The following is a 114,080-nucleotide window of genomic DNA, read 5'->3' on the forward strand; positions in this document are numbered from 1 at the left end:
AGCAGATCGAACAGGTCGCGCTGCGGCTGGTTCTGTAGCACTTTGCTCTGCTGGTCGAGCAGCGGAACCTTCGCATCCACCTCTGCCAGATAGGTCTTGTTCTTGGCATAGCTGGTGAGCCACAGACCGCCGAGGATAACCAGCAGGGCCAGCAGCGCCGCGTAACCGGACCAGATCACCGCCCGGTTGCGCAGCTCCCACCAACGGTTTTCACCTGCGATCCCGGCTTCCTGGAAGATGACGTTTTGCAGCAGATTCTTAATGAAGAAACTCTGGCCTTTTGCGCCCGGGATAGGCGCTTCTTTGCTGACCGAATCCCAGTTATCCGCCTCGCCCCCTTCCGGCAGCGACAGAGCGCGGTTCAGTTCGCCCATCACGCGGTCGAACGGCATGCCTTCCTGCGTCCCGCTGGCGAAGTAGATCCCGCGCGGAGAGAACTCGGTTTCGAAGTTGGAGCGGGCAAAGACCGTGCTCAGGTAGTCTGCCAGCAGCGGACGCAGCGCGGCGAACTCCTGCGGGAAGAGATACGCTTCTGCGCGGGTTTTCGCGTCATGCTCTTTCAGCATGGTTTCCGGCAGCCCGGCATCAAGGCGCTGCTGTAGCAGAGAAAACTCCTGCTGGAAGTTGCCCATCAGGTCGTAATCAGCGTGTTTGGTTTGCTCCCACGGCAGCGTAAAGCCCCAGATCTGGTCGCGCTGGGCTTTATCGTAGTCGGCAAACCACGCGCGGAAGCCTTTAAGCAGGTCGGCCTTGGTCACCATCACGTACACCGGGAAGCGGATACCCAGCTGCTCATGCAGCTCGGACAGACGCTGGCGCAGGTTCACCGCCTGCTGGCGGGACGCCTCGGCGGACTGGGTGAGCAGGTCAGAAATGCTGATGGTGATGATGACGCCGTTGATCGGCTGGCGGCGGCGATACTTACGCAGTAACCCCATGAACTCCAGCCATTCGCCGGCGTCCTGCACCTGCTCGCTCTCCTGGGTGGTATAGCGGCCCGCCGTGTCCAGCAGCACCGCCTCATTGGTGAACCACCAGTCGCAGTTGCGCGTGCCGCCAATGCCCCGCAGCGCGGTCTTACCGAAACGATCGGCCAGCGGGAACTGCAGCCCGGAATTGACCAGCGCCGTGGTTTTACCGGAGCCCGGCGCGCCGATAATGACGTACCACGGCAGCTGATAGAGATATTGCGTGCTGAAGCGCTGCGTCCACTGGGCGCCCTGGCCCGCTTTGCTGAAGTGCGCTTTTTTCAGCATCTGCGCGGCTTCATCAAAACGGCTGGCGAGGATCTGCTCCTCGCTGTTCAGCCGCTTCTGCGGATCCGCCGCTTCCGGGCTGGCGGTATTCTCCTTGAGCTTGTCCATCAGCTTGCGGTTCAGCCAGGCGTTGTACAGGCGCGGCAGAATGTGGCCCTGCGCCCAGAGCAGATAGACCACGGCAATGCTGATAATACGGTTCTGCTCAGACTCAAGCGGTCGAGTGTCCACGATGGACAACAGGGGACCAATCATCCAGATCACCGCCGCCAGCGCCGTGACGCCGAGGAAGCTCCACAGAATGCGGTTGGTCAAAATGGAAAGAAGTGTAGTCAGCATTCCTTAGTTTCCTTGCGGCAATCCGTTCAGCTCAGCCTGAGTGTTTTCAGGCGACACCAGCAGAGTAATTTCCACACGGCGGTTACGGGCGCGATTTTCAGGCGTCGTGTTCGGCGCCACCGGGTTAATCTCGCCCCGCCCTTCCGCTTTCACGCGGCCAGGCTGAGAGAGGCTTCCCTGCAGCATTTTCTGTACCGAGCGGGCGCGTTCCAGAGAGAGTTCATAGTTAGAGGCAAAGCGCGCGCTGCGGATCGGTACGTTGTCGCTGTAGCCCACCACCAGAATTTTGCCGCTGACGTTATTCATCGCCTGCGCAATGCGGTGGATGACCGGTTCATAGCGGTCACGCACGACGGTAGAGGCAGAAGCAAACAGCCCGTCGCCCTTCAGGATAACGACGCTGCGATCCGCTTCGTCTTTCACCGCGACCAGGCCAGCCTCGATTTCAGGTTTCAGGAAGCCGCGCAGGTTCAGCACAGCCGGAAGCTGACGCGCCGGTTGCTGAATAGTGGTTTCCGGCAGCTGAGACTGATAAATCTTCGCCAGCACCGGGTTGGTGTTATCGCCAAGACGCCAGTTAAGCACGATATAAAACAGGCAGGCGATAAACCCGGCCAGCGCCACGCAGGCCCACAGGGGAACCATCGGCCGCCAGAGTTTGCGCAGCACCGGACGATCTTCCGGATGGGGTGAAAGCGGCGGCGGATAGCTGCCGCGCACACCGCGGATCATCTGCCACAGCCGCTGCTTGATGGTTTCAAGCTGGGTGCGGCCGTTATCCAGCACCCGATAGCGTCCTTCGAAGCCCAGCAGCAGGCAGTAGTTGATCATCTCCAGCAGCAGAATGTGCTCGCGCGGGTTTTGCGACAGGCGCGCCAGCAGTTGGAAGAACTTCTCGCCGCCCCAGGTTTCGTTATGGAACGTCACCAGCAGACCGTTGCTTGACCAGACGCCGCTGCTGCCCCAGGGGGTGAGCGCGGCGGCCTCATCGAGCGCCGTACACAGGCAGTAACGAGCCCCGACGATCACTTCGTAGGGCAGTCCCGCCTGCTGGCAGCGGACTTCGAAACGGCGAATCTCATCAATCAGGCGCTGGCGTAACGCCACCTGATCGTCATGGGAGATTGAGTGACGGATCTGCGGAATCGCATTGAGCAGCGGATTGGCGGCCGCCACCAGCTGATTGTTGCTACTGGCTCCGGTAAAGGCGGCATCACTGCCGGTGTCCTGTCGTTCCTGCATATTAAGCGCTCGCTTTATTATTCTGTCGGGCTACGGATGGCCCAAAACTCCATATCCAGCCCCGGGAATTCCCCTGCAAGATGCAGGGCGAATGCACCGGACTTATCCATCTCGTGCCACAGCTCGCTGCCCTTCTCCAGTTCAAAGTAGCTATAGCCGGCATGCCACGGGATCTGCGGCGGCGCGACCGGCATGGCGCGCAGCATAATGCCCGGCAGCTGAAGCTGAACCAGATCGCGGATTTTCGAGACCGGCGCGACCTTCATCTGCGCCGGGAAATGGGTTTGCAGGTGTTCGCCTGGCACGTTGGCTTTAACCGCCAGCACGAAGCCGAACTCACGCACCATGCTGGTTTCAGGCACCGTGGCGATGTTCAGGCCGTGAGAGCGTTCGTTAAGCGGCAGCTGAATCGCGTGGTCTTCCATCACCAGCGACAGCCCCTGACGCAGCATCAGCATCAGCTTGCTGAAGCAGTTTGCCAGATCGTCATGATCGTAAATCGGCAGCACGCTTTCAGCGGTACGCTGGGACGTCCAGGTGGCAAGCTCGGTCGCAAACGGCAGCCAGCTGCGCCAGAGCGTTTCCGGATGCAGCAGCGGGAGGGTTTTTAAATGAGAAACCTCGCCCAGATGACGGTTAACCAGCGACAGCAGCGTGAACTCAATCAGCTCGGAGGTATTAAAGCGACCGGGCTGGCGCAAACGACCGCCAATTTGCTGGCTGCGCTGCACCAGCAGACCGTGCAGATCGTTGATCATGCTGTAGATCTGCGGGCTGTTGTTGGCGTTGAGCATCGGCGGGATGTAGCTGTTGTCGAGCCGCACGTGGTTGTCGTTACGCTTCTCGGTCACAAACGCCACGCCGATGGCGGTCCACTCTGCCGTGAGGTCTTTTTCCAGCATCAGGGTCAGACGCAGGCGGCCAAACTGGACGGTGGCATCCCCCACCGACATGGCGTTATCGTCCTCCACCTCTTGCTCGAAAGCGATGAAGCGCGCCAGCGAGGCCGGTTCTTCGCTAAAAATCACCTCTTCTCTCTCGCCGCGACGTACCGGCAGCGCAAGCACCACCTTTTCGTTAGTGAGATTGTCAGGAATTTTCAGCGGTGCAGGGCCGTTGCGCCCGTTACGCACCTGGAAAAAGGTGCCGTCCGGCAGCAAGCCACTGCAGTAGCTCAGGGCAATGCATCCCTGACGAAGCATCGCTTCATCCAGTTCAACGTCGAGAAAGCCCCAGAGATACGACCGCTGTAGTGCGCCCCATTCACGAACATGGTTGAGCAGATAGCTTTCAGTCCGCTGAAAATGGTGTGGACGCAGGAACATGCCTTCGGTCCAGACGACCTTTTCTGCTTTCGTCATGATGATGTGTTTCCTGTTTTGAAGCGCGTTACTGGCTGATGACACGAATGCCGTTCACGTCGAGAAAAACGTTGGCCTGAAGTTCATCTGCGGACCATTTCCAGAACTGGTAGATATGATTTTCGCCAGGCACAGGCAGAGGGAGTGAAACGCGCCATTTTTTGCCATCCAGCACCTGATACTCCGCCATCACGCCGATGTAGCGGGCCTCCGGAGAGCTTTGCCCGCTGAGGGTTTTGGACAGCTGTCCCGGCATCAGGAAGAACACGTCGCTATTCAGCAGATTCGCGCCAAGCGTGGCCGACGCGTTGTTCTGCAGGGAGTAGAAGTCGCTGGACATGAAATCCGCATCGGATTTCAGCAACAGCACCCGGACCTTAAGCGGCGCAGATTCATTGATTTGTGGATGAGCCTGAAACTGCAGATTGTAGCGGGAGGGGTCGCTGTGTGAAGACGACGTACAACCACTGACCAGGGCGAAAATCGCCGCGTAAAAGAATAACCACAGCTTATGAAAATTTTTATTATTCATAAAAATGCGCTCATGAAAGCCGTTTAGTTCAGGATCCAGGTACCGTTAGCGCTGTCTTTGCAGGCTTTGCTGTTGCCATCGACATCGACACAGGTCGCTTTTTTACGCGCCTTTGGACGAATGGCCTGTTTACGCACGGCGGCGTCGTACTGGTCGGCCTTGATCACAGCGCGCATCGGGACGTAACCAATCAGCTGATCGTTGCCTTCGTCGGCAAGCGCCATCCAGTAGTGTTCAACCTGCCCCAGCACCACGTACGTTTTTCCGGTCTCGAGATTACGGATAACTTTGCCGCCGAAGTCAGGTCGGCTCATCAGGGAAGCCGGATACATGGCACGATACGGCTCGTTGACCGGCGTGAACTCCGTCGGCGGCGTCACAGCGTGACGGTGGGTTAAGGTAACGCCGTTGACCTGGCTGGTCTCGATCGTATCGTCGTTGATCACAGGTTTTTGCGGCGCTTTACAGCCCGCCACCGCCATTACAAACAGAAGTGAAAACAGTACGCGCATTTTCATATGCTTTTCCGTAGCGATATTTCGATGATGGAGATAAGGGGATGAAGTTTGACTTAAGTGCTATTGTTAAAATAGCCAGAATATTTTCGGGGCGTTACTATGTTAAGGGCATAGCTACCGCACGAGCCCTTCAGAATAAGGCCCAGCATCTTCCTGACATATTTTGACAAACGGTAAGCAAGTTTACATGAGCTTCGCATCAATTCAATATTTACCGCCGCGTAACTGTTGGTAAATGAAGCAGTCGGAAAATTATAGGATTAATCCTATGAAAAAAAACGATTTGCCCCACCCTTTCTTATTTCCTCACTACAAAACCACATAACATGATGTTTTATCTATTAAAAACACAAAAGAGAACCACTTTCATTAACGCAATAACGCTATTATCGCCACTACCATAATTAGTAGAATTCGCGTTTTTTTGATGTCAAAGGAATATATCGATGATGAATTATTTGTTGCACTAACAGGGTATCTTTAATATTGAACACGCTTCATCACCTGGGTGAGAATATTTCACTTATGCAGCGCTACGTTAATTTCACGTCGCAAAAAAACTGTATATTCGCGCGGTGAAAATTCCACCGTCAGGTATACCTTATATCTGTTATTCATTAAGCATGAGTAAACCTTTCTGTCATTCTCTCAGTTGAAAAATGCGTCCGGGGGTCCGCCAGCCACGAATCGTGGCTATATTTCTCACGCATCAGCTTCATTCGAAGTTTTACTGGTGCTACATCCTTCCTTACTCACCGCCATCTATCTCGCCTACCGACCGATAGATAAGATTTATTATTAAAATGATAAAATTTCGTTATAATTTCTTTAAATATTTAAACATCAAATCACATAAACCGCTGTAATAAAAAGAATTTAAGATAAGGCACTTTCCCGCACCGCATGCGCGTAGCCATACGGTCGTCATTGCTTTCGCTTATTGTCCTGTGCAGCGCTTTTATGGGTTCAGATGTTGTTGACCGAACAAATCAGGAGTGGGTATGAACAAGAAAAGACGCTCGGTGCCAGGCATCAGACACTATGACGGCCCTGCCGGCGGCTGGGGGGCACTAAAAGCGACGGCCATCGCGGTACGTACCCAAATGGATACCCTTGACGCTCCCGCGACGCTGCTGCGCACCAACCAGCCTGACGGCTTCGACTGCCCGGGCTGCGCGTGGCCTGATAAAGAACACAAATCGACGTTCCAGTTCTGCGAGAACGGCGCCAAAGCGGTGACCTGGGAAGCGACCAGCAAACGCGTCACCCCCGCGTTTCTGGCTGAAAACAGCGTCTCCTCGCTGCTGGCAAAATCGGACTTTGAGCTGGAAGGCTACGGTCGACTCACGCACCCCCTGCGCTATGATCGGGCGAGCGACACCTTCCGCCCCGTCGACTGGGACGAGGCGTTTCAACGCATCGGCGAAGTATTGCGCGGGCTCGAACCGGACCAGGTCGAGTTCTATACCTCAGGACGCGCCTCTAACGAAGCGGCGTATCTGTTCCAGCTGTTTGCTCGCGAATACGGCACCAACAACTTCCCCGACTGCTCGAATATGTGTCACGAGGCCACCAGCGTCGGTTTGCCGCGTTCGATTGGCATCGGAAAAGGCACCGTTTCGCTGGACGACTTCGATAAGACCGAGCTGGTGATCTCAATTGGTCACAACCCCGGCACCAACCATCCGCGAATGATGGGGACCCTCCACGAGCTGGCCCGCCGGAACGTGCCGATTATCGTCTTTAACCCGCTGCGCGAACGTGCCCTGGAACGTTTCGCCGACCCGCAAAGCGTGATTGAAATGGCAACCTACAGCTCCACGGATATCGCTTCAACCTATTTCCAGGTGAAGGCCGGGGGCGATGCCGCCGCGCTGAAAGGCATTGCCAAACACCTGCTGGAAATGGAAGCCGAACGCGGTGACGTGCTGGACCACGCATTTATTGCCGAACACACCCAGGGCATTGAGGCGTTCGCCGCCGATATCGCGCAAACCCGATGGGACGAGATCGAGCGCGAGTCGGGCCTGAGCCAGGCGGCGCTCAAAAAGGTCGCCGAAGCCTATGCAAAATCGAAGGCCACCATCATTACCTACGGGATGGGGATTACGCAGCACAACAAAGGTACGGCCAACGTCCGCCTGATTGCCGACGTGCTGCTGCTGCGGGGGAATATCGGCAAGCCCGGCGCGGGAATATGCCCGCTGCGCGGCCACTCAAACGTGCAGGGGAACCGTACCGTCGGGATCAGCGAGAAACCCACGCCGGCATTCCTTAATCGCCTGAAGGACGTGTTCGGCTTTGCGCCGCCGTCGCACCACGGACACGACGCGGTGCAGGCCACGCAGGCGATGATCGACGGCCGCGCAAAAGCGCTCATTTGCCTCGGCGGTAATTTTGCGGTGGCGATGCCCGATCACGAGCGGGGTTTTCCGGCGATGGGTAACCTGGATTTGAGCGTGCACGTCGGCACCAAGCTCAACCGTACCCATCTGCTGGTGGGCAAAGAGACCTTTATTTTCCCGTGTCTTGGCCGTACCGAGCTGGATGTTCAGGCCACCGGCCGCCAGTCCATTACCGTCGAAGACTCGATGTCGATGGTGCATGCTTCATCCGGCAAGCTGAAGCCTGCATCGCCGTTGCTTCGGTCAGAACCCGCTATCGTCGCGGGCATGGCGAAAGCCACCCTGCCGGATACCCGCGTGGACTGGCTGACGCTGGTTGAGGATTACGACCGGATCCGCGATCTGATCGAGCAGACCATTCCGGGGTTTGAGAACTATAACGCGCGGATCCGCGTTCCCGGTGGTTTCCGTATGCCGCTGCCACCGACGCAACGTATCTGGCCAACGGCGACGGGAAAAGCGATGTTCTCGGTGTTCGACGGGGTTCACGAGAACGCCAGCGGTGAAGGTGAGCATGTTCTGCGCCTGATCACGCTGCGCAGCCACGACCAGTACAACACCACCATTTACGCCCTGGACGACCGCTACCGTGGCGTATTTGGCCGTCGCGACGTGCTGTTTATGAACGAAGACGATATGGCGCAGTCAGGGCTGGAACACGGCGACCGCGTGGATATCGAAACCGCCCTGCCCGGCAGCGTTCAGCGTCTGAAAGACATTACCGTGGTGGCGTACAACATCGCGCCGGGGACCGTCGGCGCCTATTATCCGGAAGCCAACGTGCTGGTACCGCTTGATTATCTGGATAAGGACAGCGGTACGCCGTCGTATAAATCCGTTCCGGTTCGCATCACCCTGCGCTCAAAAGAGATCCGCATGCTGTAAGGCTGTTCGCGCAGAGAAAAAGATGGATATTAAACAGTTAAAATATTTAATCGCCCTCGACGAGACCCGCCATTTTGGCAAGGCGGCCTCGCAGTGCAACATCACCCAGCCGACCCTCTCCATGCGCATCCGCAGCCTGGAGGAGGAGCTCGGGCTGGTATTGATTGTGCGCGGGCAGCGCTTTGAAGGGTTTACGCCGGAGGGTGAACGCATCCTCGCGTGGGCCCGCTCGCTGCTGGCCGCGCATGACGGGCTACAGGCGGAAGCCGCGCTGTGCAAAGGCCAGGTGGTGGGTGAACTCCGTCTGGGGATGGTGCCGCTGGCGAGCGTGGATCCGATGATTTTTATTCGCCATTTGACGCAAAAATACCCGGAGCTGACCTACAGCCTCTATTCTATGTCCTCCGCGCAGATTGCCGACGGCGTCAGCCGCAACCAGCTTGAACTGGGAATTTGCTACCTCAACAGCATTGACACCAGCCAGTTCGATATTATCCAGCTTCCCAAAACGAAAATGGGCCTGCTGCACGACGTCCGTCATTTCCAGCTCGGTCAGGAGACATTGACCTGGCGCGATCTGACGGATTTTCCGCTGGGGTTCCTGACCAAAGGGATGCACTACCGGGCGCATATGGAGGCCAGCTTTAAATCTGCCGGCATCGAACCGAGGTCCGTTTTCGAGAGCGACTCCACGTTCCAGATCATTCAGGCGGTGCAAAGCGGCGTATGCTGCGCCGTGATGCCGCTGAACAACGGACTGGAAGATCTGAACAGCCATTTCAGGATTGTCCCCATCGCTGACGCGAACATTGAGGCCCCTGTCGGCCTGATTATGCGCAGGCAAAAGCCTATCTCCTCGCTGGCGCTGCGCTGTTTTACCGACGCGCAGGAGATTTATCACGCGGACAATGAGGCGTAGGCCTCGCGCGTCACCACGCTAAAACCGCCGATCAGCACCGCGTCACAAATCGCCCGATGTTCCGGTGAACTGACCAGCGCATGGAGCGCATCGCGAATGACGCTAAGCGTTTCAGGTGAGGTGTTAAGCGAAGCGATCAGCGGCAGTCCCGGCGTCAGCGGGGTCTGGTCAATGATCGCCAGCCCCGCAAGCCGTTCCGGCTCATGGCGCTGCAGCAGTGCCCAGGTCACGCAGTCGATGGCCGCGATATCCCCTGCCCCGCGTTTCACATCAATCAGCGACTGGCGATGGCTGCCGCTAAAGGACGTTTGCGCGAAAAATGGACCGCCACTCAACAGGGGAGCCACTTTTTTTCGCAGCGCATTGTAGCCAGACTGGGAATCCGCAGAGTTACAGACCGCCCGTCGTCCGCGAAACTCCGCCAGCGTCAGGTGCCGATCCTCCTCGCGCACCACCAGAAAGCTGCGGTACTGGATCCCTTCGCAGCCCGGTGCCGTGTAGTGAAAACAGCCGACCACCTGCACGTCCGGGAGCTGCGTGACGAGCGGGTAACCGCAGGTCTGGCTGAGGATAAGCCCGGGCTGTTGCCAGTGCGTGAGCAGATCGGACTCCGGACAGTCGGGGACATCATCGACGGGCACACCGCGTGCAGCCAGCAATCCCTTAACCGCCAGCCAGAGCGCGCGCGTGTCGGCGCGATCCACCGCATACATGGGAAACGCCAGCAGGTTACTCATACCCTTCTCCCTGTTGTTTTCCGGGGTGTACGGTGACGTCGACGGGTCTGACCCAGAACCGGCGCAGCCATTCACCGTAGCCTCTGACGAGAAAACCGCGGTTACGCTGCTGGTACGCCTCCCGGTTTTGCTGGTAGATCGTCTTCAGCCCGTACCAGGGAACGCCCGGCAGATCGTGATGTACTGAATGGTAGTTGAGATTCAAAAACAGCACCCGCCAGAACAGCCCGGCCTCGTTAATGACGGAGCGCGCCAGCGGATCGTCCGCCGCGCGATGTTCGAAAAACGATCGCACCTTGGTCAGCGCGAGCGCGGGATAACTGACCGCAAGCACGAACCAGACGGGTGAAAAATCGATATGCGTCATCCAGACGAAGAGTACCGCCAGCAGCGTGATGTGAACCAGCCACATCGTCATCGCCCTCAGGTGAAGATGACGAAACGCCGCCGCGGCGCTGCCCAGCGTCTGGACGATATCCAGCAGCGGCGCCAGCAGAAGCCGCCCGGCAAAGGTATTTCGGGCCCGGATCAGGCGCTTCTGCCTGGGGGAAAAGCGCCCCCAACTCTCGTCGGTAAAATAGTACGACTCCGGGTCATCCACCGGATGGGTCAGGCTATGGTGCCGATGATGGGCAAGATGGGAGTCCCGGTACAGGCCGTACGGATACCAGACCGCCAGCGGGAGCGTGCCAAACAGCTGGTTAAGCCAGGCAAAACGCGTGGGGTGTCCGTGGATCAGCTCATGCTGCAGGGACATGTACCAGGTGCTAAACCAGACGAGCAGCAGCGTGGCGGGCAGCAGGCCGAGCGTTTGCCAGAACGTCAGCGTGCCAAACCAGCCTGCATAAACAGTGATAATCAAAAGCCAGGTGGGCAGTTCGCTTCGCCATATAAAACCCGATGCAAGATGGCGGATTTGTTCGCGTTGTTGCGGATGTAAATAGAGGGAGCTTCGTTGACTCATTCCTTCAGACGCCGTTTCGCCAGAGACAGAGCCCTGACGATCGGGGATTACGCCTGAAATAACAAAGAACTTAAATCGCTTTGCTTTGCCAGAAACACAGAGCGCACGCGTCGCTTGACTTATTCTGTGATAAAGGTACTTTTCAGGACATGAAGAAGATCCTGATCATCGTTCCCGACGGCGGCATGCTGTTTGAAGCCGCCGGTATCGCCGACATTCTGATGCAGGCCAACCGGCTGCATCCGGAAGGGCTTGCGCAGCCCCGCTACCGGATTATCATCGCCACCACGCAGCCTCACCAGGTGATCCACGGCCAGTCCGGCCTGAACCTGCTGGCGGACTATCGTCTGCCAGAGCTGGATCCGCGTGAACCGCTGGATACCATTATCATCACCGGACGCGGCATGAACGAGCTGGAGAGCACGGCGGTGGTCGACTGGCTGCACCTCGCTGCACCGCATGCCCGGCGGGTAGCCTCTATCTGCGGCGGCGCGATGCTGCTGGCCCAGACCGGCTTGCTGGACGGTCGTCGCGCCACCACCCACTGGCGGCTGCTGGAGACGATGCAAACCCAGTATCCGGCTATCCACGTCGAAGGCGGTCCGCTGTATATTCAGGACGGCCCCATCTGGACCTCCGGCGGCGTAAGCTCCGGGTTCGATCTGACCCTGGCGCTGGTGGAGGACGACTACGGATTTACCCTCGCCCGCGACGTGGCGCAGGATATGGTGATGTATCTGCGTCGTCCCGGCGGCCAGCTGCAGTTCAGTCGTTACAGCCTGCAGCAGCCCGGCGCATCGGGCCCGATAAGCGAACTGCAAACCTGGATCCTGCAGAACCTCACCGCCGATCTGTGCGTGGAAAATCTGGCCGAGAAAGCGGCAATGAGCCCGCGTAACTTCACCCGCGTGTTTACCCGCGAGGCCGGGGTCTCTCCTGCCCGCTACGTGAGCGAAGCGCGTCTGGCCGCCGCCCGCCAGCTGCTTGAGCAGACCCATGACTCCCTGGAGCGCGTGGCTGAGCAAAGCGGGTTTGGCACCAGCATTAATTTGCGCCGCATCTTTGAGAAACAGCTTCACCTTACCCCCGGCGAGTACCGCCAGCGATTCCACTGCCGCAAGATGGCGTAATCTGATCCTTTTTTGTCGTTTACGCCAACCGGCCCGAGGCCTACAGTGACTCCAGACAACAGAGATAAGGAGTGCACCATGGTTAAGGTCGGTATTAACGGTTTCGGCCGTATCGGACGTAATTTCCTGCGCGCGGCGCTGGGTAACCCGGATCTGCAGATTGTGGCCATTAACGATCTGACGGACAGTAAAACCCTCGCCCACCTGCTGAAACATGATTCCCTTCTGGGCAAGCTGCCCGCGCCCGTTGAAGCGGCAGAAGGCGCGCTGCAGGTAGACGGGCAGCGGATCACGGTGTTTAGCGAACGCGAACCGGCGAATATTCCGTGGCGTGATGTCGGTGCCGACGTGGTGATTGAGGCCACGGGCTTCTTTACCGAGCGGGAGAAAGCGGCGGTACATATCACCCACGGTGGCGCTAAGCGCGTCATCATTTCCGCTCCCGGGAAGAACGACGACCTGACGATTGTGATGGGCGTTAACCATGACCAGTACGATCCCGCCCTGCACGCGGTGGTAAGCAACGGGAGTTGCACCACCAACGGTCTGGCACCGGCCGCGCAGGTGCTGCACCAGCAGTTCGGGATTGAGCATGGCCTGATGAACACGACGCACGCCTACACCAACAGTCAGGCGCTGCACGATCAGCCGGAGAAAGATCTGCGTGGCGCACGCGCGGCGGCGCTGTCGATTGTGCCCTACTCCAGCGGCGCAGCGAAAGCGCTGGGGAAAGTCATACCCTCCCTGGATGGCAAGCTGACCGGGTACTCCCTGCGCGTGCCGGTGCCTGTGGTGTCGATTGTCGATTTAACCGTGACGCTGAGCCGCAACGTGACCGCCGAAGAGGTGAATGACGCGTTCCGCAACGCGGCCGCCAGCGGGCCCCTGAAAGGCATTCTGGGGTATAGCGATGAGCCGCTGGTCTCCAGCGATTACCAGGGCGACCCGCGATCGTCGATTATCGACGGGCTTTCCACGCTGGTCATTGGCGGGAACATGGTGAAGATCCTGGCGTGGTATGACAATGAGTGGGGCTTCTCCAACCGCCTGGTGGATCTGGCGGTGCTGATGGATAAGAAAGGGCTGTAAGCCTGAGGCCGGGTGGCGCTAACGCTCACCCGGCAAAAAATCATTCCGCTTTCACTTTCACACCCATAAACACAATCACCATCGCCATCACCAGCAGGAAACCGCTTCCCGCGAATACGCCGCTGGCGCCGTTGAGGTCAAATACTGCCCCGCCTCCGGCCGCACCGGCGCTTATCGCCAGCTGGATTGAGGCCACCAGCAGCCCCCCTGCACTTTCGGCTTCATCCGGGACAGTGGTGGCAAGCCAGGTTGACCAGCCCACCGGAACCAGGCCAAATGCAAAGCCCCACAGCGCGACCAGCAGACCGTCCAGCATGGCCAGATGACCAAAGGCGACCATCATGAGCGCGAGAACGCCCATCGCAAACGGCACCAGCGCCAGCGTCAGGCGCAGATTGCGTGCCAGCAGATGCCCGGCAACGGAGGTGCCCACAAAGTTGGCAATACCAAAGCCCAGCAGGATCAGTGAAATGGTCTCCACGCTCGCCTGGCCCACCGTCTCCAGGAACGGACGCAGGTAGGTAAAGAAAGCGAAATGGCCGCTGAAGATCAGAATGGTTGCCAGCATGCCGCCGATCATCCCCGGACGACGCAGCACGCGGAACAGCGTACTCAGGCTGCCGCTGCTTTCCGGCTTCATGGACGGCAGGACCCAGAGCTGCCACAGCAGCGCCAGCATGCTTGGCAGAATGCAGAGGATAAATACGTTACGCCATCCGATCAGGCTGCCCAGATAGCTGCCGAGCGGCGCCGCGACTACCGTGGCAATCGATACGCTGGAGAAGATCACCGCCAGCGCCTTCGGCACTTTATCCGCCGGAACCAGACGCATCGTCGTGGCCGTCGACATCGCCCAGAATCCCCCGATGGCTACCCCCAGCAGCAGGCGCCCCATCAGCAGGACGTGCAGGTTGGGCGCAAAGGCCACCAGCAGGCTGGAGATAATTTGCAGCACCGAGAAAAACATCAGCACCCAGCGGCGGTCGATACTTTTGGTTGCCGGGGTGATCAGCAGCCCGGTGACCAGCGCCACCAGCGCGGTGGCGGTGACGGCCTGCCCGGCCATCCCCTCGGTCACGCCCAGGCTCGCGGCCATTGGCGTTAACAAACTGGCCGGCAGAAATTCTGCCGTAATCAAACCAAATACCCCCAGCCCCAGTGAATAAACGGCCCGCCAGGCGGGTTTTGCAGGCGCTACCGCCTCGCTCGCCGCGACACATGAACTCATCTGTTGATCTCCCGTTATAAAAATGTGACTACAGTCGCAAAAGAATAGAAGGTTCACCCTGGACGATCTATGACATATAATCTCCACTTATTGATTATTCGTCCGGAGTTGCGCCATGACCGTACAGTCACCCGATTTAATCAGCGAACTTTTACGCGGCATGCGCCTGTCAGGCGTGAAATACCGGCGCATTGAAGCCAGTGCGCCATTTGGCGTCGCGTTTCATCAGGCTCCCGGCCGGGCGCAGTTTCATTTTGTGAGCCACGGTAGCGCCCTGCTGCGCATGGAGAGCGGAGCAACGTTCGAACTGAGCGGTGGCGACGCCCTCTTTATTCCCGGCGGGAATTCCCATGCCCTGCTCTCTGACGAGGAGGCCCCTCTTACCCCTGTCAACGCCTTTCCGAGCGAGCCTATCTGCAGCTCGGTCTGCGCCATCACCTGCGAGCCCTGCCCGGAGAGCGAGAACACCCTCATCTTTAGCGGGTGCATGGATTTTGAGCTGGGCGGAATGCAGCCGCTGATCAAGGCAATGCCGGAAGTGATGATGGTCAGCCGGTTGATGTCCACCTGGCCTGAGATCCATCCGCTGCTGGCGGCGATGGAGCGGGAGTCCGTGGCGCGTCAGGCCGGGTTCGCCGGGATCCTTGCGCGACTGGCCGACGTGGTGGCGGCGTTAATTGTGCGCGGCTGGGTTGAAGGCGGCTGTGGTAAAGCCACCGGCTGGGTGCAGGTTTTGCGCGACCCGCGCCTGAGCCGGGCCATTTACGCCATGCACCAGCAGCCGGGCCTGAACTGGAGCGTCGCGGATCTGGCAAAAGAAGCGGGCACGTCCCGCTCCGTGTTCGCCGAACGGTTTCTGGCCGCGACGGGAACCACTCCGGCAAAATATCTCAGCGAGCTGAGGATGCGCCTGGCCATTCAGTACATTCGCCATGAAAATCAGCCGATAGAAACCGTCGCGCTGCGGCTGGGGTACGGCTCTCTGGCGGCATTTAGCCGGGCATTTAAGCGTATTATTGGACATGCGCCGGGCACGCTGCGGGAAGCCAGCCAGACGCCGGAAGAGGTCTGACTGGCCAGCAATATTTAACGCGAAGCGGGCAATATTCGTCTAAGGTTTTCAGGTGATTGACAACAGCGGTCACGCTGTTTAGTGAAGACAGGAGACGAACTGATGATAAGACCTCGTACACTACGCCCCGCGTTCTTGCCCCTTGCGTTAGGCGGCGCGCTGCTCGGCGTAACGACATTCGGTTATGCCAACGATAGCCCCGCAGCCCAGACAGCCTCACCCGATATTTTGCTGGGCCCGCTGTTTAACGATGTGCAGAGCGCCAAACTGTTTCCCGATCAGAAAACCTTTGCGGATGCCGTCCCCAAAAGCGACCCGCTGATGATTCTGGCGGACTATCGGATGCAGCACACGCAGTCCAGCTTTGACTTACGCCACTTTGTCGACATGAACTTTACGCTCCCTGCGGAAGGGGAAAAATATGTTCCGCCTGCTGGACAAAGTCTACGTGAGCATATTGACGATCTCTGGCCCGTACTGACGCGCACCACGGATAAAGCCAGCAACAAATGGGATTCCCTGCTGCCGTTACCCAAACCTTACGTTGTGCCCGGCGGACGTTTCCGCGAGGTCTACTACTGGGACAGCTATTTCACCATGCTGGGCCTGGCAGAGAGCGATCATTGGGACAAAATCAGCGACATGGTGGATAACTTTGCCTATGAGATTGACACCTTCGGCCACATTCCCAACGGCAACCGCAGCTATTACCTGAGCCGATCCCAGCCGCCGTTCTTCTCGCTGATGGTGGAACTGCTGGCAACGCACGACAGCGATGCGCTGAAGAAGTATCGTCCGCAGATGGAGAAAGAGTATGCCTACTGGATGGACGGCGTCGACGCCCTTCAGCCGGGTCAGGCCAACAAGCGCGTGGTGAAGCTGGATGACGGCGCTGTTCTCAACCGCTACTGGGATGACCGCGACACTCCGCGCCCGGAGTCCTGGCTTGACGATGTGAATACCGCCAAAAGTAACCCTAACCGACCGGCAACTGAGATCTACCGTGATTTGCGTTCCGCCGCGGCCTCGGGATGGGACTTTAGCTCCCGCTGGATGGACGATCCGCAAAAACTCGGCACCATCCGGACCACCAGCATTGTGCCCGTGGACCTGAATGCCCTGATGTTCAAGATGGAAAAACTGCTGGCGCGAGCAGGCCAGGAGAGTGGCGACGCCGCCAGCGCAAGCAAATACGAGGCGCTGGCAACGGCGCGTCAGAAAGCCATCGAGAGCCACCTGTGGAATGATAAAGAGGGCTGGTACGCGGATTACGATCTGAAGAGCAAGAAGGTACGCAATCAGCTCACGGCAGCAGCCCTGTTCCCGCTTTACGTGAAGGCGGCGGCGCAGGATCGGGCCGATAAAGTCGCCGCGGCAACCTCATCGCGCCTGTTGAAACCGGGCGGTATTGCGACCACCACCGTCAACAGTGGCCAGCAGTGGGATGCACCAAACGGTTGGGCCCCGCTGCAATGGGTGGCCGCGGAAGGGCTGCAGAATTACGGGCAAGAGAAGGTCTCGATGGATGTGACCTGGCGCTTCCTGAAAAACGTTCAGCATACGTACGACCGGGAAAAGAAACTGGTCGAGAAATATGACGTGTCGACAACCGGTACGGGCGGCGGCGGCGGCGAATATCCGCTGCAGGACGGCTTTGGCTGGAGCAACGGCGTGACGCTGAAGATGCTGGATCGGGTCTGCCCGAAAGAGAAACCGTGCGACAGCGTGCCGGAGAATCGGCCTGCGGCGAATGATGAGGTGGCGCCGGTAAAAGCGACGGCGCAGTAAGTGAGTATTGCCGGGTGGCGGCTACGCCTTACCCGGCCTACTTTTGCTAACCCTCTTCCCACCGGGAAAGGGATCCCCAGTAATTTTTAAGCAGAAGCAATAACGTTGTGACAGAACGACTGAAGGCTTTCAGCGATGCTCTGGTCCGGCTGTAAATCGCTGAGGCGTTTGCCTTCCGGCCGGGGCGAGGCGCATGGATGCGCCGAGAGGGCGGGCTTTACAGGGATGTTACCTCCGCCCGTCCCCGATAAGTCGGAAGGAATACGCCGAGGGCACCGCGAAGCGGCGATTTACCGCCGGGAGCCCGGGTCGCCAGGGTGGTGGCGACTGAGCCACCCTGGCACGTTCACAGGCCCTGTCGTTACAGAGTAGCAAGGAACATAAAGTGAACGGAATAACCACCACAGCCGTATGTTCCCCCTCACCCCAGCCCTCTCCCCTAAGAGGAGAGGGGGCAGTCCGATTGCGTATTTTGTTGGGGCTCCCCTGGTTCCTTAGAAACTGTAACTCGCCCCTAGCTGATACGTTCTGTCACGCCCAATCCAGCAGTTGGTCGCGTCGTAGCAGGTCAGCGTCTCTTTATTGGTGATATTCTGCGCGCTGGCTTTAAGCGTTAGCCCTGCCAGCGAGGGCAGGATCTCGCCCATCCGGTACGAGGCCGCCAGATCGTACTGGGTAGTGCCGCCCAGCTTACCCGCATCGTTTGCCGGAGAGATTTCCATCGGGCCGGTATAGCGTGCGCCCGCTCCCAGCATTAGCCCTTTCAGCGGCGTGTTCTCAAAGGTGTAATCCCCCCAGAGGTTGAAGGCATTCTCCGGCACCTGCGTTGGCCGTTTCCCTTTGTACTTGTCATCTTCCGTATTGATCGCGTGGGTGTAGGCATAGTTAGCAATCAGCGTCAGGTTGTCCGCCGGGCGGCTGATGGCAGACAGCTCTGCCCCTTTGGATTCCACCTCCCCGGTCTGACGATAGTTCAGGAAGCCCGGATCGGAGGTGACGACATTTTTCTGACGGATGTTGAACACCGAAGCGGTAAAGGTGGTGGCGTAGTCGGCCAGCAGATATTTCACTCCACCTTCCACCTGCTTGCTGGTGGTCGGCTTGACGTCTTTCGCCGCGAGCGTTCCCTTCGGTGACACCGGCGCAAAGCCTTCGGAATAGCTGATAAACGGTGACAGACCATTATCAAAGGCGTAAAGCGCGCCCAGACGTTTGGTGACGCGATCCTGTGATACCCAGTCCTTATCACCGTTTTGCAGATAATTGGTGTTCACGGAGCGATAATCGTCGTAGCGCAGGCTACCCAGCAGATTTAAGCCATCCCACTCCATCTGATCCTGCAGGTAGTAGCCGTTCTGCTGATAGCTCAGCCGGTTTTTCTGGGCGGTATACAGCCCTAATGCGCTTTCACTGATTTGCGAATAGTCAGGATGACGCATATCCATGCCCGGCGTGGTCGACGCGTAACGGTAGTGGAAATGGGAGTTCAGCTTCTGGTAGTCAAACCCGGCCAGCAGATGGTGTTTCCAGTCGCCCAGCGCCACGGTTTTAGTCACCTGGTTGTCGATGTTGAAGCTCTGCAGATCTTCATCGGTGGTGTAGGCAAAGCGGTTGAGCTGATAGACCTCACTCCCGGTGCCCGTTGCATAGACGCTGCGCTGATGCGTGTCGACGTCGAAATAGCGCGCCTTCTGGTTAAAGCCCCAGCCGCTGTCGAACGCATGTTCAAAGCTGTAGCCCAGCATCCACTGACGCTGCTTAAACCCATTCCACTCATCACCGGCGTAATCGCGCTTGCCCGCGTATTTCGAGCGCAGATAGGCGAGCGGCAGCGGGTTTGACGGCGTCAGGCTCGGAGAGTTCTGCGCCAGCGCGTCCAGGGTAAGGCGGGTTTTGCTGTCGGGCTGCCAGGTGACGGACGGAGCAACCAGATAGTTTTCATACCGGGTGGTGTGCGGTTGATCGTCGTTTTCCGTCGCCTTACCCAGCAGACGGTAGTTCCAGTCGCTGTCGGCAATCTGCCCGGTTGAATCGAGATAGCCCTCTTTCAGGTTGCGGTTGCCTGTGTTAACGCCGATCTCCGTTCGGGCTTCTCGCTGCGGCTTTTTACTCTGGATATTCACCAGCCCGCCCGGCGAACCACCGCCGTAAAGGACCGATGAGGGACCTTTCAGGATATCAACGCTGTCGATCAGCAGCGGATCGATGCGCGCTTTGGTATTACCGGTGACGTTATAGGGCAGCTGCAGCCCGTTGTAGAACTCCTGGTCGACGGTAAAGCCACGAATTTTATATTCGCTCATATAGGAGGTATTCCCCCGCACCTCGGTTGAGACGCCCGGAGCATAGCGCAGGATTTCATTCACCGAATTCGCATGGCGTTTTTCAATTTCCGGCGCAGAGACGGTCGTGATGACCTGCGGCGTTTTACTTTCAGCAACGGCCGACTTCGTGGCGCTGTTCGTCCAGGCCGGCAGCGCGCTGCCCTGCTCTGCGCCGGTGACGACGATAGTGGATTCTTCGGCGAATGCCGGAACGTGCAGTGCGAGCGTGACGGCACCTGCCAGAGTGCATAGCGTAAAACGTGAGGGAGTCATAATGTCGTCTTGTTGTTAGATGCGATACGGAACGACAATTATTATCATTTAGATTAACAAATCAATACGCAGGCAAAAAAACGGCCCTCCGCAGAGAGCCGTTTAAGTCATGTTATGCTCGTCGCAGTAACCTGAATATGCCCAGCACCACAATGGCGCCCACGACAGCGACCAGAAAACTGTGCAGGTCAAAACCACTTATGTTGCCTCCGAAGCCAAACATCGTCGCCAGCCAGCCGCCCACAACCGCACCAACGACCCCGAGTACACAGGTCAAAATAAAGCCGCCGCCATCGTTTCCCGGCATGATCAATTTCGCGATAGCGCCAGCAATAAGACCAAAGATAATCCAGGCGATGATACCCATAGCGATGCCCTCTTGCAGGTTTAACGCATGCGCAGAAAACCTTCTGCACAGCTAACTTAAGTATAGGTCATCGCCGGAAAACCATTTTCATCTCACCGACTTATCTTTACGCAAACAGGCAAAAAAAACTCACCGGTTTGTATTAAGTTTCATTGCAGATTGCCGATAACGCTAAGACAGTCTGTCATCAATCAAGGAGCCATCCGGCGTGAGTCATTACAGTGAGCAGTTCCTCAAGCAAAATCCGCTGGCTGTATTAGGGGTATTACGCGACCTGCAAAAAGGTGAAGTGCCGCTGCGCATCAGCTGGTCGAATAATCAGTTCATCAGCAAGATCCTTGACGCCTCGCAGGAGCGGCTGGTGATTGATTTAGGCAGTCAGGAGTATGAAAACCGCGCGGCGCTGAAGGCGGAGAATATCGCGGTGATGGCCGAAACGCAGGGCGCCAAAGTGGAGTTTGTCCTGTCGCGACTGGAACTGAGCGAGTACCAGGGACTCCCTGCTTTTGCTACCCCACTTCCCACCAATCTCTGGTTTGTTCAGCGTCGTGAATATTTCCGCATTAGCGCTCCGCTTCACCCCGCCTATTTTTGTAAGGCCAAAATGCCGGATAAAAAAGAGATCCGCTTCCGCCTCTTCGATCTGTCGCTGGGCGGCATGGGTGCGCTGATGGATACGCCGAAACCCGACGGACTGGTAGAAGGCATGCGGTTTACGCAAATTGAACTGGATATGGGGGGCTGGGGTCGTTTTTATTTCGATGCACAGCTGATTGCCATCAGCGACCGTACCGTCGTGGACAGCAAAAATGAAACCATCACCACCCCGCGTCTGAGCTTCCGCTTCCTGAACGTCGGGCCCGGTGCAGAGCGTGAGCTTCAGCGCATCATCTATTCGCTGGAGCGGGAGGCGCGGGAACGCGCAAATAAAGTTCTGTAAGAAAATCGGGCAGCGTGACCGCCGCCCGTCTGCGGCATTACATGGCATCCATCGCTTTCTGTACTTTCCAGATATAACGAGGCGCCTGTGGTGCCGGGTGATTTTTCGCCACATGCTCAAAGAATTCGTCTTTGTCCATGCCGTTAATCTCTTCTATCGCCTCTTTGCGGTCAGAGGAGAAGGTTCTGAGCAACGCGCCGGCACCGTTAACATAAGAGACCACCAGCGCGTACTGCATTACCTCCGGATCCTTAATGCCCTTCAGCACGCCGTGCTCCATGATGCTCAGATAAGCCGTGCCCATTGAAATGTTACGTTCCGGGTTCTTCAGCTCGCTGGTTGACGGCTGACCGCTCCAGCCCATATAGCGGTAAACTTCTTTCCCCGCCGTTGACGCTTTAAGCTGCATCAGCCCCACCGCGTTGGATTTGCTGACAAGCGTGGGGTTACCGCCGGACTCCACCGCAATGATCGCCGTGATAAGACGCGGACTGACGCCCCAGGCCTTCCCGGCTTGTTCACTGATCGGCATCCATTGCATGGCCCGTTTCACCGGCACTTCCGGGTTCCAGGGTGGGTTTTGATAATCATGTTTTGAACTACAGCCAGCAAGCAACACAATCAAAAAAGCAAACCATCTCAATTTCACGTCATCTATCCTTATAGCCGGTCATCGCGGTGCGCCGCCTCTTGAAGCAGGCGTCGTATACGCGGCATGATATAGACAATTAGTTTCTCATTCAGCAAGGAATTGCCATGTCTCAGTTTCATCTCATCGCGCCGTCGGGCTACTGCATTAACCAGGACGCGGCGCAGCGGGGCGTTCAGCGTTTGCTGGAATCGGGTCATCAGGTAGAAAATCAGACGATTATCCCCCGCCGCCAGCAGCGTTTTGCCGGTACAGAAGCGCAGCGGCTGAATGATATCAACAGCCTGGTGAACCTGAAGGGTGAAAACCGGATTGTGCTGGCGGTGCGCGGCGGATATGGCGCGAGCCGGCTGCTGGAGAGCATTGACTGGCAGGGTCTGGCGCAGCGCCAGCAGCAGGATCCGCTACTTATATGCGGCCACAGCGATTTCACCGTCATCCAGCTAGGGCTGCTGGCGCTGCATAACGTTATCACCTTCAGCGGCCCGATGCTGGCCGGTAACTTCGGCGCCCCGGAGCTGAATGCGTTTACCATGGAACACTTCTGGCGCGCGCTGCTCAATCCCACCTACAGCGTGGAGTGGCAAGGCAAGGGGCCGCACTGGGAATGCGAAGGTCAGCTCTGGGGCGGCAACCTGGCGATGCTGGTTTCGCTTATCGGCACGCCGTGGATGCCGCACATTGAGGACGGCATTCTGGTGCTGGAAGATATCAACGAACATCCGTTCCGCGTCGAGCGCATGCTGTTGCAGCTCTATCATGCCGGTATTCTTGAACGCCAGTCCGCGATTGTGCTGGGCAGCTTCAGCGGTTCTGCGCCGAATGACTATGACGCGGGTTACTCCCTGGAGACCATGGTTGAGTTCATTCGCTCGCGGCTGGATATTCCGGTCATCACCGGTCTGGATTTCGGCCATGAGCAGCGCACCGTGACCCTGGCACTGGGGGCACACGCCTCGCTGATCCACAATGATTCCGGCAGTCAGCTGACCATCAGCGGCCATCCTGTCATAAAGGCATAAAAAAGCCGTTATACCCCCTTAATAAAACGCTGTTGCCGTCGTTAATATGTTAGGGTTTTAGTAACAGCGTTAACATTGAGGTGGGAGTAAGAGAACATTGGATGCCGCAGCGATAATCAGCCTTTTCATTTTGGGTTCGGTCCTTGTAACCAGCAGTATTTTATTAAGTTCATTTTCATCGCGTCTCGGCATACCTATTCTTGTCATTTTCCTCGCCATCGGCATGCTGGCCGGCATTGATGGCATTGGCGGTATCCCTTTCGATAACTACCCTTTCGCCTACATGGTGAGTAACCTCGCGCTGGCGGTGATCCTGCTGGACGGCGGGATGCGCACCCAGGCGAGCTCCTTCCGCGTGGCCCTGGGGCCCGCGCTGTCGCTCGCCACGGTCGGCGTGCTGATTACCTCTGGCCTCACCGGAATGATGGCCGCGTGGCTTTTCCATCTCAATATCATGGAAGGTTTGCTGATTGGCGCGATTGTTGGCTCAACCGATGCGGCAGCAGTATTTTCCCTGCTTGGCGGAAAAGGGCTTAACGAACGCGTGGGCTCAACGCTTGAGATTGAATCCGGCAGTAACGATCCGATGGCGGTGTTTCTCACCATCACGCTTATCGAGATGATTCAGCAGCACGAAAGCGGGCTGAGCTGGACGTTTGCGTTACATATCCTGCAGCAGTTCGGCCTGGGGATTGTCATCGGCCTGACAGGGGGATATCTGCTCCAGCAGACGATCAACCGTATATCGCTTCCTCTGGGGCTTTACCCGCTGCTGGCGCTGAGCGGCGGCATTCTCATTTTTGCCGTCACTACCGCAGTGGACGGCAGCGGCATTCTCGCTGTCTACCTCTGCGGGTTCCTGATGGGCAACCGCCCTATTCGTAACCGGCATGCCATTTTGCAGAACTTCGACGGTCTGGCCTGGCTTGCGCAGATCGGCATGTTTCTGGTGCTGGGTCTTCTGGTAACGCCATCGGACCTGCTGCCGATCGCCGTTCCGGCGCTGCTGCTCTCTGCATGGATGATCTTCTTTGCCCGTCCGCTGTCGGTATTTGCAGGCCTGCTGCCGTTTCGTGGCTTCAACCTGCGCGAGCGGATCTTCATCAGCTGGGTGGGCCTGCGCGGCGCGGTGCCGATTATCCTTGCTGTGTTCCCGATGATGGCCGGTCTGGATAACGCGCGGCTGTTCTTTAACGTGGCGTTCTTCGTGGTGCTGATTTCGCTGCTGTTCCAGGGAACCTCGCTCGGGTGGGCGGCGAAAAAAGCCAAAGTGGTGGTCCCTCCCGTGGGCTGGCCGGTCTCCCGCGTGGGGCTCGACATTCATCCGGAGAACCCGTGGGAACAGTTCGTCTATCAGCTGAGCGCCGACAAATGGTGCGTGGGGGCTTCACTGCGCGATTTGCACATGCCGGCCGAAACGCGCATTGCCGCTCTGTTCCGCGACAACGTTCTGCTGCACCCTACCGGCAGCACCCGCCTGCGCGAAGGGGATATTCTCTGCGTGATTGGCCGCGAGCGCGACCTGCCCGCGCTGGGCAAACTGTTCAGCCAGTCGCCTCCGGTGGCGCTGGATCAGCGTTTCTTCGGCGATTTTATTCTGGAAGCCAGCGCCAGGTTTGCCGATGTCGCGCTGATCTACGGCCTGGATGAAGGTGCTGAAGACGGAGATAACCAGCAAACGCTAGGCGAAATCATCCAGCAGCGGCTTGGCGCTGCCCCGGTCGTGGGAGACCAGGTGGAGTTTGCCGGGATGATCTGGACCGTTGCCGAAAAAGAAGATAACGCGGTGCGGAAAGTCGGTTTGAGGCCGATGGAAGAGGAAGCGGAGTAGCGGTTTTTTTGCCGGGTGGCGGCTTCGCCTTACCCGGCAAAAAAACTTCGAACGTAGGTCGGGTAAGCGTTAGCGCCACCCGACACAAACATTCGTTACACCGTCACAACCGGCACTCTCGGTGCCAGCGCGCACATCAATTCGTACCCCACCGTGCCCGCCGCGGCAGCAACGTCATCAATCTTAATTTCGTTACCCCACAGCTCGACCGGCGAACCGATGCCCGCCTGCGGGCATGGCGTCAGGTCAACGGCCAGCATATCCATTGATATGGTGCCCACCGTTCCCGTGCGGACCCCATCGACCCACACAGGCGTGCCGGTCGGCGCGATGCGCGGGTAGCCGTCGGCATAGCCGCCCGCCACGATGCCAATCCGCTGCTCGCCCTTTGCCCGGTAGCGGCTGCCGTAGCCTACCGTGTCACCGGCCTTCAGCGTCTGCACGCCAATGATTTCACTGCGCAGGGTCATGACCGGCTTCAGGCCGCTGTTGGCGATATCCTGCCACTGGCCTGAGGGAGACGCGCCGTACAGAACGATCCCCGGACGCACCCAGTTATAGTGCGCCTCGGGATGCCACAGCGTGGCCGCCGAGTTCGACAGCGAGCGCGGGCAGTCCAGCCCTTCTGCCGCCTGCTCAATGCGGACCATGGCATCGGCAATCCCGTCGGGTTGTTCCGCGTCGGCAAAATGCGCCATCAGCGTCATTTCACCTACATTCTTCAGCGCGCGCAGCTGCTGCCAGACCGTATGCACCCGCTCAGGCTGGAAGCCCAGGCGGTTCATACCGCTGTTCACCTTGAGATAGATATCCAGCGGAGCATGGAGCTTCGCATCCTGAATCGCTTTAATCTGCCAGTTGCTATGCACGCTGGTGGTCAGCCGATACTTATCCAGCAGCGGCAGATCGTCGGCGTGGAAAAACCCTTCCAGCAGCAGAATAGGCCCTTTCCAGCCGCGCTCGCGCAGCAGAATGGCCTCTTCCAGATTAAGTAAGGCAAAACCATCGGTGGCGCTCAGGGCGCTCCAGATACGATCGATACCGTGGCCGTAGGCATTCGCTTTCACCACCGACCAGATGCGCGAACCAGGTGCCGCCCGACGAACAATTTGCAGATTATCCTTCAGGGCCTGCAGGTTCAGCTGGGCCAGAACAGGACGGGACATGACAGCTCCTTAGTTATGCGCGCCGTGCAAATGCTGTGGACGCGAAGGCGTAAACCCCGATTGATAGCGTGCGGCGCTTAAATCGTCAAACGGAATTGCCGGCGTGCGCCCGGAAATCAGGTCGCTCAGCAGTTGGCCCGATCCGCAGGCCATCGTCCAGCCAAGCGTGCCGTGTCCGGTATTGGTCCACAGGTTTTTAAACGGCGTGCGGCCCACGATCGGCGTGCCGTCGGGCGTCATTGGGCGCAGGCCGGTCCAGAACGTCGCCTGCTCCACAAAGCCACCGCGCGGGAAGAGATCGCCCACCACCATCTCCAGCGTTTCACGACGCGGCTGCAGCAGTTCGGTGTTGAAGCCGACAATCTCCGCCATGCCGCCTACGCGAATGCGGTTATCGAAGCGGGTAATGGCGATTTTGTAGGTTTCATCCAGAATGGTCGATACCGGAGCACCGCTCTCTTCTTTCACCGGAATGGTCAGCGAGTAGCCTTTTAGCGGGTAGACCGGAATGTCGAGAATGCCTTTCAGCATGGCAGTGGAGTACGAACCAAACGCCATCACGTAGGCATCGGCTTTGATCACCTCGTCGCCGCACTTCACGCCGTAAATTTTTTCCCCTTCCGACAGCAGCTTGTCGACAGAGGTGTTGAAGCGGAACTTCACCCCCGCCTGCTCGCACATTTGCGCCAGACGTTGCGTAAAGAGCTGGCAGTCGCCGGTTTCGTCATTCGGCAGGCGCAGGCCGCCCGTCAGCTTATGCGCCACTTCCGCCAGCGCCGGTTCAACCTGCCCTAACTGACTGGCTTCCAGCAGCTGATACGGTACGCCGGCATCTTCCAGCACGGCGATATCGCGGGTGGCATTTTCGTACTGTTGCTCGGTGCGGAAGAGCTGCAGCGTTCCGCCCTGACGGCCTTCGTACTCAATCCCCGTCGACGCGCGCAGCGCTTTCAGGCAGTCGCGGCTGTATTCCGCCAGGCGCACCATGCGCCCTTTGTTCTCCATGTAGTGGCGGGTGTCGCAGTTGCGCAGCATCTGCCACATCCACTTCAGCTGGAACTGCGTGCCGTCAAGGCTGATGGCCAGCGGCGCGTGGCGCTGGAACATCCATTTAATCGCTTTCAGCGGAACGCCCGGCGCAGCCCACGGAGCGGCATAGCCGGGAGAGATTTGCCCGGCGTTCGCCGCGCTGGTTTCGAGCGCCGGACCGGATTCACGATCGATAACGGTTACGTCATGTCCCGCCTGACTTAAATACCAGGCGCTGGTTACCCCAACGACACCACTTCCCAGTATGACAACACGCATAGCCACTCCATTATGTGCAAAAGAACAATCTTCTAATTACAGATTGATAACCTAGTTGAAAATATTATTCAACATATGACTTTTTTATGGTGACTTACCTCACACATCCCCCAGCATCAGGGGATAGTGCTAATTTGGGATCTCCTGCTGCGCGTTATTTTTAACCAGCATAATATGCTGATACATACCGTTTTTTTGCCGTATCAAAAACGCGAAATCGCAAAGAAAAAATTTCTGCCCCAGCACGCTTTTTAACACGTTGATCTATGCTTGAAAGGAGGCTCTCCAGACAGAGAGAGCACCCACAACGAGGGCGCGCTAATGGCTACTATTGATTCCCTGAACAAGGACAACACACGTCTGAGCGATGGACCCGACTGGACCTTCGAGCTGCTGGATGTTTACCTCGCCGAAATCGACCGGGTCGCAAAACTGTATCGTCTGGATACCTATCCCCATCAGATTGAAGTCATTACGTCCGAACAGATGATGGACGCCTACTCCAGCGTCGGGATGCCGATTAACTATCCACACTGGTCGTTTGGTAAAAAATTTATTGAAACGGAGCGGCTGTATAAGCACGGCCAGCAGGGTCTGGCGTATGAGATTGTCATTAACTCCAATCCGTGTATCGCCTATTTAATGGAAGAGAACACCATTACCATGCAGGCGCTGGTGATGGCGCACGCCTGCTACGGGCACAACTCCTTTTTCAAGAATAACTACCTGTTCCGCAGCTGGACGGATGCCAGCTCCATCGTCGATTACCTGATCTTCGCCCGTAAATATATTACCGACTGCGAAGAGCGCTACGGCGTGGACGAAGTGGAAAAACTGCTCGACTCCTGCCACGCGCTGATGAACTACGGCGTGGACCGCTACAAACGTCCGCAGAAAATCTCCCTGCAGGAGGAGAAAGCGCGACAAAAAAGCCGCGAAGAGTATCTGCAGAGCCAGGTGAACATGCTGTGGCGTACCCTGCCGAAACGTGAGGAAGAAAAAGCGGTCGCCGAAGCGCGTCGTTATCCGTCCGAGCCACAGGAAAACCTGCTCTATTTTATGGAGAAGAACGCCCCGCTGCTGGAGCCGTGGCAGCGTGAGATCCTGCGCATCGTGCGCAAGGTGAGCCAGTATTTCTATCCGCAAAAGCAGACGCAGGTGATGAACGAAGGCTGGGCGACCTTCTGGCACTACACCATCCTCAACCATCTGTATGACGAGGGTAAAGTTACCGAGCGCTTCATGATGGAATTCCTCCACAGCCATACCAACGTGGTGTTCCAGCCGCCCTACAACAGCCCGTGGTACAGCGGCATTAACCCGTATGCGCTTGGCTTTGCCATGTTCCAGGACATTAAGCGTATCTGCCAGTCGCCAACGGAAGAAGACAAGTACTGGTTCCCGGATATCGCCGGCTCTGACTGGCTGGAAACGCTGCACTTTGCGATGCGCGACTTCAAGGATGAGAGCTTCATCAGCCAGTTTATGTCGCCGAAGATCATGCGTGACTTCCGCTTCTTCACCGTGCTGGACGACGACCGTAACAACTATCTGGAGATCTCCGCAATCCACAACGAGGAGGGATACCGTGAGATCCGCTCTCGCCTCTCTTCCCAGTACAACCTGAGCAACCTTGAGCCGAATATTCAGGTGTGGAACGTGGATTTGCGCGGTGACCGCTCCCTGACGCTGCGCTATATCCCGCACAATCGCGCACCGCTGGATAAAGGGCGCAAAGAGGTGCTGAAGCATGTGCATCGCCTGTGGGGCTTTGACGTGCAGCTGGAGCAGCAGAATGAAGACGGGAGTGTCGAGCTGCTGGAACGCTGCCCGGCGCGGTTGAATACGCTGTAGTTTTTTTGCCGGGTGGCGGCTACGCCTTACCCGGCCTACGGGTTTTGTAGGCCCGGTAAGCGAAGCGCCACCGGGCGAAAAAAAACCTCTCATACGAGAGGTTTTTTATTTCAGCGGCTCTGAATCGCCAAATCGCCCGGCAGCGTTTTCTGCATGCGGTGCCAGATTTCACCGGAATCATGACCGTAGCGGCGCACCGTCTCATAAACCTGATCGTGCAGGCCTTCAGTACAGAGCTTGCTCAGCTTATGGTAGAAGCCCAGCGCCAGGCTACGCGCTTCCGGATTGGCAAAGTAGTGGCGGCCGATGCGGGTATAAAGCCCTTTCATACCGTTGAGGATCAGGCCATACACCGGGTTGCCGGAGGCAAACGCCAGGCCGCGAAACACGTTGTAATCGAGGGTGGCAAAAGCATCGGCGTGATCTTCCACCTCGTTCGCTGTGGCCAGCACCGCAAGGGCGTCTTCCGGATGCTGACGGAAAGCGGTACGAATAAAGATCGTCGCGATGTTGGTGCGAACGGAGAGCAGATTATCAATGAGCTGCGGCACGCTTTCATGGTCGAGACGCGCCAGCGTTTCAAGAATGTTCAGCCCGGACGTTTCCCAGAAGTTGTTTACTTTCGTCGGCTTGCCGTGCTGGATAGTCAACCAGCCATCGCGCGCCAGCCGCTGGAGCACTTCACGCAGCGTGGTGCGAGTGACGCCAATCAGTTCAGAGAGTTCGCGTTCAGCCGGAAGGATGGACCCCGCAGGGAAACGATTATTCCAGATGCTTTCAATGATGTACTCTTCCGCGAAACCCGCCGGGCTCTGCGCCTTAATGACCATAGTGAGATTTCCATTACACAGCTTTAGCAAATTGGACTCATCATACCAGAGGCAGCCAGTGGCAGGTAGCACGGCAAAGAGAGAAAAGAGGGATCGCCGTTTCATTTTTGTGAAATTTACAATGCAGCCTTATCCGCCTCCAGACCGCGATTTTTGCGTATACTGATGTTTTGTCTTACTTGACGGGGATGGACGTCTGTCGTGGAAATTTCTTTTGGGCGCGCACTGTGGCGCAACTTTTTAGGCCAGTCTCCGGACTGGTACAAACTTATACTTCTGGTGTTCCTGGTCGTTAACCCCCTCCTCTTTAGCGTAAACCCGTTCATTGCCGGGTGGCTGCTGGTGGCGGAGTTTATCTTCACCCTGGCCATGGCGCTGAAATGTTATCCGCTTTTGCCGGGCGGACTGCTGGCGTTTGAGGCCGTCATCATCGGCATGACCCGCGCCGAGCATGTCAAAGCCGAGCTGGCATCCAATCTCGAAGTGCTTCTGCTGCTGATGTTTATGGTGGCGGGCATCTACTTTATGAAACAGCTGCTGCTGTTTATCTTCACGCGCCTGCTGCTCAGCATTCCGTCGAAAATGTTCCTCTCGCTGGCGTTTTGCCTGGCGGCAGCCTTCCTGTCGGCCTTCCTGGATGCGCTGACGGTCGTCGCGGTGGTGATAAGCGTAGCGGTGGGGTTTTACGGTATTTATCACCGTGTGGCCTCCTCTCGTCCGGGCGAGGATTTGCAGGATGACAGCCACGTCGATGCGCATAATCGTGAGGTACTGGAACAGTTTCGCGCCTTCCTGCGCAGCCTGATGATGCATGCTGGCGTCGGTACCGCGCTGGGCGGCGTGATGACGATGGTGGGCGAGCCGCAAAACCTGATCATTGCCAAAGCGGCGGGCTGGCACTTCGGTGAGTTCTTCCTGAGAATGGCGCCGGTGAGCGTACCGGTGCTTTTCTGCGGGCTGGCGACCTGTCTGTTGGTGGAGAAGTTTCGCCTCTTTGGCTATGGGGCCCAGCTCCCGGAGCCGGTACGTCAGGAGCTGCATAAATTCGATCTGCAGAGCCGACGCCAGCGGACGCGCCAGGAGACGCTGCGTCTGATTGCCCAGGGGATCATCGGCATCTGGCTGATCGCGGCGCTGGCGTTCCATCTTGCCGAAGTTGGGCTGATTGGCCTGTCGGTCATTATTCTCGCCACCACCTTTACCGGCGTGACAGACGAGCATGCCATCGGTAAGGCGTTTACCGAAGCCCTGCCGTTTACCGCCCTGCTGGCGGTGTTCTTTGCCGTCGTGGCGGTGATAATCGACCAGCATCTGTTCGCGCCGATTATTGCCTTTGTCTTAAAGGCATCGCCGGATGCTCAGCTGTCGCTGTTTTACCTGTTCAACGGCCTGCTCTCGTCGATCTCAGATAACGTCTTCGTCGGGACGGTCTATATCAACGAGGCCAAAGCGGCTATGGAGCAAGGCGTTATCAGCGCCGGACAGTTTGAGCTGCTGGCCGTGGCAATCAATACCGGCACCAACCTGCCATCGGTGGCGACGCCAAACGGCCAGGCCGCCTTCCTGTTCCTCCTGACCTCCGCCCTCGCGCCGCTCATACGACTTTCTTATGGCAGGATGGTGTGGATGGCGCTGCCCTATACGCTGGTGCTCACGATCGTGGGATTGCTTTGCGTCAAAATTACCCTCATTCCCTGTACGCAATGGTTGATACAAGCGGGTATACTTGCGGCGCAATAAACACTGCATCTCGGGCAGTTCGCTGCCCGTTTGCCTTTTCGCACGATAAACATCCAATTACGTTTTATTTCGCCAGGTACAGGTGGCGCGAAAAACGAATTCGTTTACACTGCGATTTCTAAGCATGTTCCAGGGAAATGATTATGTTGAGATTTTTAAACCAGTGCTCCCGCGGTCGCGGAGCGTGGTTGTTAATGGCCCTGACCGCCTTTGCGCTGGAAATGGTCGCGCTGTGGTTCCAGCATGTAATGGGACTCAAACCTTGCGTGCTTTGTATTTATGAACGCTGCGCACTGTTCGGCATTATGGGTGCGGGCCTGGTGGGCGCGATTGCCCCAAAATCGCCGCTTCGCTATGCCGGTATTGCCATCTGGATATACAGCGCCTGGAAAGGGATTGAACTCTCCTGGCAGCACACCATGATGCAATTGCATCCGTCACCGTTTATGACCTGTGATTTTGCCGCCCGCTTCCCGAGCTGGCTGCCGCTGGACAAATGGCTGCCGCAGGTGTTTGTCGCATCCGGTGACTGCTCCGTTCGTCAGTGGGAATTCCTGACGCTGGAGATGCCGCAGTGGCTGGTGGGTATTTTTGCCGCCTACTTCGTCGTGGCGCTGCTGGTGCTGATTGCCCAGCCGTTCAAACCGAAAAAACGCGATTTGTTCGGAAGGTAAAAGCAAAACGGCAACCTCGGTTGCCGTTTTTAGTGTTTGCGCCCTCTCCCGTGGGAGAGGGTTGGGCTGAGGGCATTAGGCCGCACAAACACAAATAAAAAACCCGCCTCGGCGGGTTTTTTAATCTCAACGGGTCGGGTGGTTCATGATGTGGTCTTCCCAGTCACGCACTTCGGACTCTTTCACCGCGATGTGGCGCACTGAAATGCGCTCACCGTGCATCGCCGCTTTTGAACCGGTTAACAGCGGATGCCAGTCAGGCAGACCTTTCCCTTCCGCCAGCAGGCGATACGCGCAGGTATGCGGCAGCCATTCAAAGGTGGGCAAATTATCCCGGGTTAACTTGATGCAGTCCGGCTCAAACTCGAAGCGGCGCTCATAGTTACGGCACTGGCAGGTCTTTATGTTTAGCTGCTTGCAGGCAACGTTGGTGAAGTAAATCTCGTCCGTATCTTCATCCATCAGCTTATGCAGGCAGCACTGACCGCAGCCGTCGCATAAGGATTCCCATTCCGCGTCCGTCATGTCGTCGAGAGTTTTGCTTTGCCAGAAAGGGATGTCGTTCATCAGGATGTCCACACGTCAAAAGAAAGCGCACCTTATAACGAGTCTGGCACGTCGATGCAAGTTTTGCCGCCCTTTTCAGGCGGCAAGAGGAGGTTACAGCACGCGGGTTTTCAGCGACAGGCCGTTAAAACCGACCTCAAGCTCGTCACCGCTGAGCAGCGGGCCAACACCTTCTGGGGTTCCGGTCAGGATCACATCGCCCGGCTTCAGGGTAAAGAAGCGGCTCATGTAGGCGATCAGCGGCACAATCTTATGGATCATGTCTGCCGTGGTCCCCTGCTGGCGGATTTCACCATTAACCTTCAGGCTGAGCGGGGTGTCCTGCGGATCGCCGGTAAATTCGCTCACCGGCACAAACGCCGAGATCGGGCAGGAATTATCAAACCCTTTGGCTTTTTCCCAAGGCTGCCCGGCTTTCTTCATTTTGCCCTGCACGTCACGTAGCGTCAGATCCAGCGCCACGCCGTAGCCGGCAATCGCTTTCTGAACATGATCTTCGGAGGCCTGACGCAGCGTTGCGCCGATCAGCACGGCGAGTTCAACTTCGTGGTGCACCGAGCCCAGCCCCTGCGGCAGGGCCAGCGGCTGGCGGATATCGCAAAGCGCCGTTTCAGGCTTAATGAACAGAACCGGCTCTTCTGGCGTCGCGCTGCCCATCTCCTGAATATGTTTTGCATAGTTGCTGCCCACGCAGACGACTTTGCTGACGGGATAATCCAGTAATGCACCTTGCCAGTTGTGATGTTGATACATGGTCGACCCCTAAACGGTTGATGTATTGTGCCCAAAAACAGTTGAGACTATTTTTTACCGTTCGCCTCAAGATGCTGTTTTAATAAATTCTCGGGTGGCGGTGGAAGCTGTAAATAATAGCCTTGCTCGGCTAAGGCCGTTTTTACTTTATCCAGATCGGCATTAATCAGTTTCTTACGACCATCAAGCGGCAGCAGCATCGCCAGCTGTGGTCGGCCAAAGTTCTTCATTAATTCTTCAGGCACGCGCGAAAAATCGTCTTTCTTTTCGACATAAAGATAGGTCTGGTCACGGCTTGTACTTCTGTAGATCACACAAAACATGTTTTTACTCTGAATTAATGGGTGGTTGCTTGCCTCAATATACTCCTGACTATAACATGCCTGATACTCTTCGGAATATCGCAGCGAGTGGTTGCGGTTAATAGCAAATTGAGTAAGGCCAGGATGTCAAACACGCCCATCGAGCTTAAAGGCAGTAGCTTCACCTTATCAGTGGTACATTTGCATGATGCAAAACCCGAGGTTATTCGTCAGGCGTTAGAGGACAAAATCGCCCAGGCTCCCGCCTTTCTGAAGCACGCCCCTGTTGTTATCAACGTTAGCGGTCTTGAGGCTCCGGTTAACTGGAAACTTCTCCAGCAGGCCGTCTCCTCGACCGGACTGCGTATCGTGGGCATCAGCGGCTGCAAAGATACTGAGCTGAAAGCGGAAATTGAGCGTGCGGGGCTGCCTCTTCTGAATGAGGGCAAAGAAAAAGCCTCGCGTGCGGCACCCGTTGCCGTGCAAACGCCCCCTCCTGCGGTGCAAAACGTTACTACCGTCACAAAAACGCGAATGATTGATGTGCCGGTTCGTTCCGGTCAGCGCATTTATGCACCAAACTGTGATCTGATTGTTACAAGCCACGTCAGTGCTGGCGCTGAGCTGATTGCAGATGGCAACATTCACGTATACGGTATGATGCGTGGACGTGCGCTCGCGGGTGCAAGTGGCGATCGAGACGCGCAAATATTTTGTACTCACCTGACGGCGGAACTGGTGTCCATCGCAGGTGAATATTGGCTGAGCGACAAGATCCCAGCCGAATTTTATGGCAAAGCGGCTCGCCTGCTTCTGGCAGACGACGCGTTGACCGTTCAACCGTTGAATTGATCCCTTTTTAACAAGGAATTTCTATGGCACGCATTATTGTTGTTACTTCGGGTAAAGGAGGCGTTGGCAAGACCACCTCCAGCGCGGCCATCGCTACTGGTTTGGCCCAGAAGGGAAAGAAAACCATCGTTATCGACTTCGATATCGGTCTGCGTAACCTCGACCTCATCATGGGATGTGAGCGTCGCGTCGTGTATGACTTCGTGAACGTCATTCAGGGCGATGCCACGCTGAACCAGGCGATGATTAAAGACAAGCGCACCGAGAACCTCTACATTCTCCCGGCCTCTCAGACGCGTGACAAAGACGCCCTGACCCGTGAAGGAGTGGAAAAGGTGCTCGATGAGCTGAAAAAAATGGATTTCGACTTCATCGTCTGCGACTCCCCTGCCGGCATCGAAACCGGTGCCCTGATGGCACTGTACTTCGCTGATGAAGCGATCATCACCACTAACCCTGAAGTTTCATCCGTGCGTGACTCAGACCGCATTCTGGGGATCCTCGCCTCTAAATCCCGTCGTGCGGAAAATGGCGAAGACCCGATTAAAGAACACCTGCTGCTCACCCGCTACAATCCGGGCCGCGTGAACAAAGGTGACATGCTGAGCATGGAAGACGTGCTGGAGATCCTGCGCATTAAGCTGGTGGGCGTTATCCCGGAAGATCAGTCCGTGTTACGCGCTTCTAACCAGGGCGAGCCAGTGATCCTTGATACATTGGCAGATGCAGGTAAAGCTTACGCCGATACCGTTGACCGTCTGCTGGGAGAAGAACGTCCTTTCCGCTTCATTGAAGAAGAGAAGAAAGGTTTCCTCAAACGCCTGTTCGGAGGATAAGTTATGGCATTACTGGACTTTTTTCTCTCGCGGAAAAAGAACACCGCCAACATCGCAAAAGAACGTCTGCAAATTATCGTTGCGGAGCGTCGTCGTAGCGACGCCGAGCCTCACTACCTGCCGCAGCTGCGTAAGGACATCCTGGAAGTGATCTGTAAGTACGTGCAGATTGACCCGGAGATGGTGACGGTGCAGCTGGAACAAAAAGACGGGGATATTTCGATTCTGGAGCTGAACGTTACGCTCCCGGAAGCGGAAGAGTCACGTTAATCCGTTTGTGGTTTTGTAGGCCGGGCAAGCGTCGTGCCGCCCGGCAATCTCCCCGGTGGCGCTACGCTTACCGGGGCTACACTTCTTTAGCGTGGGTATGCTTCCAGCAGCGTATTCAGGCGATCGGCCATCAATTTCCCGCGCCACCCCGCCATCATTTCCGGTACGCCATTCTGCGGCTTCAGCTTCCAGTGCCAGTTCAGCAGCTGGTTAATCTGACGACGTGAGGCGAGCAGTTCAGCGCTTAGCTTGCTTTCCGCTGCAACGTTCTGCACCAGCGCTTTGATATCCTTAAACGCTTTGCGATAGCCCGGCATATCCATCAGGTTCAGCAGCGGTTCCGGCAGCGCATCTTCCGGCAGCTCCTGCGCTTTTGCGACCAGCGCCAGCAGGGTTTTGCCGTGGAAGCGGATCTCGCTGCCCGAAAGCCCAATGCTGTCCAGCTCGCCCAGGCTGCCCGGCATATAGCGCGCCACCGCCCAGAGATGTTCTTCGCGAACCACAAAGTTAACGGCCAGATCGCGCTCGCGCGCTTTACGCAAACGCCAGTCTGCCAGCAGCTGCAGGCACGCCAGCTGACGCGTACGCAGCTGCCAGGCGTTGCTTATGTCGCGCCAGGCCTCTTTCGGGTCAACCACTTCCTGACGACGCTGCTGGGTCATACGACACTCGTCGAGCGCCGCAGGCAGCCATCCGGAGGCTTCTGCCTCTTTCATTAACTGTCCGGCAATCGGCAGCAGGTAAAACACGTCTGCCGCCGCATACTCCAGCTGACGCTCAGTTAGCGGACGCGCCAGCCAGTCGGTACGGGATTCACTTTTATCCAGCGTCAGGCCCGTATACTCCTCTACCATGGCAGCAAAGCCCCATGAGAGCGGACGATTGCTGAATGCCGCGAGGATCTGCGTGTCAATCAGCGGCTGAGGCATGATGCCAAAGGTGTTCAGAAAGACTTCCAGATCTTCACTGCCTGCGTGCAGGTATTTCGTCACGGCGGTATCAAGCAGCAGGTCACGCATCGGCGTCCAGTCGGTAATGCCGAGAGGATCGATCAGTGACACGTGTTTACCGTCGTACATCTGAATCAAACCCAGCTGCGGATAATAGGTCCGGGTACGGACAAACTCGGTATCCAGGGCAATGGCAGGAAAGTCGCGCGTCACTTCGCACAGCGAAGCCAGCTCGTCGTTGGTCGTGATCATCTGGTAATTCAAAACGGGTTCTCTTTTGTTTGCGCCCATAAAAAACGCCGGCTTAACCGGCGTCTGGGCGATTAGCGTGAAGCTCAGGCCTTATTGTCTACTTTGCCACGGGCTTCGTCACGTAATTCTCGTCGTAATATCTTCCCGACGTTGGATTTCGGCAGCTCGTCGCGGAATTCCACCAGCTTCGGCACCTTGTAGCCCGTCAGCTGACGACGACAAAACGTTACCAGCGCTTCCTCGGTGAGAGAAGGATCTTTCTTGACCACAAATATCTTCACCGCTTCACCGCTGCTGCCGGAAGGCACGCCGACTGCCGCCACTTCGAGCACGCCGCTGTGCTGCATAACCACGTCTTCGATCTCATTCGGATAGACGTTGAAACCGGAGACCAGGATCATGTCTTTCTTACGATCGACGATGCGCAGGAAGCCCTCGTCATCCATCACCGCAATATCACCGGTGTGCAGCCAGCCGTCTTTGATGATTTCGTCGGTCGCATCGGGGCGCTGCCAGTAGCCCAGCATCACCTGCGGACCTTTAACGCACAGCTCCCCCGGCTCGCCCGGCGCGACTTCGTTATCGTTATCATCGACCAGTTTCGCTTCAGTGGAAGGAACGGGCAAACCAATGCTTCCGCTGTGATAGTCGATGTCATGCGGGTTAACGCTGACCAGCGGCGCGCATTCCGTCAGGCCATAGCCCTCCAGCAAATACTGACCGGTGAGCTTCACCCAGCGCTCGGCGACCGCCTGCTGAACCGGCATGCCGCCGCCCGCAGAGAGATGCAGCGTGGAGAAGTCCAGCTGCTGGAACTCTTTGTTATTCAGCAGCGCGTTAAACAGGGTATTTACCCCGGTCATGGCGGTGAACGGGTATTTCGCCAGCTCTTTCACCAGGCCCGGGATATCGCGCGGGTTGGTGATGAGGATGTTCTGACCACCCAGTTCAATAAACAGCAGGCAGTTCATGGTCAACGCAAAGATGTGATACAGCGGAAGCGCGGTGATCACCACTTCTTTGCCCGGATGCAGCAGCGGCCCGTAGGTGGCGTTTACCTGTTCAAGGTTTGCCAGCATATTGCGGTGGGTAAGCATGGCCCCTTTGGCGACGCCGGTGGTCCCGCCTGTGTATTGCAGAAACGCAAGATCTTCCGCGACCACTTCGGGTTTCACATACTGCATACGGTAACCCGCATGCAGCGCGCGGCGGAAGGAGATGGCGTCCGGCAGATGGTATTTTGGCACCAGACGTTTGACGTATTTGACGACAAAGTTAACCAGCGTGCCTTTGGCGGTGGAGAGCTGGTCCCCCATGCGCGTCAGGATGACGTGTTTCACCTGGGTTTTGTCGACCACCTTTTCCAGCGTATGGGCAAAGTTGGACACAATGACAATCGCAACCGCGCCGCTGTCGTTCAGCTGATGCTCCAGCTCGCGCGGGGTATACAGCGGGTTGACGTTGACGACGATCATCCCGGCACGCAGGATACCGAACAGCGCCACCGGGTATTGCAGCAGGTTCGGCATCATCAGCGCGACGCGATCCCCTTTTTGCAGCCCCAGCCCTTCCTGCAGATACGCCGCAAACGCCCGGCTGCGCTCCTCCAGCTTACGGAACGTCATCACCTCGCCCATATTCACAAATGCGGGCTGGTCCGCGTAGCGCCTTACCGAGTGTTCAAATAATTCCACCAGGGATTGATAACGGTCAGGATTGATCTCAGCAGGAACATCTGCGGGATAACGGTTAAGCCAAACCTTCTTCAATGCATCACCTCTGAAATGAGTGTTCGTCGTCATCACAACCCCGATAATAAACAGTTTGTTAACATTATATTAACTCAGCGTACCAGTTTATTAATTGTTCAGATTTAAGGTTGCGAAGCGCGTCACTCTTTTTTTTCGTTTTATCCGTAAAAAAACAGAGACAGCGGCTGAGCCGCTGTCCCTTTTCTAACAATAACAGTAAGTTACTCAGTAACGATCGTCTGAACCTGTGCAGGGCCCGGGTTGTACCAACCCCAGCCCGGGTAGCCATAACGATAAGGATGTGGACCCCACATCCACGGATCCATCGGCTGAGGCGGCATGATCACCTGCTGTGCCAGCCGCCAGCGTTTATACCCGTTGACCTGCATGGTCATAAATTTGTACGGCGTGTTGCCGATTTTGCCCTGCACGGCGCCGGTAATCGGCCCGACGACGGTCACCAGCTGTCCGCGGAAATCGACCGGATCGAGGAAACCGCTGACGTCCGCATAGATACGTCCCCGGGAGGCCTCGCCCAGTACAGGCCGCGCGCCGCTGTCCAGCGGAACGGTGGCGATCTCCAGACGGGTTTTCCCCTGCTGGTTTTGTACGTCTATGACCTTACCGCCAAAGCGTGCTTCCTGGCCGACGTACAGCTCAGGGGCATTCATCACCCGAACCAGATCCTGCTGTGGCGTCGGGCTGCTGCCCTTAATCGCATCAGGAACGGAAACGCATCCGCTCAGTGCTATGGCAACTGCGCCTGCCATAATAAGGCGTACTACTTTAGTCTGAACCGCCATGATGCGACTCCTTTTTCTCAGTTCCTGTTACTGAGATTCACTCGCGGCCCGGAAGTTTCTTCCACGCGACGGTGTTTCGCAAATAAACCGGTTCCGCCTGTTCAACGGCCACGGTTTTTCCTGCTGCGAGCAGCTGGCTGGCAATCGGAAGCATATCTTCCGCAGCCGGCAGCAGCATGTTGCCGTCCACCAGCGTCAACCCGGTGTCGTTCGCCATCTCAGGCCACGCTGGCCAGCCCGTGCCGACGGTCGCCCACTCGCCGGACAGCTGCTTCAGTCGTTCTGTCACCGCTTCTGGCTTAAGCACGGCTTCCGTCTCTTCGCCGTGCCACACGCCCTGCTCGTCGCGGGTGTATTCGGCCCAGTAGACTTCGCCCATGCGGGCATCAATCGCTGCCAGGACGCGCGTTGCCCCGGTCATGCGCCATGCGCCCTGTGCCATGGTGGCGAGGGTAGAGACGCCGATCATCGGCAGTTCGGCGCCCAGCGCCAGCCCCTGAGCAATGCCAATCCCGATACGTACGCCCGTAAAGCTGCCGGGGCCGCGGCCAAAGGCCAGCGCGTCGAGGTCGGTTAAGGAGGTGTTGCCCTGGGTTAAAATGGCTTTTACCAGGGGCAGAATGCGTTGGGTGTGTTCCCGGGGGCACTCTTCGAAATGGGCAGAAACAGTACCGTCGTTCAACAGGGCAACAGAGCAAGCCTCTGTCGCGGTATCAATAGCCAGAATTCGCATCAGTCGTCGCGCTCTCGCAAGGGTCAGTCACAAAATGGCGCGCATCTTAGCACACTCCGGGGTAAATTACTCCGCCGTTGGGTTTGCCAGGAAACGCACCGCGCGTTTTATGTCCCGCGTCCGCGGCGCGGGCGGCAGGCTTGCGAGGAAAGTCGCACCGTAAGGACGCATCACCAGCCGGTTATCGCAGATGACCAGCACGCCGCGATCGGTGACGTCACGGATTAAGCGCCCTACCCCTTGCTTAAGCGTGATGACCGCATCCGGCAGCTGTACCTCGTCAAACGGATCGCCGCCGCGCAGACGGCAGTCTTCCATCCGCGCCTTCAGCAGCGGATCGTCCGGGGAGGTAAACGGCAGCTTATCAATGATCACCAGCGAAAGCGTGTCACCGCGCACGTCCACCCCTTCCCAGAAGCTGCTGGTTGCTACCAGCAGGGCATTACCGGCGCTGACAAACTGCTGCAGCAGCTGGCCTTTGCTGGTTTCGCCCTGCAGCAGCACCGGTAAGGTCATCGTGGCACGGAACTGCTCGGCGAGATCGCGCATCATGGCGTGGGAGGTGCAGAGCATAAAGCAGCGGCCGTTGTTGGCCTCGATCATCGGTTTTAGCATTGCAGCCAGATGGCGCGCCGCACCCGGCTGGTTCGGCAGCGGCAGATTACGGGGAACGCAGAGCAGCGCCTGTTTTTCGTAGTCGAACGGGCTGGGCAGGAGCAGCGATTCCGCCTGCTCAATGCCGAGGCGCTCGGTGAAGTGGTGCAGATCGTCATTCACCGACAGGGTTGCCGAGGTAAAGATCCAGCTTCCCGGCTTTTGCGCCATCACCTCTTTGAATTTATCCGCCACCGTCAGCGGCGTGAGCGCCAGCGTGAAATGCCGCGAGGTGCACTCATACCAGTAGCTGTACCCCGGCTGGTTGATCTCTTTCAGCCGTTTGAGCCGACCACGATAGAGCGTAGCGCGCTCGAAGGCCGCATCCAGCAGCGCGGAGCGCCCGAGGGACAGTTTCGCCACGTCGTAGCAGAGCTCCAGGGCGTCATCGAGCAGCAGCAGCGCGCGCTGGATGTTTTTGTCCGCCAGCAGCTCGCGCAGGTTGCCGCGATAGCCCGGCTCGCCGAGCTGTAAACGGAAATCCTGCGCGCTCTGTGCCAGACGGTCGGCGCACTTCTGCAACTGCTGGGTATCTTTGAGTTCGGTCCGGTACGCAATGGTGAAATCTTTCGCCAGATCCTGCAGCTGGCGGCTGGAGAGCGACTGACCGAAGTACTGGCTGGCGATATCCGGAAGCTGGTGCGCTTCATCAAAGATCATCACGTCCGCCTCGGGGATCAGCTCGCCGAAACCGCTGTCCTTGACCACCATATCCGCGAGAAACAGGTGATGGTTTACCACCACGACGTCGGCGTCCATCGCCGTTTTGCGCGCTTTCACCACGAAGCAGTCTTTATACAGCGGGCAGTCGCTGCCGAGGCAGTTGTCGTTGGTGCTGGTCACCAGCGGCCAGGCCGGGGAATCTTCCGGCACGCTCGCGCAGGTGCTGATATCGCCCTCTTCGGTCTGGTTCGCCCATGACCGAAGGATAATGACGTCGCTCAGCGTCTGTACCGGCAGGTCGCCGCCCGCCAGCGCCTGCTGCTCAAGGCGCTCCAGGCAGAGATAGTTGGAGCGCCCCTTCAGCAGGGCCAGACGTCCCTTGTATTTCAGCGCCTTAGCTACCGTGGGCAAATCGCGGCTGTAGAGCTGATCCTGCAGCGCTTTTGAACCGGTGGAAATAATCACCTTCTTTTTCGCCCGCAGCGCCGGCGCAAGGTAAGCATAGGTTTTACCCGTGCCGGTACCGGCTTCAACCACCAGCGGCTGAGCCTTATCGATGGCGCGTGCAACGGCGTGCGCCATCTGTCGCTGAGGCTCACGGGGTTTGAAGCCGGGGATAGCCTGCGCTAATTGACCTTCAGGGGAAAAATCGTCTGCCACGGTGCTCTCTCACTGTATTTTTGCACAGGGATTATGTCAGCCCATCCTCTCATGTGCCACCCCAAATAGTGACGACAGGAGAACAATATGGCAGTCTTGCCGCCTGATGACGAAAAATAACGAGGAAACGTTTATGACAATTGTGCGCATTGATGCCGAAGCCCGCTGGTCTGATGTGGTGATCCATAACCAGACGCTCTACTACACCGGCGTCCCGGCTAACCTGGATGCGGATGCGTTCGAGCAGACGGCAAATACCCTGGCGCAGATTGACGCGGTGCTGGAAAAACAGGGCAGCGACAAATCCCGCATTCTGGATGCGACGATTTTCCTGGCAAACAAAGATGACTTCGCGGCAATGAACAAAGCCTGGGATGCGTGGGTGGTAGCGGGTCACGCGCCTGTACGCTGCACCGTACAGGCCACGCTGATGAAGCCGGAATACAAGGTCGAGATTAAGATTATCGCGGCGGTTTAAGCCCGATTACTCTTCATCTTCATCCTCGAAACGCGCCACGATCCGCTCGCCGGTATGCGTGGCGCGCAGTTCTTCCGCCACCTGGGAAATCGCCTGTCCGCTGCTCATCCCCTGGGACATCAGTTCCTGAATTCGCTCAACCGCTTTCTGCTGCTGTTCATGGCTCAGAGAAGGTAAACCTGCAAACATCGTCAACTCCTGCTAAATTATTCGCGCTAATTATTTCACGCTGCCCGGTAGTATGCCATACATGAACATGCGCTTCCCCACTGTTATTACCCTGCCCTGGCGGGCAGACGCCGCTGAATACTGGTTTGCCCGCCTGAGCCATCTTCCGTTTGCGATGCTGCTGCATTCCGGCCATGCGGATCATCCCTATAGCCGCTTTGATATTCTGGTCGCCGACCCGCTGAAGACGCTGACAACCGATGACCTTTCGCTGACGGACGATCCGCTGGTGCAGCTTCAGCACGACATTAACGCGCTGGGCTTATCTGCCACACCCAACCCGGACCTTCCTTTTCAGGGGGGCGCGCTGGGCCTGTTTGGCTACGATCTGGGTCGCCGTTTCGAAACGCTGCCGGAGCATGCGCAGGCTGATATTTCCCTGCCCGACATGGCCGTGGGGCTGTATGACTGGGCGTTAATTGTTGATCACCAGAAAAAAACGGTTTCCCTGCTGAGCCATCGTGACGTGCAGGCGCGTCTGGCCTGGCTTGAGGCGCAACAGGCTGCACCCGCAGAGACGTTCACGCTGACCTCCGGCTGGCGCTCGAACATGAGCGCCGCAGAGTATGGCGAAAAATTCGCGCGCGTTCAGGCGTATCTGCAAAGCGGCGACTGCTATCAGGTTAACCTCGCCCAGCGCTTCGAGGCGACATACCGGGGAGATGAGTGGCAGGCGTTTACCCGTCTTAATGCCAGCAATAAGGCGCCGTTTAGCGCGTTTGTGCGTCTGGAACAGGGGGCGATCCTCAGCCTGTCGCCCGAGCGTTTTATTCATCTGGCCGAGGGCACGATTCAAACCCGTCCGATTAAAGGCACCTTGCCACGTCTTGCCGATCCCGACGCCGACCGCAAGCAGGCGGAAAAACTCGCCGCCTCGCCGAAAGACCGCGCCGAAAACCTGATGATTGTCGATCTGATGCGTAACGACATTGGCCGGGTGGCCGTTCCGGGCAGCGTCCGCGTACCGGAACTGTTTGTCGTCGAGCCTTTCCCGGCGGTGCATCATCTGGTCAGCACCATTACCGCGCGGCTGCCTGACTCGCGCACGGCCTGCGACCTGCTGCGCGCGGCGTTCCCGGGGGGCTCCATCACCGGCGCGCCAAAGGTGCGGGCGATGGAGATCATTGATGAGCTGGAGCCGCACCGCCGCAACGCCTGGTGCGGCAGCATCGGGTATATCAGCCTGTGCGGCACGCTGGATACCAGCATTACCATTCGCACGCTGACCGCCTGCAACGGAAAACTTTACTGTTCGGCCGGGGGCGGCATTGTTGCCGACAGTGAGGTCGATGCGGAATATCAGGAAACCTTTGATAAAGTTAACCGTATCCTGAAACAACTGGAGTAATCACGGGTGGAAAAAGAGAACCTGACGCTGGATGACTTTTTATCGCGTTTTCAGCTATTACGACCGCAGGTTAATCGCGAAGCGCTGAATCAACGTCAGGCGGCCGTGCTGATCCCGGTCGTGCGTCGCGCGCAGCCGGGTCTGCTGCTCACCCAGCGTTCCGCCCATTTACGCAAGCACGCGGGTCAGGTCGCTTTTCCGGGGGGCGCGGTAGACAGCTCCGACGCCTCGCTGATTGCCGCCGCGCTGCGCGAAGCGCAGGAAGAGGTCGCCATTCCGCCAGAGGCCGTTGAGGTCATCGGCGTGCTGCCGCCCGTCGACAGCGTCACCGGTTTTCAGGTCACGCCGGTGGTGGGCATTATCCCGCCGGGCCTGCAGTATCACGCCAGCGTCGATGAAGTCTCCGCGGTGTTTGAAATGCCGCTGGAGGAGGCCCTCCGACTGAGTCGTTACCACCCGCTGGATATTCAGCGTCGCGGGCATGACCATCGGGTCTGGTTGTCCTGGTATCAGCATTATTTTGTCTGGGGCATGACGGCGGGCATTATTCGTGAGCTGGCGTTGCAAATCGGCCTGAAGCCTTGACTATACTTTACATTCCGCCCTCTTCTGCCAGGTTTGCGATCTGCGTCGCGCTATTAGCAAAACCCATCGTTAACCATTAGTTTAATTCATGTGAATAGTTAAGCCGAGGTCGGTGTTCCCTCTTACACTATGCGCAGTTATAACATCGTTACTGGAACCCCGGTAACCCTGTCAGGAGTGTGAAAGTGATTAGTATATTCGACATGTTCAAAGTGGGAATTGGCCCTTCGTCTTCCCATACTGTTGGCCCGATGAAGGCCGGTAAACAGTTCGTCGATGATCTGGTCGAAAAAGGATTACTGGAAAGCGTTACCCGTGTCGCCGTGGATGTTTACGGCTCGCTGTCATTAACGGGTAAAGGCCACCACACCGATATCGCCATTATTATGGGTCTGGCAGGCAACATGCCGGATACCGTTGATATTGATGCCATCCCGGCATTTATCCGCGACGTGGAAACACGCGGTCGCCTGCTGCTGGCAAACGGCCAGCAGGAAGTCGATTTTCCGCAGGATGACGGCATGCGTTTCCGTAGCGACAACCTGCCGCTGCATGAAAACGGCATGACCATTCACGCCTGGAGCGGTGAAAAAGAGATCTATAGCAAGACGTACTACTCCATCGGCGGTGGCTTCATCGTGGATGAAGAGCATTTTGGCAAAGACAGCGTCGGCGACGTCAACGTACCGTACCCGTTCAAATCGGCTACCGAGATGCTGGGCTACTGCAAAGAGACCGGTCTTTCACTGTCCGGTATGGTGATGCAGAACGAGCTGGCCCTGCACAGCAAAAAAGAGATTGAAGACTATTTTGCGAACGTCTGGCAAACCATGCGCGCCTGTATCGATCGCGGGATGAACACCGAAGGCGTTCTGCCGGGTCCACTGCGCGTACCGCGTCGTGCCTCCGCCCTGCGCCGTATGCTGGTGACCACGGACAAGTTCTCCAACGACCCGATGAACGTGGTTGACTGGGTAAACATGTTTGCCCTGGCCGTTAACGAAGAGAACGCCGCCGGTGGTCGCGTCGTGACGGCGCCAACCAACGGCGCCTGCGGTATCGTCCCGGCAGTGCTGGCCTACTACGAACACTTTATTGAGCCCGTGACGCCTGACATCTATATCCGCTATTTCCTGGCTGCAGGTGCCATCGGCGCGCTGTACAAGATGAACGCCTCCATCTCCGGTGCGGAAGTGGGCTGTCAGGGTGAAGTCGGCGTGGCCTGTTCCATGGCGGCGGCAGGTCTGGCAGAGCTGCTGGGCGCAAGCCCTGAGCAGGTCTGCGTGGCGGCTGAAATCGGTATGGAACATAACCTCGGTCTGACCTGTGACCCGGTCGCGGGCCAGGTGCAGGTGCCGTGCATCGAGCGTAACGCGATTGCCTCGGTGAAAGCCATCAACGCCTCACGTATGGCGATGCGCCGTACCAGCGAACCTCGCGTATCGCTGGATAAGGTGATTGAAACCATGTACGAAACCGGCAAAGACATGAACGCGAAATACCGCGAGACGTCCCGTGGTGGCCTGGCCATTAAGGTGCAGTGCGACTAATACTGCCTTTCGCCCATCTGCAACGGATGGGCGAATTTCCCTCTTCTTCCTCGTCTCCCGCTGTTTTCCCCACTACACTTTCACTGTTGCGTCCGGCTTTTGTGGCTGGTGGCTTATCAGGCGACCGTTCATGCAAACTGCACAAACGATCATTAAAAACTATCGCCGAAAACGCGTTATCGTCTGTGTCACGGTTGCGCTCCTCACACTCATCCTGACGTTAGGCATTCGCTTTATTTCAAAGCGCAATGTTAACCAACAGCGGATCCTCGATTTTACCAGCCACACCGTCCGCGCCCTTGATAACATACTGCTTTCTCTGGAGAACCGCCGCAGCGTGCTGCAGCCCCTAGTGGGACAGCCCTGTCCCCAGGCGCACCTGGCGCTGCGAAAGCAGGCCGCCATTTTGCAGACGGTACGCTCTATCGCCCTGATTAAAGACGGTATCCTGTACTGCTCGAGTATTTTCGGGAGTCGCGATGTGCCCGTTCGTGACTTCCTGAAAGAACTCCCCGCCAGCACGACGAAGCTGATTTTATCCACCGACCAGTGGTTGCTTAAGGACAGCCCGATATTGATTCAGTGGTATCCCGTTTCTCAGGACGGTGAAGCAGGCGTCATCGAGATCATCAATATCGATCTGATCGCCAAAATGATCCTCGAGCCCCAGCGCCCGCTTATCAATGACGTGGCGCTAACCGTGGGCGATCGTTTTCTGCGCTATGGTCAACGCGTCAGCGACAGCCTGACGTTTGATGATGAAGACTCTCTTTTCCAGCAGTCATCAACCCGAAATCCTTTCACCATTACGGTCAGCGGGCCAGGTCCTGGAGCATTAGCCTTAAAAAGCCTGCCAGCCCAGCTGCCGCTGGGGCTTATGCTGAGCCTGTTGCTGGGCTATCTCGCCTGGCTGGCGACGGCAAACCGGATGAGCTTTACGTGGGAGATTGATATGGGCATTGCGGGGCGGGAATTTGAGCTTTTCTGCCAGCCGCTGGTGAATGCCCGCACCCAGGCGTGTACTGGCGTGGAGATCCTGCTGCGCTGGAACAACCCCCGTCAGGGTTGGATCACCCCGGAGGTGTTTATCCCTCTGGCAGAAGAACATAACCAGATTGTCCCCCTGACCCGCTATGTCATCGCCGAAACGGTGCGCCAGATAGGCTACTTCCCTTCCAGCGCCGGTTTTCACATCGGCATTAACGTTGCCGCCAGCCATTTCCGTCACGCGGTGTTGATACAGGACCTGAACCGTCTCTGGTTCAGCGCCTGTCCGCGTCAGCAGCTGGTGATAGAACTCACGGAACGGGATGCGCTGCTGGATGCGGATTATCGCATCGTGCGCGAACTGCATCGCAAAGGGGTGAAGCTCGCTATCGACGATTTTGGCACCGGGAACAGCTCCCTTTCCTGGCTTGAGAAGCTGCACCCGGACGTCCTGAAAATCGACCAGTCGTTTACCACCGCCATCGGCACCGACGCCGTGAACTCGACGGTGACGGATATGATTATTGCGCTGGGCCAGCGGCTTGATATTGAACTGGTTGCTGAGGGGGTCGAGACAGAGGAGCAGGCGCGCTATTTGCGCCGCCACGGCGTACCTGTCCTGCAGGGCTTTTTCTATGCGCGTCCCATGCCGCTACGGGATTTTCCGAAGTGGCTGGCGGGGAGCGCGCCCCCGCCAGCGCATCATAACGGGCACATCGTGCCCTTAATGCCGCTGCGCTAAGCCGGCTTACTCATCTTCGTCGTGGGCTGATTGTTCTTTAACAATACGAACCATATCAACGCGATAGTCGTTGGCTTCAACGATCGTAATGTGCAGCGGCGATAGCTCGATCACATCTCCGACGCGCGGGATTTGCCCGTTAACCGCGATCACCAGACCGGCAACGGTCGCGATGTCTTCTTCATCGTTGATCACGTTTTCCAGCCCCAGCGTGTGCGAAAGCGCGTGCAGGTCGGTGGTACCTTTAACCAGCCAGCCTTCACCGTCGGCAACAATCTCTGGCGTTTCGTCTTCATCCGGGAACTCACCGGCAATCGCTTCCAGCACGTCCAGCGGCGTGACCAGCCCCTGCACCACACCAAACTCGTTGGTGACGATAACAAAGCTACCGCGAGCGCGACGCAGCACCCCGAGCAGGTTGATCGGATCCAGGGTTTCCGGCACGACAATCGCAGGCGACGCCGCAGCAACGGCTTCCACGTTGACGCCCTCTTCCAGGGCCACCAGCATCTCTTTCGCCCGCACCACGCCGATGATCTCATCCAGCTCACCACGACACACCGGGAACAGGCTGTGCGGTGAAGAGAGCAGCTGCTGGCGAATTTCATCCACGCTCAGGTTAGCATCGACCCAGCTGATTTCCCCGCGCGGCGTCATGATGCCGCGCAGCGAACGGGAGGCCAGGGAGAGCACGCCATTAATCATGTAGCGTTCTTGTTCCACAAACGCCCCTTCCGGGACCGGAACCGGATTATGGTTTTCGGAATCAGACTGAACGTTCACCTGACGACGACCGCCCATCAGGCGCAGAATGGCATCTGCGGTACGGGCACGCAGCGGCTGATTCGACTGCTGCTTAATAAAGTTACGACGCGCAATCTGGTTGAACAGCTCGATCAGGATCGAGAAGCCAATCGCGGCGTACAGGTAGCCTTTCGGAATATGGAAGCCAAAACCTTCCGCCACCAGGCTCAGGCCAATCATCAGCAAGAAGCTCAGACACAGCACGACCACCGTTGGATGCTGGTTGACGAAGCGCGTCAGCGGCTTCGAGGCCAGCAGCATAACCGCCATTGCAATAACGACAGCCGCCATCATTACCGGCAGATGGTTGACCATGCCGACCGCAGTGATCACCGCATCCAGCGAGAAGACCGCATCAAGCACCACGATCTGCAGTACCACCACCCAGAAGCTGGCATAGCCTTTACCATGCCCATCATCGTGCTGACGGTTTTCCAGCCGCTCGTGAAGCTCTGTCGTCGCTTTGAAGAGCAGGAATATCCCCCCGATCAGCATGATTAAATCACGCCCGGAGAAGGTGTAATCCATGACGGAGAACAGCGGTTTGGTCAGTGTGACCATCCAGGAGATGACGGAGAGCAGCCCCAGTCGCATGACCAGCGCCAGCGAGAGACCAATCAGACGCGCTTTATCACGCTGTTTTGGCGGCAGTTTGTCCGCAAGGATGGCGATAAACACCAGGTTATCAATGCCGAGAACAATCTCCAGCACCACCAGCGTGAGCAATCCCACCCAGATTGACGGGTCCATTAAGAATTCCATGACAAGCTCCTGCTAAAGGAATGACGAAACGGTGCCCCACTCAATGTGGGCAAAACAGAGGTAAACAGAGTCGATACGTGGCGAGGATCGCCGGCGAATAAGGCGCGAAATGGCCTGGTAGATGACTGACGTCGGTGACGGTCCATATAGTGGGCTGTAGCCCTATACTCCTGAACAATTAAACGGAGGCTAAACATATCAGAGACACTGTGTTTTTAGCAAAGATTTACGTTCCTTTGCAAAGTTCTGTAACACAGCCGCTTTACGCTACAGATAAATCTGTAACGCGTGGCTAAATTACGGATCTTCATCACATAAATTATTTTTTCACTATCTAAAATAATTCGCGGAAGTCTTAGTTTTTTGAACTCTAACCCTTATCTGAATCGATTCGGTTCGCCAATACGATTCTCAGTACGACTGCCTGGCAGGCGTATTAATGATAATAAAAGGAGGTAGCAAGTGACCATTGCTATTGTCATAGGCACACATGGTTGGGCTGCTGAGCAGCTACTCAAAACGGCAGAGATGCTGTTGGGCGAGCAGGAAAACGTCGGCTGGATCGATTTCGTTCCCGGTGAAAACGCCGAGACGCTGATTGAGAAGTACAACGCTCAACTCGAGAAGCTGGATACCAGCAAAGGCGTGCTGTTTCTCGTTGATACATGGGGCGGCAGCCCGTTCAATGCTGCCAGCCGCATTGTCGTCGATAAAGAGCACTATGAAGTTGTCGCCGGGGTCAATATTCCCATGCTGGTGGAAACCTTCATGGCGCGCGACGACAATCCGGCGTTCGATGAGCTGGTGGCACTGGCCGTTGAAACCGGTCGCGAAGGGGTTAAGGCCCTGAAAGCGCAGCCGGTTGAAAAACCTGTCCCTGCGCCTGCAGCGGCACCAAAAGCGGCAGCACCGGCAAAACCGATGGGCCCGAACGATTACATGGTTATCGGCCTTGCGCGTATTGATGACCGCTTAATCCACGGCCAGGTCGCCACGCGCTGGACCAAAGAGACCAACGTTCGACGCATTATCGTGGTCAGCGACGAAGTGGCCGCCGATACCGTTCGTAAAACCCTTCTGACTCAGGTTGCTCCTCCTGGCGTTACCGCGCACGTCGTGGATGTCGCCAAGATGATCCGCGTTTACAACAACCCGAAATACGCGGGTGAACGCGTGATGCTCCTGTTCACTAACCCGACAGACGTTGAGCGCATTGTTGAAGGCGGCGTGAAAATCACCTCCGTGAACATTGGTGGTATGGCATTCCGTCAGGGCAAAACGCAGGTCAACAACGCCATTTCAGTCGATGCGAAAGATATCGAGGCATTCAACAAGCTGAATGCGCGCGGTATTGAGCTGGAAGCCCGTAAGGTTTCCACGGACCAGAAACTGAAAATGATGGATTTGATCGGCAAAGTTGGGAAATAAGCCCGCGCCGGTTCTCATATAAAGTTTACGTAATAGGAGAAGTGCAATGGAGATTACCACTCTTCAGATTGTGCTGGTGTTCGTGGTCGCATGTATTGCGGGTATGGAATCCGTACTTGATGAATTTCAGTTCCACCGTCCGCTGGTGGCCTGTACCCTGATTGGGGCCGTTTTGGGTGACATGAAAACCGGTATCATCATCGGTGGTACCCTGGAAATGATCGCCCTGGGCTGGATGAACATTGGCGCGGCGGTTGCGCCCGATGCCGCGCTGGCCTCTATCATTTCGACCGTTCTGGTTATTGCCGGTCACCAGAGTATTGGTGCCGGTATCGCCCTGGCGATACCGCTGGCAGCCGCAGGCCAGGTTCTGACCATCATCGTTCGTACTATCACCGTTGCCTTCCAGCACGCGGCGGATAAGGCGGCCGACAACGGCAACCTCACGGCACTGTCGTGGATCCACGTTTCATCCCTGTTCCTGCAGGCGATGCGTATTGCGATCCCGGCGGTTATCGTCGCGATCTCTGTCGGTACCAGTGAAGTCCAGAGCATGCTGAACGCCATTCCAGAAGTGGTCACCGGCGGTCTGAACATCGCGGGCGGCATGATCGTGGTCGTCGGTTACGCGATGGTCATCAACATGATGCGCGCAGGCTACCTGATGCCGTTCTTCTATCTCGGCTTCGTGACCGCGGCTTTCACCAACTTCAACCTGGTTGCACTGGGTGTGATTGGTGCGGTGATGGCGATTCTCTACATCCAGCTCAGCCCGAAATATAACCGCGTCGCGGGTGCCCCAGCGCAGGCTGCTGGTAACAACGATCTCGATAACGAACTGGACTAACAGGTGAGCGAAATGGTTGATATGACAAAAACTACCACCGAGAAAAAACTCACTCCGGGTGATATTCGTGGCGTGTTCATCCGTTCTAACCTGTTTCAGGGTTCATGGAACTTCGAACGTATGCAGGCGCTGGGCTTCTGCTTCTCCATGGTACCGGCGATCAAACGCCTGTACCCGGAAAACAACGAAGCGCGCCGTCAGGCCATCAAGCGTCACCTGGAATTCTTTAACACCCATCCTTACGTTGCGGCTCCCGTACTGGGCGTAACGCTGGCAATGGAAGAACAGCGTGCAAACGGCGCAGAGATTGACGATGGTGCTATCAACGGTATCAAAGTCGGTCTGATGGGTCCGCTGGCCGGTGTCGGTGACCCTATTTTCTGGGGTACCGTGCGTCCGGTCTTCGCGGCACTGGGTGCCGGTATCGCGATGAGCGGCAGCCTGCTTGGCCCGCTGCTGTTCTTCATCCTGTTCAACGCCGTGCGTCTGCTGACCCGTTACTACGGCGTGGCCTACGGCTACCGTAAAGGGGTGGACATCGTTAAGGACATGGGCGGCGGCTTCCTGCAGAAACTGACTGAGGGGGCGTCAATCCTCGGCCTGTTTGTCATGGGGGCACTGGTTAACAAGTGGACGCACGTGAACATCCCGCTGGTGGTATCAACCATCACCGGGCAGGATGGTCAGACCCGCGTCACCACCGTGCAGACGATTCTGGACCAGCTGATGCCTGGCCTGGTACCGCTGCTGTTGACCTTCGCCTGCATGTGGCTGCTGCGTAAGAAAGTGAACCCGCTGTGGATTATCGTTGGCTTCTTCGTCATCGGTATCGCGGGCTACGCCGTCGGCCTGCTGGGTCTGTAAGTTTCAATGCTATAGGCCGGGGGCTTGCCCCCGGTTTTTTTTATCTGGAGGATGAATGACTGTCACGGACATCGTACTGGTTTTATTTGTTGTTGCCCTTCTGGCTTACGCGATCTATGACGAGTTCATTATGCCCCGCCGTCACGGCGAGACGCTGCTCTCCCTTCCCCTTCTGCGACGCGGGCGCGTGGACGCCTTTATCTTCGTGGGTCTCATCGCCATTCTTATTTACAATAACGTCACCAGCCATGGTGCAATATTAACCACATGGTTATTATGTGCGCTGGCATTAATGGCGATTTATCTGTTCTGGATCCGCACGCCGAAAATCCTTTTTAAATCCCGCGGATTTTTCTTCGCCAATGTGTGGATAGAATATAACCGTATTAAAGAGATGAATTTATCCGAAGACGGTGTGCTGGTGATGCAATTAGAACAACGCCGCCTGCTTATTCGGGTGAAGAATATTGACGACCTGGAAAAGATATACAAGTTACTTGTTAAAACTCAATGAGTTAGATATATAGCAATGGCTATATACTGCGTTTATCTTGCGCAAGAAATATAGCCAAAGCTATATCTCCTTCGTTAATTTTATCTCTATTTGTTAACGATATTTTCACGCTTAAAGACAAATGAAAATCGTTATCAACAAGCATTTTAAATAATGCCTCTTCATTGTTGTTTTATATTCTCAAAATATGTTAAGGTTGCGCCCGTCGTTGGGGAGTAGCCGATTTCCTGTTCGCAGGAAATGTACGTGTCAACATACTCGTTGAAAAACGTGGCACGTACGGATCGCTGACAGCACATCTTATGTGCAGCGCGATCAGGCGAGACCATAGATACATCAACTGCTGTTTACTGGGGGCAGTGATGTGTCATATGGATATCCCCGGTCTGGACGCTGTTATGAATATCTCCGCTACGATCCTTCTCGCTTTTGGCATGTCCATGGACGCATTCGCTGCTTCCATCGGAAAAGGCGCCACGCTCCATAAACCTAAGTTCTCAGAAGCCCTGCGTACCGGTCTGATTTTTGGCGCTATCGAAACGCTGACGCCGCTTATCGGCTGGGGTCTTGGCATGCTCGCCAGCCAGTTCGTGCTGGAGTGGAACCACTGGATTGCCTTCGTCCTGCTGGTATTTCTCGGTGGCCGAATGGTGATTGAAGGTTTTCGCGGCGGCGATGAAGAAGACGAGGAGCCTCAGCACCGCCACGGGTTCTGGCTGCTGGTCACTACGGCCATTGCCACCAGCCTTGATGCGATGGCCGTCGGTGTCGGTCTGGCATTCCTGCAGGTCAATATCATCGCCACCGCGCTGGCCATCGGCTGCGCAACATTGATTATGTCCACGCTGGGCATGATGGTCGGACGGTTTATCGGCCCGCTGCTGGGTAAACGCGCCGAGATCCTGGGGGGGATTGTGTTGATTGGCATTGGTGCCCAAATCCTCTGGGCACACTTCGCCGGTTAATCTTCGCGCTGCCAGAGGTGGATGCTGAAGTCCGTCTGGCAGCGAAATGTTGAGTGTGTCGCTAACGCTTCCCATACTTCCGGTTTTGCCCGCCACGCGAACGGCGTCATCTGCAGCAACGCGGTGGCCTCTTCCCCTTTCAGCGTCATTTCATACGCAACGGTCTGCTCCTGCTTCAGGCTAAAACCGGCCAGCTGTTCAGAATGAGGGGCATGCAGACGCACTTCGTCGTAGATCATCCCTTTCAGCTCCATCAGATGACGCGGGCCCGGCGTCACGGTGACTACCCATCCGCCCGGTTTCACCACGCGAGCCAGCTCTTCCGCCTTGCAGGGCGCGTAAATGCGAATAACCGCGTCCATGCTGGCATCGTCAAACGGCAGCCGGTGGCTGGATGCCACGCAGAACGTCACGTCCGCGTAACGCTTTGCCGCTGCGCGAATCGCCACTTTCGACACGTCCAGACCGAACGTCTGTGCGCCCTTCGCACGGGCGATCTCGGCAAACCGCGCGGTGTAGTACCCCTCCCCGCAGCCGATATCGAGCATGGCGGTGGCTGAATCCGGCAGAATGTCATTCAGCATCTGCGCGACGGCCTCCCGCAGCAGCAGATAGTGCCCGGCATCAAGAAACGCGCGTCGCGCCTGCATCATCTCAGCACTGTCGCCTGGATCGCGGGAGCGTTTATGCTGCACCGGCAGAAGATTCACATAGCCTTCTTTTGCCCTATCAAACTGATGCCCCTGCGGACAGGTATAACTTTTATCTGAGTGCGTCAGGGGGGCGTGGCAAAGGGGACAGCTGAAGGACATGGTGACTCCGGAGCATAATCAAAGGGCGAAGTGTACCGCTATTCGCCCTGGTTATAAACGCCCGGTTAACGCATAACGATAAGGTGATCGGACCCTGCCGGTAACCCGTCAGGTTTCACATTTTCCAGACGCAGCACGTTACCCATAATCTCACTGAAGACAGGGGCGGAGACGGCCCCGCCGTAGTAGGCACCATTTTGCGGATCGTTAATCACCACCACCAGGGCAAAACGCGGATTGCTGGCAGGTGCAACCCCTGCGGTGTAGGCGACGTATTTATCGACATACTTCCCGCTATCGTCAATTTTCTTCGCCGTACCGGTTTTCACCGCCACCCGGTAATCACGAACGGCAGCCTTAACCCCTCCGCCGCCCGGCAGCGCAACGCTCTCCATCATGTGCTCCACCTCGTGCGCAATCTCTTCCGGCATGACGCGTTGCCCGATAACGGGGGGATCGATACGCGTAATCGAGAGAGGTCGCTCAAGCCCGAAGCCGCCAATCGTGGCGTAGACGTGCGCCAGCTGGAGCGGCGTCACCATCAGCCCGTAGCCGAAGGCAAATGTCGCGCGGTCGAGCTGGCTCCAGTATTTACGCTGGGGCAACAGCCCCGCGCTCTCACCCGTTAAGCCAAGCCCCGTATTCGTGCCGAATCCAAAGTTTCGATAGGTATCAATAAGATGCTGGACAGGCATTGCCAGGGACAGTCGGGACACGCCGGTGTCGCTCGATTTTTGCAGGATCCCGGTCATTGTCAGTTCAGGATAATAGCCCACATCGCGGATACGATGCCCGTCGAGGGTATACGGATGCGTGTCAATCACGCTGTCCGGCTGGACCAGCCCCTGCTGCAGGGCCGTCATCAGCACCAGCGGTTTGACCGTGGAACCCGGTTCGAACGTATCGCTGATCGCACGGTTGCGAAAATCATTTATCGTTGCGCCTTCCCGGTTATTGGGGTTGAAATCCGGATAGCTCGCCATGGCGAGTATTTCCCCGGTGGGGATATTAATGAGCACCGAGGCCCCAGACTCGGCCTTGTTCCAGGCCACGGCATTATCGAGCGCATCCTCGGTGATGGTTTGCAGACGCTCGTCGATACTTAACTGGATGTTATGCGCCGGCGCGGGCGCAACTTCCGTCAGGTTTTCAACCACGCGTCCATAGCGATCTTCCCTTACCTGGCGCACACCCGCCTTACCGGTCAGCTGCGCGTTGAAGCTTTTTTCCACGCCCTCAATGCCCTGCCCGTCAATATTGGTGAAGCCAATCAGGTTCGCTGCCACATGGCCGGCAGGATAAAAACGGCGGGATTCATCGCGTAAATTGATGCCGGGCAGATTGAGTTTGTCTATCCACTTTGCCTGCGCCGGATCGACCTGACGGGCAAGATAAATAAAACGGCCCTGCGGGTTGGCGTTGATTCGCGCCGAGAGTGCGCCCAGGGAGAGATGCAGCGCGCTGGCCAGCGCCTGCCAGCGCTCATCAAGGCCGACGCCCCCTTTTGCCAGAACCGTTTTAGGATCGGCCCAAACGGCCCGTACAGGCACGCTCACCGCCAGGGGACGACCTTCGCGATCCATTATCATGCCGCGCGGCGCATCAATCGCCAGCTGGCGGAGGGATCGCATATCTTCCTGCTTCACCAGATTGTCAGGCTTGATGATTTGCAGCCAGGCAACGCGGCCCAGTAAAAAAGCCAGACTACAAAAAATAGCTATACAGAGCAGCACAAAACGCGCCGGCGTGAAATTTCCAGTTGCTGTTATCAATGTCTTCTTCACCTGAACCCCAGGGCTGTAAAACAACGCCCTGATTTAACGGGAAAAGATGGGTTTAGGGTGGCAAAACAGTGCTACTAACCTCGCAGCTTTGCAACAAGTTACTAACAAGACCGTGAATGGTAATATTTTGAAAGATTAAGGACATAAAAAAGCCCCGCGTTATGCGAGGCTTTATGTCTGAGAGTGAAGTGCTAAGCGCTTCAGTCAGCAGCGGTTCGATCAGATAGCAGTTACGTTAACTGCAGCTGGGCCTTTCTGGCCGTCCTGAATTTCGAACTCAACGTTCTGGCCTTCAGCCAGAGTTTTGAAGCCGTTACCCTGGATTGCAGAGAAGTGTACGAACACGTCTTTGCTGCCGTCAGCAGGAGTAATGAAACCAAAACCTTTAGACTCGTTGAACCACTTAACTTGACCTTTAATCTTTGCCATTTTGCAAAATTCCTTAGAGTGTTTTCTTAGCCCGCAGGCATTAACTGAGATAAAACTGAGACATTACTGCATGAGGCACTAATATAAGGTTCGGCAGAGAAGCGGTATTCAACGACAACGTGTTTACTCAGGACTTCTTTACTGAAAATGCCACACATAAACAGAACTGTACCTCGTTTGACCCAAAACGTGTTATCACACACTATGTTTAATATGGCAAGCCATTTTTAAACATGTCTCGATCCGCCGCACAAATTCGAACAGTGCCTGTCAGGTTTTGCACAATTGTGCGCATCACGTACAGACAGCTCTGCTGCGTAACAAAGACCCAGCATTGCTTTCACAACCGCTGTAATCTAAGACTTTTTTAACATAGCTCAATCATAACGAAGCGTCCAGCAACCGGGAAAAGAAATCTTAAGTCTTGATTGAGTTAGAACAATTTGTGAAAACTTATGCTTAAATCATTGTAACGCGACCAAATTGTTTCAGAGAAAAAACAGTGTTAATAACCCACGCCCAGCTGTATTAAAATGCATCAGCGAATAAACAGCGTTATGCACCAAAATAATGAAATTTTTATGACCCTGCATCAAAAGAAGGCAAGCAAAACGTTTCGATAAAAATAAAACATTCCTGCACGCGTTTACATCAACAATATATGCAACAATTTATCGCTTCGTTTATAAGGATAAATATTCACCAATTTTCAGTATCCTGAAAGAATGATTAACTGGTGCTAAATTATCGAGTGCGTCAGTTAACTCCTGCACAGGTTCATCTAAGGCTTCGTCTGCCAGTTCAAACACACCCCAGTGAATGGGGAACGCCAGAGGAGAGCCCAGCTGCTGCCACAATGCCACCGCAGATTGCGGATCCATATGATGGACAGCCATGAACCATCGTGGGGCATAGGCACCAATCGGTAACGCGGCGGCATCAATATGGCCCAGGCGTTCAGGTATCAACAGCAGCTCGGGCGAATACCCCGTATCACCGCTGAACCAGAAACGATGATGTCGGCCTTCCATCACCCAGCCGCACCACAATGAGCGATTGCGGTTCCATGGCGTGCGCATACTCCAGTGTTGAGCCGGTACGGCGGTCAGCGTCATCCCTTGCCAGGTGAAACTCTGCCACCAGTCGAGCTCAATCACGCGTTTTGCTCCCCGGCGACGAAACCAGTCGGCCAGCCCCAACGGAACAAAAAAACTGACGTCGGGGAAGCGTTTGAGGATACGGCGAATGGTCGCGTCATCAAGATGATCGTAATGATTATGGGAGATGACGACCGCATCAAGCTGATGAAGCTGATCGACTGACAGCGCGGGAGGCGTTTTGCGCTGTGGTCCCAGGAAAGGGAGCGGAGAAGCGCGCCGTGAAAACACCGGGTCGGTAAGGATGATATTGCCGTCCAGCCGCAGCAACACGCTCGCGTGTCCGAGCCACCACACCCCATCTTCATGAGGTTGCGAAAGCTCAACCGGTTGCCACCACTGCTGGATAAAGTCTTTATAACCCAGCGCGGGCGGCTTCGGTAAACCGGCCTCTTTACGCGCTTTATGCCAGCGGTCGAGGTCGCCGGGTTGATGTCCGACAGGATCGGTATTACGAAAACCGTTCGGGGTGTGATGTTTCAGGGAGGGGTCATACCAGGGGTTTTTCCAGACCACAGCCACCTCCCAGGACAAAAAGATTAACGCTCAGCCACCAGGCGGATAAAGTCGTCTTCGTCTTTGTTATCTTCAGCGACTGCGTCTTTCGGCGCGTCTTTCTCTTCCGGTTCGTTAGCCTCACACAGACGGCGTAGCAGCGCATTCTGACGTTTTTGCTGATCGAGCAGCGCTTCCAGCAGTTCAATCTGCTCGTTAGTACGGGAACTGGCGCGATTCACGAAAAACCAAATGACCAGCCCGACAAGCAGAACAACCAAAGAAATCATCAGGGATGCTATATTCAGCAGCCCTGAATTCAGTAACTCACCCATTTCACCACCTCAATAAAAACGTCTATTTTACCACTGGCGCGAAGGAAGGACATCACCTTGAGAAAAAATGCGTGTTACCACGGAATAAATTTATTGATTGCGCAAACGCCGCTAAAAAACTGTACATCCTGATCGCACATCACATTGATCGTCTGCGTCCATAACACCACGCACGCTATCAGCACGATAATCAGAATTACCCAGCGTATTTTTTTCACTCCACACTCCGTCTAATGACCTGATGTAACGAGGTTATCACGCTTATCTTAAACAAGGGCTAACTGTGCCGCCATCGCGCTTTTTTCAGAATCCTGCACTTGTTTCGTTTCGTAAACCGTTTACGCTAGCATTATGATAACAACGATAAAAGAGGTAATGATGCGCTTAATCATTCGAACAATTATTGCACTGGCCATTGTCTGGATTGGCCTTTTGCTAACGGGTTATGGCGTACTTGTAGGAAGCACCGAAAACGCTGCCGGGTTAGGCATTCAGTGTAAATACTTAACAGCACAAGGAATGAGCACTGCGCAGTATCTGCATACTGACAGCGGGATTGTTGGCTTAACCCACTGTCCGGTCCTGCGTAAGACTTCCGTCGTGATTGATAATGGCTAGTCAGCCGGGTAAATGACCGACAAAAAACGCCGCAACAGATGCGGCGTTTTTTTATGTGAACAGAGATTAGAACGGGTAGTCGTGATACCCCATCTGTTCAGAAATCTTACGTGCGGCAGTGTGGAGAATAGCCACATACTCATGCAGACGCTCTTCGGAAAAACGTAAGGTTGGGAAGGAGATACTTAAGCCCGCGATCACCACGCCAAAACGGTCAAATACCGGAACGCCGATGCAGCGCAGTCCCTCTTCCTGCTCCTCGTTATCTTCGCCATATCCCTGTTCGCGTACGCGATCGAGCACCGTTAGCAGCGCGTCCGTGCTGGTAATGGTTCGTGAGGTACTTTGCTTGTATTCCACGCCTTCGAGGATCTGCTTCACTTCCTCACGATCGCGCCACGCCAGCAGAACTTTACCAATGGCGGTACTGTAGAGCGGGTTGCGACGACCAATGCGCGAATACATGCGCAGATTGTACATGGAGTCGATTTTATGGATGTAAACTATGCTGTCTTCATCCAGCGCGCCGAGATGGATGGTCTCTTTAGTGAGGCGAGAGATTTCACGCATCTGAATATCGGCGCTGCGGATCAGGTCAACATTTTGTAGCGCGCGGGCACCCAGCTCAAACAGCTTCAGCGTCAGGGAGTATTTTTCAGATTCGCCTTCCTGGGCAACGTAACCCAGCGATTTCATGGTCTGCAAAAAGCGATATACGGTGCTTTTTGACATCATCACGCGCTGCGACAACTCTGTAATACCTATTTCACGCTCCTCTCCCAGCGCCTGTAAGATGCCAAACACCTTCAGCACGGAAGAAACAGAATCTGGCTGTTTATCCAAATCCGCAATAGCCATTTACCACCTCATAGCGAGTGTTTTATAAAAATCAGAACCGGTTTTTATTATAAGTTCCCGTCATGTCACCTGCAATCAATCCCCGTTTACTTCGTTACAAATCTGCGACATATCGCGGCTGTAACAATGCTAAAATACTTACCCTGAGAATAATTTCACGCTGAGCTTTTTTAACCCTAATGGAAAAGACCCTTTCCGATGGCCTGCCTTTACCCCAGCGGTATGGCGCGATAGCGACCATCATTATCGGTATATCAATGGCGGTCCTTGACGGCGCAATCGCAAACGTTGCCCTGCCAACCATCGCCAGCGACCTGCACGCCTCTCCCGCCAGTTCGATATGGATTGTTAACGCCTATCAGATTGCGATTGTGGTTTCCCTGCTCTCGTTCTCTTTCCTGGGCGATATGTTCGGTTACCGTCGGGTGTATCAGTGCGGTCTGGTGGTTTTCACCTTTACGTCTTTGTTCTGTGCTCTTTCAGATTCACTGCATACCCTGACGCTTGCCCGCATTGCGCAGGGTTTTGGCGGCGCGGCGCTCATGAGCGTAAACACGGCGCTGATCCGCTTAATTTATCCGCAGCGTCATCTGGGGCGAGGAATGGGGATAAACTCGTTTATTGTCGCCGTCTCTTCTGCCGCCGGGCCAACTATTGCGGCGGCGATCCTTTCCGTTGCGTCATGGCAGTGGCTGTTCGCCATCAACGTGCCGCTGGGTATCGTCGCCATCTTCTTTGCCCTGCGCTTTCTTCCCGCTAACGGTCCCAAAAGCACCATGCCGCGCTTCGACGTGGCGAGTGCGGTGATGAATGCCCTGACCTTTGGCCTGTTGATTACGGCGCTGAGCGGCTTTGCGCAGGGACAGTCTCTGATGCTTACCGGCGCGGAGCTTATCGCCCTGCTGGCGATCGGCTTCTTCTTTGTTCGCCGCCAGCTCACTCTCCCTGTGCCTCTACTGCCTGTTGATCTGCTGCGTATTCCCCTCTTTTCCCTCTCCATTTGCACGTCTGTCTGCTCGTTCTGCGCCCAGATGCTGGCTCTGGTCTCCCTACCCTTCTTTCTGCAAAGCGTGGTCGGACGTTCAGAGGTGGAGACCGGTCTGCTGCTCACCCCCTGGCCGCTGGCGACCATGGTGATGGCACCGCTGGCAGGTTATTTAATTGAACGCGTCCATGCCGGTTTATTGGGCGCTTTGGGGCTGGCGGTGATGGCGACAGGCCTTTTCGCGCTGGCATTACTACCGTCATCGCCAACCGATCTGGACATCATCTGGCGCATGATCCTGTGCGGCGCGGGGTTCGGCCTGTTCCAGTCCCCTAACAACCACACCATTATCACCTCCGCACCGCGTCATCGCAGCGGAGGAGCCAGCGGTATGCTGGGGACCGCGCGCCTTCTGGGCCAAAGCAGCGGTGCGGCACTGGTCGCCCTGATGTTTAACCTTGCCGGGCAAAACGGTAACCACATTGCGCTTCTCACCGCAGGTGCCCTTGCCTCCCTTGCGGCGGTCGTCAGCGGCCTGCGGGTGACACAGCCCAGGATTCAGGCATAAAAAAAGCCGGGCAGAGTGTACTCCTGCCCGGCTTATTAGGGTTCCTGGCGTTACTTCAGGTATTCCCCACTGCGCAGCGCTTCAATACGTTTATCCAGTGGCGGGTGAGACATAAACAGCTCGCTCAGCGATTTGGATTTACCGTTAATGCAGAAGGCCATCATGCTGTTCGCTTCCTGCGGCTCGTAGCTGGTTTTCAGACGCTGCAGCGCGGCAATCATCTTCTCACGACCAACCAGTTTCGCAGAGCCGGCATCCGCGTGGAATTCACGGTGACGAGAGAACCACATGGTGATGATGCTGGCCAGAATACCGAATACCAGTTCCAGAACCATCGACACGGCGAAGTAGATCAGCGGGTTGCCGTTGCTCTCTTCACCTTCGTCGCGGTTGCCACCCATAAAGCCAGCCGCAATCTGCGCCAGGATACGGGAGATGAAGATCACGAAGGTGTTCACCACACCCTGAATCAGGGTCATGGTCACCATGTCACCGTTGGCGATATGGCTGATTTCGTGGGCAATAACCGCTTCAGCTTCGTCACGGCTCATGTTCTGCAGCAGACCGGTGCTGACGGCAACCAGTGACGCATCGCGACGGGCGCCCGTGGCGAACGCGTTGATGTCCGGAGCATGGTAAATGGCCACCTGCGGCATGGCGATGCCGGCCTGACGGGATTGCTGAGCCACCGTATTCATCAGCCACTGTTCCATATCGTTACGCGGCTGTTCAATAACCTCACCACCCACCGATTTCAGTGCCATCCACTTCGACATCAGCAGGGAGATGAACGAGCCACCAAAACCAAACAGCAGCGCCATAATCAACAGACCCTGAACGCTGCTCGACTGAATTCCTGTCAGGCTTAGCACGAGCCCGAAAACCACCATGACCGCCAGGTTGGTGAGCAGGAAGAGCGCGATTCGCATCATAATTTTCTTTTTACCTCAGTTTAACAAAACGCACTATGCGATTACCCACATCGTATGGGTATTGCGGCTATTTTCAAGCATCCGACGGGCGTAAGTCACCAGAAAGACACAACTTTACACAATTGGAAATCTGGCTGACGGAAGGATGAAGAACAAAAAGAAACAGGCACAATTTCTTGTGCCTGTTGGGCGATTATTTTGCCGGAGCGGGCTGTACGGCAGGTTTCTCTTTTTCCTGATTCGCCAGGTCGAGAGCGATATGTACCGTCTCATCCAGATACGGATCCGGCTCCTGGTAATCTTTTGGCAGATCGTCCAGTTTTTTGAGCAGTGGCTTGCCTTCACGCTTGAAGCGATCGTTGATACGCGCCAGGCGGGTTGCATCGTCTTCGTTGTTCTCTTTCTCACGCTGTGCGTAGTTCAGAGAAACGATATTCCGCTTATCTTTCAGGGCATTGAAGCGTGCGATGTCCTTCATGATGTACTGGAATTCCGGATCTTTCGCGATGCGGTCGTTATGCGCTTTCAGCAGTTCAGGGCCAAATTGCGTCATATCACCCGCTTTCACGTAGGTCGCGGCATTGATGCTGTCCCACGGTAACGCGTTATCTTCAAACTTCTCGCCGGTTTCCGTCTCTTCCGTGCCTGTCGGCATCATAATGTCCGGCGTTACGCCCTTACGCTGCGTACTGCCGCCATTCACGCGGTAGAATTTCTGAATGGTGTACTGAACCGAGCCCAGTGCAGGCCATTCCGGACGCAGCATTTGATCGTAGATACGATTAAGAGAACGATACTGCTGAACGGTGCCTTTCCCGAAGGTTGGCTCACCGACGATCAGCGCACGGCCATAATCCTGCATGGCAGCGGCAAAGATCTCAGACGCGGAAGCACTGAAGCGGTCAACCAGGACCACCAGCGGGCCTTTGTAGTAGACCACACCGTCGTTGTCGGCATCTTCACGCACTTTACCGTTGTTATCGCGCACCTGCACCACGGGACCCGATGGAATGAACAGACCAGAGAGTGAAACCGCTTCCGTCAGCGCTCCGCCGCCGTTACTGCGCAGGTCGATGATAATGCTGCTGACGTTCTGCTTTTCAAGCTTCTGCAGCTGAACTTTCACATCGTCAGTCAGCCCAACGTAGAAGCCAGGAATATCCAGGACACCCACCTTCTCTTTACCCACGGTTTTCACCGACATTTTCACCGCGCGGTCTTCCAGACGGATACGCTCGCGGGTCAGGGTAACGATACGGGTTTTGGTGCCTTTTCCGGCTGGCAGGACTTCCAGACGAACTTTGCTGCCTTTCGGACCTTTGATCAGCGCAACCACGTCATCAAGACGCCAGCCGATCACGTCGACCATGTTCTGTCCGGTTTGTCCTACACCCACAATACGATCGCCTACGCTAATCGCTTTGCTTTTGGATGCCGGGCCGCCCGCAACCATCGAATTGATCACCGTGTAATCATCGTCCATCTGCAGCACCGCGCCGATACCTTCAAGAGACAGGCTCATCTCGGTATTGAACTGTTCGGTGTTGCGTGGAGAGAGATAGTTGGTGTGCGGATCGATTTCGTGAGCAAAGGCCGTCATGGCCAGCGAGAAGACATCCTCACTGTTGGTCTGCGCCAGACGACGAATGGCGAATTTGTAACGACGCGTCAGCGTGTCACGGATCTCTTTTTCGTCTTTGCCGGTAAGCTTAAGGCTCAGTTCATCGTATTTAACTTTACCGTCCCACAGCGCATTCAACTCGGCTTCATCTTTCGGCCAGGGTGCTTTACTGCGATCCAGATTAAAGGTGTCGTTGCCGGTGAAGTCCATCGGACGTTCCAGCACTTTCAGCGCGTACTGATAGCGTTCGAAGCGGCGCTTTTGCGACAGATTGTAGAGATCGTAGAACAGATCCAGCTTGCCTGAGCGCAACTCATCACCCACCTCGGATTTGCGCTTAGCGAACTGCTCGACATCGCTGGCGAGCAAAACGTTATGGCTGTAATCCAGCAAGTTCAGATAGCGGTCAAAGATTTTGGCCGAAAAGGCCTGATCGAGATCGAACTGACGATAGTGCGAGCGGGTAAAACGTGAGGTCACGCGCTCGCTCACCGTCGCGTGCTGCGTCTCTTCCTTGAGAACCGGAATTTGATCAACACGCGTGATATCGTCCACTGCAAAAGCGTGACCTGTTATGGCAAACAGGCCCGCCAGCGCGGTGAGCTTAAAAAAAGTGTTCATGCCAGGCTTGGCCTCCGTTTCAGAACAACAAGTGTTCTGCGCGTACAATCATTGACATACCAGAAGTCAGCTGTACACGAACGCCATCTTTGGTGATTTCCAGTACGGTGGCGTCCATAGCATTGTTACCCGCTTTTACCTTCAGCGCCTGACCTACGCTCAGGGCGTTAATGTCAGAAACCGGCGTATGGCGCGGCTCTTCACGAGGGGCACGCGGGGCTTTTGCTGCTGGTTTGTCTGCACGCGGTTTGCGATCGTTATTATCGTTACGACGCGGCGCAGGGCGTGGTTTACGCTCACGACGAGGCGCTTCTTCCTGGCCGTTTGCCGCGGCGGCTTCGCGCTTTTTCGCCTGCTGTTCTGCACGTTGTGCCTGAACGCGTGCTTTGGCTTCTTCGAGCTGCTTGCGCGCGTGCTCAACGTGCTGCTCGTCCAGCTCACCACACGGGTTGCCGTCGAGATCCACGCGGGTCGCGCCAGCTTTGATACCGTACAGGTAACGCCAGCTCGAAGTATAAAGACGTAAGGCGGAACGCAGCTGAGTTTTGCTGAGGTTCATTTCCCCTTCAACACGTGCCACCAGATCCTGAAAAATACCGACTTTCAGGGGACGCGCTTCACCTTCCGCGCTGAAGCACTGCGGGAAACGCTCGGCCAGAAATGCGATAACTTCTTTACTGCTATTCAACTTAGGTTGATTTTCCATGAAATTTCCTGATTACAACGGACGTTGCCAACAAGCGCAGGCATGAACAGGCGTCATTATAATGACGCTATCAGTAAATGCTACGTTATCCGTTGATTATCCTGCGACGCTCGCAAAGAATTTTTGATAATCGGTTGCCGCGAGGACGTTTTCCAGATTAGCCACCAGCTCGCGCAGCCCCTGTTCGTCCTCGGTTGTAAAGCGACTGAAGACCGTACTGTCGATATCCAGAACGCCAATAATCTGATTTTTGACCACCAGAGGCAGAACGATTTCAGAATTACTGGCGGCATCGCAGGCAATGTGCCCGTCAAATGCATGAACATCTTCCACACGCTGGACCTGATTCTCGGCCACCGCCGTACCGCATACGCCGCGCCCTACCGGAATACGCACGCAGGCCAGTTTGCCCTGGAACGGACCGAGCACCAGCGTTTCACCTTCCAGAAGGTAAAAGCCGGCCCAGTTCACCTCAGAGAGACGTTCAAACAGCAATGCGCTAGTATTTGCCAGAGTGGCTAAGAAGCTGGTCTCACCCGCCATCAATGCCTTAAAATCGCGGTTCAGATCCGCGTAGAATTCTGTTTTGTTCATTATTCAATCACTTAGTTGTCTTACAAATTTACCGCATAGCCTATTAAAATAAGCATTAAATGCGCTCATGCTCAAGATGAATCCGTTCATGAGTTATTATAACTTTCAACAATACTTATTTGTGCGCAGCTGATGGCCTTAAAAACAACCAAAATTACGCCGAAAAGAAAGATAACTGTCCATACGGTAAGCGAAGCTTTGCCACGTGCACATTATCAGCGTTGCCCCCAGTGCGATACGCTTTTTATGTTGCCGAAGATGAAATCGCACCAAAGTGCCTTCTGTCCCCGCTGCGACGCCAAAATTCGCGATGGCCGAGACTGGTCGTTAACCCGTCTCGCCGCCATGGCCGTCACCATGCTGCTGCTGATGCCCTTCGCCTGGAGCGAACCGCTGCTGAAACTCTACCTGCTTGGCGTGCGCATTGACGCCAACGTGCTGCAGGGTATCTGGCAGATGACCCGTCAGGGCGATCCCATCACCGCCGCCATGGTGCTGTTCTGCACCGTTGGCGCGCCGCTGGTGCTGGTTGCCGCCATTGCCTATCTTTGGTTTGGCAATATCCTCGGCATGAACCTTCGCCCGGTGCTGCTGATGCTGGATAAGCTCAAAGAGTGGGTGATGCTGGATATTTATCTGGTGGGCGTGGGCGTTGCGTCAATAAAGGTACAGGACTACGCCTTTTTGCAGCCCGGTATCGGGCTCTTTGCTTTCATCTGCCTGGTATTGCTAAGCATCCTGACGCTGATTCACCTGAACGTTGAGCAGCTCTGGGAACGGTTTTACCCTCAGCGCCCCGCTACACGCCCCGATGAAAATCTGCGCGTCTGTCTGGGATGCCACTATACCGGCTTACCCGACGCGCGTGGACGCTGCCCGCGGTGCCACATTCCGCTGAGACTGCGGCGCAACAACAGCCTGCAAAAATGCTGGGCCGCGCTGATCGCCTCCCTGGTGTTTCTGATCCCAGCCAATATGCTGCCGATTTCTATCATTTACGTGAATGGCGGGCGTCAGGAGGATACTATCCTCTCCGGGATTATCTCCCTTGCACACAGTAACGTCGGGGTGGCGGCGATCGTCTTTATTGCCAGTATCCTGGTTCCCTTTACCAAAGTGGTGGTGATGTTTACCCTGCTCATCAGCATTCACTTTAAATGTGAACAAGGCTTACGAACACGCATTCTGCTTCTGCGGTTCGTCACCTGGATTGGCCGCTGGTCAATGTTAGATCTGTTCGTGATTTCGCTGATGATGTCGCTCATCAATCGCGACCAGCTACTTGCTTTTACAATGGGACCCGCGGCTTTTTATTTCGGCTCTGCGGTGATATTGACTATTCTTGCTGTGGAATGGCTGGATAGCCGCTTACTTTGGGATGCACATGAGTCAGGAAACCCCCGCTTCGTCGACTGAAGCGAGAATTAAAACAAAACGCCGCATTTCGCCATTCTGGTTGCTGCCCGTCATCGCCCTGATGATTGCAGGCTGGCTTATCTGGACGAGCTATGAAGATCGCGGGAGTACGGTCACCATTGATTTCCAGACCGCGGACGGCATCGTCGCCGGGCGAACGCCCGTTCGCTTCCAGGGGGTTGAAGTAGGTACGGTTCAGGACATCTCCCTTGGAAAAGGGCTGAACAAGATTCAGGTGCGGGTCAGTATTAAATCTGACATGCAGGATGCCCTGCGCAGCGAAACGCAGTTCTGGCTGGTGACGCCTAAAGCCTCTCTGGCCGGCGTGTCCGGGCTGGATGCGCTCGTGGGCGGTAACTATATTGGCATGATGCCGGGTAAAGGCGAGCCGCAGGATCACTTTGTTGCTCTGGATACGCAGCCTAAGTACCGCCTCAATAACGGCGATTTGATGATCCATCTGCAGGCGCCGGATCTCGGTTCTCTGAACAGTGGCTCACTGGTCTATTTCCGCAAAATCCCGGTTGGCCGCGTGTACGACTACGCGATTAACCCGAATAAACAGGGCGTCACCATCGACGTGCTGATCGAGCGTCGCTTCACCAATCTGGTGAAAAAAGGCAGCCGCTTCTGGAACGTCTCCGGCGTGGATGCGGATCTCAGCCTGAGCGGTGCGAAAGTGAAGCTGGAGAGTCTGGCCGCGCTGGTGAATGGCGCTATTGCCTTTGACTCCCCGGAAAACTCAAGCCCTGCCACCGCTGATGACTCATTTGGATTGTATGCTGACCTGGCGCACAGCCAGCGCGGCGTGATCGTCAAACTCGCCCTGCCCGATGCTAAAGGGCTAAAAGCGGGCTCAACGCCGCTGATGTATCAGGGATTGCAGGTTGGTCAGCTCACCAAAATGACGCTCAACCCGGGCGGCTCGGTCACCGGCGAAATGACGGTCGACCCGAGCGTGGTCGATCTCCTGCGCGAGAAAACGCGTATCGAAATGCGCAGTCCAAAGCTCTCTCTGAACGATGCCAGCCTCAGCACGCTGTTGACCGGCAATACGTTTGAGCTCATCCCCGGTGAAGGTGAACCCAGCAATAGCTTCGTGATTGCCCCGGCGGATAAAGCTCTGTTGCAAAAACCGGGCGTGGTGACGGTTACCCTGAATGCGCCAGAAAGTTACGGTATCGAAGCCGGACAGCCGCTAATTTTACACGGCGTGCAGGTCGGTCAGGTGCTGGAGCGTAAGCTCTCCGCGGATGGCGTGACGTTCTCGGTCGCCATCGATCCGCAATACAGCGACCTGGTGCACGGTGACAGCAAATTCGTGGTGAACAGTCGCGTCGATGTGAAGGTCGGTCTGGACGGCGTGGAGTTCCTCGGCGCCAGCGCCAGCGAATGGGTGAACGGCGGCATCCGTATTTTGCCTGGCGATAAAGGCCCCGTGCGCGACAGCTATCCGCTGTATGCCAACCTGGAGAAAGCGATTGAAAACAGCCTGAGCGATCTTCCGACCACCACGCTGACGCTAAGCGCCGAAACGCTGCCGGACGTACAGGCGGGATCCGTGGTGCTTTATCGCAAGTTTGAAGTCGGGGAAGTGATCACCGTTCGCCCGCGTGCGGACGCCTTTGATATCGAACTGCACATCAAGCCGGAGTACCGCAAGCTGCTGACGCCAAACAGCGTCTTCTGGGCCGAAGGCGGCGCGAAAGTTCAGCTTAACGGTAACGGGCTGACCGTGCAGGCCTCCCCGCTCTCACGCGCGCTGCGCGGGGCGATTAGCTTCGATAATCTCAGCGGCGCGGGTGCGAATTTGCGCAAAGGTGATAAGCGTATTCTCTTCCCGTCCGAAACCGCCGCACGTGCAGTGGGCGGACAGATAACCCTGCACGCGTTTGATGCCGGTAAGCTGGCGGAAGGCATGCCAATTCGCTATCTGGGTATTGATATCGGGCAGATCCAGAAGCTGACGCTGATTACCTCGCGTAACGAGGTGCAGGCCACTGCCGTGCTTTATCCGGAATATGTGCAGACCTTCGCCCGCACGGGCTCGCGCTTCTCGGTGGTCACGCCGCAGATCTCGGCCGCGGGCGTTGAGCATCTCGACACCATTTTGCAGCCGTACATCAACGTTGAGCCCGGCCAGGGCAATGCCCGTCGCGATTTCGAGCTGCAGGAAGCCACGATCACCGACTCGCGCTACCTTGGCGGCCTGAGCATCGTGGTGGAAGTGCCGGAAGCAGGCTCGCTGAACATCGGCACACCGGTACTGTTCCGCGGCATTGAGGTGGGTACGGTCACGGGCCTGACGCTCGGTACACTCTCCGACCGCGTGATGGTGGCGTTACGCATCAGCGAACGCTACCAGCACCTGGTTCGAAATAACTCGGTATTCTGGCTGGCATCCGGCTACTCGCTGGACTTCGGCCTGACGGGTGGCGTGGTGAAAACCGGCACCTTCAACCAGTTCATTCGCGGCGGTATCGCGTTTGCCACGCCGCCGGGAACGCCGCTGGCGCCGAAAGCGCAGCCAGGTAAACACTTCCTGCTGCTCGAAAGCGAACCGAAAGAGTGGCGCGAATGGGGAACCGCCCTGCCACGTTAAACAGCAAGGCTCCGGTGTCAACGCACCGGAGCCTTTATGTTACACTGCGCACCTGAACTTTTCCCTGTGGTGTGCCCGTGGCTCAAAACTCCGTATTTCTTCCTGAACAATTCCTGGCGCAGATGCGCGAGGCGCTTCCTTCTCACCTGTCGTTAGACGATTTTATCGCCGCCTGCCAGCGTCCGTTACGCCGAAGTATTCGCGTCAACACGTTGAAAATCAGCGTCGATGATTTTCTGGCACTGGTCTCGCCGTACAGCTGGCAGCTTACGCCGGTACCGTGGTGTGCTGAGGGGTTCTGGATCGAACGCGATGACGAAGCCTCACTCCCGCTGGGCAGTACCGCTGAACATCTGAGCGGTCTGTTCTATATTCAGGAAGCCAGCTCGATGCTGCCGGTTGCCGCCCTGTTCGCCGATGGCAACGCACCTGAGCGCGTGATGGATGTTGCCGCAGCGCCCGGCTCAAAAACCACGCAAATTGCCGCCCGGATGGGTAACCGGGGGGCGATCCTTGCTAATGAGTTTTCCGCCAGCCGCGTGAAGGTGCTGCATGCCAACATCAGCCGCTGCGGTATTCATAATGTTGCACTGACGCACTTCGACGGACGCGTGTTTGGCGCCGCCCTACCGGAAGCCTTCGATGCCATTCTGCTGGACGCCCCTTGCTCCGGCGAAGGGGTGGTGCGCAAAGATCCCGATGCGTTAAAGAACTGGTCCGTGGAAAGCAACCTGGAGATCGCCGCCACGCAGCGAGAGCTGATCGAGAGCGCATTTCACGCTTTGCGCCCTGGCGGCACGCTGGTCTATTCAACGTGCACCTTAAACCGCGATGAAAACGAAGACGTTTGCCTGTGGTTGAAAGCGAACTACCCGGATGCGGTCGAGTTCCTGCCGCTAAACGATCTGTTTGCCTCAGCACAAGAGGCTGTCACCCCCGAAGGTTTCCTCCACGTGTTCCCGCAGATTTACGACTGCGAAGGGTTCTTTGTGGCGCGTCTGCGTAAAACGCAGGCGGTTGCTCCCCTGCCCGCACCTAAATTCAAGGTCGGCAACTTCCCGTTTGCCCCTCTTAAAGGTCGCGATGCAGCACAGCTTGAAGCCGCCGCCAAAAAGGTTGGGCTGGTCTGGGATGAGAGCCTGCGCCCCTGGATGCGTGATAAAGAGATATGGCTGTTCCCGGCACAGATTGAGCCGCTCATCGGAAAGGTCCGTTTTTCCCGGATCGGGATCCGCCTGGCGGAAGTGCATAATAAAGGGTATCGCTGGCAGCATGAGGCCGTTATCGCCCTTGCCGGACGCGAGAATACCTTTGCCCTGACGCATCAGGAAGCGGAAGAGTGGTACCGCGGTCGCGATGTTTATCCCGAAAACACGCCGTCAGGCGATGAAGTGATAGTGACGTATCAGGGATACCCGCTGGGGCTGGCAAAAAAAGTCGGCTCAAGGCTGAAAAACAGCTATCCGCGCGAGTTGGTTCGGGATGGTCGGCTGTTTACCGGTAACGATCGCACTGCCTGAAAAAAAGCGCATTTTTTTACTGGCGATTTTGCTCTCCTTGTCTACGATCAAAAATGGGTGACTGCACTGGTCATACCAGATTTTGACAACCGACCCGGAGAGCACTATGACGAAAACCAGCGTGCGTATTGGCGCTTTTGAGATCGACGACGCAGAGCTGCGCGGCGAAGCACAAGGCGATCGAACGTTAAGTATTCCCTGCAAATCCGACCCGGATTTGTGCATGCAGCTCGATGCATGGGATGCAGATACCAGCGTCCCGGCAATACTTGATGGCGAACACTCTGTCCTTTACCGTGAGCATTACGATAGTAAAACCGATGCCTGGGTCATGCGTCTTGCCTGACCTAAAGAGAACCCGCCCGAAGGCGGGTTATTTATTACTGCAGCTGCGCCAGCGTAAAGTAACCGTCAAATACGGCGCCCGTATCAATGTAGTGAAGATTGTCAAAATCATACCTTCTGTCGACGGGCGTATGTCCGAACCAGAAATGATCTGCACCGCTGATGCCCTGCCCTTTGCCCACCATAAACCCCATCAACCGATCGCGGTCCCATAAAACGCGATGGGCACTGACCGGTTTTTGCCAGCGGTATTCCGCTGCCGGATAATCCGCATGGGCAATCACGTTCAGACCGTTCGCACAGGTTATCTCAATGATATGCGGTAAATCGCGACAGGCCTCGAGCAACGACAGCGCAAGCTGTTGCTGGTCGCGTTCAAGCTGCGCAAACCACATTCCGCCATTCATCATCCAGAGAGAAAAATCGTTATTATCCAGACCGTCGAGCGCCATTTGCTCATGGTTGCCCCGCACGGCACGAAACCATTTTTCATGAATTAACTGCAAGCATTTCACGCTATCAGGTCCACGATCGATCATATCCCCAACGGAAATAAGCAAATCCTCATACGGGTTAAAATGACGGCGTTTAAGCTCCTCCATAAGCCACTGATAACAGCCGTGTATATCGCTGACAACCCAGACGTGACGCCACTCGCCACCTTCAATTCGCTGATACATAGGACCTCCTTTTAACAGTATAGCTACCGCAGAAAAGCCCACTGACAGGCGCGGTCCTCACGAAGTGAAACAAACGGTAAACCAAACAGAAATAAAGATCCTCGCGCTATTAATCCCTTTTTATTGACTCTTTAGAATAAGGCTAGAAAAAAAAGAGGGGTCTTCACGTGTCTAATACGCACCTGCATAACGATGTTTTTTATCCGCATCGCACAAATATTATTTCCGAGCTGGTGAACGGTAAACGCGTGCCGGGGCCAATCTGGCGGAAACGCGAATATCGCCTGAAGTTCCTTTTACGCTCGCTTCTGTTCTGGTCTTCTACCCATCGCATGCTGGAAGCCCTTTCTGGTCGCGACGATTTCGACAAACTGCTGGCCTCTCAAATTACATTGCCGAGCAAAACCCACCGGCAGTACCTGATGCGCGGCCTGACGGCTAACGATCGCGCCGACGCTATCGTTAGCCATTATTACTGGATTGATAGCCTGAAAGAGAGCGGCCTCGCCCAGTCCCTGACCAGCCCGCAGGAGCAACCCGTTGCGCAGTTCCATGCCAAAGACGGTGTTATCTATACGGTCAATGCGTCCTCTGCGGGTAAAGCCGAGCGAGAAGGCGAAAGCACACTGTGGCTTCGCGACAACGAGGATACGCTGCTGGCCAGCCTGACCTTTAGCGTCGCACGCAGCAACGGTCAGCAAGTCATGGTCATCGGCGGCCTTCAGGGACCTCGTCGCTGCGTATCGCGAGACGTCATTAAACAGGCCACCCGCGCCTGCCACGGCCTGTTCCCTAAGCGCGTGTTGATGGAAGTCCTCTTCCAGCTGGCCGTGCACTCCTCTGTCCGGGCGATTTTTGCCGTCAGCGATGAGGGACACGTTTTCCGCGCGTTACGCTATCGCCTCAGCAAAGGCCGCCATTTTCATGCAAGCTACGATGAGTTTTGGGGATCTCTGGGCGGTAAAAAGCTTTCGGCCTTCTGCTGGCAGTTGCCGTTGCACATGGAGCGTAAATCCCTGGAAGAGATTGCCAGTAAAAAACGTGCCGAATACCGCCGTCGCTTTGAGCTGCTTGACGAAATAGAAGTATCCGTTAAGTCCCGCTTCTAATGATGACTCTTGCTTTATCTGACTGCACACAAAAATTTAACAAAACAGGCAAAAAGGGCTGGACTTCCGCATGCTGTGTTGTGTTATGTTTTAGCAGGACGTACAGGACGTACGCGCTGTATGGAAAAGATAGCGTTGGGATTACTCGTTTACTTTCATACAGATAAAAAGAGACCGAATACGATTCCTGTATTCGGTCCAGGGAAATGGCTCTTGGGAGAGAGCCGTGCGCTAAAAGTTGGCATTAATGCAGGCTAAGTCGCCTTGCCTTTTAAGAATAGATGACGACGCCAGGTTTTCCAGTCCACAGCTAAAGCGGTCGGAAAAAAAGCGCCAGAGCATCATAAAATGTGAAAAACCGCAGTGCTTTCGCAAGCATCTGCGGTTTTTTATTGGAAACCTGAGCGTTAGCAGAGCTTGTCGGCACGCTCGATAAACGGCGCCAGACTCATCTTTTGTCCCGGATGCGCCGGGTCATCGATCTGAATAATGCTGATCGGCTGGCCGCTACTCTTGCCGCTGGCTACCTGCTGCTCTGCGGTATCATTTAACGGGTATTGCACCAGCGTGCTCGGGTTAATGGCATACAGCGCATGGCCCGGACGGCAGGTCAGCATCACCTCTTCGCGATTGAACGCCCATTTGTCCTTACCGACTTCAAAACGGCTGACGGTAATAACCTGCGGTGCGGCAAGCGCGCTCCCCGTGCAGGCCAGCAATATGAGAGAAAGTACTGTCTTTTTCATATGATATTTAACCTTGTCAGAAGGGTTCCCAGGTAGCGAACAGACTGACCGTTGCCAGTACCAGCGCGCCCAGCACCACTTCTGCCTGTGTCATCCTGATAAAAATCTGTTGTGCTCGCCCGGTCTCCGGACGAAACCGTGGCACCAGAAAATACCGATTTGCCAGCGCAATTACCACCATCAACGCCACCAGCGCACATTTGAACAACAAAAACTGCACGTAGCCAGCCTGCCAGGGTACATGGACGCCCAGTATCATGAGCGCATTTATCACGCCGGTGAGCAGCACGCCCGCAACGGCGTAATGCCCCACACGCGAGAAGCGCATCATGGTATAGATGGCGGCATTCTGCCAGCGTCCTTTCGACAGACGCATGCAGAACAACAGGGGCAGCAATCCGCCAAGCCAGGCTGCCGCGCAGATCAGGTGAAAAGCATAGTTAAGCCGCTGCAATGACCCCATCGGACCGTCGTTCATCGCCGCGTGACCTACCCCAGCCAGCAGGATAAGCTGGCCCATGGCGAGCAGCAGCAGCCGCGACCCCTTCAGCGGCGCGAGCCATGCCGCACCGACCGTCATCACAGCAAGAATAATTTGCCACAGCCAGACGCCACCAAACTGTGTCCTCAGTACGCCATACCAGACCTGCGGAGCAAATACATCGCCCCAGCCGTTACCCATCAGTCCGCCCTGAAGCATAAACATCAGGAGTGCAGCCGCCAGGCTCAACAAGGCAGCAACTTTCTGCTGCAGCTGGAAACGCCGGGACATCAGTCGCTGGAGAGAGGAAGGCGCAAACCAGACGCTGTAAAGCGCATTACCAAAAACCAGCATCAGCGCCCCGAAATGGATAAAGCGCAACCCGATATAACACAGCGCCAGCATGCTATTTCACGCTAAAGTGATAGCTGCCTTTGGTTTTATGACCGTCTACGGAGACGACATGCCAGTCCACCTGGTACGTCCCTGACGTCAGCGTTTGTTCCAGCGGAACGGTGAGTTGCGCCTTGTTCTTTTCGTCTCGCGTAGCGGTACCCGTTTTGATGACCTGCTTTTGCACGTCCGTCACCACCACACCGCTAAATCCAGGTTCGATACCTTCCGAAAAATTCAGCGTCAGTGCCTGCGGTGCGGTCACTACGCTGTCTGCTGCCGGGATCTGCTGTGTAAGATGTGCATGTGCCAGCACGGAGGGTGTCATCATCGTTGAAGCCACAAAAACCAGTGCGCATACCGCGCGGGAGGTGGAGAAACCCATCGCAATCATTCCTTTTTGTTATGTCTGTAAGCTAAAGAATAACGCTGTATAATAAGCGAGTCGAGGAACATCCTGCCTCCGCTTGTCATCGTCGTGCAATCGCGGTAACGTTGCCGCCGCAGAAAAAGGAGAAGGAAATGAAGATCAATCTGGCCGCCCTTCCGCAGGACGAGATGGATAAAGTAAATGTCGATCTCGCTGCCGCTGGCGTCGCGTTTAAAGAGCGTTACAACATGCCTGTCGTGGCTGAAGTCGTTGAACGGGAACAGCCCGCCCATCTGCGCGACTGGTTTCGCGAAAGATTAATCGCCCACCGTCTCGCCTCGGTTAACCTCTCCCGTTTACCGTACGAACCTAAAGTTAAATAAGCTTAACGAGTCGTTACACTTCCTTACGCGGAATCTGGCAGGATAAGAAAACCCTGATAAATTTAGGTGTATTCTTAAATCTCTGCGACTCAGTGTATAAGGAAGTCACGATGTCACATTGGAATATAGCGGCAGCTCAGTATGGCGGTCAGCACCAGAGTGTGGATGACCATGTTACGCACCACCTGCGCTTCATCGCCGAAGCAGCACGGCAGCGCTGTGATTTGCTGGTCTTCCCTGAACTCTCATTAACGGGCTCAGGCGCACCGACGTTACCTCCCCCACCCGATGACGCCCAGCTGGAACCGCTGCTTGACGCGGCACATTTTTACCGGATTACCGTGATTGCCGGGCTCCCCCTGGAACGGAATGGTCAACGCCAGAAAGGCCTCGCGCTCTTCACGCCCGCCCGTAACCGCATCCTGCGCTACCCGCAAGGTAGCGGTGCCAGCCTGGTGCCGGGGGATAAACACCTCAGCATTATTGATGCGCATGCTGATTCACCCAATCTCGATCCCAGAGCTTCGCTGTTTACCAGCAGTCAGTCCGTAGAGGATCACCGCTGGCGGCAGACCATCAGTACCCTGCAGCGCTTCGCGCATAAGTATGCTATTGCGGTGCTGATGGCGAACGCCTGCGGCGGCAGTGCGCTGTGGGATGAAAAAGGCCAACTGATCGTGCGCGCGGATAAGGGCGAGCTTCTGGTGACCGGTACGCTCGGCGGAGAGGGTTGGCAAGGCGATGTCATTCCTTTAGGCTAGGCGTTTTAAGCTCAGGAGTGTTTAATGCTGCGCGTCATCGATACCGAAACTTGCGATCTTCAGGGCGGAATAGTGGAAGTGGCCTCTGTCGACGTGGTTGATGGTAAAATCGTCAACCCAATGAGCCATCTGGTGCGTCCCGACCGCCCCATCAGCCCTCAGGCGATGGCTATCCATCGCATTACCGAATCGATGGTAGCGGATAAGCCGTGGATCGAAGAGATCATTCCGCACTACTACGGTAGCCCGTGGTACGTCGCGCATAACGCCAGTTTTGACCGCCGGGTGTTACCTGAAATGCCGGGGGAATGGATTTGTACCATGAAGCTGGCTCGTCGACTGTGGCCGGGGATTAAATACAGCAATATGGCGCTGTATAAATCCCGCAAGCTCAGCGTCAGAACGCCTGAGGGACTGCACCATCACCGCGCCCTGTATGACTGCTATATCACCGCCGCGTTACTGATAGATATTATGAATATCTCTGGCTGGACGCCGGATGATATGGCGACCATCACCGGCCGTCCTGCACTTCTGACCACATTTACCTTTGGTAAATATCGCGGGAAGCCGGTGTCCGAGGTGGCGGATAAAGACCCGGGCTATTTGCGCTGGCTGTATAACAACCTCGACAGAATGAGCCCGGAACTGCGCTTAACGCTGAAACATTATCTGGGCGACGCTTAACGCTCCGCACGGCCTGGCAGCGTCTCCTGCGCCAGGCCTATTAAAAAGGCATATTCCAGGGCAACTCCTTCGTAGGATTTAAATCGTCCCGATTTCCCGCCGTGACCGGAGTCCATATCGGTACACAGCAGCAGCAGGTTGTCATCGGTTTTCAGCTCCCGCAGTTTTGCCACCCATTTTGCCGGCTCCCAGTACTGCACCTGAGAATCATGCAAACCGGTGGTGACAAGCATATGCGGGTAGGCTTTCGCCTCCACGTTATCGTACGGGCTGTACGCTTTCATATAGCGGTAGTACATCTCATCCTGCGGATTCCCCCACTCTTCAAACTCCCCTGTCGTAAGCGGGATGGATTCATCGAGCATGGTCGTCACCACATCGACAAACGGAACCTGCGCGACAATCCCCTTAAAGCGGTCGGGACGCTGGTTGATCACCGCCCCCATCAGCATGCCGCCCGCGCTGCCGCCCATCCCAAAGCAAAGCTGCGGATCCCCGTAGCCCTGCTCAATCAGCGCATCGCAGACGTCGAGGTAGTCATTGAAGGTGTTTTTCTTTTTCAGGAATTTCCCGTCTTCATACCAGTGCTGCCCCAGTTCACCGCCACCGCGAATATGGGCGATGGCAAAAACAAAGCCGCGATCGAGCAGGCTTAACCGGCTGCTGCTGAAATCGGCGTCCATGCTTGAGCCATACGAGCCGTAACCGTATACCAGGATCGGGTTTTTGCCTTTCTGGAAGTGGGCTTTGTGATAGACGAGCGAGACGGGGACCTCGACGCCATCCCGGGCGGTGACCCACAGGTGCTCGCTGCGGTAGTTTTCAGACTCAAACCCTTTGACCTCGGTCTGTTTAATCACCTGACGCTGCCCGGTATCCATATCCAGCTCAAACAGGGTGTCCGGCGTGGTCATCGATGAGTAGCCGTAGCGCAGCCGCGAGGATTCAGGTTCAGGGTTGAAACCAATCCACGTCACATAGGCCGGGTCGTCGAACGCGATCCCCACCACTTCCCGCGTTTTACGGTTGATTTGCCGGATACTGGTCAGCCCGCGCTGACGCTCTTCCACCACCAGCCAGTCGGTAAACAGGGTGAACCCTTCAAGCATCACCTGATCCCGCGCGGGGATAAGCACCTCCCATTTGCGCTCATCGCGCACTTTTGTTTTATAGAGACCAAAGTTTTTGCCCTCGCGATTAGAGCGCAAATAAAAGCTGTGCTGGAAGTGATCCAGGCTGTACTCGTGATCCTTGCGGCGCGGCAGGAAACAGAGCGGCTGGGCGTCGGGAAGTTCGGCATCCAGCAGCAGAACTTCCGAGGTCGTCGCGCTGGCCAGGAAGATAATCACATAGTGGCGCGAGGAGGTTTTATGCAGGCTGACATAGAACGTTTCGTCTTTCTCTTCATAGACCAGCTCGTCGTCAGCGGAGTCTGTTCCCACGGTGTGTCGCCACACCTGATAAGGCAGCAGCGTCGAGGCGTGCTTTTTGACGTAGTAAACCGTCTCGGAATCATTCGCCCAGACAAAATCCGGGGAAACGTTTTCCAGCATTTCCGGATACCAGTTGCCGGTGTCCAGATTGCGAAAACGCAGGCCGTACTGGCGACGGGAGAGATAATCCTCCGCCAGCGCCATCACCGCGTTATCCGGCGAAATGGACATGCCGCCCAGAGTATAAAATTCGCTGTGGGCGGCGCGCTGGTTGGCATCCAGCAGAATATCCCACTCATCCCATTCGGCGCTTAATACCGACTGACGCTGGTAGATGGGATACTCATTGCCGGGCTCGTAAATATGGCGATAGCGATAGCCGTTTTTGGTCCAGGGCGCGGAGATATCACGCTGAGGAATACGCTGCACCATCTCATTCAGCAGTTGGTCCTGAAGCGTCTGCTGGCTGGACATGACCTTGCGGCCATAGTCGTTTTCCTCGTGCAGGTAGTCGAGTACCTCTGGCCGGGAGCGCGAATCGTCCCGCAGCCAGTAATAGTTGTCTATGCGCGTATCGCCATGCGTGGTGATCGCATAAGGAGTACGTCGGGCTTTCGGTGGCATGTCATCATTCTTTTAAGTTTTACACCCTATAAGGTTGGCAAAACCCACGCATGATGCAAGCGAAACAGCGTCGCGACGGCGGAGGCTATCCCTGTAACGCCTGTTTTTGTTCGCGGATATCCCGCTCAATGCCCTCGCGCACGTCCTGAGGGATCTTTAACGCATCGCCCAGGGCGTTAAGGTAGCTCCGCTCCATAAAATGGTCGATATCGATGGCGGCACAGCTGAGGAAATAGAGCTCCAGCGCCTCTTCCTCATTTTTCACACTTTGCGCAAGACGCTGCGGCTCGAGCGGCTGTTCAATGGCCTGCGCCACCAGCGCTCTTCCCTTCTCTTCAACGCCGGCTTCGCGCAGCTGCTGCTCGATCGCCGCTCGTTCTTTGTCGTCAATATGCCCGTCACTTTTCGCGGCAAAAACCAGCGCAAGAATGAGCCGTTCGGTACGCAGATCCAGCGGCGAGGTGTGCTCGCCATAATGCGGTTCATCGCTGTGCGCGGTCCGTACCCGGTCCTTGTACTTATTCCACAGCACGGTGCCCGCGATGGCGCCGCCGCCGGCCAGCAGCGCGCCTGTCCCGTACTTTGCCAGCAGCTTGCGCGAGGATTTATTCGCGACCAGCAGGCCAGCCAGCCCGCCGAGCGCCCCGGGTACCAGCAGTTTACTGAGGTCCCGCTCGCCGGAAGACGATGTTTTCTGCCCTAACAGGGATTGCAATTGATTTAGCCAGCCAGACATGGTTTCCCTCACTTAACGGTGAACATGTTCCACAGCGTAAGCGAGCGGGCGTCAGGAAATGTCTGGTCGGGCTAAAGAAGCGCAAATTTCTGCCCTCGCGTTTATCCCTGCGCAAGACAGACGCAAACGTTTTCGTTTATACTGCGCGCAACTTTTTTAGGGGGATTGTTATGATTCGTTTAGGAACTGCGCTGCGACCTGCGGCGACGCGAGTGATGCTGTTGGGATCGGGCGAGCTGGGAAAAGAGGTCGCCATTGAGTGCCAACGTTTAGGTGTGGAAGTCATCGCCGTAGACCGTTACGCCGACGCACCCGCCATGCACGTCGCCCATCGTTCTTATGTGATTAACATGCTGGATGGCGATGCCCTTCGCGAACTGATTACGCGCGAGAAGCCCGATTTCGTTGTACCGGAAATTGAAGCGATTGCCACCGATACGCTGATCGCCCTGGAGCAGGAAGGCCAGCGCGTGGTGCCCTGCGCGAAAGCCGCAAAGCTGACCATGAACCGCGAAGGCATTCGTCGCCTGGCGGCAGAAGAGCTGGGATTGCCCACCTCGAGCTACCGTTTTGCGGGCGATAAAGCCGCGTTCCTGCAGGCCGTAGAGGAGATTGGCTACCCGTGTATCGTTAAGCCGGTGATGAGCTCCTCCGGTAAAGGGCAGAGCTTCATTCGCAATAGCAGCACGCTCGATAAGGCGTGGGATTACGCCCAGCAGGGTGGCCGCGCCGGCGCCGGTCGCGTCATCGTTGAAGGCGTCGTGAAGTTTGATTTCGAGATCACCCTGCTGACCGTCAGCGCCGTTGACGGCGTCCATTTCTGCGATCCGATTGGCCACCGTCAGGAAGATGGCGATTACCGCGAATCCTGGCAGCCGCAGCAGATGAGCGCCCTGGCGCTGGAGCGTGCGCAGGCGATCGCCCGTAAAACCGTCCTCGCGCTGGGCGGCTATGGCCTGTTCGGCGTAGAGCTGTTTGTGTGCGGCGACGAGGTGATTTTCAGCGAAGTCTCCCCTCGCCCGCATGACACCGGCATGGTCACGCTGATTTCGCAGGATCTTTCCGAGTTCGCCCTGCACGTGCGCGCCTTCCTCGGCCTGCCCGTCGGCGGTATCCGTCAGTACGGCCCGGCCGCCTCGGCGGTCATCCTGCCGCAGTTAACCAGCCAGAACGTTACGTTTGATAACGTCGACGCGGCAGTGGGTGCCGGGTTGCAGGTACGTTTGTTCGGCAAGCCGGAGATCGACGGTACCCGTCGTCTTGGCGTGGCATTAGCCACCGGGGATAACGTTGACGACGCCGTGGCGAGAGCGAAAGCAGCCGCAGCAAGCGTTAAGGTAACGGGATAAAAAAAACGGGCCGAAAGGCCCGTTTTTCATGCGGCGAATGGCTTACTGCTTCGCGCCTTCCACCGCTTCGCGAGCCAGTTTTGTGATGCGATCCCAGTCGCCCGCTTCCAGCGCATCCGCCGGAACCAGCCATGAGCCACCGATGCACAGCACGCTTTTCAGCGCCAGGTAGTCACGGTAGTTGGCAGGAGAGATACCCCCCGTCGGGCAGAAGCGTACCTGAGAGAAGGGACCCGCAATCGCCTGCAGCGCTTTAGTGCCGCCGTTCGCTTCAGCCGGGAAGAATTTGAACTCTTTCAGACCGTAGTCCATGCCCAGCATCAGTTCAGAGACGGTGCTGATGCCCGGGATCAGCGGAATGGTGCCTTCGGTCGCGGCTTTCAGCAGCGACTCGGTCAGGCCCGGGCTGATGGCAAACTGCGCGCCCGCTTCGGTCACTTCAGCCAGCTGTTTTACGTTCGTCACGGTACCCGCACCGATGATGGCGTCCGGCACTTCTTTAGCAATCGCGCGAATGGCATCCATCGCGCAGGCGGTGCGCAGGGTCACTTCCAGAACGCGAACGCCGCCCGCAACCAGCGCTTTCGCCATCGGTACAGCGTGCTCCAGCTTGTTTACCACGATAACCGGCACGACAGGGCCAGTGGTCAGGATTGCTTCTGCACTTGTTTTCCAGTTTTTCATCAGAGTCTTCTCTCGCCAGATCGTTAAAATCAAGTCGTCTTAAAACGTAATACAGGTTGCGCCCTGCTCCGCACCGGAGAGCTTCTCACGCAGCGCGCTGAACATTTCGCGTCCGGTCCCCACGCGCGATGCGCTCAGGTCAGGAATATGGGGTTGACGTGCCGCCAGCTCGGCGTCATCCACCAGCAGGGTTAACTCGCCTGTCTGACCGTTAACACGGATCATGTCACCGTCACGCACTTTCGCCAGCAACCCGCCGTCGTAGGCTTCAGGCGTCACGTGGATGGCTGAAGGCACTTTACCGGATGCTCCGGAGAGGCGTCCATCGGTTACTAACGCAATTTTGAAACGGCGGTCCAATAATACACCAAGTGGTGGCATAAGTTTATGTAATTCTGGCATCCCGTTAGCTTTAGGCCCCTGATGACGCACCACCACCACGCAATCTTTGTCGAGCAGACCGGCGTCAAAGGCGGGTAATACGTCGTGCTGGCTTTCAAACACCACCGCCGGCGCTTCGATAATCTGGTTCTCTTCCGGGACGGCAGAGGTCTTCATTACCGCACGACCGAGGTTGCCGCTCAGCACTTTGGTGCCGCCGTGTGGAGAAAACGGTTTGTCGATGGTGGCGATCACCTGCGCATCAAGAGACGCACTCGCCCCTTCGCGCCAGTCCAGCTCGCCGTTGTTCAACCACGGCTCCTGGGTATAGCGCTGAAGGCCAAAGCCTGCCACGGTATTTACGTCTTCATGCAGCAGTCCGCCTTTCAGCAGCTCGCGCATCAGCAGCGGTACGCCGCCTGCGGCCTGGAAGTGGTTAATATCCGCCGGACCGTTCGGGTACAGGCGTGCCATCAGCGGCACCACGGAAGAGATTTCGGAGAAGTCATCCCAGTTAATCAGAATGCCCGCCGCACGCGCCATGGCCACCAGGTGCATGGTGTGGTTGGTTGACCCCCCGGTTGCCAGCAGCGCGACAATCCCGTTGACGATGACCTTTTCGTCGACCATTTTGCCCATCGGCATCCATTCGTTGCCGTTGCCGGTCAGACGCGTAACCTGACGGGCCGCGGCCTCGGTCAGCGCCTTGCGAAGCGGCGCGTCCGGCTGGATAAAGGACGAGCCCGGAAGCTGCATCCCCATAAACTCCACCACCATCTGGTTCGTGTTCGCGGTACCGTAAAACGTACAGGTGCCCGGCGCATGGTAGGACGCGGCTTCCGCCTCCAGCAGCGCCTGACGGTCTGCTTTCCCTTCCGCGTACAGCTGGCGGATACGCACTTTTTCTTTGTTCGGCAGACCGCTCGCCATTGGGCCTGACGGCACGAAGATCGCAGGCAGATGCCCAAACGACAGCGCCGCCATTACCAGGCCCGGGACAATCTTGTCACACACGCCGAGATACAGCGCGCCATCAAACATGTTGTGCGACAGGCCAACCGCCGCGGACATAGCAATCACTTCGCGGCTCAGCAGGGAGAGCTCCATACCGTCCTGGCCCTGCGTCACGCCGTCGCACATGGCGGGTACCCCACCCGCCACCTGGCCGACCGCATTCACGCTGTGCAGCGCTTTACGGATGATATCCGGGTAAACCTCATAGGGCTGGTGCGCGGAGAGCATATCGTTATAGGAGGTAATGATGGCGATATTGTTACGCAACATGCTTTTCAGCGACGCTTTATCATCAGGCTGGCAGGCGGCGAAACCGTGCGCCAGGTTCCCGCAGGCCAGCTGAGATCGGTGGACGGTGTTGCTCTTTGCCTGTTCAATCCGGGCGAGGTAGGCCGAGCGGGTCTCTTTCGAGCGCTCAATAATGCGTTGTGTTACGCGTAACAATGTCGGATTCATAAAAGCTCCTCTAATTTATCTGTCCGGGCTCGGGAGTTTACAAAGTCGCTGGCAGTTGTTAACAACGCTGAAACGCTTGCTGTCCGGAGCTCAGGGGCAACATCACTTCCGGCAGTGTAATAAAAAAAGCTCCGCGGGTGAATCCACGCGGAGCTTAAAAGTTGAAAATTGTGCCACTAGCTGAGTTAGATCATGTTACCGGTAAAATAACACTTTCGGGCTAGCGGATTATCTTACTCAAACTCGTTCCAGGAGCGGCCATCGCGGGTGATCATCGCCACCGACGCGACCGGTCCCCAGGTGCCCGCCTGATACGGTTTTGGCGCATCCTGATCGGCAGCCCAGGCTTCGGTGATGGAGTCGACCCATTTCCACGCCTCTTCCACTTCATCGCGGCGCACGAACAGCGCCTGGATACCGCGCATGGTTTCCAGCAGCAGACGCTCGTAAGCATCGGCCAGGTGCGTCTGGTTAAAGGTTTCAGAGTAGCTCAGATCCAGCTTGGTGGTCTGCAGGTTGTGTTTATGATCCAGGCCCGGCACTTTGTTCAGGATCTGGATATCCACACCCTCGTCCGGCTGCAGACGAATGGTCAGCTTGTTCTGCGGCAGCTCCTGCCAGGACTCTTTGAACAGGTTCAGTTCCGGGTTTTTGAAGTAGACCACTACCTCGGAGCACTTGGCAGGCAGACGCTTACCGGTGCGCAGGTAGAACGGAACCCCCGCCCAGCGCCAGTCGTCGATATCCACGCGGATCGCCACGAACGTCTCGGTGTTGCTGGACTTGTTCGCACCTTCTTCTTCCAGATAGCCAGGCACTTTTTTGCCTTGCGCAAACCCGGCGGTGTACTGACCACGAACGGTCTTCTCACGCACGTTGGAGCGGTCGATGCGGCGCAGTGACTTCAGCACTTTCACTTTCGCGTCACGGATGCTGTCCGCCGTCAGGTCAGACGGTGGAGACATGGCAATCATGCACAGGATCTGCAGCAGGTGGTTCTGGATCATGTCGCGCATCTGACCGGCCTGGTCAAAGTACCCCCAACGACCTTCAATCCCCACCTCTTCCGCCACGGTGATTTCCACGTGGTCGATAGTGCGGTTGTCCCAGTTATTCACAAACAGGGAGTTAGCAAAACGCAGCGCCAGCAGGTTCAGTACCGTCTCTTTACCGAGATAGTGGTCGATACGGTAGACCTGGCACTCTTCAAAGAACTCGCCCACCTGGTCGTTGATTTCGCGCGAGGTTGCCAGCGAGGTACCCAGCGGCTTCTCCATCACGACGCGCGCCGGTTTGGCGTTCAGTTTGGCTTCGCCCAGGCCTTTGCAGATGGCACCGAAGGTGCTTGGCGGCATGGCGAAATAGTTAATGGTGACACGGTTTTTCTGATCCAGCATCGCGCCTAAGCGGGTAAACGCGCTGACGTCATTAACGTCCAGGTTGCAGAAATCGAGACGTCCACTCAGGGTATCCCACAAACTTTCATCAATTTTTTCCTTCATGAAAGTTTCGAGCGCCTCGCGGACGACTTTGGTATAAGCGTCCTTGTCCCAGTCGGCGCGCCCTACACCCAGGATACGGGTATCCGGATGAATTTGGCCCGCTTTCTCCAGTTGATACAGGGAAGGCAGCAATTTTCGGCGTGCAAGGTCGCCTTTCGCGCCGAAAATGACCAGGTCACATGCCTGGGCTGTTTGCGTTACCGCCATGTCATTCTCCTCAGTTGGATCACCTGGTACTTCTGCCAGGTATCGTTGTAATTTTATTACAATGCACTGTACTGCTTTTACGTCATTCCCGAAACCATTAGCGCTTATCGTCGCGTGCGATACCGCGATTTTTCACCCTTTGGATGATTACGACGGCTTAATGACGCAACAACCGTCGTTTATTTGCGCAACAGGGTCACAGCAAAACCCGACACCGATCAAGTAATGAAAAAAAACAACAACATTATCTTGTCGATTGTTACCCTTAATGGAAGCCACAAGGGTAATATCGGCTAAATCGAATCACGATTTCATCAATTTATGAAATCGTTTACACCCATGAGCATCCTGTTAACATGAACATGCTGGAAAAAATCCAGTTTCAACTGGAACACCTTAGCAAATCCGAGCGAAAAGTGGCCGAGGTCATTCTCGCCTCTCCCGCTCAGGCGATTCATTCAAGCATCGCCGCTCTGGCACAGGAAGCGGGTGTTAGCGAACCCACGGTCAATCGCTTTTGCCGCAGTCTGGAAACGCGCGGCTTTCCTGATTTTAAACTGCATCTGGCGCAAAGTCTGGCTAACGGCACCCCTTATGTTAATCGTAATGTGGATGAAGACGACAGCGTTGATGCCTATACCGCGAAAATTTTTGAGTCGGCCATGGCTTCGCTCGACCACGTCCGACAGTCTCTGGACATGAGTTCCGTGAATCGCGCGGTGGATTTACTCACTCAGGCCAAGCGAATTGCGTTCTTCGGTCTCGGCTCGTCAGCGGCCGTGGCGCATGACGCGATGAACAAATTTTTCCGCTTTAACGTCCCGGTGATTTATTCCGATGACATTGTCCTGCAACGCATGAGCTGTATGAATTGCAGTGAGGATGACGTCGTGGTACTGATTTCGCATACCGGCCGCACCAAGAGTCAGGTAGAGCTGGCGCAGCTGGCCCGTGAAAACGATGCCATGGTGATTGCCCTCACAACGGCAGGCACGCCGCTGGCGCGTGAAGCAACGCTGGCAATTACCCTCGACGTGCCGGAAGACACCGACATTTATATGCCGATGGTCTCCCGCCTGGCCCAGCTTACCGTGATTGACGTGCTGGCGACCGGTTTTACCTTACGTCGGGGGGCAAAATTCCGGGATAACTTGAAGCGGGTCAAGGAAGCGCTGAAGGAATCGCGTTTTGATAAAGAATTGCTTATAAAGAGCGATGTTCCCTGATAGTTGATAACGAATACGTCACGAATAATGACGATGTAACGATTTACGGCATTCGGTCCCCTCGCCGCTGCCTTGCAGCAGATGAAGGCCGATTCAATGTTCACGCAACACCAAAGTTGTTTCAGTCAACGGAGTATTACATGTCCAGAAGGCTTCGCAGAACCAAGATCGTAACCACCTTAGGCCCGGCCACCGATCGCGATAATAATCTTGAGAAAATTATCGCCGCTGGTGCCAACGTGGTGCGTATGAACTTCTCTCACGGTACGCCAGAAGACCATAAATTACGTGCCGACAAAGTGCGTGAAATCGCAGCAAAACTGGGCCGCCACGTTGCTATCCTCGGCGATTTGCAGGGTCCAAAAATTCGTGTCTCCACCTTTAAAGAGGGGAAAGTTTTCCTCAATATCGGCGACAAATTCCTGCTGGATGCCAACCTGGGCAAAGGCGAAGGCGATAAAGAAAAAGTCGGTATCGACTATAAAGGCCTGCCGGCTGACGTGGTGCCTGGCGATATCCTCCTGCTCGATGACGGTCGCGTACAGCTGAAAGTACTGGAAGTCCAGGGCATGAAAGTGTTCACCGAAGTCACCGTCGGCGGCCCGCTCTCCAACAATAAAGGCATCAACAAGCTGGGTGGCGGCCTCTCTGCAGAAGCGCTTACCGATAAAGACAAAGCGGACATTGTGACGGCTGCGCTGATCGGCGTTGACTACCTGGCCGTCTCCTTCCCACGCTGCGGCGAAGATCTGAACTATGCGCGTCGCCTGGCGCGCGATGCAGGCTGCGATGCCAAAATCGTCGCCAAAGTTGAGCGTGCGGAAGCCGTTTGCGATCAGGATGCCATGGACGATGTGATCCTCGCGTCTGACGTGGTGATGGTTGCGCGCGGTGACCTGGGTGTGGAAATTGGCGACCCTGAGCTGGTCGGTATCCAGAAAGCGCTGATTCGTCGCGCACGTCAGCTGAACCGCGCGGTGATCACCGCCACTCAGATGATGGAATCTATGATCACCAACCCAATGCCAACCCGTGCAGAAGTCATGGACGTGGCGAACGCCGTGCTGGACGGTACCGATGCGGTGATGCTCTCTGCGGAAACCGCTGCGGGCCAGTATCCGGCAGAAACCGTGGCCGCTATGGCGCGCGTCTGCCTGGGCGCTGAAAAGATCCCAAGCATCAACGTCTCTAAACACCGTCTGGACGTACAGTTCGACAACGTGGAAGAAGCGATTGCGATGTCGGCAATGTATGCGGCAAACCATCTGAAAGGCGTTACCGCGATCATCACCATGACCGAATCTGGCCGCACCGCGTTGATGACCTCGCGTATCAGCTCGGGTCTGCCGATCTTCGCTATGTCCCGTCATGAGCGTACTCTGAACCTGACGGCGCTGTACCGCGGCGTGACGCCAGTTCACTTCGACAGCACCAATGATGGCGTGGCCGCCGCGCACGATGCCGTAAACCTGCTGCGCGACAAAGGCTATCTGGTGTCCGGTGATATCGTCATTGTCACCCAGGGCGATGTGATGAGCACCATCGGCTCAACCAACACCACCCGCGTTATGACCGTCGAGTAATAACGTCTCTGTTAAAAAGCCCTCTCCAGACGGAGAGGGCTTTTTTATTTCGTTGGATACAGCTCTTTGCGTTTATACGGCTCTGTTTCGCCCGGTTTACGCGTTTTAAGCAGCTTCAGAATCCACGTGTACTGTTCGACATGTGGCCCCACCAGTATCTCTACCTCTTCGTTCATTCGACGCGCGATGGTGTGGTCGTCTGCGGTCAGCAGATCATCCATCGGAGGACGGACCTCAATACTCAGACGATGCGTTTTGCCGTCATAGACCGGGAATAGCGGGATAACGCGGGCACGACAGACTTTCATCAGGCGACCAATCGCGGGGAGCGTCGCTTTATAGGTCGCAAAGAAATCAACAAACTCGCTGTGCTCGGGGCCGTGATCCTGATCCGGCAGATAGTAGCCCCAGTACCCTTGACGCACCGACTGAATGAAGGGCTTAATGCCATCGTTACGGGCATGCAGGCGTCCACCAAAACGACGACGCACCGTGTTCCAGACAAAATCGTAGATTTTATTTCCCTGGTTATGGAACATCGCTGCCATCTTCTGGCCCTGAGAGGCCATCAGCATCGCCGGAATATCAACGCCCCAGCCGTGGGGGACGAGGAAAATGACTTTCTCGTCATTGCGGCGCATCCCCTCGATGATATCCAACCCTTTCCAGTCAACGCGATCGACGATTTTATCCGGCCCTTTCAGCGCCAGTTCCGCCATCATCGCCATGGCCTGCGGCGCGGTGGTATACATCTCATCAATGATTGCCTCGCGCTCGGCGTCGCTTTTCTCAGGAAAACAGTAGTAGAGGTTGATCTGCGCACGACGGCGGGCGCTCTTGCCTAAACGCCCGGCCAGACGGCCAATTTTACCGAGAACGGGATCGCGAACAGAGGCAGGCAGCATCGCCATCCCCGCAAAGGCGTAAACACCAAGCCAGGCGCCCCAGTTGCGCGGATGGCGGAAGGATTTTTCAAACTCAGGAATGTATTCAATATTGTTTTTTTGGGTTTCCATGCTGGATCCAGGGTCTGATGACGCAAAATTTTATTCAGATAGTGTAGCGAGGCAGTCGTCCACGCACAAAAGAAAAAGCCGGCGTCAGTGTGCGCCGGCTTTTTTAACAAAAACAGAGAACTTAGTTTAAGCTCAGCTGCGGCATCACCTCTTTCACCTGCGCCAGATAATCAGTACGATCTTTACCTGTCAGGCCTTCAGTGCGCGGCAGTTTCGCGGTCAGCGGGTTCACTGCTTGTTGGTTGATCCACACTTCATAGTGCAGGTGCGGGCCGGTAGAACGTCCGGTATTGCCGGAGATCGCAATACGGTCACCACGCTTCACCTTCTGGCCCGGTTTGACCAGCAGCTTACGCAGGTGCATATAGCGGGTCGTATACGTACGGCCATGACGTACCGCGACATAATATCCGGCGGCACCGCTACGCTTGGCCACCACCACTTCACCATCCCCTACCGCCAGTACCGGTGTGCCCTGCGGCATAGCAAAGTCAACGCCACGGTGCGGCGCGACGCGCCCGGTTACCGGGTTCAGACGACGCGGGTTAAAGTTCGAGGAGACGCGGAACTGTTTTGCCGTCGGGAAACGCAGGAAGCCTTTCGCAAGGCCCGTACCGCTGCGGTCATAGAACTTACCGTCTTCGGCACGAATCGCGTAGTAATCTTTGCCCTCAGAGCGCAGACGTACGCCCAGTAGCTGGCTTTGCTCGCGCTTGCCGTCCAGCATTTCGCGGGACATCAGGACGGAGAACTCATCGCCCTTCTTCAGCTTACGGAAATCCATCTGCCACTGCATGGCTTTGATCACCGAGCTGATTTCAGCGCTGGTCAAGCCTGCATCTCGCGCGCTGGAGACAAAGCTCGCGCCCACGGTACCTTTCAGAACGCTGTTAACCCAGTCACCCTTCTGCATTTCGCTGGTCATCTTGAAACCGTTTGCAGTGCGATCGTAGGTGCGGGTTTCGCGGCGGGACATTTCCCAGGTCAGACGCTGGAGATCGCCATCCGCCGTTAGTGTCCAGGAGAGCTGTTGTCCGATTTTCAGGTTACGAAGATCTTTATCCGCAGCCGCCAGCTGGCTGATATTGCCCATGTCGATGCCGTACTGGTTCAGCACGCTGCTCAGCGTGTCCCCGGTAGACACAACATATTCGTGAATACCGGCTTCGTTCTCGGTTTTATCGTCCAGCTCATCCTGCGGGATGGCTTCATCTTCCTGAGCCGCCTGGTCGATAGGCTCACTGGCTTCAGGCAGCAAAGAACGGATTTCGCTCTTTTCAAGCTCAATGGTTTTGATGATAGGGGCAGAACTCGGGTGGTAAACATAGGGCCGCCAGACGGCGACCGCTAAGGTGAGTACTGTAAGCGACCCCAGCATAACGCGGTGGGGTCGAGGCAGATTGTTAAATGCCAGGGCGACAGAGCGGGCTATCTGTTGCACGTATTCACTTCCTCGTTATTCTCCTTTCAGGCAGCTCGCATACTGGTTCGCCAGTTGGCTGAGGAACTGCGAATAGCTCGCTTTGCTCAACTGGATATTCGTACCTAGCGGGTCAAGGGTTCCCATGCGCACGGATGTTCCCCTGGCCACGGCTTCTACGACCGCTGGCCTGAACTGTGGCTCAGCAAAAACGCATGTCGCTTTTTGCTCAACCAACTGTGTTCTGATTTCATGTAAACGCTGCGCACCAGGCTGAATTTCAGGGTTGACGGTAAAATGACCCAGCGGGGTCAAACCGTAGTGTTTTTCGTAATAGCCATAGGCGTCATGAAAAACGAAATACCCTTTACCTTTCAACGGTGCGAGCTCATTACCTACCTGCTTATCGGTTGCGGCTAATTGTGCCTCAAAATCCTTCAGGTTGGCGTCTAGTTTGGCTCGACTTTGCGGCATAAGTTCCACTAATTTGTCATGGATTGCAACCGCTGAAAGCCGCGCTATCTCTGGGGATAACCAAAGATGCATGTTGTACTCGCCGTGATGGTGATCTCCATCACCTTTTTCACCCTCTGCAGCGTGATGGTCATGTTCGTCACCGTCGTCATCCGCCCCTTTCATGAGCAGCGGTTTCACGTCGGGGAGGTCTGCAATCGCGACCTGCTTTTCGCCAGCAACCTGTTTTGCTGACTTCTGCATGAACGCTTCCATTTCCGGGCCAATCCAGACGACTAAGTCCGCGTTTTGTAAGCGTTTTACATCTGACGGGCGCAGGGAATAGTCATGCTCGGATGCACCATCCGGGAGCAGAACCTGAGTTTCCGTTACCCCGTCTGCAATGGCCGACGCGATGAATCCGAGTGGTTTAAGCGAAGCGACAACCGCAGCGTTAACATCTTGTGCGGTTGTACCCCAAAGGGCAGCGGATAATGCTGCGAAAAGAAGCGTATTTTTATGTAACATAATGCGACTAATCATCGTAGTGAATGCGTGGAATGTGATATTATAACATTCGTTGACTTCTTCAAGCTTAAAATGACATGACGACATTGGTTTCCCTTGAAAATATTTCGGTCTCATTTGGCCAGCGCCGCGTCCTCTCTGACGTGTCGCTCGATCTGAAGCCCGGCAAAATTCTGACGCTGCTCGGCCCCAATGGCGCAGGCAAATCCACCCTGGTGCGCGTGGTGCTGGGTCTGGTCGCCCCCGATGAAGGCGTGATCAAGCGCGAGGAAAAATTGCGTATCGGCTATGTGCCGCAAAAACTTCATCTCGACGCCACGCTGCCGCTGACGGTCAGCCGCTTCCTGCGTCTGCGCCCCGGCACGCGTAAAGCCGATATTCTCCCGGCACTGAAACGCGTGCAGGCGGGCCATCTTGTCGATGCGCCGCTGCAAAAACTGTCCGGCGGTGAAACTCAGCGAGTCTTACTTGCCCGCGCTCTGCTGAGCAGCCCGCAGTTGCTGGTGCTGGATGAGCCAACACAGGGGGTCGACGTCAACGGCCAGGTCGCGCTATACGATCTTATTGACCAGTTGCGTCAGGAACTGAACTGCGCGGTGCTGATGGTTTCCCACGACCTGCATCTGGTGATGGCAAAGACTGACGAAGTGCTGTGTCTTAACCACCATATCTGCTGCTCCGGCACGCCAGAAGTGGTCTCCATGCACCCGGAATTTATCTCCATGTTCGGCCCTCGCGGTGCTGAACAGCTGGGCATTTACCGCCATCATCATAATCATCGCCATGATTTACAGGGACGAATCGTACTGCGTCGGGGAAATGGACACTCATGATTGAACTGTTACTGCCCGGCTGGCTGGCCGGGATTATGCTTGCCTGCGCCGCGGGTCCGCTCGGCTCGTTTGTCGTCTGGCGCAGAATGTCCTATTTTGGCGATACCCTGGCGCACGCGTCTCTGCTGGGTGTTGCCTTTGGTCTGTTGCTTAATGTGAACCCGTTTTACGCGGTGATCGTCGTCACGCTGTTGCTGGCCGCCGGTCTGGTCTGGCTGGAGAAGCGCCCTCACCTCGCAATTGATACGCTGCTTGGCATTATGGCGCACAGTGCCCTGTCACTGGGCCTGGTGGTGGTCAGCCTGATGTCGAATATCCGCGTGGATCTGATGGCCTACCTCTTCGGTGACCTGCTGGCCGTCACGCCAGACGATCTCATCGCAATCGCGATTGGCGTTGTGGTGGTGCTCGCTATTCTGCTCTGGCAGTGGCGTAACCTGCTGGCCATGACCGTCAGCCCGGACCTGGCGTTTGTCGACGGCGTGAAGCTGCAGCGCGTTAAGCTGCTGCTGATGCTGGTAACGGCGTTAACCATAGGCGTGGCGATGAAATTTGTCGGCGCGCTGATTATTACGTCGCTGCTGATCATCCCTGCAGCTACGGCGCGTCGTTTTGCCCGTACGCCGGAGCAGATGGCCGGTGTGGCCGTGATTGTCGGAATGATTGCGGTAACGGGTGGACTCACCTTCTCAGCGTTCTATGACACGCCTGCGGGGCCGTCTGTGGTGTTGAGTGCAGCGGTGCTGTTTATCTTCAGTATGATGAAGAAGACCGCAAATTAACATCGAGGGCGCTGGTGCCCTCACCCTGGCCCTCTCCCACAGGGAGAGGGAACAATGCATTACGGCATTGCCGGTGGCGTAATGCCGAAATGATTCCACGCCCGCACCGTTGCCATACGTCCACGCGGGGTGCGCTGCAGGAAGCCCTGCTGGATCAGATACGGTTCAAGCACGTCCTCGATGGTTTCGCGCTCTTCCCCGATTGCCGCCGCCAGGTTATCCAGCCCGACCGGGCCGCCAAAGAACTTATCCAGCACCGCCAGCAGCAGCTTGCGGTCCATGTAGTCAAAGCCTTCGGCATCGACGTTCAACATATCCAGCGCCTGAGCGGCGATCTCGGCGGAAATCGAGCCATCGTGCTTCACTTCGGCAAAGTCACGCACGCGGCGCAGCAGGCGGTTGGCGATACGCGGCGTACCGCGGGAACGCTTCGCCACTTCAAACGCCCCCTCTTCGCTCATCTCCAGCCCCATATAGCGGGCGCTACGGCCAACGATATGCTGGAGGTCCGCTACCTGGTAAAACTCAAGACGCTGCACGATACCGAAACGGTCGCGCAGTGGAGAGGTCAATGACCCGGCGCGGGTCGTTGCACCAATCAGGGTAAACGGCGGCAGATCGATTTTGATGGAGCGCGCGGCCGGGCCTTCGCCGATCATGATATCCAGCTGGTAATCTTCCATCGCCGGATAGAGCACTTCCTCCACCACCGGTGACAGGCGGTGGATCTCATCGATAAACAGCACGTCATGCGGTTCGAGGTTGGTCAGCATCGCAGCGAGATCGCCCGCCTTCTCCAGCACCGGGCCGGAGGTGGTGCGCAGGTTGACGCCCATTTCATTGGCGACGATATTCGCCAGCGTGGTTTTCCCCAAACCCGGAGGGCCAAAAATCAGCAGGTGATCGAGCGCATCGCCGCGCAGCTTTGCCGCCTGGATGAAAATCTCCATCTGGGAACGAACCTGCGGCTGGCCGATATACTCATCAAGCAGTTTTGGGCGGATCGCGCGATCCACCACGTCATCTGCCTGAATAGTGCCTGCCGATACCAGGCGGTCTGCTTCAATCATCCTTTACCTCACAATGCAGCGCGCAGCGCTTCGCGAATCAGGGTTTCACTGCTGGCGTCCGGTTTGGCAATTTTGCTCACCATACGGCTGGCCTCCTGAGGTTTATAGCCCAGCGCCACCAGCGCGGCAACCGCTTCCTGCTCGGCATCATCATCCGTGGCAGGACCGCCTGGCGAGGTCAGTACCAAATCGGCAGCCGGCGTGAACAGATCGCCATGCAGGCCTTTAAAGCGGTCTTTCATCTCGACAATCAGGCGCTCGGCGGTTTTCTTACCGATGCCCGGAAGCTTAATCAGCGCAGCAGGATCTTCGCGCTCAACGGCATTCACAAACTGTGGTGCTGACATGCCGGATAAAATCGCCAGCGCCAGCTTCGGACCGACGCCATTGGTTTTAATCAGCTCGCGGAACAGGGTCCGCTCCTGCTTGTTATTGAAGCCGTACAGCAGTTGGGCATCTTCACGCACCACAAACTGAGTAAAGACAATCGCCTCTTTGCCCGCGTCCGGCAGCTCGTAGAAGCAGGTCATCGGCATATGGACTTCATAGCCCACGCCACCCACTTCCAGCAGCACTAACGGGGGTTGTTTTTCAATGATGATGCCTCTGAGTCTGCCTATCACGTGACGCTCCTGCGTTCTGGGAGAAATTAACTGCCGACATAATAAAAAAAGGCTGGATGTTTATCCAGCCTGATTTTTCATTATCGTAACCTGCCTCGCGCCAGATTGAGCCGCGACTCGCTCATCTGCATCGCGTTCTGGCTGACGTGACAGTGGGTAATCGCAATCGCCAGCGCATCCGCGGCGTCGGCCTGCGGGTTCGCTGGCAGCTTCAGCAGGGTACGCACCATGTGCTGCACCTGACTTTTCTCCGCGCTACCAATGCCCACCACCGTCTGCTTGACCTGACGTGCCGCGTATTCAAATACCGGCAAATCCTGGTTGACCGCAGCGACGATGGCGACCCCGCGCGCCTGACCGAGCTTTAGCGCGGAATCGGCGTTTTTCGCCATAAAGACCTGCTCGATAGCGAAATAGTCCGGCTGAAACTGGGTGATGATCTCCGACACGCCCGCATAAATGAGCTTCAGGCGCGACGGCAGATCGTCCACTTTGGTGCGAATACAGCCGCTGCCGAGGTAGGTTAACTGGCGTCCCACCTGACGGATAACGCCATAACCGGTGACGCGTGAGCCTGGGTCAATCCCGAGAATAATCGACATCACGCGTCTCCTGTAACGGATTTACACGCTCTCATTAGAGAGTCGCTGCAACCTCATCAGAGATTTCACCGTTGTGGTACACTTCCTGCACGTCGTCGCAGTCTTCGAGCATGTCGATCAGACGCAGCAGTTTAGGTGCGGTTTCCGCATCCATGTCCGCTTTGGTGGACGGGATCATGGAGACTTCAGCGTTGTCCGCTTTCAGGCCAGCCGCTTCCAGCGCGTCGCGCACGGCACCCATCTCTTCCCATGCGGTGTAAACGTCGATAGCACCATCATCGAAGGTCACCACGTCTTCCGCACCGGCTTCCAGCGCCGCTTCCATGATCGCATCTTCATCGCCTTTCTCGAAGGAGATGACGCCTTTTTTGCTGAACAGGTAAGCAACGGAACCGTCAGTGCCCAGGTTGCCACCGGTTTTGGTGAACGCGTGGCGCACTTCCGCAACGGTACGGTTACGGTTGTCGGACAGGCACTCAACCATCACCGCCGTACCGCCAGGACCGTAACCTTCATAAATGATGGTTTCCATGTTCGCGTCTTCATCGCCGCCCACGCCACGTGCGATAGCACGGTTCAGGGTGTCACGCGTCATGTTGTTGGACAGCGCTTTATCAACCGCCGCGCGCAGACGCGGGTTAGAAGCCGGGTCACCGCCGCCCAGACGCGCTGCCGTCACCAGCTCGCGAATGATTTTGGTAAAGATCTTACCGCGCTTGGCATCCTGTGCCGCTTTGCGGTGTTTGGTGTTGGCCCACTTACTATGACCTGCCATAAAAATATCCTCAAAGAGCGCGCCTTTTCAGGCAGCGTTAATTACAAATTCTTCAATCGCCTGCCGGTTGCTCCACGACTTGGTCAGTGCGGCGGCCTCCGCCGCATTCACCCAGCGGTAGGTCAGGTGTTCGGTAAACACGATCTCCCGTTCATGGGGGAGCGCGAGACAGAACCACGACTCCGTGTTGCGCCTGGTACCCGGCGCGTAGCGATGACGTAAATGGCTAAAAATTTCAAACTCCACCGTGCGCTGACAGTCCTTCAGGGTCAGTTGCTCGCGGGCAACGTCAATGGCGACCTCTTCCTTTACTTCACGCGCGGCGGCCTGCGGCGCGGTTTCTCCCTCTTCCAGACTGCCGGTTACCGACTGCCAGAAATCAGGGTCATCGCGCCGCTGCAACATCAGCACCCGCTTCGTGTCTTCTGCATAAATGACCACCAGAACCGAAACGGGAAGCTTATATTCCATATCAGTTTTTCTCTTCCTTCTTCACCACTTCAATGCCCAGCTCAGCCAGAGAGGCTGGGTTAGCAAAGCTTGGCGCTTCGGTCATCAGACACGCTGCGGCAGTGGTTTTCGGGAAGGCAATAACATCACGAATGTTATCGGTGCCGGTCAGCAGCATGGTCAGTCGGTCAAGACCGAAGGCCAGACCCGCGTGCGGAGGCGTACCGTATTTCAGCGCGTCCAGCAGGAAGCCAAACTTCTCGCGCTGCTCCTGCTCGTTGATGCCCAGGATGCCGAACACGGTCTGCTGCATTTCACCGCTGTGAATACGCACGGAACCACCGCCCACTTCGTAGCCATTGATAACCATGTCATAAGCGTTCGCGACCGCGTCTTCCGGCGCCGCTTTCAGCTCTGCCGCCGTCATGTCTTTTGGCGAGGTGAACGGGTGGTGCATCGCCGTCAGGCCGCCTTCACCGTCGTCTTCAAACATTGGGAAGTCGATAACCCACAGCGGCGCCCATTTGTTTTCGTCGGTCAGGCTCAGGTCTTTGCCGAGCTTCAGACGCAGCGCGCCCATCGCATCCGCCACGACTTTCTTATTGTCTGCGCCGAAGAAGATCATGTCGCCGTCCTGCGCGCCGGTGCGCTCAAGGATCGCTTCCACGATGTCCGCGTTCAGGAACTTCGCTACCGGGCTGGTGATACCTTCCAGACCTTTCGCACGCTCGGTCACCTTAATATAGGCCAGACCTTTCGCGCCGTAGATCTTGATGAAGTTGCCGTAGTCGTCGATCTGCTTGCGGCTCAGTGCTGCACCACCCGGTACACGCAGGGCCGCCACGCGGCCTTTAGGATCGTTAGCCGGGCCAGCGAAGACGGCAAACTCAACGCCTTTCACCAGGTCTGCAACGTCCACCAGCTCCATCGGGTTACGCAGGTCAGGTTTGTCGGAGCCGTAGCGACGCTCGGCTTCAGCGAAGGTCATAATTGGGAAATCGCCCAGCTCAACACCCTTCACGTCGTTCCACAGGCTACGCACCAGGGCTTCCATCACTTCACGCACCTGCTCGGCGGTCATGAAGGAGGTTTCCACGTCGATCTGGGTAAATTCTGGCTGGCGGTCAGCGCGCAGGTCTTCGTCGCGGAAGCATTTAACGATCTGATAGTAGCGATCGAAGCCGGACATCATCAGCAGCTGTTTGAACAGCTGCGGAGACTGCGGCAGCGCGTAGAATTTACCTTTATGAACGCGGGATGGGACCAGGTAGTCGCGCGCCCCTTCCGGCGTGGCTTTGGTCAGCATCGGGGTTTCGATATCGAGGAAACCGTGATCATCCATAAAGCGACGCACCAGGCTGGTGATTTTCGCACGAGTTTTCAGGCGCTGAGCCATTTCCGGGCGACGCAGATCCAGGTAGCGGTATTTCAGACGCGCTTCTTCAGTGTTGACGTGGTTGGAGTCCAGCGGCAGCGCTTCAGCACGGTTGATGATCGTCAGATCGGACGCCAGCACTTCGATGGCGCCCGTCGCCATGTCGGCGTTGACGTTTTTCTCGTCACGCGCACGCACGGTGCCAGTAACCTGAATGCAGAACTCATTACGCAGCTCAGAGGCCAGCTTCAACGCATCTGCGCGATCCGGGTCGAAGAACACCTGAACGATACCTTCGCGGTCGCGCATATCGATGAAGATAAGGCTACCAAGATCACGACGACGATTGACCCAACCACACAGGGTGACCTGCTGTCCGACGTGGGACTGACGCAGCTGCCCGCAATATTCTGTACGCATGAGATATCCCTTAATTAGCCGCAGGCTAAATGTCGCCTGGTATGCAGGCTACTATGTCGCAGCTTTCTGTATGTCACAACTGGATGAAAAAAGGCGGCTATTATACTGGAAATTCCGCCGGACGATAAGAGCGAACCACGGCCAGGCGGTCGTTTGCTGCACTCTTATTGCGCATTCTCACAAAAATTAACAAAATTATGCGACCAATAACAGGCCATCACGTCGTATGGTGTCCAGAAGTGATTAATTTAACGGGAGTAACAATGTTAACCCTTGATGCCAAAAAAACCGCGCTTGTAGTGATTGATTTACAGGAAGGCATTTTGCCCTTTGCCGGTGGCCCGCATACCGCAGACGATGTGGTCAGCCGCGCCGCTCGCCTGGCGGAGAAATGCCGTGCCAGCGGTGCGCAGGTGGTCATGGTGCGCGTCGGCTGGTCCGCGGATTACGCCGAAGCGTTAAAACAGCCCGTTGATGCGCAGGCACCCGCGCGAGCCCTGCCGGAAAACTGGTGGACGTACCCGGTCTCACTCGGCAAACGCGACAGCGATATTGAAGTGACCAAACGCCAGTGGGGTGCCTTCTACGGTACCGATCTCGAGCTGCAGCTCCGCCGTCGCGGCATTGACACCCTCATCCTGTGCGGCATTTCCACCAATATCGGCGTGGAGTCAACCGCCCGCAACGCCTGGGAACTGGGCTTTAATCTGGTGATCGCCGAAGATGCCTGCAGCGCGGCCTCCGCGGAACAGCATCAGGGCAGCATGACGCACATCTTCCCGCGCATCGGTCGCGTGCGCAGCACGGATGAGATCCTTCGCGCACTATGATGTATGTGGGCCTGCCCCAGTGGTCGCACCCGAAATGGGTGCGCCTTGGCATCACCAGCCTTGAAGAGTATGCCCGACACTTCAACTGTGTCGAGGGCAACACCACCCTATATGCGCTCCCCAAAGCCGAGATTGTTGCGCGCTGGCGGGAACAAACGACCGACGACTTCCGCTTCTGCTTCAAGTTTCCGGCGACCATTTCTCACCAGGCCGCACTGCGAAACTGCGGTGAGTTGACCGACGAATTCTTTGCCCGGATGGCGCCTCTGGCAAACCGCATCGGCCAGTACTGGCTGCAGCTTCCGGCCGCCTTTGGCCCGCGCGACCTGCCCGCACTGTGGACGTTTCTGGACGCCCTGCCCCGGGAGTTTACCTACGGGGTGGAGGTCCGACACCAGGACTTCTTTGCGAAGGGCGAAGCCGAAAAAGCGCTCAACCGCGGCCTTCTTGAGCGTTCCGTCAACCGGGTGATCCTCGACAGCCGTCCGGTGCACAGCGCAATACCGCACAGTGAGGCCATCATTGAGGCGCAGCGAAAAAAACCGAAAGTGCCGGTCCACGCCATCGTGACCGCGCAGAACCCGATGGTCAGGTTTATCGGCAGCGATAACATGCAGCAAAACCAGGCGCTGTTCGCCGTCTGGCTGGAAAAACTGGCCTCGTGGGAACACACCACCACGCCGTATATCTTTTTGCACACGCCGGATATTGCCCAGGCCCCCGAACTGGTCGATGCTCTGTGGCAGGCCTTGCAGACTGCGGTGCCGTCCGTGGGCAGCGCCCCTTCCATCCCACAACAATCTTCTCTTTTCTGATATCACCCCCTATCATAGTGAAGTGCCATCTGCCAAAAACAGGGAGTTTGTATGGTCAGCGCGCTGTATGCGGTGTTAGGTGCATTACTGCTGATTAAGTTTTCATTTGATGTTGTGCGCCTCAGAACGCTGTACCGTGTCTCTTACGGTGACGGCGGATTTTCAGAGCTACAAAGCGCTATCCGCATTCATGGCAACGCGGTCGAATACATCCCCGCAGCCTTAATCCTGCTGCTTTTTATGGAGATGAATGGCGCAGAAACCTGGATGGTGCATATCTGTGGCCTGCTTCTTATTGCTGGCCGCCTGATGCATTATTACGGCTTTCACCACCGCTTAATCCGCTGGCGTCGCTCCGGCATGAGTGCGACCTGGTGTTCGCTTTTGCTGATGGTGCTGGCTAACCTGTGGTATATGCCGTGGGAGTTGGTTTTCTCCCTCCATTAGCGCACAATACGCCACTTTATTTTTCCCGGATTTTTACGTTATGTCAGATCGCGACACGCTTTTTTCCGCGCCTATCGCCAGCCTGGGCGACTGGACCTTCGATGAACGGGTAGCCGAAGTCTTCCCGGATATGATCCAGCGCTCTGTTCCCGGTTATTCCAATATTATCTCTATGATCGGCATGCTGGCTGAGCGCTTCGTTCAACCCGGCACGCAGGTCTATGACCTGGGCTGCTCGCTCGGCGCGGCAACGCTGTCGGTTCGTCGTAATATTCACCAGGAAGGCTGCCGAATCATTGCCGTCGATAACTCCCCGGCCATGGTTGAGCGCTGCCGTCGCCATATTGACGCCTATAAAGCCCCTGTTCCGGTGGACGTGGTGGAAGGTGATATCCGCGAGATTGAGATCAATAACGCGTCGATGGTAGTGCTGAATTTCACCCTTCAGTTCCTGGTGCCGGAAGACCGCCAGCTGCTGCTGGACAAAATTTATCAGGGGCTGAATCCTGGCGGCGCGCTGGTGCTCTCGGAGAAATTCAGCTTCGAAGATGCCGAGGTTGGCGAGCTGTTGTTCAACATGCACCACGATTTCAAACGGGCGAACGGCTACAGCGAGCTGGAGATCAGCCAGAAGCGCAGCATGCTCGAAAACGTGATGCTGACGGATTCCGTAGAAACCCACAAAGCGCGTCTGAGCAAAGCCGGGTTTGAGCACAGCGAACTGTGGTTCCAGTGCTTTAACTTTGGCTCTCTGGTGGCGCTGAAAGCGGGAGAATCAGCATGATCGAATTCAGTAACTTCTATCAGCTGATTGCCAAAAACCAGCTCTCCCACTGGCTGGAAACCTTGCCCGCGCAGATTGCCGCCTGGCAGCGCGATCAGCAGCACGGCCTGTTAAAGCAGTGGTCAAACGCGGTGGAGTTTCTGCCCGAGCTGACCCCGCATCGTCTGGATCTTCTGCACAGCGTAACCGCCGAAAGCGAAGAGTCGCTTCCGGCCGGGCAGATCAACCGCATCGAAACGCTGATGCGCAATCTGATGCCGTGGCGCAAAGGCCCGTTCTCGCTGTACGGGGTGAACATCAATACCGAATGGCGCTCGGACTGGAAATGGGATCGCGTTCTGCCCCACCTTTCCGACCTGACCGGACGTACCATTCTGGACGTGGGCTGCGGCAGCGGTTACCACATGTGGCGCATGATTGGCGCGGGCGCGCACCTGGCGGTGGGTATTGACCCGATGCAGCTGTTCCTGTGCCAGTTTGAAGCAGTGCGCAAGTTGCTGGGTAACGACCAGCGCGCGCACCTGCTGCCGCTGGGCATTGAACAGCTCCCTGCCCTGAAAGCGTTTGATACCGTCTTCTCCATGGGCGTGCTGTATCACCGCCGTTCTCCGCTTGAACACCTGTGGCAACTGAAGGATCAGCTGGTCAGCGGCGGCGAGCTGGTGCTGGAAACGCTGGTGATTGAAGGCGATGAACATGCTGTTCTGGTGCCGGGCGATCGCTACGCGCAGATGCGCAACGTTTACTTTATTCCTTCCGCGCTGGCGCTGAAGAACTGGCTGGAGAAGTGCGGGTTTGTGGATGTGCGAATTGCCGATGTCAGCGTGACCTCTCTCGAAGAGCAGCGCCGCACCGACTGGATGATAACCGAATCGCTGGAGCAGTTCCTCGACCCGGCCGACCACAGCAAAACCATTGAAGGCTATCCGGCGCCGATGCGTGCGGTGTTGATAGCGACGAAGCCGTAGCCTGTTAGCCGGGTGGCGGCTGCGCCTTACCCGGCCTACGCATCGCACGTTTTCTCCAAAATAGTTCAAGTTGCAGCAAGGCGGCAACGCAGCGAATCCCCGGGAGCTTACATCAGTAAGTGACCGGGGTGAGCGAGGCGGCCAACGCGGCTGCGGCTTGAAATATGAAGGAGAAAAAAAGGCCCCTGTGTAATTTGCAGGGGCCTGGTACAAGCAAGCATCATATTGGGCGACATGATGCGCGGTAAAAATCGGTACGTTGCTACACGTGATGGCGCTCAATCAGCGACTTCATTTCCGCAACCGACTCTCCCTCTACGCCGTAGCGTGAATACTCATCTGCTTCAGCATCCGTCGACATTGACAACCCTGTATTGCGATAACGCATGGGCGAAGGTATCCATTTACCCGCGGAGCTGTGCAGCTCTTCTACCCCAGCGTTTAAAAACCGTTCCAGATTGCTGGCGCGGACTCCCGCACCCGCCATTATTATTGGAACACCGGAATGTGCTTTTAGTTCCGTAATTAATTGCAGTCCTTTTTCAGCTGACGCCTGTTGACCCGATGTCAGAATGCGCGCCACACCAAGTTCTCCAAGCGTTTCAAAGGCCTGAAGCGGATCTTTACACATATCAAATGCACGATGAAAAGTGACGGCCAGTCCCTGCGCGGCGCTCATCACCTGACGCATGCGCGGGAGATCGATATTGCCGTCTTCATCCAGCAGACCGGTCACCAGCCCGGGGAACCCCAGGTCCCGAACGAGCGAGATATCGTCAAGCATGGCACTGAACTCGCCCGCCGTGTAACAAAAATCACCGCCGCGCGGGCGAATAATCGGGTGAACGGGAATGGTGACGGCCTGACGGGCAGACTTCAACACGCCGAAGGACGGCGTCAGCCCGCCCTCTTTGGGTGCCGCGCACAGTTCAATGCGGTCAGCCCCGTGTTTTTGTGCGGTCACAGCACACTCCACGCTGTAACAACAAATCTCCAGCAGCGCCATTTAATCCTCCTGAAATCCCACTAAACGAATCATCATGCCACGCCGTCCATTTTCAGTCGCGGCGTGAACTCACATCTCTTACGCTTCGCTGGCAACGATCTGCTCAATGGTCCACGGATGAAATTTCACCGTGACCTGTCCGTCCGTGACGGCCAGCGTCGGGTTAGGTAACCGCTCGCGCTCGCCTTTGGGAGAACTCGTCTTCACAAAAATTCCCGGCTTGCTTAATCCGTCGTCAGAAAGCAGGGCCAGCGCGCGCGCGTTCAACGTCTCCGGTTCACCCGGCAGGACAATTTCGATATGCTCCCAGCCTTCGTGCGGATAGCGCTTCTCGCCTGGCCACGGCAGCTCAACCACGGTGAAGTGCCAGTGGGCCACGTTCACCGGTTCATGCAGTTTAAACAGGCAAATGGGCCGACCATTGATGATGTTTTCGGAGAGCAACACGCCGCACTGTTCGAAACCGCGACGCCAGCGCTCTGCGGTGGCATTCTGATGACAGCGCAAAGAGATGTGATCGGCCTCAAGCGGTGCGATATCCAGACCCAGACGGGTGGCAAGTTCTGTGAACGCCTGGGTGAAACGCGGTAAATCTGCGGAAATATCATGCAGTTCGTCAATGGATTGCCAGTTCGCCATAATTCACTCTCTTTTCGTGTCGCAAAGCCGCTAATTTACTCTGTTGCCCTGTTTTGACCAACCGCAGAATCCGGCTTTTTATGACTGCATGTTTATGCACACCTTCACTGCCTGGATTCTGAGCAATCTTCAGGCCCCGCGATGCTGACGGCAGAAGGCATTTGCAGTATACTCCCGCCCTAAATTCTTTAACTGGCGCGGGCGGTTGTAAGCCCGCATCAAAAACGTAAGGTATCCAGGTGAATATTCAGGCTCTTCTCTCCGAAAAAGTCAGTCAGGCACTGATTGCCGCAGGTGCACCTGCGGATTGCGAACCGCAGGTTCGTCAGTCAGCAAAAGTACAGTTTGGCGACTATCAGGCTAATGGCGTGATGGCAGTGGCTAAAAAACTGGGCATGCCGCCGCGACAGCTCGCTGAGCAGGTACTGACGCATCTGGATCTCACCGGCATTGCCAGCAAAACCGAAATTGCCGGCCCGGGCTTTATCAATATCTTCCTGGAACCTGCATTCCTGGCCCGCCACGTTGACGCGGCGCTGAAATCCGATCGTCTGGGTGTGTCCCAGCCGGAAGCGCAGACCGTCGTGATCGACTATTCTGCGCCGAACGTGGCGAAAGAGATGCACGTTGGCCACCTGCGCTCCACCATCATCGGTGATGCCGCAGTGCGCACGCTCGAGTTCCTCGGTCACAAGGTGATCCGCGCGAACCACGTGGGCGACTGGGGTACCCAGTTCGGCATGCTGATTGCTTACCTGGAAAAACAGCAGCAGGAAAACGCGGGTGAAATGGCGCTGGCGGACCTGGAAGGGTTCTATCGCGAAGCCAAAAAACACTACGACGAAGACGAAGCCTTTGCCGAGCGCGCGCGCAGCTACGTGGTAAAACTGCAGGGCGGCGATCAATACTTCCTCGAGATGTGGCGCAAGCTGGTTGACATCACCATGTCTCAGAACCAGCTTACCTATAACCGCCTGAACGTCACCCTGACCCGTGACGACGTGATGGGTGAAAGCCTGTATAACCCAATGCTGCCCGGCATTGTGGCGGACCTGAAAGCGAAAAATCTGGCGGTTGAGAGCGAAGGCGCAACGGTTGTGTTCCTTGATGAGTATAAAAACAAGGAAGGTGAACCGATGGGCGTGATCATCCAGAAAAAGGATGGCGGCTATCTCTACACCACTACTGACATCGCCTGCGCAAAATACCGTTACGAAACGCTGCATGCCGACCGCGTGCTGTACTACATCGACTCCCGTCAGCACCAGCACCTGATGCAGGCGTGGACCATCGTGCGTAAAGCCGGTTACGTGCCGGATTGCGTTCCGCTGGAACACCACATGTTCGGCATGATGCTGGGTAAAGACGGCAAGCCGTTCAAAACCCGTGCGGGTGGTACCGTGAAGCTTTCTGACCTGCTGGACGAAGCGCTTGAACGCGCCCGCCGTCTGGTGGCCGAGAAGAATCCGGACATGCCTGCTGACGAACTGGAAAAACTGGCCAACGCCGTGGGTATCGGTGCGGTGAAGTACGCGGATCTTTCCAAGAACCGTACCACCGACTATATCTTCGACTGGGATAACATGCTGGCGTTTGAAGGCAACACGGCGCCATACATGCAGTACGCTTACACCCGCGTGCTGTCGGTATTCCGTAAAGCTAATATCGACGAAAGCGTGCTGGCAAATGCTGCCGTGACCATCACGGAGGATCGTGAAGCGCAGCTGGCGGCACGTCTGCTGCAGTTCGAAGAGACGCTGACGGTGGTCGCGCGTGACGGCACGCCGCACGTGATGTGTGCTTACCTGTACGATCTGGCGGGTCTGTTCTCCGGCTTCTACGAGCACTGCCCTATTCTGTCTGCGGAAAACGAATCGGTCCGCAACAGCCGCCTGAAGCTGGCGCAGCTCACGGCGAAGACCCTGAAGCTGGGTCTGGATACCCTGGGTATCGAAACCGTAGAACGTATGTAATACAAAAAACCCGGCAAGCGCCGGGTTTTATTTTTTGCAGTCCTGCTCACGCAACCGTCAACGGTAGTTCACGATGACAGAATTACTCTGCACCTTCAGCGCCGGAATCAAACGTCCCCCGCCCGGCACTTCCCAGATGAAACGCAAAGGCTCAATGGCCGGTACGCCGTTGAACGCCTGCGTCGTACCATTTTCGCCGTCGATTTCCGTGCAGCGCGTCTGAGAGCAAAGACGCACCCGCAGTCCGGCTGGCGTAGGGCCAATCAGCCGGTAGTTCCAGACCACAAGGCCCATCTGACCGGAAACACCTTCAGAAGGCGAAAGCGGATTAGAGGACATGGCGACGCCCCGGTTGCTGAGGGTCACCCCCATGCTGCTTGCCTGCCAGGTTCCCTCCCCGCCAGCCTGTGCCACCAGCGGGAAGAGCAAAATCCAAAGCCATTTACGCATTATTTTCCTCCAATCGTCGCGGTCATGCGGATATGACGGTTGTCCGACAGCTCCAGATTCGAGAGTACGACCAGCTGATTCAGGCTACGACGCAGGAAGCGCGACAGCAGCGGACGCAGCGCATGGTTCACCAGCAGCACCGGCGGCGCGCCAAGCATCTCCTGACGCGCCAGCGCCTCCTGGGTTTGCGCCAGCAGACGGTCCGCCAGGCCCGGCTCCAGGCCACCCCCGCCCTGCAGGGCCTGAAGCAGCAGGCGTTCAAGCGGCGTATCGAGGCCAATAACCTGCACTTCTCCGGTTCCCGGGAACCACTGCTGGGTGATCGCGCGGCCCAGCGCCACGCGCACCACCGCCGTCAGCTCGTGCGGATCGCTCTGGATTGGCGCATGCTCTGCCAGCGTTTCCAGAATGGTGCGCATATCGCGGATCGGTACCTTTTCTTCGAGCAGGTTTTGCAGCACCTTGTGCAGCGTCGTCAGCGTCACCACGCCCGGAACCAGATCTTCCGTCAGCTTCGGCATCTCCTGCGTGACGCGGTCCAGCAGCTGCTGCGCTTCCTGACGGCCAAACAGTTCCGCCGAGAATTGTCCAATCAGGTGATTAAGATGGGTCGCCACCACGGTACTGGCTTCAACAACCGTATACCCCTGGATCTGCGCCTGCTCTTTCAGGGCACTTTCAATCCAGATCGCGGCCAGACCAAAGGCCGGGTCGATAGTTTGCTCGCCCGGCAGCGTGCCTGCGGCGGTACCGGGGTTAATCGCCAGCCAGCGGCCTGGATAGGCATCACCGCTGCCAATTTCAACGCCTTTCATCAGAATGCGATAGCGCGCGGGTGGCAGGTCCATATTGTCGCGGATGTGTACCACCGGCGGCAGGAAGCCCATATCCTGCGCGAATTTTTTACGGATACTGCGGATACGGCCAAGCAGCTCGCCGTCCTGCTGGAAATCGACCATCGGGATCAGGCGATAGCCCACTTCCATTCCCAGGGAATCTTCCAGCTGAACGTCGTTCCAGGTCGCTTCGACGGCCTGGGTATTCTCCGGCATTTTTACCGGAACAGGTTCCGCAGCCGGTTTGGTTTCACGGCCGCGCATCCACCAGGCTAGCCCCAGCAGACCTGCCGTAAACAGCAGGAAGACGAGGTTTGGCATCCCCGGCACCAGACCGAGCAACCCGAGAACCGCCGCAGCAAGCAGCATGACGCGCGGGTTACTGAACAGCTGGCCCACCATCTGCTCGCCAACGTCCTGATCGGTGCTCACGCGAGTCACGATGACACCCGCCGCCGTGGAGATAACCAGCGCCGGGATCTGCGCGACCAGACCGTCACCAATGGTCAGCAGCGTATAGCTTTCCGCCGCGTGGCCCATGTCCATCCCGTGCTGCAGTACCCCCACCAGCAGGCCGCCGACCACGTTAATCACCATGATCAGAATGCCTGCGATGGCGTCACCGCGCACAAACTTACTCGCACCGTCCATGGAGCCGTAGAAGTCCGCTTCCTGCGTCACTTCCGAACGGCGTTTTTTGGCTTCATCTTCGGCGATAAGACCGGCATTCAGGTCGGCGTCGATCGCCATCTGCTTGCCCGGCATCCCGTCCAGCACAAAACGCGCGCCCACTTCCGCGATACGCCCTGCACCTTTGGTGATAACCATAAAGTTGATGATAACGAGGATAACGAACACCACGATACCGATAGCGAAATTGCCGCCCACCAGGAAGTGGCCGAACGCTTCCACCACTTTACCCGCCGCTGCCGCCCCGGTGTGACCTTCCATCAGGATGATACGCGTGGACGCCACGTTCAGCGCCAGTCGCAGCAGGGTGGTAAACAGCAGAATGGTCGGGAACGCGGCGAATTCCAGGGTACGCTGGGTGAACATCGCCACCAGCAGCACCATAATGGACAGCGCAATATTGAAAGTGAAAAGCAGGTCGAGGATGAACGCCGGGAGCGGCAGTACCATCATCGACAGAATTAGCAGGATCAGAATCGGCCCGGCCAGGATCTGCCATTGGGTCGATTTCAGGTTGCCGGGCAGGCGCAACATTGCCACCAGATTAGCCATCAGTGTCCTTCTCGTTCATAAAATCCAGCGCGGCAGGCACCGGAAGGTTCTCAGGTTTCACAGGCCGTTGACCGCCGGCCAGACGCCAGCGCTTCAACTGCCATACCCAGGCCAGCACTTCCGCCACGGCGGCGTAGAGTTGTCCCGGGATCTGTTGTCCAATATCCGCATGGCGGTACAGGGCACGCGCCAGCGGAGGGGCTTCCAGGATCGGCACGCGGTGTTCGGTGCCAATTTCCCGGATACGCAGAGCGATCAGCCCCGCCCCTTTCGCCACCACTTTCGGCGCGCTCATTTTGTTTTCGTCATAGCGCAGCGCAACGGAATAGTGCGTCGGGTTAGTAACAATGACGTCGGCCTTCGGCACATCTTCCATCATGCGGCGACGGGCGGCGGCACGCTGCATCTGGCGGATGCGCCCTTTCACGTGCGGGTCACCTTCCATCTGCTTATATTCGTCACGAATATCCTGCCGTGACATGCGCAGTTTTTTGAAGTGGGTATAAAGCTGGAAGATCACGTCAAAACCCACCATCGGGATAATGCTGAGCACCACCAGAAGCGCGCAGAGCCCGACCAGATTCAGCGCGTTGCTCATCGCGGTGAGCGGTGATTCGCTGATAAGTCGCATCATTTCCGGCCAGTGGTACCAGAGGTAAAACCCCGCGGAGCTGCCCATCAGCACCGATTTGAGAACGGCTTTGAGCAGCTCAGCCCCGGTCTGCGCAGAGAACATTTTCGCAATGCCCGGCAGCGGGTTCAGTTTGGAAAATTTCGGCTGCAGCGATTTGGCGCTAAAAACCAGACCGCCGAGCATCACTGGCGAGACCAGTGCGACCAGCACAACCCCGGTAATCAGGGGCAGCAGCGCAACCATGGCCCCTTTAATAAGCTGAATTATCTGGCTGAGGATCAGATTCGGATCGTTGACCATGCTGTGGTCAAAGCGTAAGCCGGTGGACAACATTCCCGCCAGTTTGCGGGCGAGCGACTCCCCGCCCCACCAGATAATGCACACCCCTACGATAAGGATCAGCAGGGAGGTCAATTCTCGGGATCGGGGGATCTGCCCTTCCTCACGCGCCTTTTCTAGTCGGTGGGGTGTGGGGGCTTCCGTTTTGTCGTCGTTCTCTTCTGCCACAGTGCATGCTCAGCCCATTACGTCACGGGTATCATGCCAGCGCAGCGGAAATCCAATGGCGGGAAAAGCCCGTTTATTCGGGCTCTTTTCGATGATTTTGTCGCAAACCGCCTCAGGTGGCGTTCACCTCCTGAGGCGGAACGGACCATCAGAAGCCGAGGCTGTCCAGCAGGTCGTCGACCTGATCCTGGCTTGCCACAACGCCCGCTTTGCTGGCGTCGAGCTGAGGACCATTGAGCAGGCTTTCATTCTCGCGTTTTGGACGGGCTGCCGGTTCCGGAATGTTCTCCAGCAGAACCATCAGCAGCTGACGTTCAATCTCCTGGATAACATCCATCATGCGCTTGATCACCTGACCGGTCAGGTCCTGGAAATCCTGCGCCATCATGATGTCCAGCAGTTGGGCGTTGGTGAAGCTGGTGTGGCCCGGCACATCACCCAGGTACTGACGGGTATCCGTCACCAGCTCGCGGGCATCCGCCAGCTCGATAGGGTTCTCAAACCACTCGTCCCAGCGTTTGCTCAGCGCTTTCGCCCCCTTTTCCATCGCATCCTGGTGCGGCTGTGACGCTTCAACGCTGTTCAGCGCACGTTCCGCGGCCTGAGCGGTCATCTGCACAACATAGTCCAGACGATCGCGGGCATCAGGAATGGCTTCCGCGGCTTCGGCAATCGCCTGATCCAGACCCAGCTCGCGCAGGCTGTCACGCAGCATGCGCGTCAGGCTGCCGATGCGGACGATGATATCGCTCGGCGAGTGTTCTTCAACGGGTTTCATAGCAGGTTGCAACATTTCCATCACCTCACATGCCGAGTTTCTCGAAGATCTTACCGAGCTTCTCTTCCAGGGTTGCCGCGGTGAATGGCTTCACCACATAGCCGCTTGCGCCCGCCTGTGCAGCGGCAATGATGTTCTCTTTTTTCGCTTCTGCAGTGACCATCAGAACCGGCATAGACGCCATTCCCGCATCGGCACGAATGGTTTTCAGCAGTTCCAGACCGTCCATGTTAGGCATGTTCCAGTCGGAGATAACAAAACCAAACCCGCCAGCCTGCAGCTTGTTCAGCGCATCAACGCCGTCTTCTGCTTCTTCAACGTTGTTGAAGCCCAGCTCTTTCAGCAGGTTGCGCACGATGCGACGCATGGTGGAAAAGTCATCCACAACCAAAAACTTAAGCTCTTTATCCGCCATAAAATAATACTCCTGAGTCAAATACGTATTGCCTGTCCGGCACTGATTTTCGCCAGCATCTGCTGGCTTACCTGGCTAAGATCGACCACTTCGCTCACGCCACCCATATTGATGGCCTCGCGCGGCATGCCGAACACCACACAACTTGCTTCATTCTGCGCAATCGTCCAGGCGCCAGCCTGGTGCATTGCAAGCATTCCGGCGGCACCATCGTTGCCCATCCCCGTCAGGATCACCCCAACGGCGTTGCGCCCCGCATGTTTCGCCACCGAATGAAACAGCACATCCACCGACGGACGGTGCCGGTTGACCGGCGGTCCGTCATGAATTTTGATTTGATAGTTAGCGCCGCTGCGCGCCAGCTCCATATGCTTGTCGCCCGGGGCGATGTAGGCATGTCCCGGGAGCACGCGCTCGCCGTCTTCCGCCTCTTTCACGCTGATCTGGCATAGCTTGTTCAGGCGTTCGGCGAACGAACGGGTAAAGCCTGGCGGCATATGCTGAGTGATCAGAATACCCGGACTTGAAAGCGGCAATGGCTGGAGTACATGACGAATTGCCTCTGTTCCTCCGGTTGACGCGCCAATCACCAGCAGTTTTTCCGAGCTGAGTAAAGGACCGGCCTTCAGGGTCGCAGGCGCGGCCATCGGCGTGTGGGCGGCAAGCTTCGCACGAGACGCGGTGCGGATCTTCTCGGCGATCATTTCGCTGTAGGCCAGCATCCCTTCGCGAATGCCAAGCTGCGGTTTGGTGACAAAATCCACCGCCCCCAGTTCTAGGGCACGCAGGGTGATTTCCGAGCCTTTTCCGGTCAGGGAAGAGACCATCACCACCGGCATGGGCCGAAGCCGCATTAATTTTTCGAGGAAATCTATGCCATCCATGCGCGGCATCTCGACATCCAGCGTTAGCACGTCGGGGTTATATTTTTTAATTAAATCCCGCGCTACCAGCGGATCGGGCGCGGTTGCCACCATCTCCATGTCGCTGTGGCTATTGATAATTTCAGTCATGATCTGACGCATCAGCGCTGAATCATCGACAGACAACACCCTGATTTTACTCATGCTTTTTCCTTACTCAGCGCATATACCGTTTGCCCACGCAGGCTAAACTCACGCGCGAGGTTGCTGAAGTTTTCCGAGTGCCCTGCAAACAGTAAACCGTCAGGCTTGAGCAACGGAACAAACCGACGCAGAATGTCCTGTTGCGTCGTTTTATCAAAATAGATCATGACGTTACGGCAAAAGATAGCGTCGAACGGCCCCGGCACGTTGTACTGCTTATCCAGCAGGTTTACGGGCGCGAATTCAACGCAGTTCGCCAGCTCCTGGCGTACGCGTACCAAACCTTCATGCGGGCCTGTCCCGCGCATGAAATAACGCTGCAGCTGCTGCGGTGACAGCGTTTTCAGCTCATCCTGGCGATAAACACCGTTACGCGCCTTCTCCAGCACCTCGGTATCGATATCGCTGGCGTAGACTTTCCAGCGTCCGGGCGTCATGCCCAGGGTGTCAGCCAGGGTGATCGCCAGCGAATACGGTTCTTCGCCCGTCGAGGCGGCCGCACTCCATACGCGATACTCCCCGGTGCGACGGCGTGCGTGCTCGGCCAG

At 56.4% G+C, this 114,080-nt stretch carries 109 protein-coding genes, 1 pseudogene and 1 riboswitch (2 of these 111 cut by a window edge); of the genes and pseudogenes, 46 read left to right on the top strand and 64 right to left on the bottom strand.

Translation table 11 applies throughout. The features are described from left to right. The 5 genes in view from tssM to AC4IC4_RS13615 are tightly spaced (at most 28 nt apart) and all read right to left on the bottom strand, a layout consistent with a single transcriptional unit that may run on beyond the window. Nucleotides 1-1,595 carry the start of a type VI secretion system membrane subunit TssM gene (tssM, locus tag AC4IC4_RS13595; protein WP_491471326.1) on the bottom strand. The gene continues 2,026 nt to the left of window position 1, outside the view, so 1,595 of the gene's 3,621 nt are visible here — the first part of the coding sequence; its start codon is at nt 1,593-1,595; its stop codon lies beyond the left edge, outside the window. Nucleotides 1,596-1,598: 3 nt separating this feature from the next. Continuing rightward, a complete protein-coding gene (locus AC4IC4_RS13600; RefSeq protein ID WP_024909830.1) occupies nt 1,599-2,837 on the bottom strand; it encodes a DotU family type VI secretion system protein in 1,239 nt (412 codons plus the stop codon). 17 nt (nt 2,838-2,854) lie between these two features. Continuing rightward, nucleotides 2,855-4,198, bottom strand: a complete 1,344-nt coding sequence (gene tssK / locus AC4IC4_RS13605) for a type VI secretion system baseplate subunit TssK (protein WP_024909829.1) — start codon at nt 4,196-4,198, stop codon at nt 2,855-2,857. 28 nt (nt 4,199-4,226) lie between these two features. Then, complete coding sequence (gene tssJ / locus AC4IC4_RS13610; protein ID WP_024909828.1) at nt 4,227-4,730, bottom strand: type VI secretion system lipoprotein TssJ; 504 nt, start codon at nt 4,728-4,730, stop codon at nt 4,227-4,229. Nucleotides 4,731-4,753: 23 nt separating this feature from the next. Next, the gene (locus tag AC4IC4_RS13615) at nt 4,754-5,248 is read right to left on the bottom strand and encodes a hypothetical protein (protein WP_032647696.1); all 495 of its coding nucleotides are present in this window, start codon (nt 5,246-5,248) and stop codon (nt 4,754-4,756) included. 1,001 nt (nt 5,249-6,249) lie between these two features. On the opposite strand from AC4IC4_RS13615, the gene AC4IC4_RS13620 reads away from it, so the two are divergent. Next, complete coding sequence (locus tag AC4IC4_RS13620; RefSeq protein WP_491471327.1) at nt 6,250-8,538, top strand: FdhF/YdeP family oxidoreductase; 2,289 nt, start codon at nt 6,250-6,252, stop codon at nt 8,536-8,538. Nucleotides 8,539-8,560: 22 nt separating this feature from the next. Then, nucleotides 8,561-9,457, top strand: coding sequence for a LysR family transcriptional regulator (locus AC4IC4_RS13625; RefSeq protein WP_491471328.1), 897 nt, complete (start codon nt 8,561-8,563; stop codon nt 9,455-9,457). Here the strand turns inward: AC4IC4_RS13625 and AC4IC4_RS13630 are convergent. Both AC4IC4_RS13630 and AC4IC4_RS13635 read right to left on the bottom strand, forming a co-directional pair. Beyond that, on the bottom strand, nt 9,436-10,194 hold the full coding sequence (locus tag AC4IC4_RS13630; protein WP_491471329.1) for a phosphate/phosphite/phosphonate ABC transporter substrate-binding protein: 759 nt from the start codon (nt 10,192-10,194) through the stop codon (nt 9,436-9,438). The two genes, AC4IC4_RS13625 and AC4IC4_RS13630, sit on opposite strands and share 22 nt — an antisense overlap. Then, entirely contained in the window at nt 10,187-11,158 is a 972-nt protein-coding gene (locus tag AC4IC4_RS13635; RefSeq protein ID WP_491471330.1) for a fatty acid desaturase, read from the bottom strand. The genes AC4IC4_RS13630 and AC4IC4_RS13635 overlap by 8 nt, the downstream gene beginning before the upstream one ends. A 149-nt stretch (nt 11,159-11,307) precedes the next feature. Here AC4IC4_RS13635 and AC4IC4_RS13640 point away from each other — a divergent pair, with 149 nt between their 5' ends. Beyond that, nucleotides 11,308-12,288 carry a GlxA family transcriptional regulator gene (locus tag AC4IC4_RS13640; protein ID WP_491471331.1) on the top strand — a complete coding sequence of 327 codons (981 nt, stop codon included), beginning with the start codon at nt 11,308-11,310 and terminating at the stop codon, nt 12,286-12,288. 78 nt (nt 12,289-12,366) lie between these two features. Further along, nucleotides 12,367-13,377, top strand: coding sequence for a type I glyceraldehyde-3-phosphate dehydrogenase (gene gap / locus AC4IC4_RS13645; protein WP_090419840.1), 1,011 nt, complete (start codon nt 12,367-12,369; stop codon nt 13,375-13,377). Nucleotides 13,378-13,417: 40 nt separating this feature from the next. Here the strand turns inward: gap and AC4IC4_RS13650 are convergent, their stop codons facing one another. Further along, complete coding sequence (locus AC4IC4_RS13650; RefSeq protein ID WP_148770143.1) at nt 13,418-14,605, bottom strand: MFS transporter; 1,188 nt, start codon at nt 14,603-14,605, stop codon at nt 13,418-13,420. 115 nt (nt 14,606-14,720) lie between these two features. Here AC4IC4_RS13650 and AC4IC4_RS13655 point away from each other — a divergent pair, with 115 nt between their 5' ends. Both AC4IC4_RS13655 and AC4IC4_RS13660 read left to right on the top strand, forming a co-directional pair. Further along, a complete protein-coding gene (locus AC4IC4_RS13655) occupies nt 14,721-15,677 on the top strand; it encodes an AraC family transcriptional regulator (protein ID WP_491471332.1) in 957 nt (318 codons plus the stop codon). Nucleotides 15,678-15,779: 102 nt separating this feature from the next. After that, the gene (locus AC4IC4_RS13660; protein ID WP_491471333.1) at nt 15,780-17,465 is read left to right on the top strand and encodes an alpha,alpha-trehalase; all 1,686 of its coding nucleotides are present in this window, start codon (nt 15,780-15,782) and stop codon (nt 17,463-17,465) included. Between the two features lie 494 nt (nt 17,466-17,959). On the opposite strand, the gene AC4IC4_RS13665 is transcribed toward AC4IC4_RS13660, so the two are convergent. Together AC4IC4_RS13665 and AC4IC4_RS13670 are read right to left on the bottom strand one after the other, a co-directional pair. After that, complete coding sequence (locus tag AC4IC4_RS13665; RefSeq protein WP_491471334.1) at nt 17,960-20,062, bottom strand: TonB-dependent siderophore receptor; 2,103 nt, start codon at nt 20,060-20,062, stop codon at nt 17,960-17,962. A gap of 112 nt (nt 20,063-20,174) precedes the next feature. Then, on the bottom strand, nt 20,175-20,429 hold the full coding sequence (locus AC4IC4_RS13670) for a GlsB/YeaQ/YmgE family stress response membrane protein (protein WP_008502662.1): 255 nt from the start codon (nt 20,427-20,429) through the stop codon (nt 20,175-20,177). A 208-nt stretch (nt 20,430-20,637) separates the two neighbouring features. Here AC4IC4_RS13670 and ycgR point away from each other — a divergent pair, with 208 nt between their 5' ends. Further along, nucleotides 20,638-21,369 carry a flagellar brake protein YcgR gene (gene ycgR / locus AC4IC4_RS13675; RefSeq protein WP_024909816.1) on the top strand — a complete coding sequence of 244 codons (732 nt, stop codon included), beginning with the start codon at nt 20,638-20,640 and terminating at the stop codon, nt 21,367-21,369. A 37-nt stretch (nt 21,370-21,406) separates the two neighbouring features. Here ycgR and emtA read toward each other — a convergent pair whose 3' ends face one another. Further along, nucleotides 21,407-22,018, bottom strand: a complete 612-nt coding sequence (emtA, locus tag AC4IC4_RS13680) for a membrane-bound lytic murein transglycosylase EmtA (RefSeq protein WP_024909815.1) — start codon at nt 22,016-22,018, stop codon at nt 21,407-21,409. A 107-nt stretch (nt 22,019-22,125) separates the two neighbouring features. Here emtA and ldcA point away from each other — a divergent pair, with 107 nt between their 5' ends. Together ldcA and AC4IC4_RS13690 are read left to right on the top strand one after the other, a co-directional pair. Continuing rightward, nucleotides 22,126-23,040, top strand: coding sequence for a muramoyltetrapeptide carboxypeptidase (ldcA, locus tag AC4IC4_RS13685; protein ID WP_491471335.1), 915 nt, complete (start codon nt 22,126-22,128; stop codon nt 23,038-23,040). A 97-nt stretch (nt 23,041-23,137) separates the two neighbouring features. Continuing rightward, the gene (locus AC4IC4_RS13690; protein WP_157189357.1) at nt 23,138-24,871 is read left to right on the top strand and encodes a potassium/proton antiporter; all 1,734 of its coding nucleotides are present in this window, start codon (nt 23,138-23,140) and stop codon (nt 24,869-24,871) included. A 95-nt stretch (nt 24,872-24,966) separates the two neighbouring features. Here AC4IC4_RS13690 and dadX read toward each other — a convergent pair whose 3' ends face one another. Then, on the bottom strand, nt 24,967-26,037 hold the full coding sequence (gene dadX / locus AC4IC4_RS13695) for a catabolic alanine racemase DadX (protein WP_491471336.1): 1,071 nt from the start codon (nt 26,035-26,037) through the stop codon (nt 24,967-24,969). A gap of 9 nt (nt 26,038-26,046) precedes the next feature. Then, nucleotides 26,047-27,345, bottom strand: a complete 1,299-nt coding sequence (locus tag AC4IC4_RS13700) for a D-amino acid dehydrogenase (protein ID WP_032647721.1) — start codon at nt 27,343-27,345, stop codon at nt 26,047-26,049. A gap of 321 nt (nt 27,346-27,666) precedes the next feature. Between AC4IC4_RS13700 and AC4IC4_RS13705 the strand changes: the two genes are divergently transcribed. After that, a complete protein-coding gene (locus AC4IC4_RS13705) occupies nt 27,667-29,199 on the top strand; it encodes a SpoVR family protein (RefSeq protein ID WP_024909810.1) in 1,533 nt (510 codons plus the stop codon). A gap of 110 nt (nt 29,200-29,309) precedes the next feature. Here AC4IC4_RS13705 and fadR read toward each other — a convergent pair whose 3' ends face one another. Further along, nucleotides 29,310-30,029, bottom strand: a complete 720-nt coding sequence (gene fadR / locus AC4IC4_RS13710; RefSeq protein WP_024909809.1) for a fatty acid metabolism transcriptional regulator FadR — start codon at nt 30,027-30,029, stop codon at nt 29,310-29,312. A 201-nt stretch (nt 30,030-30,230) separates the two neighbouring features. Between fadR and nhaB the strand changes: the two genes are divergently transcribed. After that, complete coding sequence (gene nhaB / locus AC4IC4_RS13715; protein WP_491471337.1) at nt 30,231-31,769, top strand: Na(+)/H(+) antiporter NhaB; 1,539 nt, start codon at nt 30,231-30,233, stop codon at nt 31,767-31,769. Between the two features lie 143 nt (nt 31,770-31,912). After that, complete coding sequence (gene dsbB / locus AC4IC4_RS13720) at nt 31,913-32,443, top strand: disulfide bond formation protein DsbB (protein ID WP_024909807.1); 531 nt, start codon at nt 31,913-31,915, stop codon at nt 32,441-32,443. Nucleotides 32,444-32,569: 126 nt separating this feature from the next. Here dsbB and ycgN read toward each other — a convergent pair whose 3' ends face one another. The 3 genes from ycgN to AC4IC4_RS13735 all read right to left on the bottom strand — a co-directional run bounded on the left by ycgN (nt 32,570) and on the right by AC4IC4_RS13735 (nt 34,086). Next, nucleotides 32,570-33,010 (bottom strand): cysteine cluster protein YcgN, encoded by a 441-nt coding sequence (gene ycgN / locus AC4IC4_RS13725; RefSeq protein ID WP_024909872.1) that lies wholly within the window; start codon nt 33,008-33,010, stop codon nt 32,570-32,572. 93 nt (nt 33,011-33,103) lie between these two features. Further along, a complete protein-coding gene (locus tag AC4IC4_RS13730; RefSeq protein WP_048992179.1) occupies nt 33,104-33,763 on the bottom strand; it encodes a fumarylacetoacetate hydrolase family protein in 660 nt (219 codons plus the stop codon). A 47-nt stretch (nt 33,764-33,810) separates the two neighbouring features. Then, a complete protein-coding gene (locus tag AC4IC4_RS13735; RefSeq protein ID WP_029742143.1) occupies nt 33,811-34,086 on the bottom strand; it encodes a YcgL domain-containing protein in 276 nt (91 codons plus the stop codon). Between the two features lie 123 nt (nt 34,087-34,209). Between AC4IC4_RS13735 and minC the strand changes: the two genes are divergently transcribed. From minC to minE, 3 genes are read left to right on the top strand one after another with little or no spacing between them, the layout of a single operon-like run. Next, complete coding sequence (minC, locus tag AC4IC4_RS13740) at nt 34,210-34,917, top strand: septum site-determining protein MinC (RefSeq protein WP_023312186.1); 708 nt, start codon at nt 34,210-34,212, stop codon at nt 34,915-34,917. 23 nt (nt 34,918-34,940) lie between these two features. Further along, nucleotides 34,941-35,753 carry a septum site-determining protein MinD gene (gene minD, locus AC4IC4_RS13745; protein WP_024909869.1) on the top strand — a complete coding sequence of 271 codons (813 nt, stop codon included), beginning with the start codon at nt 34,941-34,943 and terminating at the stop codon, nt 35,751-35,753. Between the two features lie 3 nt (nt 35,754-35,756). Continuing rightward, nucleotides 35,757-36,023, top strand: a complete 267-nt coding sequence (gene minE / locus AC4IC4_RS13750) for a cell division topological specificity factor MinE (protein ID WP_024909868.1) — start codon at nt 35,757-35,759, stop codon at nt 36,021-36,023. An 86-nt stretch (nt 36,024-36,109) separates the two neighbouring features. Here the strand turns inward: minE and rnd are convergent, their stop codons facing one another. The 5 genes from rnd to yoaA all read right to left on the bottom strand — a co-directional run bounded on the left by rnd (nt 36,110) and on the right by yoaA (nt 42,489). Further along, the gene (rnd, locus tag AC4IC4_RS13755) at nt 36,110-37,237 is read right to left on the bottom strand and encodes a ribonuclease D (protein ID WP_267217034.1); all 1,128 of its coding nucleotides are present in this window, start codon (nt 37,235-37,237) and stop codon (nt 36,110-36,112) included. A gap of 71 nt (nt 37,238-37,308) precedes the next feature. Beyond that, nucleotides 37,309-38,994 (bottom strand): long-chain-fatty-acid--CoA ligase FadD, encoded by a 1,686-nt coding sequence (gene fadD, locus AC4IC4_RS13760; RefSeq protein WP_073961507.1) that lies wholly within the window; start codon nt 38,992-38,994, stop codon nt 37,309-37,311. Nucleotides 38,995-39,197: 203 nt separating this feature from the next. Continuing rightward, nucleotides 39,198-39,779 carry a Slp family lipoprotein gene (locus AC4IC4_RS13765; protein ID WP_061714891.1) on the bottom strand — a complete coding sequence of 194 codons (582 nt, stop codon included), beginning with the start codon at nt 39,777-39,779 and terminating at the stop codon, nt 39,198-39,200. A gap of 37 nt (nt 39,780-39,816) precedes the next feature. Continuing rightward, entirely contained in the window at nt 39,817-40,512 is a 696-nt protein-coding gene (gene tsaB, locus AC4IC4_RS13770) for a tRNA (adenosine(37)-N6)-threonylcarbamoyltransferase complex dimerization subunit type 1 TsaB (protein WP_491471338.1), read from the bottom strand. 66 nt (nt 40,513-40,578) lie between these two features. After that, on the bottom strand, nt 40,579-42,489 hold the full coding sequence (gene yoaA, locus AC4IC4_RS13775; RefSeq protein WP_024909863.1) for a DNA repair helicase YoaA: 1,911 nt from the start codon (nt 42,487-42,489) through the stop codon (nt 40,579-40,581). A gap of 133 nt (nt 42,490-42,622) precedes the next feature. Between yoaA and AC4IC4_RS13780 the strand changes: the two genes are divergently transcribed. Next, nucleotides 42,623-42,967 carry a RidA family protein gene (locus AC4IC4_RS13780; protein ID WP_008500498.1) on the top strand — a complete coding sequence of 115 codons (345 nt, stop codon included), beginning with the start codon at nt 42,623-42,625 and terminating at the stop codon, nt 42,965-42,967. A 6-nt stretch (nt 42,968-42,973) separates the two neighbouring features. On the opposite strand, the gene AC4IC4_RS13785 is transcribed toward AC4IC4_RS13780, so the two are convergent. Further along, entirely contained in the window at nt 42,974-43,156 is a 183-nt protein-coding gene (locus tag AC4IC4_RS13785; protein ID WP_008500497.1) for a YoaH family protein, read from the bottom strand. 61 nt (nt 43,157-43,217) lie between these two features. On the opposite strand from AC4IC4_RS13785, the gene pabB reads away from it, so the two are divergent. The 4 genes from pabB (at nt 43,218) to AC4IC4_RS13805 (ending at nt 48,407) form a co-directional block, all read left to right on the top strand. After that, nucleotides 43,218-44,543, top strand: coding sequence for an aminodeoxychorismate synthase component 1 (gene pabB, locus AC4IC4_RS13790; RefSeq protein WP_491472826.1), 1,326 nt, complete (start codon nt 43,218-43,220; stop codon nt 44,541-44,543). Nucleotides 44,544-44,549: 6 nt separating this feature from the next. Then, the gene (locus tag AC4IC4_RS13795) at nt 44,550-45,128 is read left to right on the top strand and encodes a CoA pyrophosphatase (RefSeq protein ID WP_048029449.1); all 579 of its coding nucleotides are present in this window, start codon (nt 44,550-44,552) and stop codon (nt 45,126-45,128) included. Between the two features lie 185 nt (nt 45,129-45,313). After that, a complete protein-coding gene (gene sdaA, locus AC4IC4_RS13800) occupies nt 45,314-46,678 on the top strand; it encodes an L-serine ammonia-lyase (RefSeq protein WP_491471339.1) in 1,365 nt (454 codons plus the stop codon). Between the two features lie 130 nt (nt 46,679-46,808). After that, nucleotides 46,809-48,407 carry an EAL domain-containing protein gene (locus AC4IC4_RS13805; protein WP_491471340.1) on the top strand — a complete coding sequence of 533 codons (1,599 nt, stop codon included), beginning with the start codon at nt 46,809-46,811 and terminating at the stop codon, nt 48,405-48,407. Nucleotides 48,408-48,413: 6 nt separating this feature from the next. Here AC4IC4_RS13805 and yoaE read toward each other — a convergent pair whose 3' ends face one another. Together yoaE and AC4IC4_RS13815 are read right to left on the bottom strand one after the other, a co-directional pair. After that, complete coding sequence (yoaE, locus tag AC4IC4_RS13810) at nt 48,414-49,973, bottom strand: CNNM family cation transport protein YoaE (RefSeq protein ID WP_111964792.1); 1,560 nt, start codon at nt 49,971-49,973, stop codon at nt 48,414-48,416. Beyond that, nucleotides 49,961-50,170, bottom strand: a complete 210-nt coding sequence (locus AC4IC4_RS13815) for a protein YoaL (protein ID WP_417927540.1) — start codon at nt 50,168-50,170, stop codon at nt 49,961-49,963. The genes yoaE and AC4IC4_RS13815 overlap by 13 nt, the downstream gene beginning before the upstream one ends. 265 nt (nt 50,171-50,435) lie before the next feature. Between AC4IC4_RS13815 and manX the strand changes: the two genes are divergently transcribed. The 5 genes from manX to mntP all read left to right on the top strand — a co-directional run bounded on the left by manX (nt 50,436) and on the right by mntP (nt 54,591). After that, entirely contained in the window at nt 50,436-51,401 is a 966-nt protein-coding gene (gene manX, locus AC4IC4_RS13820) for a PTS mannose transporter subunit IIAB (protein ID WP_417927541.1), read from the top strand. Nucleotides 51,402-51,447: 46 nt separating this feature from the next. Further along, complete coding sequence (manY, locus tag AC4IC4_RS13825; protein ID WP_024909729.1) at nt 51,448-52,248, top strand: PTS mannose transporter subunit IIC; 801 nt, start codon at nt 51,448-51,450, stop codon at nt 52,246-52,248. Nucleotides 52,249-52,260: 12 nt separating this feature from the next. Next, nucleotides 52,261-53,112 (top strand): PTS mannose transporter subunit IID, encoded by an 852-nt coding sequence (locus tag AC4IC4_RS13830; protein WP_006810994.1) that lies wholly within the window; start codon nt 52,261-52,263, stop codon nt 53,110-53,112. A 55-nt stretch (nt 53,113-53,167) separates the two neighbouring features. Beyond that, nucleotides 53,168-53,626, top strand: a complete 459-nt coding sequence (locus AC4IC4_RS13835; RefSeq protein WP_473713392.1) for a DUF986 family protein — start codon at nt 53,168-53,170, stop codon at nt 53,624-53,626. Nucleotides 53,627-53,824: 198 nt separating this feature from the next. Beyond that, a riboswitch (yybP-ykoY riboswitch) is annotated at nt 53,825-54,014 on the top strand. Between the two features lie 10 nt (nt 54,015-54,024). Then, nucleotides 54,025-54,591 carry a manganese efflux pump MntP gene (mntP, locus tag AC4IC4_RS13840; RefSeq protein WP_032642447.1) on the top strand — a complete coding sequence of 189 codons (567 nt, stop codon included), beginning with the start codon at nt 54,025-54,027 and terminating at the stop codon, nt 54,589-54,591. Here the strand turns inward: mntP and rlmA are convergent. The 7 genes and pseudogenes from rlmA to mgrB form a co-directional block, all read right to left on the bottom strand. Next, nucleotides 54,588-55,403: a 23S rRNA (guanine(745)-N(1))-methyltransferase gene (gene rlmA, locus AC4IC4_RS13845; RefSeq protein WP_061714884.1), complete on the bottom strand. Its 816-nt coding sequence runs from the start codon at nt 55,401-55,403 to the stop codon at nt 54,588-54,590. The two genes, mntP and rlmA, sit on opposite strands and share 4 nt — an antisense overlap. Before the next feature lie 65 nt (nt 55,404-55,468). Then, nucleotides 55,469-57,187 (bottom strand): peptidoglycan glycosyltransferase FtsI, encoded by a 1,719-nt coding sequence (ftsI, locus tag AC4IC4_RS13850; RefSeq protein ID WP_061714883.1) that lies wholly within the window; start codon nt 57,185-57,187, stop codon nt 55,469-55,471. Nucleotides 57,188-57,406: 219 nt separating this feature from the next. Further along, a complete protein-coding gene (gene cspE, locus AC4IC4_RS13855) occupies nt 57,407-57,616 on the bottom strand; it encodes a transcription antiterminator/RNA stability regulator CspE (protein WP_001062678.1) in 210 nt (69 codons plus the stop codon). 13 nt (nt 57,617-57,629) lie between these two features. After that, a pseudogene (locus AC4IC4_RS13860) lies at nt 57,630-57,774 on the bottom strand (DUF2627 domain-containing protein). Between the two features lie 525 nt (nt 57,775-58,299). Beyond that, complete coding sequence (locus AC4IC4_RS13865; protein WP_491471341.1) at nt 58,300-59,289, bottom strand: MBL fold metallo-hydrolase; 990 nt, start codon at nt 59,287-59,289, stop codon at nt 58,300-58,302. A 23-nt stretch (nt 59,290-59,312) separates the two neighbouring features. Continuing rightward, nucleotides 59,313-59,603, bottom strand: coding sequence for a YebO family protein (locus tag AC4IC4_RS13870; protein WP_024909723.1), 291 nt, complete (start codon nt 59,601-59,603; stop codon nt 59,313-59,315). A gap of 74 nt (nt 59,604-59,677) precedes the next feature. Next, a complete protein-coding gene (mgrB, locus tag AC4IC4_RS13875; RefSeq protein ID WP_006175995.1) occupies nt 59,678-59,821 on the bottom strand; it encodes a PhoP/PhoQ regulatory lipoprotein MgrB in 144 nt (47 codons plus the stop codon). Between the two features lie 160 nt (nt 59,822-59,981). On the opposite strand from mgrB, the gene AC4IC4_RS13880 reads away from it, so the two are divergent. Beyond that, nucleotides 59,982-60,221 (top strand): YobH family protein, encoded by a 240-nt coding sequence (locus AC4IC4_RS13880; RefSeq protein ID WP_090419798.1) that lies wholly within the window; start codon nt 59,982-59,984, stop codon nt 60,219-60,221. A gap of 66 nt (nt 60,222-60,287) precedes the next feature. Here the strand turns inward: AC4IC4_RS13880 and kdgR are convergent, their stop codons facing one another. Beyond that, nucleotides 60,288-61,079: a DNA-binding transcriptional regulator KdgR gene (kdgR, locus tag AC4IC4_RS13885; protein WP_023312208.1), complete on the bottom strand. Its 792-nt coding sequence runs from the start codon at nt 61,077-61,079 to the stop codon at nt 60,288-60,290. A 179-nt stretch (nt 61,080-61,258) separates the two neighbouring features. Between kdgR and AC4IC4_RS13890 the strand changes: the two genes are divergently transcribed. Next, the gene (locus AC4IC4_RS13890; protein WP_491471342.1) at nt 61,259-62,632 is read left to right on the top strand and encodes an MFS transporter; all 1,374 of its coding nucleotides are present in this window, start codon (nt 61,259-61,261) and stop codon (nt 62,630-62,632) included. Nucleotides 62,633-62,682: 50 nt separating this feature from the next. Here the strand turns inward: AC4IC4_RS13890 and htpX are convergent, their stop codons facing one another. From htpX to AC4IC4_RS13910, 4 genes are all read right to left on the bottom strand, one after another. Next, nucleotides 62,683-63,564 (bottom strand): protease HtpX, encoded by an 882-nt coding sequence (gene htpX / locus AC4IC4_RS13895; protein WP_014884290.1) that lies wholly within the window; start codon nt 63,562-63,564, stop codon nt 62,683-62,685. A gap of 193 nt (nt 63,565-63,757) precedes the next feature. Beyond that, on the bottom strand, nt 63,758-65,806 hold the full coding sequence (prc, locus tag AC4IC4_RS13900; RefSeq protein WP_024909720.1) for a carboxy terminal-processing peptidase: 2,049 nt from the start codon (nt 65,804-65,806) through the stop codon (nt 63,758-63,760). 19 nt (nt 65,807-65,825) lie between these two features. Next, complete coding sequence (proQ, locus tag AC4IC4_RS13905; protein WP_014170612.1) at nt 65,826-66,512, bottom strand: RNA chaperone ProQ; 687 nt, start codon at nt 66,510-66,512, stop codon at nt 65,826-65,828. A 96-nt stretch (nt 66,513-66,608) separates the two neighbouring features. Next, nucleotides 66,609-67,106, bottom strand: a complete 498-nt coding sequence (locus AC4IC4_RS13910) for a GAF domain-containing protein (RefSeq protein ID WP_032647756.1) — start codon at nt 67,104-67,106, stop codon at nt 66,609-66,611. A 132-nt stretch (nt 67,107-67,238) separates the two neighbouring features. Between AC4IC4_RS13910 and yebS the strand changes: the two genes are divergently transcribed. The 4 genes from yebS (at nt 67,239) to AC4IC4_RS13930 (ending at nt 72,990) form a co-directional block, all read left to right on the top strand. Continuing rightward, complete coding sequence (gene yebS / locus AC4IC4_RS13915) at nt 67,239-68,522, top strand: membrane integrity lipid transport subunit YebS (RefSeq protein ID WP_491471343.1); 1,284 nt, start codon at nt 67,239-67,241, stop codon at nt 68,520-68,522. Continuing rightward, nucleotides 68,491-71,124, top strand: coding sequence for a PqiB family protein (locus AC4IC4_RS13920; protein WP_491471344.1), 2,634 nt, complete (start codon nt 68,491-68,493; stop codon nt 71,122-71,124). The genes yebS and AC4IC4_RS13920 overlap by 32 nt, the downstream gene beginning before the upstream one ends. 122 nt (nt 71,125-71,246) lie before the next feature. Further along, the gene (rsmF, locus tag AC4IC4_RS13925; RefSeq protein WP_491472827.1) at nt 71,247-72,644 is read left to right on the top strand and encodes a 16S rRNA (cytosine(1407)-C(5))-methyltransferase RsmF; all 1,398 of its coding nucleotides are present in this window, start codon (nt 71,247-71,249) and stop codon (nt 72,642-72,644) included. Between the two features lie 106 nt (nt 72,645-72,750). Next, entirely contained in the window at nt 72,751-72,990 is a 240-nt protein-coding gene (locus AC4IC4_RS13930) for a YebV family protein (protein WP_008500472.1), read from the top strand. Between the two features lie 34 nt (nt 72,991-73,024). Here the strand turns inward: AC4IC4_RS13930 and pphA are convergent, their stop codons facing one another. Continuing rightward, a complete protein-coding gene (gene pphA, locus AC4IC4_RS13935; protein WP_262808422.1) occupies nt 73,025-73,669 on the bottom strand; it encodes a protein-serine/threonine phosphatase in 645 nt (214 codons plus the stop codon). Nucleotides 73,670-73,836: 167 nt separating this feature from the next. Between pphA and AC4IC4_RS13940 the strand changes: the two genes are divergently transcribed. Further along, complete coding sequence (locus AC4IC4_RS13940; RefSeq protein ID WP_491471345.1) at nt 73,837-74,778, top strand: VirK/YbjX family protein; 942 nt, start codon at nt 73,837-73,839, stop codon at nt 74,776-74,778. A 407-nt stretch (nt 74,779-75,185) separates the two neighbouring features. Here the strand turns inward: AC4IC4_RS13940 and AC4IC4_RS13945 are convergent, their stop codons facing one another. Genes AC4IC4_RS13945 through yobA form a run of 3 tightly spaced genes read right to left on the bottom strand, consistent with a single transcriptional unit; the run spans nt 75,186 to nt 76,783 of the window. Continuing rightward, the gene (locus AC4IC4_RS13945) at nt 75,186-75,524 is read right to left on the bottom strand and encodes a YebY family protein (protein WP_024909705.1); all 339 of its coding nucleotides are present in this window, start codon (nt 75,522-75,524) and stop codon (nt 75,186-75,188) included. Nucleotides 75,525-75,540: 16 nt separating this feature from the next. Next, nucleotides 75,541-76,410, bottom strand: coding sequence for a copper homeostasis membrane protein CopD (copD, locus tag AC4IC4_RS13950; RefSeq protein WP_417927547.1), 870 nt, complete (start codon nt 76,408-76,410; stop codon nt 75,541-75,543). A gap of 1 nt (nt 76,411) precedes the next feature. After that, entirely contained in the window at nt 76,412-76,783 is a 372-nt protein-coding gene (gene yobA / locus AC4IC4_RS13955) for a CopC domain-containing protein YobA (protein WP_032647771.1), read from the bottom strand. Nucleotides 76,784-76,920: 137 nt separating this feature from the next. On the opposite strand from yobA, the gene AC4IC4_RS13960 reads away from it, so the two are divergent. The 3 genes from AC4IC4_RS13960 to exoX all read left to right on the top strand — a co-directional run bounded on the left by AC4IC4_RS13960 (nt 76,921) and on the right by exoX (nt 78,599). Then, nucleotides 76,921-77,151, top strand: coding sequence for a DNA polymerase III subunit theta (locus AC4IC4_RS13960; protein WP_008500465.1), 231 nt, complete (start codon nt 76,921-76,923; stop codon nt 77,149-77,151). Between the two features lie 110 nt (nt 77,152-77,261). Next, complete coding sequence (locus AC4IC4_RS13965) at nt 77,262-77,912, top strand: nitrilase-related carbon-nitrogen hydrolase (protein ID WP_491471346.1); 651 nt, start codon at nt 77,262-77,264, stop codon at nt 77,910-77,912. A 24-nt stretch (nt 77,913-77,936) separates the two neighbouring features. After that, the gene (gene exoX, locus AC4IC4_RS13970) at nt 77,937-78,599 is read left to right on the top strand and encodes an exodeoxyribonuclease X (protein ID WP_010432611.1); all 663 of its coding nucleotides are present in this window, start codon (nt 77,937-77,939) and stop codon (nt 78,597-78,599) included. Here the strand turns inward: exoX and ptrB are convergent. Beyond that, a complete protein-coding gene (gene ptrB / locus AC4IC4_RS13975; protein ID WP_491471347.1) occupies nt 78,596-80,656 on the bottom strand; it encodes an oligopeptidase B in 2,061 nt (686 codons plus the stop codon). The genes exoX and ptrB overlap by 4 nt on opposite strands. Nucleotides 80,657-80,741: 85 nt before the next feature. After that, nucleotides 80,742-81,392 carry a tellurite resistance TerB family protein gene (locus AC4IC4_RS13980; RefSeq protein ID WP_491471348.1) on the bottom strand — a complete coding sequence of 217 codons (651 nt, stop codon included), beginning with the start codon at nt 81,390-81,392 and terminating at the stop codon, nt 80,742-80,744. Between the two features lie 170 nt (nt 81,393-81,562). Here AC4IC4_RS13980 and purT point away from each other — a divergent pair, with 170 nt between their 5' ends. Next, the gene (gene purT, locus AC4IC4_RS13985; protein WP_491471349.1) at nt 81,563-82,741 is read left to right on the top strand and encodes a formate-dependent phosphoribosylglycinamide formyltransferase; all 1,179 of its coding nucleotides are present in this window, start codon (nt 81,563-81,565) and stop codon (nt 82,739-82,741) included. A 42-nt stretch (nt 82,742-82,783) separates the two neighbouring features. On the opposite strand, the gene kdgA is transcribed toward purT, so the two are convergent. The 3 genes from kdgA to zwf all read right to left on the bottom strand — a co-directional run bounded on the left by kdgA (nt 82,784) and on the right by zwf (nt 86,985). Next, nucleotides 82,784-83,425 (bottom strand): bifunctional 4-hydroxy-2-oxoglutarate aldolase/2-dehydro-3-deoxy-phosphogluconate aldolase, encoded by a 642-nt coding sequence (kdgA, locus tag AC4IC4_RS13990; protein WP_024909698.1) that lies wholly within the window; start codon nt 83,423-83,425, stop codon nt 82,784-82,786. A gap of 39 nt (nt 83,426-83,464) precedes the next feature. Then, entirely contained in the window at nt 83,465-85,276 is a 1,812-nt protein-coding gene (gene edd / locus AC4IC4_RS13995; protein WP_023336101.1) for a phosphogluconate dehydratase, read from the bottom strand. Nucleotides 85,277-85,509: 233 nt separating this feature from the next. After that, nucleotides 85,510-86,985 carry a glucose-6-phosphate dehydrogenase gene (gene zwf, locus AC4IC4_RS14000; RefSeq protein ID WP_023312228.1) on the bottom strand — a complete coding sequence of 492 codons (1,476 nt, stop codon included), beginning with the start codon at nt 86,983-86,985 and terminating at the stop codon, nt 85,510-85,512. Between the two features lie 356 nt (nt 86,986-87,341). On the opposite strand from zwf, the gene AC4IC4_RS14005 reads away from it, so the two are divergent. Then, entirely contained in the window at nt 87,342-88,211 is an 870-nt protein-coding gene (locus AC4IC4_RS14005) for a MurR/RpiR family transcriptional regulator (protein WP_023312229.1), read from the top strand. 140 nt (nt 88,212-88,351) lie between these two features. After that, a complete protein-coding gene (gene pyk / locus AC4IC4_RS14010; RefSeq protein ID WP_008500455.1) occupies nt 88,352-89,794 on the top strand; it encodes a pyruvate kinase in 1,443 nt (480 codons plus the stop codon). Nucleotides 89,795-89,838: 44 nt separating this feature from the next. Here pyk and lpxM read toward each other — a convergent pair whose 3' ends face one another. From lpxM to znuA, 3 genes are all read right to left on the bottom strand, one after another. Further along, on the bottom strand, nt 89,839-90,810 hold the full coding sequence (gene lpxM / locus AC4IC4_RS14015) for a lauroyl-Kdo(2)-lipid IV(A) myristoyltransferase (RefSeq protein ID WP_491471350.1): 972 nt from the start codon (nt 90,808-90,810) through the stop codon (nt 89,839-89,841). Nucleotides 90,811-90,931: 121 nt separating this feature from the next. After that, complete coding sequence (mepM, locus tag AC4IC4_RS14020; RefSeq protein ID WP_024909694.1) at nt 90,932-92,251, bottom strand: murein DD-endopeptidase MepM; 1,320 nt, start codon at nt 92,249-92,251, stop codon at nt 90,932-90,934. 15 nt (nt 92,252-92,266) lie between these two features. Further along, the gene (gene znuA, locus AC4IC4_RS14025) at nt 92,267-93,211 is read right to left on the bottom strand and encodes a zinc ABC transporter substrate-binding protein ZnuA (RefSeq protein ID WP_491472828.1); all 945 of its coding nucleotides are present in this window, start codon (nt 93,209-93,211) and stop codon (nt 92,267-92,269) included. A 77-nt stretch (nt 93,212-93,288) separates the two neighbouring features. Here znuA and znuC point away from each other — a divergent pair, with 77 nt between their 5' ends. Then, complete coding sequence (znuC, locus tag AC4IC4_RS14030) at nt 93,289-94,044, top strand: zinc ABC transporter ATP-binding protein ZnuC (RefSeq protein ID WP_008500451.1); 756 nt, start codon at nt 93,289-93,291, stop codon at nt 94,042-94,044. Continuing rightward, the gene (znuB, locus tag AC4IC4_RS14035) at nt 94,041-94,826 is read left to right on the top strand and encodes a zinc ABC transporter permease subunit ZnuB (protein ID WP_024909692.1); all 786 of its coding nucleotides are present in this window, start codon (nt 94,041-94,043) and stop codon (nt 94,824-94,826) included. Before znuC ends, znuB begins: the two co-directional genes overlap by 4 nt. A gap of 59 nt (nt 94,827-94,885) precedes the next feature. Here the strand turns inward: znuB and ruvB are convergent, their stop codons facing one another. The 6 genes from ruvB to aspS all read right to left on the bottom strand — a co-directional run bounded on the left by ruvB (nt 94,886) and on the right by aspS (nt 100,141). Then, entirely contained in the window at nt 94,886-95,896 is a 1,011-nt protein-coding gene (ruvB, locus tag AC4IC4_RS14040; RefSeq protein WP_023312235.1) for a Holliday junction branch migration DNA helicase RuvB, read from the bottom strand. A gap of 8 nt (nt 95,897-95,904) precedes the next feature. Beyond that, on the bottom strand, nt 95,905-96,519 hold the full coding sequence (gene ruvA, locus AC4IC4_RS14045) for a Holliday junction branch migration protein RuvA (protein WP_023312236.1): 615 nt from the start codon (nt 96,517-96,519) through the stop codon (nt 95,905-95,907). 80 nt (nt 96,520-96,599) lie between these two features. Continuing rightward, a complete protein-coding gene (gene ruvC / locus AC4IC4_RS14050) occupies nt 96,600-97,121 on the bottom strand; it encodes a crossover junction endodeoxyribonuclease RuvC (protein WP_003859749.1) in 522 nt (173 codons plus the stop codon). Nucleotides 97,122-97,155: 34 nt separating this feature from the next. Beyond that, a complete protein-coding gene (locus AC4IC4_RS14055) occupies nt 97,156-97,896 on the bottom strand; it encodes a YebC/PmpR family DNA-binding transcriptional regulator (protein WP_008500447.1) in 741 nt (246 codons plus the stop codon). 27 nt (nt 97,897-97,923) lie between these two features. Further along, on the bottom strand, nt 97,924-98,367 hold the full coding sequence (nudB, locus tag AC4IC4_RS14060; RefSeq protein ID WP_048992232.1) for a dihydroneopterin triphosphate diphosphatase: 444 nt from the start codon (nt 98,365-98,367) through the stop codon (nt 97,924-97,926). Nucleotide 98,368: 1 nt separating this feature from the next. After that, complete coding sequence (gene aspS, locus AC4IC4_RS14065) at nt 98,369-100,141, bottom strand: aspartate--tRNA ligase (RefSeq protein ID WP_048992234.1); 1,773 nt, start codon at nt 100,139-100,141, stop codon at nt 98,369-98,371. 263 nt (nt 100,142-100,404) lie between these two features. Between aspS and AC4IC4_RS14070 the strand changes: the two genes are divergently transcribed. The 5 genes from AC4IC4_RS14070 to cmoB are packed head-to-tail and all read left to right on the top strand — an operon-like array spanning nt 100,405 to nt 103,985. After that, nucleotides 100,405-100,971, top strand: coding sequence for a hydrolase (locus AC4IC4_RS14070; RefSeq protein WP_024909689.1), 567 nt, complete (start codon nt 100,405-100,407; stop codon nt 100,969-100,971). Next, nucleotides 100,968-101,786: a DUF72 domain-containing protein gene (locus AC4IC4_RS14075; protein WP_491471351.1), complete on the top strand. Its 819-nt coding sequence runs from the start codon at nt 100,968-100,970 to the stop codon at nt 101,784-101,786. The genes AC4IC4_RS14070 and AC4IC4_RS14075 overlap by 4 nt, the downstream gene beginning before the upstream one ends. Nucleotides 101,787-101,837: 51 nt before the next feature. Beyond that, on the top strand, nt 101,838-102,233 hold the full coding sequence (locus AC4IC4_RS14080) for an MAPEG family protein (protein ID WP_021240443.1): 396 nt from the start codon (nt 101,838-101,840) through the stop codon (nt 102,231-102,233). A 40-nt stretch (nt 102,234-102,273) separates the two neighbouring features. Continuing rightward, complete coding sequence (cmoA, locus tag AC4IC4_RS14085; protein WP_032647795.1) at nt 102,274-103,017, top strand: carboxy-S-adenosyl-L-methionine synthase CmoA; 744 nt, start codon at nt 102,274-102,276, stop codon at nt 103,015-103,017. Continuing rightward, nucleotides 103,014-103,985 (top strand): tRNA 5-methoxyuridine(34)/uridine 5-oxyacetic acid(34) synthase CmoB, encoded by a 972-nt coding sequence (gene cmoB, locus AC4IC4_RS14090; protein ID WP_491471352.1) that lies wholly within the window; start codon nt 103,014-103,016, stop codon nt 103,983-103,985. Before cmoA ends, cmoB begins: the two co-directional genes overlap by 4 nt. A 262-nt stretch (nt 103,986-104,247) precedes the next feature. Here cmoB and cutC read toward each other — a convergent pair whose 3' ends face one another. Together cutC and AC4IC4_RS14100 are read right to left on the bottom strand one after the other, a co-directional pair. Beyond that, nucleotides 104,248-104,991, bottom strand: coding sequence for a copper homeostasis protein CutC (cutC, locus tag AC4IC4_RS14095; RefSeq protein WP_491471353.1), 744 nt, complete (start codon nt 104,989-104,991; stop codon nt 104,248-104,250). A 78-nt stretch (nt 104,992-105,069) separates the two neighbouring features. Further along, nucleotides 105,070-105,630, bottom strand: coding sequence for a VOC family protein (locus tag AC4IC4_RS14100; protein WP_032647800.1), 561 nt, complete (start codon nt 105,628-105,630; stop codon nt 105,070-105,072). A 239-nt stretch (nt 105,631-105,869) separates the two neighbouring features. Here AC4IC4_RS14100 and argS point away from each other — a divergent pair, with 239 nt between their 5' ends. Next, a complete protein-coding gene (gene argS, locus AC4IC4_RS14105; RefSeq protein ID WP_090419738.1) occupies nt 105,870-107,603 on the top strand; it encodes an arginine--tRNA ligase in 1,734 nt (577 codons plus the stop codon). 57 nt (nt 107,604-107,660) lie between these two features. Here the strand turns inward: argS and flhE are convergent, their stop codons facing one another. The 7 genes from flhE to cheR all read right to left on the bottom strand — a co-directional run. Then, nucleotides 107,661-108,053 carry a flagellar protein FlhE gene (gene flhE / locus AC4IC4_RS14110; RefSeq protein ID WP_024909681.1) on the bottom strand — a complete coding sequence of 131 codons (393 nt, stop codon included), beginning with the start codon at nt 108,051-108,053 and terminating at the stop codon, nt 107,661-107,663. After that, on the bottom strand, nt 108,053-110,131 hold the full coding sequence (gene flhA, locus AC4IC4_RS14115; RefSeq protein ID WP_024909680.1) for a flagellar biosynthesis protein FlhA: 2,079 nt from the start codon (nt 110,129-110,131) through the stop codon (nt 108,053-108,055). The genes flhE and flhA overlap by 1 nt, the downstream gene beginning before the upstream one ends. Next, a complete protein-coding gene (gene flhB, locus AC4IC4_RS14120; protein ID WP_024909679.1) occupies nt 110,124-111,272 on the bottom strand; it encodes a flagellar biosynthesis protein FlhB in 1,149 nt (382 codons plus the stop codon). Before flhB ends, flhA begins: the two co-directional genes overlap by 8 nt. 148 nt (nt 111,273-111,420) lie before the next feature. Continuing rightward, the gene (gene cheZ / locus AC4IC4_RS14125) at nt 111,421-112,065 is read right to left on the bottom strand and encodes a protein phosphatase CheZ (RefSeq protein ID WP_023312251.1); all 645 of its coding nucleotides are present in this window, start codon (nt 112,063-112,065) and stop codon (nt 111,421-111,423) included. Nucleotides 112,066-112,075: 10 nt separating this feature from the next. Next, nucleotides 112,076-112,465 (bottom strand): chemotaxis response regulator CheY, encoded by a 390-nt coding sequence (gene cheY, locus AC4IC4_RS14130; protein ID WP_008500431.1) that lies wholly within the window; start codon nt 112,463-112,465, stop codon nt 112,076-112,078. 17 nt (nt 112,466-112,482) lie between these two features. Further along, complete coding sequence (locus AC4IC4_RS14135; protein ID WP_008500430.1) at nt 112,483-113,532, bottom strand: protein-glutamate methylesterase/protein-glutamine glutaminase; 1,050 nt, start codon at nt 113,530-113,532, stop codon at nt 112,483-112,485. Continuing rightward, nucleotides 113,529-114,080, bottom strand: the 3' portion of a protein-coding gene (gene cheR / locus AC4IC4_RS14140; RefSeq protein ID WP_023312253.1) for a protein-glutamate O-methyltransferase CheR. 315 nt of this gene lie beyond the right edge of the window; only the last 552 of its 867 coding nucleotides appear in the window; its start codon lies beyond the right edge, outside the window — the gene reads right to left on this strand; its stop codon occupies nt 113,529-113,531. The genes AC4IC4_RS14135 and cheR overlap by 4 nt, the downstream gene beginning before the upstream one ends.

It is taken from the genome of Enterobacter sp. Taxon_2, assembly GCF_058355295.1.

What these genes read in the sequence shown, in the direction of transcription:
- AC4IC4_RS13600 (WP_024909830.1), bottom strand. Translation starts at nt 2,837, where the DNA reads ATGCAGGAACGACAGGACACCGGCAGTGATGCCGCCTTTACCGGAGCC.
- tssK (WP_024909829.1), bottom strand. Translation starts at nt 4,198, where the DNA reads ATGACGAAAGCAGAAAAGGTCGTCTGGACCGAAGGCATGTTCCTGCGT.
- tssJ (WP_024909828.1), bottom strand. Translation starts at nt 4,730, where the DNA reads ATGAATAATAAAAATTTTCATAAGCTGTGGTTATTCTTTTACGCGGCG.
- AC4IC4_RS13615 (WP_032647696.1), bottom strand. Translation starts at nt 5,248, where the DNA reads ATGAAAATGCGCGTACTGTTTTCACTTCTGTTTGTAATGGCGGTGGCG.
- AC4IC4_RS13620 (WP_491471327.1), top strand. Translation starts at nt 6,250, where the DNA reads ATGAACAAGAAAAGACGCTCGGTGCCAGGCATCAGACACTATGACGGC.
- AC4IC4_RS13625 (WP_491471328.1), top strand. Translation starts at nt 8,561, where the DNA reads ATGGATATTAAACAGTTAAAATATTTAATCGCCCTCGACGAGACCCGC.
- AC4IC4_RS13630 (WP_491471329.1), bottom strand. Translation starts at nt 10,194, where the DNA reads ATGAGTAACCTGCTGGCGTTTCCCATGTATGCGGTGGATCGCGCCGAC.
- AC4IC4_RS13635 (WP_491471330.1), bottom strand. Translation starts at nt 11,158, where the DNA reads ATGAGTCAACGAAGCTCCCTCTATTTACATCCGCAACAACGCGAACAA.
- AC4IC4_RS13640 (WP_491471331.1), top strand. Translation starts at nt 11,308, where the DNA reads ATGAAGAAGATCCTGATCATCGTTCCCGACGGCGGCATGCTGTTTGAA.
- gap (WP_090419840.1), top strand. Translation starts at nt 12,367, where the DNA reads ATGGTTAAGGTCGGTATTAACGGTTTCGGCCGTATCGGACGTAATTTC.
- AC4IC4_RS13650 (WP_148770143.1), bottom strand. Translation starts at nt 14,605, where the DNA reads ATGAGTTCATGTGTCGCGGCGAGCGAGGCGGTAGCGCCTGCAAAACCC.
- AC4IC4_RS13655 (WP_491471332.1), top strand. Translation starts at nt 14,721, where the DNA reads ATGACCGTACAGTCACCCGATTTAATCAGCGAACTTTTACGCGGCATG.
- AC4IC4_RS13660 (WP_491471333.1), top strand. Translation starts at nt 15,780, where the DNA reads ATGATAAGACCTCGTACACTACGCCCCGCGTTCTTGCCCCTTGCGTTA.
- AC4IC4_RS13665 (WP_491471334.1), bottom strand. Translation starts at nt 20,062, where the DNA reads ATGACTCCCTCACGTTTTACGCTATGCACTCTGGCAGGTGCCGTCACG.
- AC4IC4_RS13670 (WP_008502662.1), bottom strand. Translation starts at nt 20,429, where the DNA reads ATGGGTATCATCGCCTGGATTATCTTTGGTCTTATTGCTGGCGCTATC.
- ldcA (WP_491471335.1), top strand. Translation starts at nt 22,126, where the DNA reads ATGTCTCAGTTTCATCTCATCGCGCCGTCGGGCTACTGCATTAACCAG.
- dadX (WP_491471336.1), bottom strand. Translation starts at nt 26,037, where the DNA reads ATGTCCCGTCCTGTTCTGGCCCAGCTGAACCTGCAGGCCCTGAAGGAT.
- AC4IC4_RS13700 (WP_032647721.1), bottom strand. Translation starts at nt 27,345, where the DNA reads ATGCGTGTTGTCATACTGGGAAGTGGTGTCGTTGGGGTAACCAGCGCC.
- AC4IC4_RS13705 (WP_024909810.1), top strand. Translation starts at nt 27,667, where the DNA reads ATGGCTACTATTGATTCCCTGAACAAGGACAACACACGTCTGAGCGAT.
- fadR (WP_024909809.1), bottom strand. Translation starts at nt 30,029, where the DNA reads ATGGTCATTAAGGCGCAGAGCCCGGCGGGTTTCGCGGAAGAGTACATC.
- dsbB (WP_024909807.1), top strand. Translation starts at nt 31,913, where the DNA reads ATGTTGAGATTTTTAAACCAGTGCTCCCGCGGTCGCGGAGCGTGGTTG.
- ycgN (WP_024909872.1), bottom strand. Translation starts at nt 33,010, where the DNA reads ATGAACGACATCCCTTTCTGGCAAAGCAAAACTCTCGACGACATGACG.
- AC4IC4_RS13730 (WP_048992179.1), bottom strand. Translation starts at nt 33,763, where the DNA reads ATGTATCAACATCACAACTGGCAAGGTGCATTACTGGATTATCCCGTC.
- AC4IC4_RS13735 (WP_029742143.1), bottom strand. Translation starts at nt 34,086, where the DNA reads ATGTTTTGTGTGATCTACAGAAGTACAAGCCGTGACCAGACCTATCTT.
- minC (WP_023312186.1), top strand. Translation starts at nt 34,210, where the DNA reads ATGTCAAACACGCCCATCGAGCTTAAAGGCAGTAGCTTCACCTTATCA.
- minD (WP_024909869.1), top strand. Translation starts at nt 34,941, where the DNA reads ATGGCACGCATTATTGTTGTTACTTCGGGTAAAGGAGGCGTTGGCAAG.
- minE (WP_024909868.1), top strand. Translation starts at nt 35,757, where the DNA reads ATGGCATTACTGGACTTTTTTCTCTCGCGGAAAAAGAACACCGCCAAC.
- AC4IC4_RS13765 (WP_061714891.1), bottom strand. Translation starts at nt 39,779, where the DNA reads ATGGCGGTTCAGACTAAAGTAGTACGCCTTATTATGGCAGGCGCAGTT.
- tsaB (WP_491471338.1), bottom strand. Translation starts at nt 40,512, where the DNA reads ATGCGAATTCTGGCTATTGATACCGCGACAGAGGCTTGCTCTGTTGCC.
- AC4IC4_RS13780 (WP_008500498.1), top strand. Translation starts at nt 42,623, where the DNA reads ATGACAATTGTGCGCATTGATGCCGAAGCCCGCTGGTCTGATGTGGTG.
- AC4IC4_RS13785 (WP_008500497.1), bottom strand. Translation starts at nt 43,156, where the DNA reads ATGTTTGCAGGTTTACCTTCTCTGAGCCATGAACAGCAGCAGAAAGCG.
- pabB (WP_491472826.1), top strand. Translation starts at nt 43,218, where the DNA reads ATGAACATGCGCTTCCCCACTGTTATTACCCTGCCCTGGCGGGCAGAC.
- AC4IC4_RS13805 (WP_491471340.1), top strand. Translation starts at nt 46,809, where the DNA reads ATGCAAACTGCACAAACGATCATTAAAAACTATCGCCGAAAACGCGTT.
- yoaE (WP_111964792.1), bottom strand. Translation starts at nt 49,973, where the DNA reads ATGGAATTCTTAATGGACCCGTCAATCTGGGTGGGATTGCTCACGCTG.
- AC4IC4_RS13815 (WP_417927540.1), bottom strand. Translation starts at nt 50,170, where the DNA reads ATGTTTAGCCTCCGTTTAATTGTTCAGGAGTATAGGGCTACAGCCCAC.
- manY (WP_024909729.1), top strand. Translation starts at nt 51,448, where the DNA reads ATGGAGATTACCACTCTTCAGATTGTGCTGGTGTTCGTGGTCGCATGT.
- AC4IC4_RS13830 (WP_006810994.1), top strand. Translation starts at nt 52,261, where the DNA reads ATGGTTGATATGACAAAAACTACCACCGAGAAAAAACTCACTCCGGGT.
- AC4IC4_RS13835 (WP_473713392.1), top strand. Translation starts at nt 53,168, where the DNA reads ATGACTGTCACGGACATCGTACTGGTTTTATTTGTTGTTGCCCTTCTG.
- mntP (WP_032642447.1), top strand. Translation starts at nt 54,025, where the DNA reads ATGAATATCTCCGCTACGATCCTTCTCGCTTTTGGCATGTCCATGGAC.
- rlmA (WP_061714884.1), bottom strand. Translation starts at nt 55,403, where the DNA reads ATGTCCTTCAGCTGTCCCCTTTGCCACGCCCCCCTGACGCACTCAGAT.
- cspE (WP_001062678.1), bottom strand. Translation starts at nt 57,616, where the DNA reads ATGGCAAAGATTAAAGGTCAAGTTAAGTGGTTCAACGAGTCTAAAGGT.
- AC4IC4_RS13870 (WP_024909723.1), bottom strand. Translation starts at nt 59,603, where the DNA reads ATGGGTGAGTTACTGAATTCAGGGCTGCTGAATATAGCATCCCTGATG.
- AC4IC4_RS13880 (WP_090419798.1), top strand. Translation starts at nt 59,982, where the DNA reads ATGCGCTTAATCATTCGAACAATTATTGCACTGGCCATTGTCTGGATT.
- kdgR (WP_023312208.1), bottom strand. Translation starts at nt 61,079, where the DNA reads ATGGCTATTGCGGATTTGGATAAACAGCCAGATTCTGTTTCTTCCGTG.
- AC4IC4_RS13890 (WP_491471342.1), top strand. Translation starts at nt 61,259, where the DNA reads ATGGAAAAGACCCTTTCCGATGGCCTGCCTTTACCCCAGCGGTATGGC.
- htpX (WP_014884290.1), bottom strand. Translation starts at nt 63,564, where the DNA reads ATGATGCGAATCGCGCTCTTCCTGCTCACCAACCTGGCGGTCATGGTG.
- prc (WP_024909720.1), bottom strand. Translation starts at nt 65,806, where the DNA reads ATGAACACTTTTTTTAAGCTCACCGCGCTGGCGGGCCTGTTTGCCATA.
- proQ (WP_014170612.1), bottom strand. Translation starts at nt 66,512, where the DNA reads ATGGAAAATCAACCTAAGTTGAATAGCAGTAAAGAAGTTATCGCATTT.
- AC4IC4_RS13910 (WP_032647756.1), bottom strand. Translation starts at nt 67,106, where the DNA reads ATGAACAAAACAGAATTCTACGCGGATCTGAACCGCGATTTTAAGGCA.
- yebS (WP_491471343.1), top strand. Translation starts at nt 67,239, where the DNA reads ATGGCCTTAAAAACAACCAAAATTACGCCGAAAAGAAAGATAACTGTC.
- AC4IC4_RS13920 (WP_491471344.1), top strand. Translation starts at nt 68,491, where the DNA reads ATGAGTCAGGAAACCCCCGCTTCGTCGACTGAAGCGAGAATTAAAACA.
- rsmF (WP_491472827.1), top strand. Translation starts at nt 71,247, where the DNA reads ATGCGCGAGGCGCTTCCTTCTCACCTGTCGTTAGACGATTTTATCGCC.
- AC4IC4_RS13930 (WP_008500472.1), top strand. Translation starts at nt 72,751, where the DNA reads ATGACGAAAACCAGCGTGCGTATTGGCGCTTTTGAGATCGACGACGCA.
- pphA (WP_262808422.1), bottom strand. Translation starts at nt 73,669, where the DNA reads ATGTATCAGCGAATTGAAGGTGGCGAGTGGCGTCACGTCTGGGTTGTC.
- AC4IC4_RS13945 (WP_024909705.1), bottom strand. Translation starts at nt 75,524, where the DNA reads ATGAAAAAGACAGTACTTTCTCTCATATTGCTGGCCTGCACGGGGAGC.
- copD (WP_417927547.1), bottom strand. Translation starts at nt 76,410, where the DNA reads ATGCTGGCGCTGTGTTATATCGGGTTGCGCTTTATCCATTTCGGGGCG.
- yobA (WP_032647771.1), bottom strand. Translation starts at nt 76,783, where the DNA reads ATGGGTTTCTCCACCTCCCGCGCGGTATGCGCACTGGTTTTTGTGGCT.
- AC4IC4_RS13960 (WP_008500465.1), top strand. Translation starts at nt 76,921, where the DNA reads ATGAAGATCAATCTGGCCGCCCTTCCGCAGGACGAGATGGATAAAGTA.
- AC4IC4_RS13965 (WP_491471346.1), top strand. Translation starts at nt 77,262, where the DNA reads ATGTCACATTGGAATATAGCGGCAGCTCAGTATGGCGGTCAGCACCAG.
- exoX (WP_010432611.1), top strand. Translation starts at nt 77,937, where the DNA reads ATGCTGCGCGTCATCGATACCGAAACTTGCGATCTTCAGGGCGGAATA.
- ptrB (WP_491471347.1), bottom strand. Translation starts at nt 80,656, where the DNA reads ATGCCACCGAAAGCCCGACGTACTCCTTATGCGATCACCACGCATGGC.
- AC4IC4_RS13980 (WP_491471348.1), bottom strand. Translation starts at nt 81,392, where the DNA reads ATGTCTGGCTGGCTAAATCAATTGCAATCCCTGTTAGGGCAGAAAACA.
- purT (WP_491471349.1), top strand. Translation starts at nt 81,563, where the DNA reads ATGATTCGTTTAGGAACTGCGCTGCGACCTGCGGCGACGCGAGTGATG.
- kdgA (WP_024909698.1), bottom strand. Translation starts at nt 83,425, where the DNA reads ATGAAAAACTGGAAAACAAGTGCAGAAGCAATCCTGACCACTGGCCCT.
- edd (WP_023336101.1), bottom strand. Translation starts at nt 85,276, where the DNA reads ATGAATCCGACATTGTTACGCGTAACACAACGCATTATTGAGCGCTCG.
- zwf (WP_023312228.1), bottom strand. Translation starts at nt 86,985, where the DNA reads ATGGCGGTAACGCAAACAGCCCAGGCATGTGACCTGGTCATTTTCGGC.
- AC4IC4_RS14005 (WP_023312229.1), top strand. Translation starts at nt 87,342, where the DNA reads ATGAACATGCTGGAAAAAATCCAGTTTCAACTGGAACACCTTAGCAAA.
- pyk (WP_008500455.1), top strand. Translation starts at nt 88,352, where the DNA reads ATGTCCAGAAGGCTTCGCAGAACCAAGATCGTAACCACCTTAGGCCCG.
- lpxM (WP_491471350.1), bottom strand. Translation starts at nt 90,810, where the DNA reads ATGGAAACCCAAAAAAACAATATTGAATACATTCCTGAGTTTGAAAAA.
- znuA (WP_491472828.1), bottom strand. Translation starts at nt 93,211, where the DNA reads ATGTTACATAAAAATACGCTTCTTTTCGCAGCATTATCCGCTGCCCTT.
- znuC (WP_008500451.1), top strand. Translation starts at nt 93,289, where the DNA reads ATGACGACATTGGTTTCCCTTGAAAATATTTCGGTCTCATTTGGCCAG.
- znuB (WP_024909692.1), top strand. Translation starts at nt 94,041, where the DNA reads ATGATTGAACTGTTACTGCCCGGCTGGCTGGCCGGGATTATGCTTGCC.
- ruvB (WP_023312235.1), bottom strand. Translation starts at nt 95,896, where the DNA reads ATGATTGAAGCAGACCGCCTGGTATCGGCAGGCACTATTCAGGCAGAT.
- ruvC (WP_003859749.1), bottom strand. Translation starts at nt 97,121, where the DNA reads ATGTCGATTATTCTCGGGATTGACCCAGGCTCACGCGTCACCGGTTAT.
- AC4IC4_RS14055 (WP_008500447.1), bottom strand. Translation starts at nt 97,896, where the DNA reads ATGGCAGGTCATAGTAAGTGGGCCAACACCAAACACCGCAAAGCGGCA.
- nudB (WP_048992232.1), bottom strand. Translation starts at nt 98,367, where the DNA reads ATGGAATATAAGCTTCCCGTTTCGGTTCTGGTGGTCATTTATGCAGAA.
- aspS (WP_048992234.1), bottom strand. Translation starts at nt 100,141, where the DNA reads ATGCGTACAGAATATTGCGGGCAGCTGCGTCAGTCCCACGTCGGACAG.
- AC4IC4_RS14070 (WP_024909689.1), top strand. Translation starts at nt 100,405, where the DNA reads ATGTTAACCCTTGATGCCAAAAAAACCGCGCTTGTAGTGATTGATTTA.
- AC4IC4_RS14075 (WP_491471351.1), top strand. Translation starts at nt 100,968, where the DNA reads ATGATGTATGTGGGCCTGCCCCAGTGGTCGCACCCGAAATGGGTGCGC.
- AC4IC4_RS14080 (WP_021240443.1), top strand. Translation starts at nt 101,838, where the DNA reads ATGGTCAGCGCGCTGTATGCGGTGTTAGGTGCATTACTGCTGATTAAG.
- cmoA (WP_032647795.1), top strand. Translation starts at nt 102,274, where the DNA reads ATGTCAGATCGCGACACGCTTTTTTCCGCGCCTATCGCCAGCCTGGGC.
- cmoB (WP_491471352.1), top strand. Translation starts at nt 103,014, where the DNA reads ATGATCGAATTCAGTAACTTCTATCAGCTGATTGCCAAAAACCAGCTC.
- cutC (WP_491471353.1), bottom strand. Translation starts at nt 104,991, where the DNA reads ATGGCGCTGCTGGAGATTTGTTGTTACAGCGTGGAGTGTGCTGTGACC.
- AC4IC4_RS14100 (WP_032647800.1), bottom strand. Translation starts at nt 105,630, where the DNA reads ATGGCGAACTGGCAATCCATTGACGAACTGCATGATATTTCCGCAGAT.
- flhE (WP_024909681.1), bottom strand. Translation starts at nt 108,053, where the DNA reads ATGCGTAAATGGCTTTGGATTTTGCTCTTCCCGCTGGTGGCACAGGCT.
- flhA (WP_024909680.1), bottom strand. Translation starts at nt 110,131, where the DNA reads ATGGCTAATCTGGTGGCAATGTTGCGCCTGCCCGGCAACCTGAAATCG.
- cheZ (WP_023312251.1), bottom strand. Translation starts at nt 112,065, where the DNA reads ATGTTGCAACCTGCTATGAAACCCGTTGAAGAACACTCGCCGAGCGAT.
- cheY (WP_008500431.1), bottom strand. Translation starts at nt 112,465, where the DNA reads ATGGCGGATAAAGAGCTTAAGTTTTTGGTTGTGGATGACTTTTCCACC.
- AC4IC4_RS14135 (WP_008500430.1), bottom strand. Translation starts at nt 113,532, where the DNA reads ATGAGTAAAATCAGGGTGTTGTCTGTCGATGATTCAGCGCTGATGCGT.